Raw genomic sequence first — 112404 nt, forward strand, 5'->3', positions numbered from 1 at the left:
AGCCTTGGCAAGATCAGCAGCGAAATCGATTCGATCACTCGCCAGCTCGCCGAAGGGTCGCTCGATGACCTCGCGATCAAGCACCGTTACCTCGATTACAAATTCGGAGAAGGTGCACAGACCGCTCCCGAACTGGAGAACAAGAGCTGATGCGTGTCCCCCTGCCCCACAACCTCGGCAAGGAAGAAGTCCGCCGCCGCCTGCGCGAACGCAGCCACGAGATCGGCGATGCGATCCCCGGCGGCATGGCCCAGGTCACGACCAGCTGGCCCAACGAGGACTGCATGGCGCTCGGCATCGATGCCATGGGCAATCGGATCGGCGCGCAGGTACTGATCGAGGAAACGCAGGTGATTTTCGAGGTCGATCTGCCCGCGGCCCTGTCTTTCGTCGAGCCGATGATCGCGGGTGCGATCCGCAAGAAGGGCCAGAAGTTGCTCGAAGCCAAGTAAGGCGTTTCGCGCGCGGCCAGCCTTCCCCCCGGGCGACACAGGTTTTTTCTATTGCCGCGGAACCATATTGCGGTTCAAGCGCTTAGGATAACGCAAAAAAATCGGGTTTCGTTCGGACGCAGCCAGCTGGACCCGACCCTTGAACATGCAATGCCAGGATGGGGGTCCGGGAATTGAGAGAGCAGTTGAGGCAGGCGACCGCGCTAACTCACTCGCGCATGGACGAAGCCGTGGGCCAATGGCCTCTGTCATCGAACCGCGACTACGCGGCTTTCCTGATGGCACAGTTCGAGGCACGGTCCTGCCTCGATGCAGCATTTCGCCGGCAGCCCCCTGCGATGATCGAGGCTCCACCAGCCCAGACCAGCCTGATCGCCCATGACCTCGGCGAACTCGGATTTGCTGCACCAACGGTTTCCCGCGATTTCTCGCTCGATGATCCCTACGCCGCATTGGGCGCCGCATGGGCCATCTCCGGCTCCTCGCTCGGCAATCGCACTCTCCTCGTCCGGCGCCGCAAGGCCGGGCTATCAGGCGCGGAGCGGTTTCTCTCCGATTCCTGCCTCCCAAGCTATTTTCGAGAGTTGCTAAGCGTACTCGCTCGACCGCATCGCCCTGAGGAATTGGCGGCGGCTGTCACTGGAGCAGAGGCCGCTTTCAACATCTTCGAAGAGGCATTCGCCCAACCACACATGGAAGCAGCCGCATGAACGGGCAGGAAACCCAAGTAGACCTGTCCAACTGCGATCGCGAACCGATCCACCAATTGGGGAAAATCCAGGGCTTCGGCGCTCTGATCGCGGTCAATGCAGACTGGTTCGTTTCCTTGAAATCGGCGAATCTTGAGGCAATGCTCGGCCTGGAGGACGAACTTGAAATTGGTTCACGACTGTCCGACGCAATGGATCGTCCGGCACTTGAGCGGTTGCGCAGCAACACCGCATCGCTAACCGACACAGATCAGATCGAACGTCTGTTTGGCCTCGATCTGACAGGCAGCGGCAAGCTTTTCGATTGCGCTATCCATTGCAGCGGCAACTATACCATCATCGAGCTAGAGCCTCACGCAGCCGGTGACGTAAATCGCCAGATAGCCCTGCTGCGTCCGATCATGGCAAGGCTGGACGGGCTGGAGGATACCGTTGACCTTTTATCGCAGGCGGCAAGACAGCTGCGTGCATCGCTCGATATCGATCGGGTGATGGTCTATCGCTTTCACGAGGATCTGTCCGGCGAAGTCGTTGCCGAAGCCCGGCGCGACGATCTCGAGGCCTTCCATGGCCTGCGCTATCCCAAGAGCGACATTCCTGCCCAGGCGCGCGAGCTCTACAAGCGCAATCGCTTCCGCATCATCAGCGATGTGAATGAGGAACCGGTTGCGATTGAACCGGGCCAGACGCCCGAGGGCGAACCGCTTGACCTTTCGATGAGTACTCTGCGCGCGGTTTCGCCGATCCACATCGAGTACCTGAAAAACATGGGTGTGGGTGCATCGCTGTCGATCTCGATTGTGATCAACGGAAAGCTGTGGGGCCTTTTCGCCTGCCATCACTATTCGTCCAAGATCCTGCCCTATTCGCAGCGCACGGCTGCTGAGCTATTCTCGGAGCTGTTCTCGCTGATGCTCGAGCGTTCGCTTTCGCGCGAGCGTGCGCAATTGCGCGAGGCGGGGCAGGTCGTTCACAACCGACTGATGCGCGACATCGCTGCGGGCACGCCGCTCTCCGAAAGCCTGCCGCTGCTGACCCCGGTCATCCAGCAGGTCATCCCGCACGACGGCTCCAGCGTCTTCATCGAGGACATCTACGACCAGAACGGTGCCGCGCCCAACGAAGAAGAATTTCGCGCCATCGTGCCGATGCTCAACAGCGCGGCGACCAGTCGTATTCTTGCCAGCGATGCGATTGCCGAACGGGCACCCAAGGCAGAACGCTTCGCCGACCGCGCAGTCGGCGCGCTGGTCATCCCGATCTCGCGCACACCACGTGATTATCTCGTGCTGTGGCGGCGTGGGCTGACCCAGACCGTGACCTGGGCCGGGAACCCGGAAAAGCCGGTCGAATATGGCCCCAATGGCGCGCGGCTGACACCGCGCAAGAGCTTCGAGGCCTGGCAGAAATCGGTCGAGGGCAGGAGTTCCCCATGGACCGAAGGCGAGTTGCAAGTGGCGGACGGTCTGCGCGTAACCCTGCTCGAAATCATCCTTCGCCTCACGGACGATGCGGTCAAGGAGCGCGCGAAGTCGCAGGCGCAGCAGGAATTGCTCATTGCCGAGCTCAACCACCGCGTTCGCAATATCCTCAACCTGATCCGCGGGCTGATCAGCCAGTCCAAACGTGAAGCGGGCTCCATCGAGGAGTTTTCGGATATCGTCGGCGGGCGCATCACCTCGCTTGCTGCCGCGCATGACAACATTACCAAGGGCAATTGGGCGGCTGCTCCGCTGCGCACCCTTATCGATAGTGAAGCGCAGGCCTATCTCGACAACAAGCGCGACCGCGTTTCGGTCGAAGGGCCGGAAGTCCTTGTGGCGCCCGAAGCCTACACGGTGCTCGCCCTCGTGATCCACGAGATGGTGACGAACTCCGCCAAGTATGGCTCGCTTTCCGACAGTTCCGGCCAGCTCGATATCGAGATCGAGCGCGACAACGATCATTCGCTACGCCTCAGCTGGCGAGAAAGCGGAGGCCCTCCAGTGAAGGCGCCCACGCGACGCGGCTTCGGCTCCACCATCATCGAGCGCTCGATCCCGTTCGAGCTCGAAGGCGAAGCGGACGTGGACTACAAATTGTCGGGATTGCACGCACGCTTCTCCATTCCTGCCCGCTTCATCGAATGGCGCAGTGCAGGTGGCAGCGATGGTGAAGAGCCCAACGGCAAGGTCACCCGGCGGGATCCGCCTCCCGGCGACCTGCCCGGTTCCGTCCTCTTGGTCGAAGACAGCATGATCATTGCGCTCGATACCGAGGATTGCCTCAAGGAACTCGGCGTCCGGCAAGTGATCACGGAAAGCACGGTTGCAGGGGCACTTGCATCGCTTGAGAGGCAGTCACCGGAACTCGCGATCCTCGACTACAATCTCGGCAATGAGAGCAGCGAGAAGGTGGCTGTGGCGCTGTCGAAGAAGGGCATCCCCTTCTGGCTGGCGACCGGCTATGGCGAAATGGCAGACCGGCTCGATGAGATCGGCGCGCAAGGCATGCTGACCAAGCCCTATGGACGCGACGATCTGGTCTCAATCCTTGGGAGCGCGAAAGAGAGCTGAGCCTCAGCAGGCCGCGATCAAGAGACAGCGACCGCACTGCGAGAAGTCGACGTCGCCAAGCTCGCTGGCCCAGCCCGAAGCTCCTGCACTCACCGTCTCACCGCCAATCCGGCATGCACCCGACAAGGGCAGCACCTGTACTGCACCTTCCATCGCAGTCGAGGGCATCCCGACGCTGTGCACCAACCGGAAATACGGACCGTCGACGAGCACCGTCTCCGCACCGGCATCTACCTTCTGTAGTAGCCGGTCGGGATATGGTCCCCCGTCAATCGAACGCATGGCATCGTCGAGATGCAGGTCCCGATCGCGCCCGTAATCGTACAGGCGGTAGGTGATGTCGCTGTTCTGCTGGATTTCGACCAGCGTGAGCCCCGGCCCGATCGCGTGCACCGTCCCCGATGGCACATAGAGGAAATCGTTCTCCTTGACCTCGCGCCAGTCGAGCATGTCCTCGATCGACCCATCTAGCGCCGCCGCGCGAATGTCTTCCGGACTGAATTCCTCGCGAAAGCCGATCGCCAGTGTTGCCCCAGGTTTGGCTTCGGTGATCAGCCAGCACTCGTCCTTACCCACACCGGTCGGACTATTCTCCGGTAACGGATGGATCTGGACCGACAGACGCTCTCCAGTGAAGAGATACTTTGCGAGCACACTCTTCAGTTCTTCCGGCGGATCGAACCAGACTTCCCCGATCTGCGCGCCATCGCCCCGGTCGAATGATTGCGGCAGATCGCAGCGTCCCCAGGGTTTGACGAGCCGCGTCTCGGTCAGGATGCCGGGTCCCGCCATCATTGGCCGCCTTCGCTGAGTTTGGAGACTTGCTGCACGGCGTCGCGTGAAACGACGAGAACTTCGCCATCCTCGACGACGACGATGACATTTTCCAATCCTACCACGGATATCCGCGGTCCGTCGGACTGGGTCATGACACCTGAGGAACCGAGCAAGCGCGCATCCGTCCCGCAGACGTTGCCCTGCGCGTCGGCTTGGCGTGCTGACATCAGCGCATCCCAGTTGCCGATGTCCGACCAGCCCATTTCGGCAGCCACGACCGCCGCGTGGTCGGTATTCTCCATGATGGCGTAATCGACGCTTTCGCCTTGGCTCGCTTCAAATGGCTGCGCGGCGGGATAGAAACGCGGACCCTCTTCCGATCCTTGGCGGACGGCCTCGCGGACTGCGTCCGCCATCTCGGGACGGTACCGGGCCAACTCCTCGAGAAAGGTCCCGGCCCTGAAGGCGAATATGCCCGCGTTCCAAACGAAGCCGCCATCGGCGAGGAACTCCCTAGCCCGCTCCAGATCGGGCTTTTCGACGAAACGTGCGACCCGGTGGCCCGGGCCGAGCGCCTCGCCGCGCTGGATATAGCCATAGCCTGTTTCCGGCCGCGTCGGCTCGATGCCGATCGAAACCAGCCAGCCCTCGCCTGCCAGCTCGGCCGCTCGTCCCGCGGCCGCGGCAAAACTGCTCTCATCGGCAATGTAATGGTCGCTTGGGCAGACCAGCATTACGGCCTCGGGATCGAGCCGGGCCGCTGCCAGCGCAATGGCCGGGGCGGTATTCCGCGCTGCCGGTTCGACGATAAGACGATGGTCACCGGCCTGCTGGGAAATGAAATCGACATGGCCTTCGCCAGCCACGACCAGGGGCGAAGCGAAGCGTCCCGGATCGGCCACACGATCGAGCGCCTGCTGGAAGAGCGTGCGTTCACCAATCAGCTTCAGGAACGGCTTGGGCCGCTCATGTGTGCTGATCGGCCACAGCCGCGTCCCGGCCCCGCCGCATAGGATTACCGGTTGTATCAATGAAATAGCCCCAACATTACCCGGTGTTTAACCACAGCAATATTGAATGTCAGTTAAAGAATCTCTGGCGGTAGTAGAATGGGGCAGCCACCGGATTGCCCTGCGCATCGCGGGCCGGTTCGAAGCGGACCTGCTCGTAGGACAGCCGGCAAACCATCGCATCGGTCTCGGGGAAGGGGCTCGGTTCGTAGATCGAACAGGCGGTTACACGGCCCTGCGGGGAAACCATCAGCCTGACGATTACCGATTTCCCGATGCGCGCCTCGCGCCCACCCGGAGGAATGGGGAAGGCGCTTGAATCGGTGATCGAACGCACGAGTACGGGCTTGGTAGCGGCGACACCGCCTTGTCCGCCGCCGCCACGGCCGGCCCCTGTTCCGACTCCGCTGCCCGTCGCGCCTGTCCCGTCCCCGGCCTGGGTCGCACCCGATGTCGTAGCTGCCCCGGTAGAGGCAGCGCGCGGAACTGGTTGATCTTCTTTTACCTGCCTTCTCGGCGTCGGCGCGGTGACGGGTTGCGGGACGGCTTCCTCCCCCGCATCGCCCTGCGCACCTTCGTCCGGTTCCGGCTCGACAACCGGTGTTTCTTCCTCCGGCGCCGTCACTGTCACCGAGAATGCGGAGACGACGGTTCGCTCGACGCTGGCGACCGCATTCGGCGCGAGGCTACGTATCAATGCGTAGAAGATTGCCAAGTGAATCAGGATTATAAGCAGGATAACCCAGGGATTGGGTCGCCGCTTTGTAGAACTGAATTTGGTCGATTCACCCGCCATACCGGCTTCAACGAGGCACAGGGCCTCCGCGTTCCAAGCTCCGCGTCGAAGCTGCCAAACGGAAGGGAGGTGAAAAGCAGGACATGGCCACGCTTTCCCCGATCCTTGACGATGGCTCGGTGCCGGGGATGCGGCCATTGCACGCCGCAGCCCTCGCCCTTTCGGTGTTCCTGACCTTTGGCCTGCTCGCCTATGTCAGTATCGAACTCACGCGCAATTCGGGCCGTATCGCCTCCATCTGGCTACCAAATGCGCTTGCTGTCGCATTCCTGTTGCGAACAAGCCTGGGCTCGGATCGGCTGGTCCTGGCCGCCTGCCTATTGGGCAATCTGGCGGCGAACCTGTTCGTCGGCGATCCGGTTCACTTCGCACTTACGCTTGCTGTCGCGAACTCGGTCGAGGTCATGCTTGCCGTATTTCTGGTCCGGCAGTGGTGCGGAGCCCGGCCAGACATGGCCAATATTGCCGATCTCACGCGCTTCATGCTCGCCGCCTGCGCGATCGCCCCGATCGCGTCGACAGCAATCGCAAGCCTTGCCTTCTTCGAAAGCGCAGGCGGCGGGATCGGCGGCATGATCCGCTGGGCCATGTCCGACGCGCTGAGCATGCTGGTAATCGCCCCCAGCGCGCTGGTTTTCTGGGATGCCTTCACCAACCGGAGGAGGCCGAACCGCTCCGAAATGATCGACTGGATCCTGCTGACGACCTTCGGGACCACGCTGACCTATGTGATTTTCAACCAGTCCACCTACCCGCTTCTGTTTCTGATTCCGCCTGTAGTCGTTGCGCATGCATTCCGGCTGGGCAGCCTTGGCACCGCGTTCTCCGTGCTCAAGGTGGCGCTGATCGCGCTCGTCTTTACCGAACTCGGACGCGGGCCGATCAGCATCCTCTCGCTCGAACCAGGCATGAAGATGCTGCTGCTCGAGGCCTTCCTTGCTTCGGCAACAATCGTGGGAATGCCCGTCGCGGCGATCCTTTCGACACGGGAACGCATGGCCCATGAAGTAGCGCAGGGCAGGCGGCAGCTTGCCTTGCTCGCAAACAACATTACCGATGCCATCCTGCGCTACGATCTCGACGGGCGGTGTACTTACGCATCGCCATCGGTCGCCCGCGTGTTGGGCGAAGCGCCCTCCACCTTTGTCGGCTCCACGACCGCCGAGCGTTCGCATCCGGAATCGCGCGACGCCATCGCCGGAGTGCTTCATCGGCTGGCCACCGGCAAATCCGACACGGAACGCTTCACCTATCGTCGTCTGCTCGACGATGACGAGGGCAAAGCAGTCTATCTCGAGGCAGATTGTGCCATTGCGCGCAATGGGGAGACGGGCAAGCGCGAAGGGATCATCGTGTCCGCGCGCGACGTTACTGTGCGGGTCGAGCTCGAACGGCAGCTCAAGCGTGCCACGCGTCATGCCGAGAATGCAGCACGCGCCAAGGCACAGTTTCTCGCGAACATGAGCCACGAGATCCGCACACCCATGAACGGTGTGCTGGGTTTCGCCGACCTCTTGCGGCAGATGGAGCTGGATCAGACCGCCTCCCGCTATGCCGATATGATCGTTCGTTCGGGCCGGTCGATGATGATGCTGCTCAACGATATCCTCGACATTTCCAAGATCGAGTCCGGCCAGCTGGTCCTCTCGCTCGAAGACTTCGACCTGCGCGAGATGGCGGAAGACTGCGTCAGTCTCCATTTCGCCAGCGCCGAGAGCAAGGGCGTACGCTTGTCGCTTCGCTGCGATCCCGACCTTCCCCGGCGGGCGGTCAGCGATCCGCTGAGGCTGCGCCAGATCATCCTCAACCTGATTGCAAATGCGGTGAAATTTACCGAACAGGGACAGGTAGAGGTCGCGGTCGGGCGCGAGAACGACTGCCTCACGATCGCAGTCGAGGACAGCGGTATCGGTATCGATCCGAGTCGGCTGGAGAGGATCTTCGATCCGTTCATCCAGGAGGAATCGAGCACCACGCGGCGGTTTGGAGGGACGGGCCTCGGCCTGAGCATCTCGCGCCAACTGGCCGACCTCCTCGGCGGCTCGCTTACCGTGGATTCCATGCCGGGCGTGGGTTCGCGCTTCACCTTGCGCGTTCCTCTCGAAGTCGCGGATACCCACCCCGCCAGGAAGCAGGAAGCCAGGGGCAAGGACCCGATCCCCGAGCTCAGGAGCAGGGCCCGCGTCCTGCTTGCTGAAGATCACGACGTGAACCGAATGCTGGTGGTCGCCATGCTCGAACAGCTCGGCCAGACCGTCACCGTGGCGAAAGACGGGCTGGAGGCAGTATCGGCAGTAATCGACGCGCATGGCAGCGAAAATGCGTTCGACCTCGTGCTGATGGATGTGCAGATGCCAGGGTGCGATGGCTATTCCGCGACCCGCATGATCCGCAGATCGGGTATCGGCGAGAAGGAACTGCCGATTGTCGCCCTGACCGCGAATGCCTATCCCGAGGATATCGATGCCGCACACGAGGCGGGAATGCAGGCGCATCTCGCCAAGCCGCTGGTTTTTAGCGAACTGGCCGAAGCCCTTGCGCGGTGGCTGCCCGTGAAGATCGTCGAGGAGGGTGTACTCGAAGCGAAGGGAACCGCGCCCGCTGTTCCCGTCCAGTCGAGCGAAATGCGCGAGCGGTGGAACCTGCGCCGCTCGGAAGCGATCGAGGCTGTTTCGGAAGCGGTACGCAACGATGCCTTCGAAGGCGTCCGGATCGAGCAACTCGCGCGGACCGTCCACAAGCTGGCCGGAACTGCGGGGATGTTCGGCGAAGAGGAACTGGGCCGCAAGGCCGCCGCGCTGGAGCGCGCCTTGCGGGCCGGGGTGGAAGGCGAAGTCCGCCGCAAGCTGGCCGAGGAACTGCTGGCCGCCGCGTGACTATTGCCGGGCTCCGACGCCCGAAAGGAAAAGGGCGGCCCCGAAGGACCGCCCTTTCTGTTATCCAATCCCTGCGGGATTAGAATTCGTAGGTCACGCCGAACTGAATCTGCCAGACCGACGGGAAGGTCGAGAAGCGTTCGGAACCCGGCGAGCGAAAACGCTCGTACACGTAGTTACCGTTGCTATCGATGCTCGTATCGATGATCGGCAGGTTATATTCGAAACCGATCTGCTCCAGCGTATTCCAGCTGCTGTCGATCAGGTTCAGAGCATTCTCGACATCGACGATGAAGCGCAGACGATGGCCCTCAAACGGAGCGGGGACTTCCTGCGAGAAGCGCAGGTCCAGATCCCAATAGTCCGACGAATTGAAGGTGTTACGTCCAACAATTTGTCCGCGATAGTCTTCAAGCCCGCTTTCCGCGAGGAAGGCGTTGAAATCATTCAGTTCGAAACCAGGATCGTAGACGACGCTCGGGTCGTTCACTTCAGGCACGTAAACCAGAACGCGGTCTTCGAAAAGACGCGGGTCACCGAACGGGTTACGAGAACCCGACGAGGTTTCGTAGGTGTAGCTGAAGGGCTGACCGGTGCGATACTTCAGGAAGAACGTGAAGCTCGTCGTCGCATCTTCGAAGAAGTCCTTCTCGAGGTTGAGACGGAACGTCGCATTGTGATCACGCGATGCGTTGGCAGTGCCAGCGACCGGGTTATTGATGTCGATCTTCGAGAAGTTGCCGTAGTTCGAAACCGCACGGCTTGAAGTCAGCGGCTGAATCTCGGTCACATCCTGGTAGCTGTAAGCCAGCGTAACCGAGCCACCGATACCGAGCGGACCTTCGTCCTGGAACCAGCGGTTGCTCAGCGAAGCGCTAATGATGTGGCCACGGCCACCCTTGCCGTTGGTCAGCAGGTAGTCGCTAGTGCCGCGGCTGTCGCAAACCGACGAATCGCCCGGCGTAACCGAACAATCCGGATCGAGGAAATCGACTTGGCGGTAGAGCGGACGCCCGTCAGGCGCTGTGCCGATCTGCGCAAGGGTGAGATCCTGCACGAACAGCGGATCGTAGCTCTTCGAGTAGAGGTAATCGACCATGAAACGCCAACCAAAGTTGAACTCGTGATCGAAACCGATGTTCGCGCGAAGGAACGTCGGGATCTTGAAGTTCGGATCGATCGCGTTGACTTCACCGTCACCCGCGCTGAGCAGCGCCTGCGTACCCGCAGGAGGATTCCGACCGTCGGTAGTAAGCGGAATACTTGCTGCGGCCAGATCGTCCTCATCAATGTCGTCCAGCGCAATACCATTGTTGGTATAGCTGTTCGAGAAGATCACGGACGGGTCACCGCCCGAGAAGATGCCGACTCCACCGCGAATGACCGTGTCACCGGCAAGGCCGAGATCACCCGCATCGTAACGGAAGCCAAGGCGCGGCTGCAGAGCATCCAGATTGTCGAAGCCGACGGTGTTTGTGAAACCATAGCGGTCGAAGAACGTGGTGTTCTCGGTCGGACGGCTGTCGCCATCGTAGAAGTCGTAACGGACACCGAACTGCAACGTCAGGTCGGGTGTCGGAAGCCACTCATCCTGGATGTAAAAGCTATAGATGTCGCGTTTGAACGAAGCAGCCGCATCGTTGATGTCACCGGTCGGCGAACCGCGGAAACGGAACGCCGAAGGCATCTGATTGCGCAGGTCGTCGAAGCTGTCGAACTCGGCGACACCGGTTCCGGACTGCACGAACAGGTTGAATACGTCGAACTGGTCGTACTCAGCACCGATCGTGAAGTTGTGGTTCCCGGCGGTAAGGAAGCCGGCAACCTTGGCCTGCGTGGTGTTGGTACGCAGATCGTTCGCCTGGCGGAACTCGTCCGGACCAAGGAAGATCGTGCCACCACCTGGAGTGGCAACTTCGAATTCCTGGAAATCGACGCCATTCAGACTGTCCTGCTGGTCGCGGTTCTCGATGCGCGAAAGGCGAACTTCCGTCGAGAAATTGTCCGACCAGTCGCTGAACAGTCGCAGCGAGTAGGAGTCGATAGTGTTGCCCGACTGATACCAGTTCGAGCTCAAGCCGATCTCGTCGTCGCGAGCGTCGAGGTTCTGCGTCGTGACGAAATCCTCGCGAGTGCGCTGATAGTTGAACGCAACACGGTGATCGTCAGTGATGTTCGCATCGATACGTGCCAGCCAGCGTTCGGTGCTGCGCGGAATCGTCGGCAGCCACGAACCGGCATCGAAGCCATAGACGCTGTCGAGGATCGAAACGACTTCATCGATGTCGGCCTGAGTGACGTTATCGGCAATACGGCCAACGCCCGAACCCGCAGGGCCAGTGTCGACGCCTTCGCTTCCGTCTTCCTTGTCATAGGTAAGGTGGAAGAACAGGCGGTCCTTGATGATCGGGCCGCCGATGTAAGCACCGTACTTCTTGGTATCGAAAGCACCGATGGTGACGTCTGTATCATTGACGGTGCCGCCAACAAGACTGTCATCCGTGTAGTAGAAGAATGCACCGCCGTGGAACTCGTTGGTACCCGATTTGGTGACGGCATTGATGTTACAACCCGAGAACAGGCCGTACTGAACGTCGAACGGCGCGAATTCGACCGAAACCGACGATAGCGCTTCAAAGGGGAAGGGCTGCGATTCGCTCGGAAAGCCCGAATCGTTGAGGCCGAAGCCGTCGTCCTGGCGGACGCCGTCGACGGTCAGCGAGTTGACGCGGGTCGAGGCGCCGAGACATGACACAGTCCCGCGGTTCGACGAGCTGTCGGGGAAGGTCGAGTCGAGCAGAACGCGCGGATCGTTCTGGATGACATCGCGAATGTCACGCGTTGCCGAAGGCTGGTCTTCGAGAACTGCCAGGCCATAAGACGAACCCGGGCCGAGAGCACGCGGGCTGGTCATGATCGACTGCGCGGTGACCACGATGATGTTTTCCGAGATCTCGGTTTCGGTTGCCGACGCAAGTTCGAAACGAAGCGATGCGGTATCACCGAGCGTGGCGAAGATGCCTTCGACCTGCTCGCCCTGATAGCCCGGAGCGTTGGCAGTGATCGTGAATGGCCCGCCGACTTCCAGGTTGCGGAAGGTGAACGAGCCCGAACCCGAGGTCTGCACGGTCGAAGTACGGCCGGTGCGAGTATCGAGAATAGTTACGGTTCCGCCGGGAACCGGATCGCCGGTTTCGGTGGTAACGACACCCTGCACCGAGGAAGTGACTTCCTGCGCAGCGACAGGAGTAGCCACCATGGCGCCGGTTGCGGTGAGGCTGACAGCGCTGGCCGCCAGGAGATACTTGAACTTCATCGGAGAAGACCCCTTCGTCTCATCGGATAGAAAATGTGAAAGCACTGAAGAATGCGCCGCCGCGCTAGGCGGGCGATGTTTCGCCAAAGCTATCCTTTTGTGACAGAGTCAAGACAAGGAGCCCCCGCGTGTGGAGGGCGAGTCACTCTGCGCAAGAAATCGCTAGGTTTTCCGCCACTTAGCCTTGTTGCAAAAACCACACATGTGGGAAAAAGATTCCCCGGGTGGGGCATATCGCACCGACGAAGCGTGTCTCAGGCGAGATTGATCTCACGCAAACGCTGCAACAGGAATTCATGGCTGGAGATCGGCGCCGGGTGCTCTGCCGGATTCGCAGGATCGATGCAGGAAGGCAGCGTCTCGATCACGTAATCCGGCCGGAAGTGCAGGAAGAACGGCATGGAATAGCGCGCCCTGTAGGCAGCCTCGCCGCGCGGATTGACGACGCGGTGCGTCGTCGAACGCAGCTTGCCGTTGGTCAGCCGATCGAGCATGTCGCCGACATTGATAACCAGCGCGCCCTCCGGCACGTCCACGGCTTTCCACTCGTCCTGCTTGGTCAGCAGTTCGAGACCCGCTTCCTCCGCACCAAGCAGCAGCGTGATCGTGTTGATATCGCCATGGGCGGCAGCACGGATCGCACCTTCGGCTTCCTTGCCCTCCAGCGGCGGGTAGCGCAGCAGGCGCATGACCGAATTGCCATCCTCGACCGTCGGGGCGAAGAAGTTGCGCGGCAGGCCGAGATGGATCGCGATCGCCTCGAGCACACGTCCGCCGGCCGTTTCGAAGGCCGAGTAGAGTTCGCTGAAGGTCGCGCGGAAACCGTCGACCTCGTCCGGCCAGACATTGTCCGCCATGAATTCAGCGAGGGGATGACCTTCGGGCAGCTCGCGACCGACGTGCCAGAACTCCTTCAGGTCATGGACGTTGGCGTCCTTGGCCTTTTCGGTGCCGAAAGGAGTATAGCCACGCGCACCGCCACCGCCGGGAATGTGGTAGGCCTTCTTTACCTCTTCGGGCAGGGCGAAGAATTCCTTAGACAGCTCCTCGGCACGGTCGATCAGCTCCTGCGGAATGCCGTGGTCGCGGATTACGGCGAAGCCATATTCCTGGAAACTGCGGCCGATCTCGTCGGCAATGCTCTCAAGCGGCTGTGCCAGCGACACAACCGCGATATCGGTGTTCGATTCGGTCATAGTGGTGCGCCCTTTAATACGGGAGGAAGATCCCCGCCAGCGCTGCGCTCATCAGGTTGGCGAGACTGCCGGCGGCGAGCGCGCGAATACCCAGCTTTGCGATCACCGGTCTTTGATTTGGCGCAAGGCCGCCGGTGACTGCCATCTGGATGGCGATCGAACTGAAATTGGCGAAGCCGCACAGCGCGAATGTGACGATTGCACGGCTGCGATCGGTCAGCGTACCCGCCTCCATGGCGCCGAGGTCGATGAAGGCAACGAATTCGTTGAGCACGATCTTCGTCCCGAAAAGCCCGCCAGCGAACTGCGCCTGGCTCCAGTCGGAAATCCCGATCATGTACATGACAGGCGCGAACACATAGCCGAGCAGCATCTGGAAGGTCACATCGGGATAGCCGAACAGCCCACCGATACCGCCGAGGATGCCGTTGGCGAGCGCCACAAGCGCGACGAAGACCATGACCATCGCACCAACGGCAACGGCAAGCTTTACGCCGGTCTGCGTACCCTGCGCGGCGGCCTCGATCACATTGGCGGGCTTGTGGCCTTCCTCGAAAGTCTCGGCGACTTCGACTTCATGCGGCTTGCCGCTTTCGGTCAGGGCTGCGGGGCCTTCGGCGCTGATGCGGGCATCGGGCAGCTTGATCTCGTCCTCGGTGCCGGCAAGCTCGGCTGCATCGCGGGCCAGGTCGCTCTCGTCATCGGGCATGATGATCTTGGCCATCAGGATGCCGCCAGGCGCGGACATGAAGGCTGCGGCAAGCAGGAAGGGCACGGCTTCGGAGCCGATGAAGCTGGCATAGGCCGCAAGGATCGTGCCCGCTACGCCTGCCATGCCGACCGCCATCAGCGTGAAGAGCCGGCTTGGCGTCAAGGCGGCGAGATAGGGCCGCACCACCAGCGGGCTTTCCGACTGGCCGACGAAAATGTTGGCCGCGCTGCCCAGCGCCTCGACCTTACTGATCCCGGTAATCCAGCCGATCGCCCCTCCGACCCAGCGCACGAGGCGCTGCATGATGCCCCAGTGATAGAGGATCGAAACGATCGCCGCGAAAAAGACGATCACCGGCAAGGCTGCGATCACGAATGTATTGGTGAATGGGTTCGATCCCATCGGGCCGAACACGGCCTCGATCCCGACCTTGGAGAAGTCGAGCAGAGCAATTACGCCGTTGGACATGCCCTGGATCAGCTGCACACCCCATGGCGTGCGCAGAACAAGGAGCGCCATCACGGCCTGGAGTGCAAAGGCCGCGCCCACTACGCGAAGCTTGATGCGCTTCTTGCCGGTGGAAAGGAGGAAGGCGATCCCCAGGATAGCGAGGATACCGAGAATATTGATGACGACTGGCGGCATGCCGACCCCTTTGGCTGTGCGCTAGTTGCGGATGAAATCAGCCGCTACCTTGCGCGGCGGGCCCGCTTAGTCAATTTTCACGCTCGATTCCAGCTTGGCCTATCACCAGACGATAAGTGGCCACCAAACGATAAGGGGCGCGTATCGCCAGCATGACCGACCAACCGGCCAATGAAACCCGCCTGGCAGCTGCTGCCATGCCTCTCGGACTATTCGTATACACCCTGCTTTATGGCGGGATGACCGTGCTGGCGGGCGTCCTCGCTTACAAGCAGGTGCAGCTTTATCCGACGGACCTTGCAGTCGAGGCGGGGATTTTCGCTTTCCTGCTGCTGGTGGTGATCTCGAGCACGATCGCCCAGCTTTACGGCGAGAAGCTCGCCAACCGGATCGTGTGGTGGGGGTTTGTCCCGCTGCTCATCGCCTCGCTCCTGATGCAGTTGGTGCTCAATCTCCCGGCCTCGACCGAGATGGTCGAATTCCGCTCCGACGACCTGGCTGCATTCGAGCGGGTCCATGCGACATTGTGGCGGATCTGGGCTGCTGGTCCGGCCGCCTACATCGTTTCGCTGCTGCTCAACGTGTGGATCTTCTCGCGCCTACGCGGCTCTTCGGAAGGTGCCTCGACATTCTCACTGATGGTCCGTGGCGCGATCGCTTCTGCACTGAGCCAGGCAATCGATTCCGTGATCTTCATCACGCTCGCCTTCTACGGCCAGTTCGAGATCACCAACCTGCTGATCGGTCAGGTCATCGCCAAGGTCGCTCTCAGTTTCGTGCTCGTACCATTCCTCATCACCGGCGGCGTGGCTTTCGCCAAATGGCTGGACACACGGAAGGGTTAGTCATTTCCGACGTCCTCGATGATGACCTCGTCGAGACTGTCTCCGTGAAGCACCGAGACATCGCCGGTGGTTTCCAGCACTACCGCGCGGACTTGCGCTAGCGACAGAACATTGGCCTCGCGCAGCTTGGCGATCACATCACTGCGCGCCACGCGCGTTTCCTTGAGCACATCCTCGCAGAATTCGCCGTCACGCATTAGGAAAACGGGGCGGTTCTGCATGATTGTCTCGAACCCGTCCGACGATTTGCGCAGGCGTGCGATCAGCCACTGGACCGCGAACAGTCCGAGCATCGCGAGCAGACATTGCCCGAAAGTCGTCCACTTGTCGGTTGTTACCGCAGCGGCGAGGACCGAACCCAGCGCCACCGTCATGACGAAGTCGAAATTGGTCATCTTGGACAGCGAGCGCAGGCCCACAACGCGGATCAGCAGCGTGACCCATGCAAGGCCGATGGCCGAAAGAACAAGGCCGCGCGCGGTAAGGTCGAGCAGGGTGTTTTCGAAGAACATGCCCAGTTAACGGACACTTGGACGATTGGCTCCTAGGCGGAACAGCTCGCCCCGCCCAGCACGCAGAATCGCGCGCAATGCGGATGGTTGAGCGCGACCTCGCGGCTCGCCTCGCTAAGGGTGTCGCCGAGGTCGAAGCCTTGCTCATAGGGTAACAGCGTGCAGGCCACGACGCGTGGGCTATCCTCGCCCTTGCGATGGACCACCATGCGGCTGGTGTTGCACATAACATCGGCAGGCGACTTGCCCAGAATGCCCCAGCAATCGGTGGTGATCTCCGCGATGTCCTTTGCCGCATCCATCTCGGGAAACAGGACGAGCCGCGCAGGATCGTGTGCGTCTATGGTAATGGCTTCGCGCGCAAACAGCGCGGCATAGGCATCGCGCGCCGCCTCTTCGCCCTCTTCGGGCAGGAGGCGACCCGCCACGGCGATCGAGAACCCTTCTCCCGAGAGCCAGCGCAGGCCCTCCATCGCCGGGTTCCAACTGCGCGGACCACGCTCTGCCTCGTGCGCCTCTTGCGAGTGATGGTCGAGGCTGACCCGCAAGGTCAGTTTTGGCCCGTGTATTGCGCGCAATGTGAGAAGCGCGGCCTCATGGCGTCGCATCGGCTTCATCGCATTGGTGAGCACCAGCGCCTCGAACCCCCGGGCCAGCGTGTCTTCGAGCATGGCCAACATGTCGGGATTCATGAAGGGCTCGCCGCCGGTAAACCCGATCTCGCGGGTGCCGAGCCTCTCCGCCTCGTCGAGAAAGCGCGACGCATCTGCTGCACTCAGGTAGACCAGCGCGTCATTGGTCGGGCTGCTCTCGATATAGCAGGTCGCGCAGGCAAGATTGCAAAGCGTACCAGTATTCAGCCACAGCGTTTCAAGCCTAGCGAGCGGCACGCTGGCACGAGCCTCGCCCTTGGCGGTCACCAGTGGATCGCTAAACTTCTCTGGCGGCAGAGGCGCAGCCTCGACTGCAAAGGGAGAGGGACCGGTCGGCGCATTGCGCGTGGCCGCGCGGGTGGCATTCACGAGAAGCGTCTCCGCATGCCCGCAAGGAAACCCGCCCACTTCTTCGGCACCGTACTGAATACGGTCGGCTCCCAAGCCTGGAATGCTGCAGCCTTCGAGATCTCGCTCCGCGTCGGATAGGCGATGATCGCCGAGCCGAGCGCGAAAGTGCTGCTCTTGCCGGTGATCGACTGCGCGAAGGGAAGCAGCAGCTCACCCGCATTTGTGCCGACGATGCTCGCGCCAAGGACTTTCTTGCCCTTCAGCACCAGCTTGAGGTGACCCTTGTCCTTTGCCTCGGCGAGCGACCTCTCATTGTCATGGAAGGTTTCCTTCACCACCGTAACCTTGTCGCCATGCTTCGCGCGCGCCTCCTTCTCGGTCATGCCGATCTGGGCGACTTCGGGGTCGGTGTAGGTGACCCAGGGCAGCGCCGAGTAATCCACCTTGGTCGGCAGGCCGAGCGTGATTTCGAGCGCCACGTTAGAGCCCTCATAGCCCGAAACATGCGTCAGGCGCGGCCCATCGCGGCAATCGCCGATGGCGTAGATGCCCTTGACCGAGGTCCGGCGCCGGTCGTCGGTCTCGATTCCGCCCCTGCCCATCTTCACGCCGATTTCCTCGAGGCCGAAACCCTCGCAATTGGCTTTGCGGCCGGTGGCGATGAGCAGGTGTGATCCGTCGATCTGTTCCTCGCCGACAGTGACGCGGATCGCACCATCCTTCCCCTCGACTTTCTGCGCGAGGCCTTTCACGAAGCGCACGCCTTCGCCCTCGAGCACCTCGCGCACCACGGCAACGCTTTCCGGGTCGTCGCGGCCCATGAGTTCGTCAGGTTCGACGACGGTTACGGCGCTGCCAAGGCGTCGGAAAGCCTGAGCCATCTCCATGCCGATCACACCGCCGCCAACGATCACAAGATGATCGGGCAGCACGTCGAGATCGAACAGGTTTTCATTGGTCAGGTAGGGAACGCTGTCGATCCCCTCGATCGGCGGCACCGCAGCCTTCGATCCCGTGGCAATGACGATGCGCGGCGCGGTCAAAGTGCGCCATCCGACATCGACCGATTGCGGGCCGGTGACCTGCGCCCAATCGCGAAAAACCTCGCAGCCCATCTCTTCGAAACGCTCTTCACTATCGTGCGGCGCGATGGCGGCGATGGCATCGTGGATGTGCTTGTGAACGCCGGTCCATTCGACCTTGGGGGGCTGCAGAGTGATGCCGTAGCGGGTCGTCTCGTTCGCCTCGGCGGCGCGTTTGGCGGCTGCCAGCAGGGCCTTGGATGGTACGCAGCCATCGTTCAGGCACTCGCCGCCCATCTTGCGCGCCTCGATCAGGGCAACATTCAATCCAAAGAGCGCGCAGCCCCCGGCAGCGGTGAGGCCGGCAGCCCCGCCGCCGATCACGATAACGTCATGCGTGAATTTCATCGCTTGCTCCGTAACCCAATTTGCGGGAGATGCGAAAGAAACTCGCATACGCCCTTACCCTTCGCTCGCACGGACTGCCCGGTTACATGGCACTGGCCATCGCATCTTGAGAATTCTCGTCACCGGAGCTGCCGGCCTCCTGGGCGGCGAAATCTGCGCGCGGCTGGTCGCGGCGGGCCATGCGGTGACCGCGCTCGTCCATCGCAACCCCGAGGTGCGCGCGAACAACGGTACGATTGTCCCCGTCCGGACTATCTCTGGCGATGTCTCGAAACCGCAGTTCGACTGGAGCGATACCGATTGGGCCGATATCACTGAGAGCCACGACCTGCTGGTGCATTGCGCGGCAACGGTCCGGTTCGATCTCGACGAAGCCGACTACCGGGCCGCCAACATCGATGGCGTGGCCAACGCGCTCGCCCTCGCCGAAGCCGGGGGCATGGGCTTCCTCCACGTGTCCACCGCCTATGTGTGCGGCACCCGCGATGGCCACATCGGCGAGGAGGACTCACTGCCGCAAATTGGCTTCGCCAATGGCTATGAGGCCAGCAAGGCAGCCGGAGAGCGACTGGTCCGTGCGAGCGGGCTGGAATGGGCTATTGCGCGCCCCTCCATCGTTGTCGGTGAGCATGAGAGCGGTGCGATCCGCCAGTTCGACACGACCTATGCGGCCTTCAAGCTGATCGCAGAAGGGCGCGTGCGGCACATGCCGGCAAAAGCAGGCGCAACGCTCGACTTCGTCCCGCTCGACCATGTCGCCCAAGGGATCGTCGCGCTGGCCGAGAATATGGATTCGGCATCGGGCGGGGCATACCATCTCGTGTCCGGCCAGCCGCTTCCCGTTGCAGCCTTCACCGGATCGATCGGCGCCTATCCGCAATTTCACGAGCCCGAGCTGGTCGCCCCGGAGGAGTTCGATCCCGCAGCGCTGCCGGCGCTCGAGCGCCGCCTGTTCCGGAGGGTGGCCGGCCTTTACGCAAGCTACTTCCAGCGCGATCCGCATTTCGACGACAGCGGATTCCAGGCCATGACCGGGCTTGCGTGCCCGCCAACGGGCGAAGCCTATATCCGGCGCCTCATCGATCATTGCATCGAAGTGGGCTTCCTTCCGGACGCCTAGCGGATATCGGGATAGTTTCGTGCCATCCGTTCACGCAGCCCGGCAGCCCACAAGATTCCGACCTTGAAATAGATCCAGTTCGCCTTGAGCGGCCCCCATGCGGCAATCCGGCGGTCCGAAGTATAGACCCGGCGCCTGATCATGCGGATACGGCCAAGATCAGCGAGCTTCACGCACAGATCGGCCTCTTCCATCACTGCATCGCCCGGCGTGCAGCCCCCGACCGTCAGGAAATCGGCGCGCCGGAAGAACATGGCATGATCGCCGAACAGCAGACGCACCCCGCGGAAGAACAGGTGCGGCCGCGTGATGAGCGGGGCGTACCAGGTCTTCGCCCAGTTGTGGAGGGTCGTCCCCCAGCGAGTTTTCTCCGCACCCCTGATGACCGGGGTGAAGCTTGCGAGTGCTATGCTGCGGTCGACAAGAGTCTCCTCGATGTGGTGCACCATGTCGAGCGGCGGCAATGTATCCGCATGCACCACGCAGACGAGTTCCCCGCCTGCAGCCTCGACCCCGCGGTTGATCTGCAGCGCCCTCCCCTTCTCGGTTTCGAGCACGCGCCAGCCAGCCTCGCGTGCGATCGCCAAGGTCGCATCGCGGCTCCCGCCATCGACCAGCAATATCTCGGCAGGGCGCGGATCGAGCGCGGCGAAAGCCTCGACCAGCCTTGGCAGCGCCTTCTCTTCATCGAGCGTCGGAACGAGAAGCGTGACGCTCATTCGAACTCGGGCCCCTGCGCAAGGTCTTCGGCGGTGTCGATATCGGTCAACTCGGGGAGGATTGCCGGCCCCATGCCGCGCGCCACCAGCCTAGCGAGCGTTTCCGGCAAGACGGCAGGTGTACTCCACGCCATGTCCTCGAACAGGAAAGGTACAGGCTCGCGATAGCCGATGAGGTAGTAGCCTCCGTCGTTGGCAGGGCCGAGCACCACGCGCCGGTCGTCGAGCGCATCGGCCGCCGCGCGAAGCAAGGGTGCGGTTACCCCCGGGCAATCGCTGCCGATCAGCAAGGCCGGCGCCTCGACCCGCGCCATACGTTCGCCGAGGTCGCCCTCCCCTTGATCGACCACTGAAACATCAGGGCCCAGCAATTCGTGAAACGCAGCGATCTCGCCGCCAGTCACCCGCAACTCGAACGCGAGCCCGCTTTCCCTCGCCTCCTCTACGGTTTGCACAAGGAGACGCGCATAGAGCCGCGCCGCCCCTTCCTCGCCCAGCGCGGGGATGAGCCGAGTCTTGACCTTCCCGGGAACCGGCAGGCGCGCGAAAATCGAAAGTCTGGGGGATGCCATCGCCGTGCAGGATAGCGACTGGATGCGCCGCGTGAAGGGGAGATGGAAAATCGTGGTGAGCCGTGCTGGGTTCGAACCAGCGACCTACTGATTAAAAGTCAGTTGCTCTACCGACTGAGCTAACGGCCCGACCACGGCGGCTCACCTAGGGAGGGGATTGCGAGGGGTCAAGCGCGGTTTGGCTTGCTTTTCGCCCGCGCGTGCAATTAGGCGGTGATCGAGGGAGGGAGACAGGGTCGATGACGCCGCTGGACGCACGCAAATCGGGAAGCAGGAGCGGGGGACCGAGCTTTTCGCTGGGCAATCGGCTTGCGCGTGTTCTCTGGATGACGACTTGGTTCCTGCTCGCGCGCTGGACCCCGCCAGCGCTGCATGGCTGGCGCGCATTCCTGCTCGAGCTGTTCGGTGCGAGGCTTGGCCGCAGATGCCGCGTCCATGCGAGCGCTGCGATCTGGCATCCCGCCAATCTCGAACTTGGCGACAATGTCCTGATCGGCCCGGGCGCAAGGCTCTATAACCAGGGACACATCACGATCGGGAGCGACAGCATCGTCTCCCAGCGCGCCCATCTCTGCGCATCAACGCATGATGTATCGGACCCGCATTTTCAGCTGGTCCTGCGCCCGATTTCGATAGGGACAAATTGCTGGATCGCGGCAGAGGCGTTCGTCGGCCCAGGTGTGATCATGGGAGAGGGATCGGTACTCGCCGCAAGAGGCGCCCTGTTCGACGATGCCGAGGGCTGGACGATCTATCGCGGCAATCCGGCGACAGAGGTCAGGAAGCGCGCGCTGAAATCTGACGCAGGGTGAGGCCCGTCACCGGATCGCACCAGTCGGGAGCGATTGCGGCGGCAGGGGCCAAGACGAAGTCCCGCTCCCGGAATGACGGGTGGGGAATGGTCAGGTCGGGCGAATGCCACAAGCCGCCGCTCCAAAGGATGATGTCGAGATCGAGCGGTCGCGCGCGCCAGCGGGCTCCGCGCCTGCGCCGGCCGAAGTCGTCCTCGATCTCTTGTATCGCTGCCAGCATGTCCGGCGGCGCGAGATCGCATTCGACGCGCGCTGCTGCGTTGGCGTAGCTCCGCATCGAGGGTCCGACCGGCCTGCTGGCAATTGTCGCAGAGAGGGCAGTCACATCGATTCCCGCCATTTCCAGCGCCACGACTGCCGCATCGATGACGCGCGGGGGAGCGCCGATGCCCGGCACCCGCATGTTGGAACCCAGCGCTACAAGGTAGGTGTGGATCACAGAACCTGTACCCGAGCTCTCAGATGTCCTCGCAGATGCGGCCGTAAAGCTGCGGGCGGCGATCGCGGAAGAAGCCCATGCCCGCGCGGTGTTTGGCGGCGCGCTCGAGATCGAGAGTGGCGACCAGCACGCCGCTGTCCGACGCCCCATATTCTTCCAGCAGGTCGCCCCACTCGTCCGAGATGAAGCTGTGACCGTAGAAGCTCTGCTGGCGATCCGCCGGGCCTTCGTGTCCGATACGGTTGGCTGCGCAGACGGGCATGCAGTTTGACACGGCATGGCCGATCATCGCGCGCCGCCACATCCGGCTGGTATCGAGATCGGCGTCGTAGGGCTCCGACCCGATGGCGGTCGGATAAAAGAGTACCTCTGCGCCCTTCAACGCCATGACGCGTGCGCATTCGGGGTACCACTGATCCCAGCAGATGCCGACACCGATGCGCGCGCCGAAGACGTCCCACACCTTGAAGCCGTCGTTACCGGGCCGAAAATAGTACTTCTCTTCATAGCCCGGCCCATCGGGGATGTGGCTCTTGCGATAGGTGCCCATGATCTCGCCATCGGGTCCGATCATGGCGAGCGTGTTGTAATAGTGATGCCCGTCGCGCTCGAAGAAGCTGGTCGGGATCGCGACTTTGAGCTTCCTCGCCAGTTCCTGCATCGCCAGCACGCTAGGATGCTCCTGCGTGGGCCGGGCGCGGGCGAATAGCTCCTCCGCCTCCTCGCGGCAGAAGTATTCGCCTTCGAACAGCTCGGGCGGCAGGATCACCTGCGCGCCCTTGCCCGCCGCTTCCTCCACCAGCGCGGAGACGGCGGCAATATTTTCGGCCACGTCCGCCCGGGCGAGCGGCAATTGCAGGACGGATACGGTCAACTCTCTCATGCGCGAGAGCGTTATTTCTCCCGGAGCGCGAAGTCCACCTGGATATGGACCTGGCTGCGTGTCGTGCCCACCATCATGCCAGGCGAGCCGCCTTGCGTGCGGACCACGGGTGATACTGGGGGCGGGGGTGGTGCCATGGCCGCGCTTTCCGCAATTGCGTCGTTCATGACTTGTGCGCCCTGGATCCATTCGCGCCCCTGCTGCCCACCGGCATCGCGAATGTAGAGCACCCGGCTTATCTCCATTCCTGCCGCGCCGGCATAGGCCTCGGCCCGCTCGCGCGCGGCGGCATAGGCATCGGCATAAGCGAGATTCAGGACCTTCTCGGGCTCGCTCATCGTGAGGTTGGGCCCGGAGAGGACATTCGCACCCGCCTCTGTCACGGCGCTGATCGCAGCGCCTGCCCGATCAGGATCGTCCATCGTGACTTCGAAGACATTGCTCGCTTGGTACTGGCCCTTGCGATCGCCCCAGCGCACGCGTTGGACGCTGACGTTCTGCGTTTGAATATCGTCTTCCGCGATCCCGAACTCGCGCAGTGCCGCAACGATCTCTTCGATCTTCTCGGCATTGGCTTCGCTTGCCGCAGTTGCGCTGCGCGAGAATGTCTCGATCCCGGCCTGGAACTGAGCCCGGTCGGGTCGGCTTTCGGCCTGACCGGTGGCGCTGACGGAAAGCAGTGTTTCGCCGCGATCCACGCCGCGCGCTTCATCAACTCTGTCTCCGCAAGCTGCAAGGGTAAGCGGTGCGGTCGTGGCAAGAATCAGTTTTTTCACGAAAAAACCCTCCGATGTAATACTGTCACATCGGAGGGTTTGCAGGTTTGAGATGAACGCTGACTGACGAAGGGTCAGTCGGCCTTCTTGAACAGCAGCGTCATCCGATCGCTTTCGCCGATGGCGAGGTAGCGGTCGCGGTCTTCCTCGCCGAACTGCAAGACTGGGGGCAATGTCCAGACACCGCGTTCCCAATTGGCCGGGTCCTTCGGATTGGCGTTGATCTCGCTCTGCGAGACCAGTTCGAAACCATTCGCGGCAAAAATCGCGATGACGTCCTGCGTCCGCATGTAGCCGCGCTGGCGAGCGCCATAATCATCGTAACTTGCCCCTTCGGGCGCACGGTGCTGGACCACGCCGACCATGCCATCGTCCTTCAGCATGCGGCGCGCGGCCTTCAGGACCTCATCCGCATTGTTGCCGATGTTGAGCCCGTGCATCGAGCGGAAGATCAGCACCCGGTCCACTGTACCTTCAGTGCCTTCGGGCATCTCGTCGATCTCGAAGGCGGAAACATTGGCGGCGTTCACCCCTTCCATGCCGGAAAGCGTTTCGGTGAATCTTTCCGTCCAGCCCTTGGCGCGTGCCTCCTGCGCGCGGTCGCGGTATTCGCGTCCAGCGCTGTCGGGACCGAAGGCGATGTATTTGCCAGCCGCGCTGACATAGGGGGCAAGCACGCGGGTATACCACCCGCCGCCCGGGCCGAATTCTGCGACCGTCATGGTCGGCTCGACCCCGAAGAATTCCAGAGTTTCTGCCGGGTGGCGATATTGGTCGCGGGCACGGTCTTCGTCGCGCAGATCGGCGGCCAGCACCTCCTCGAGCTCGGGAGCGTGATCGTCGGCAGCGAGCGGGGTGGCAATCAGGGCTGCGGCGGCGGCAGTCAGAAACAGGCGCATCGGGTTTCTCCTCTCAAGTGCTCGCGCCTCCCTGCCCGCACGCGCGCCTGATGACAAGCGGCGCTCGCATTCCTAGATGCTTGGCGAAAAGGAGATTTTGATGGCTCAGGAACAGGTGATTGTCGCGGGCGGATGCTTTTGGTGCACCGAGGCGGTGATGAAGGACGTGATCGGCGTCAGCGAAGTCGAGAGCGGCTATATCGGCGGCCACCAGGCGGATCCGACCTATAAGGAAGTCTGCACCGGCAATACGGGTCATGCCGAGGGCGTACGCGTCACATTCGACAGCGACCAGATCACGCTCGACCAGATCCTCGACGTGTTCATGGGCACGCATGATCCGACCCAGCTCAACCGGCAGGGCAATGACATCGGCACGCAATATCGCAGCGCAATCTTCCCAACGGACGAACAGCGTGAAGCCGCCGAGGCCGCTATCGCCCGCTGGAACGAAGAACATCCTGGGCAGGAAGCAGTCACGACTATCGAGAGCGGCGAGTGGTATCCGGCCGAGGATTACCATCAGGAGTATTGGGAAGGCGAAGGCCAGCGCAATCCCTATTGCCTCGCAGTAATCCCGCCCAAGTTGATGAAGCTGCGCAAGAGCTTCCAGAAATATCTCAAGCCCGAAGACCGAGCATGAAAAACGGGGCGGGCATCGCTGCCCGCCCCGCCATGATAGCTTTCGCCTGAATTAGGCTTCGCTGTCTTCGGTCGCCTTGCTGACGAGGATGTTGACCGAGACGCGGCGGTTCATCGCCTTGCCTTCGGGCGTGCTGTTGTCAGCTGCCGGATCGGCTTCGGCCATGCCCGTCGGGGTCAGCATGCGCCAGGGCTTCCAGCCGCATTCCTGCTGCAGGTAGTTCACGACGCGGCCAGCGCGACGCTCGCTCAGGACCTGGTTGTATTCCTGGCTGCCGACCGAGTCGGTGTAGCCAACGACCAGGAGAAGGGCATTGTCCATGCCTTCGGCCTGCTGGGCGATGTTGCAGATTTCCTGCTGGCCTTCGGCCGAGATGTTCCACTTGCCAGTGTCGAAGTAGACATTGGTGACGCCGCGGACATTGTAGTTGTCGATGTTCGCGATGCGGCCACGCAGGGCTTCTGCGGCAGCGGCATTCTTGTCGATGTCGGCGCGGTGCTCGGCGAACTGCTGCGCGGTTGCGCCGCGGATCATGTCGGCGGTTGCGAGGTCGCTGGCCTTGAGCTTGACCTTGCTGGCAACGAGGCCGCCTTCGTACTGAAGCGTTTCGATCTCGACGGGGATGCCAGTGATCAGACGGCTGCTTGCGATGGTCTTGGTACCAAGGCCCAGGAAACCGCCGGTTGCCTTAACTTCGGTGCCTTCGTCGACGAAGACGGTCGTGTTGCGGCCATCGGTGGTGGTGACGCGGATCGACTCAGCGTCACGAGCGGTGATGATGCCCTCGACTTCGGGGCCTTCAGAGAGCTTCGAGCCATAAACGTCGATGTTGGTGTCGGTCGCCACGTCCTGTGCCGAAACGCTCATCGGCAGGGCGATGGCAGACAGCAGCAGGGGAAGGGCTGCCTTCTTGGTAAATGCAGTCACGGTATTCTCCTTCTTATCGCAACAGCCAGAGACTGACGGCTCTTGTTCCGGCCGCTCTTTGGGGGGCGTCCCGGCTGTAGAAATTCAAGCATCTTCTAACTGCGTTCCGACGGCACAATTGCCGCAGGATCGGGTTGAGGACGCCTCGGTTGTTGACCCTATGCTTTCCAAAATGTGAATGCGGTAGCTTTGGTGCCCGGCTAGGGGGCGGTTCGGGCAGATGATGCGACGAACCGTTAATTCCTTGCCTTTTTTTCGCCGCTATTCAGTCCTGGCGGATGAGACGTGCAATGTAGAATCCGTCGATTCCCCCCTGCTCGAGAATCATGCCCGGATCGGTTCGCAGCGCCCCCGAAGCCATCGGGTCAATGCCTGTTGGCAACTCGCTGGTCTCGACAGCAACGGGAGCAAGGCCAGCGGGCACACTTTGCCCCTCACCCTCTTGTCGTTCGAGTGAGCAGGTGGCGTAGACCAGTACGCCGCCGGGATTCAGCCAACCCGTTGCCCGTTCGAGAAGCGCGGACTGGAGCTCTGCCATTTCCTCGATCTCCCGCTGCGAAATGCGATGGAGGACATCGGGATGGCGGCGAGCGGTCCCCGTGGCCGTGCACGGCGCATCCAGCAGGATCGCATCATATTGGTGCTTGGGCTGCCAGGTCAGCGCATCGGCACGAACGGTAGCCGCCTTCAGCCCGGTACGCTTGAGATTGTCCTTCAGGAGATCGAGGCGCCGCCTCGATATGTCGAGCGACGTCACCTGCCAGCCCTGCGCTGCCAATTGCAGGGTCTTTCCTCCAGGTGCCGCGCAAAGGTCGAGGACGTGGCGCCCTTCGCCTTCACCCAGGAGACGCGCAGGCAACGAGGCGGCAAGGTCCTGCACCCACCATTCGCCATCGGCAAAACCCGCCAGCTTCTCGACATTCTCCCCGCGCGCGAGACGCAGGTGTCCGGGCATCAGGCTGTCGGCGGCAAGTTTTGCCTTCCAAACCTCGGTTTGCGACGGGTCCTTCAGCGTCAGGTCGAGCGGCGGTGGCTCGGCAAGACCCGCCGCAATTGCCCCTGACCGTTCGCCCCAACGCGCGGCGACATCGGCTGGCAGCGTCGGAGCCTCGGGAAGCTTTGCCTCCCGCTTGGACAAGGTCGAGAACACGCCGTGTGCCAGCCGCCGCGGACCGCCCACCAACAGGGGCAGGCAGGTCGCAATCACGGCATGCGGCGGCGTATCCAGCCGAAGCCATTGCGCCAGCATCATACGCAGGACCGTCCGAGCCTTCGCATCGTGCGGCAGCGGTTTGGCAGTCGCGCTGTCGATCAGGCCGTCGAGGTCGACCATCCAGCGCAGGACTTCGCTCGCAATCGCCCTGGCGAGCGCCTTATCCTCGAATTTGCGTACGTCCTTGGTCGCCGCGCCGAAGGCGATATCGAGCGTCTCGCCGCGGCGGAGGACCGCATCGAGCAGGCGAAGCGCGGCGCGGCGCGCATATATTCCGGGAGGCTGGGCCATGTTCGCGCGCCCCTACCCGCACTTGAAACCGCGCGCCAGCCCGCTCATTTGGAAGACATGACCAAACGCGCGACCAAGCGGCCCGAGAAATTCGAGAAGCCCGAGCACTGGAGTAGCGAACCGCCGCCCAAGCCTGAGAAGGGCAAGAACGAGGAAGATCTCAGCCCGACGCGCTATGGCGACTGGGTCAAGGACGGCATCGCAATCGATTTTTGACGTTTTTTTCGCGATCCCGCCTCCGCGGGAGCATCCTCTCTATGCGTGCAGCAAGCTGCACCCGCTGCGGGCGGCCACTTGGCCTTGCCTCGCCTATCGGCTCGGAAATTACAGCGCTTCGAGCCTGATCTTAAGCCCGTCGCGCGGCTTGGGGATCGGCCATGCCTGCCAGTCAGGCTCCTGCTCCAACGTGACGCGATACCGTGGCAGCAGCTGCGCCATCAGCACCTTTACCTGCATATAGGCAAAGTGGAGGCCGAGGCACATGTGCGCGCCCCCGCCAAAAGGCACCCATGCGTATTTGTGCCGCGCCTTGATCTTTTCAGGCGTGAAGTGGAGCGGGTTGAATTCATGCGGCGTATCCCAGTGCTCTTCCTCGTGATGCACGAAATGGGCATTGATGCCCACATGTGTTCCAGCCGGGATGCGATAACCGCCATATTCGAACTCGCGCAGGGCGCGGCGCGGGGTTGAGGGCACCGGCGGTACCATCCGCAACGCTTCCTTGAAGGCCATCTCGGTCAGCTCAAGCTTGCCCATATCCTCGTAGGCCAGATCGCGCGGGCGGCCGTTGGCATCGAGACCGCCGGTCACGCTCTCGATCTCCTGCCGCAGCTTCTCCTGCCATTCGGGATGCTTGGCGAGCAGCCAGACCAGCGATGTTGCCGAGCTGGTGATCGTGTCATGCGCGGCCATCATCAGGAAGTTCATATGGTCGACCACCTCGTCGACCGGCATGAGGCTGCCATCGTCATATTCGGCCGTGGCGAACTGGCTGAACATGTCCTGCCCGCCACCTTCTGCACGGCGGCGGTGCGTTTCCTTCGTGAAATATTCGACCAGGAATTTGCGCCCGTCGACGCCGCGTTTCATCTGGGTGAAGGGCAGCGGATGCCGCACTGGCGCGACGCTGGCCTGCACCATGTCGATGAAGGCGGTGTTGATCTTGTCGGCTTCCGGACCCCATTCGATGCCGATGAAACTATCGGCAGCAAGGTCCAGCGTGAGCGTCTTGATCGCAGGGTAGAACTCCATCTGGCCCGCGCCCCAATCCTCGACCTTTTTGGCGATGCCTCGGTTGAGGCTGCCCGAATAGTGGCGCATCGGACCGGGTTTGAAGGCAATCGACAGCGCACGGCGATCGGCGCGGTGATGGTCGAAGTCCATCAGCATCAACCCGCGCGGGAACAGCTGGTCGAGGATCGGCCCCCACCCCTGCTCCGAAGAGAAATTCTTGTTGCGGTCGAACAGCAGCAGCTCGTTCGCATCAGCACCGATCAGGGCAACGACCCAGCCGCCAAACGCGCGGTTGCGATAGACCCGACCATAGGTATCGACCATCCGCTGCGCAAAGCTGTGCGGGTCCTTGAGCATCTTGAAGGTGTTGCCAATTATCGGCAGGCCGCCTTCGCCGGGGATATGGGCCAGATCACCGGCGGTTGGGTTGCCCTCTGTCCAGTGAGTCGGGATCGGATCGTGTGCTGCAAGTGTTGCCATGGCCCCATCATGCCTCAGCAATTATTAAGTGGCAATTAGCAATCTAAATCCATCCGCCGAGTTCGCGCCGCAACAGCTTCTCGAGCATCGCCAGACCAGCATCGGAAGTATTCAGGCACGAAAGCGCCGTGAATCTCTCACCGCCTGCCTCGAAGAACTGATCGCGCCCCTGGATCGCGAGTTCTTCCAGCGTTTCAAGGCAATCCGCTGAGAAGCCGGGAGCTGCAATCGCAAGGCGCTTGGTCCCCTTCGCCGCTTCTTCGCCAATCACCGTGTCGGTGGCAGGCTCCAGCCACTTGGCCCGGCCGAAGCGCGACTGGAATGTGGTGCGGATCCTGAGGTCGCGACCGGCGAGGCGTTCCTGCAACAGGCGCGAAGTCTTCTGGCAGTGGCAATGGTAGGGGTCGCCCAGCTCCAGCGTGCGCTGCGGCATACCGTGAAAGCTCAACAACAGCACTTCAGGCTCGAAATCGAGCGCATCGAGCTGGCGGGTGACGTCCTCTTCCAGCGCATCGATATAGGCCGGATCGTCGTGATAGGGCGGCAACATCCTGAGGCTCGCCTGCCAGCGCATCTCGCGCAATTTGTCAGCCGCCTTGTCGACCACGGTCGCCGTCGTCGCGCCCGAATATTGCGGGTAGAGCGGCGCGAGCAGAATGCGCTCGCACCCTGCGTCCATCAGTTTCTGGAGCTGGCCGGGTATCGACGGCGATCCATAGCGCATCGCCCAATCCAATTGCACACTATCGCCCAGCCTAGCCTGCATCGCCTCGGCCTGCTGCCGGGTAATCACCGCCAGCGGCGAGCCTTCCTCCGTCCAGACCTGGCTATAGGCATGGGCGCTTTTCTTCGGACGCGTATTGAGGATGATCCCGCGCAGGATGGGTTGCCAGGCGATCGAAGGTATCTCGACCACGCGCTTGTCCGAGAGGAACTCGGCGAGGTAGCGCTTCACTGGTCCCGTCTCGGGCGCGTCGGGTGTGCCGAGGTTTACGATCAGCACCCCGACCTTTCCGGATTTCACGGGCGGATGATCGGCGGGGAGGTTTTGCTGCTGCCAGGTCATGGGCCCAGCGGCAGACGGTAAGAACGCTCGCCAGTCAAGGCGAAGAGTGCATTTGCGATCGCCGGCGGGGCGATTGCCACGCCCAGTTCGCCCGGATCGAAGGGTTCTGCCTCGCTCGACACGAAGTCGATGAGGATATCGGGCGCTTCGGACAGCCCCGGCAGGTTCATTTCTCCAAGGGTTCGCGGCACGGGATGGCCGGTGTCGAATTGCAACGGCGCGCCGAGCGCAAGACCCATTCCGAAGAGCAATCCGCCCTCGATCTGCTGGCGCGCTATATCGAGGTTCACGATACGCCCGATATCGGCCACCGCGCTCAACTGCCGAACCCGGATTCCTCCCTCGCCACGCGAAACGTGGGCGACGCAGGCAATATGTCCCGCGTTTGCCGGATCGCGGCCCATGCGGACCATGGCGATCCCCTCGCCCGACCCATCTGTTGCGCCACTCCAGTCTCCCAGCCTTGTGGCGCGCTGCAGGCACTCGGCCATACGCGGAGCCCCTGTCAGCATGGCCATTCGATAGAGGTAGGGATCGCGTCCGGCGTTGCGCGCCAGTTCGTCGACGAAACTCTCGGTGATGAAGCCCGTGTAGGCCTGAGCCCCGCCGCGCATCCGACCTGTCGGCAGCGCGATGTCTGCTGGCACATGGTCCACTGCGATATGAGCGATGTTGTAAGGCGGTACGCCACCTTCGACAACGAACGGATCGCCCTCGCCGCTGCTTTCGCGCTTGGCTGCGTCGGAAACGTAGTTGTCGAACAGGCGGTGGCCGGTCTCGCGCATCCATGAAGGGGAAATGATCCGTGTGCGCATCGCAACCGGCTGGCCCTGCGCACCGAGAGTGGCAGCAACTTCTCCCACCACCGGCGCGCGATAGGGAGCCATCTGCATGTCCTGGGGACGAGACCAGGTCAGCTGCACCGGACGCCCAACCTGCTCTGCTATCTGGGCAACTTCGATGGCATGCTGCTTCTCCAGTCGCGCATCGAAACTTCCCCCGGCGGGCATGGGGTAAAGGATCACGTCGGACGGCGAAATGCCGATCGCTTCTGCAGCCGCATCTCTTGCTGCTGCCGGGGCCTGCGACGCGATCCACAGTTCCAGCTGGCCATCGGCATACCGCGCCGTGGCCGTCGCAGTCTCAAGCGGAAGATGGGGCGCTGCCGCCACATCGTAACGTCGGACGATCGTCGGGTCCGCAAGGTAGCCATCGGGCTCCCCGATAGTCTCGATCCTCTCTGCGGTCTCTTCGCCCGCTGCCACCACTCGCTCCATCTGCGCTTCCAGAGCGGATTGATCGAGTGCGCCCGGCCCGGTGAATTGCGGTCGCAACCGGGCCAATGCCTGATCCGCGATCCACCAGCTCTCGGCAACCGCGGCGATCCAGCGTTTCGATTTCACAACGGCCAGGAGTCCGCGCGTGCCCTGGACCCGCGCTTCGTCAACGGGCAGCAGTTCGGGAAGCCCGATAGGGCCATGCCTTACCGAGGCATAGACCATGCCCGGCAACCGGACGTCGCCGGAAAAGAGGTGACTCCCATCCACCTTGGAAGGCAGGTCGAGGCGCGGGAAGAGGGTCGGCGCGTCGCCCTCACCCGGTAGCGGCTCCTCGAAAGCCGCATCGGGCCGCAGCGGGGGCGGATCGGGGGGATCGAATTCTACCGCCCGGTCGACCAGCTCGCCAAAGGGCAGGCGCTTGCGCTCGTGGATCACGAACCCTTCGACCACCTGGCATTGCTCATGCGGGACATCCCAGTTTTCGGCGGCAGCGCGGGTGAGCATGTCGCGCGCGCTGGCGGCTGCCTCGCGCAAAGGCAGCTCGTAGGCCGCGAGGCTGGTCCCGGCGGCAGTCGCGGAAAAATCGTTCCGCCGGGCAAAGCGGCCCACCGACCAGTCGTCAGCTTCGTCGCCGGCGCCCAGCCATCCTTCCCAGAGCGAGGACCACTCCGCTGCAAGTGGCAGGTTTGCGAAATGACCTGCGGGCGGGACCGTATCGATCCCGACCTGGCGCCAATCGGCACCGAGCTCGGTCGCCGCGATCTGGGCCAGCAGCGTGCCGATGCCCTGACCCATCTCGAGCTGCGGCATGGCGACAGTGACCACGCCGTCGCGCCCGATCGTGAGCCAGCCGCCAAAAACCTCAGCGCCTTCACGGGCAGTGAGCGGGCTCCGGTAGTCGCGCGGCCACAAGGTCCAGGCGAGCAACAATCCGCCGCCTGCCGCCGCGCCCGCCAAGACCTTGCGGCGCGATACCTCTATGCCGCTCAGCCTCTCGCGGATATCCATGCCCGAAGCCTTTCGGCAATCTGGATGAAGGGTTGGGCAATCGCCGCATCTCCGGCTGCAGGCGGCTTACCTGCGTCACTGCCCTGTCGAATGGCCATGTCGAGCGGAATGCGCCCGAGGAACGGCAGTTCCAGTCTCTCGGCAGCTGCTTCGACACCACCAGCTCCGAAAGGATCGGAAACCTCGCCGCAGGACGGACAGGCATAGCCCGACATATTCTCGACCAGCCCGATCACAGGGACGCCGGCTGTATCGAACAACTGCCCCGCGCGCGCGGCATCGATCAGGGCAAGATCCTGAGGGGTAGAGACCAGCACCGCTCCGGCCGGCTTGAATTTCTGGATCATCGTGAGCTGCACGTCGCCGGTTCCCGGAGGCAGGTCGACCAGCAGGACTTCCGTATCGCCACTCCAATGGGCTTCGATCAACTGGGTAATCGCACCGGACGCCATCGGGCCGCGCCAGGCCAGCGCCTTTCCGGGCGCGACGAGGTGACCCATGGAGAGGTGCGGCACGCCGAACTCACTGTCCAGCGGAACGGGTTTGTTCTCTCGCGCTTCGGGCTTGCGCCCCTGCGTCCCGAAGATGACCGGCTGCGATGGACCGTAGATGTCCGCATCGACCAGCCCGACCTTCACACCGGTCCGGGCGAGTGCAATCGCGAGATTGGCGGTCAGGGTGGATTTGCCAACCCCGCCCTTGCCCGATCCGATCGCTATGATGAGCGGGCCCTTGCGTTCTGCAGTCATCACCACGCGGACTTCGTTCACATCCCCGCGCGCGCCGACGGCGTCGCTGATCGCGCCCTCGACAGCGCTCCGCGCGTCCTCGTCGAGACCGGCCGCATCCACGACGACAGTTGCCCGCCCTTCATTGAGCACCGATCCCGTGACGCGGGCGGCAAGTTCGGGGGGCAAATCGGCGGAAAAATCGGCGCGGCTCATGGAAGGCGCTGCTGTATCATCGAAAAGCGCGCCGCAACCCCTGTTTTTCCTACAAAGGCTACCTATAAGACAGATATGAGAATTTTGGACGGGCTTGGACAGAGGATCCGCCTAGCAATGGCAGGAAACAATCCGTGGGGCGGTGAGGGCGACGATTCCTCGGGCTCCGGCAACGACGACGCGCCTAAGGGCGACAAGGGTAAGGGCCCTCGCAATCCATGGCTTCCGCCCGGATCGGGCGGCGACGGCAAGCGCGGCCCCAACATAGAAGACATCTTCAAGAACCGCGGCCCCGAAGGCCCGCGCCGTAAGGGCGGCGGCCCCGGCGGTCCGAACTTCCGATTCCCTCAGCGCCCCGGCGGCAAGAGCTGGTTCCCGGTTGTGGTGGTCGGCATTCTCGCGCTCGGTGTGCTTGCGACCAGCACGCATCTGATCGATCCGCAGGAAAAAGCGGTGGTCAAGCGCTTGGGCGACTACAGCCGTACGATGGATTCGGGCCTTCAGTTCTCGTTCCCGTTCCCGATCGAAACGGTCGATATCGAGAATGTGGAAGGTGTTCGCCCGATCCGTATTCCTGGCAACGACAGCCAGGCCAAACTGATCCTGACAGGCGACCAGAACCTCGTCGATCTCAGCTATATTGTGCGCTGGAACATCAAGGATCTGGAGCAATTCAAGTTCCGTGTAGTCGATCCCGAAGAAACTGTTCAGGAGGTCGCAGAAGCGGCCATGCGCGCCGCAGTGGCTGAGAAGCAGCTGGACGAGACGTTCTCGGGTGAAGGGCGTGCATCGATCGAACTGGACGTTCTCCAGCGGATGCAAACCACGCTTGATGGCTACCAGGCCGGTATTCGCGTCCTCGGTGTGGAAATCGAGAAAGCCGACCCGCCCAGCCAAGTCGTCGATGCTTTCCGCGATGTGCAGGTAGCCGAACAGAACGCTGACGCTGCGCGCAACCAGGCGCAAGGCTATGCTCAGCAAGTGCTTGCACAGGCGCAAGGTGAAGCCGAAGCCTTCGACAAGGTATACGAACAGTACCGCCTTGCCCCGCGGGTCACGCGGCAGCGACTTTATTACGAGACCATGGAGCGTGTGCTCAGCAAGACCGACAAGACCATCGTGGAAGCTCCAGGTGTGACTCCTTATCTACCGCTTCCCGAAATCCGGCGCCGCGCGCAGCAATCGCAGCCCGCCACCACCGTGACCGCGCCGGAAGGACAGTAACATGCAGCGTTTGTGGGAAGACCATCGCCTGACTATCATCGCGCTCGCGCTGGCGCTAGTCGGCTTCAGCATGAGTGCCTATGTGGTCCCGGAAGAAGAACAGGTTGTTCGCGTTCGAACGGGTAACCCCATCGGCGTCGCGAATGCTGTCGGCAGCGACACCGGCCCCGGCCTTTATTTACGCGCACCATTCGTCGACAGGTTGGTACGGATTGAGCGCCGTCTACTCGACCTCGAAATGACCGATGAGGAAGTGCTGTCGAATGACCAGCAGCGATTGCTGGTAGATGCTTATGCGCGCTTCCGGATTACAGACCCGATCCGAATGGTAGAACGTGCCGGCACGACCGATGGTGTCCGTTCGGCCCTCGAACCGATCCTCAACTCCGTCTTGCGTCAGGAACTCGGTCGCAGGACTTTCCAGGCCATGCTGACCGCCGAACGCGGCTCGGCACTCGCAAACGTCCGAAGCAATCTGGATCGTCAGGCCCGCCAGTACGGCGCCGAAGTTGTCGATGTGCAGATCACGCGCACCGACCTTCCCGAAGCGCCGCTGCAGTCCGCCTTTACCCGCATGGAATCGGATCGCCAGCGCGAAGCCCGAACCATCCGTGCCGGTGGCTCACGCGATGCCCGTATCATCCGTGCAGAGGCGGACGCAGAAGCCGCGCGCATCTATGCCGAGAGTTTCGGCAAGGATGCGGAATTCTACGACTTCTATCGCGCGATGCAGAGCTATGATGCGACCTTCTCGCCCGAAAATGGCGATGCGGCTAGCAGCATCATCCTCTCGCCGGACAATGAGTATCTGCAGCAGTTCCGCGGACGTCGTTGACCCTTTGTCGAATGCGCGGGCCGCAAGAGCCCGCCGTTCAACGCGTATTAAGCCCCCGCCCGCAGTCTGCTGTGCGGAACCGCGGTGCTTCGCGCGCATAGGCTAGATATGCTCGCGAAATCGCGGAAATCGAGGATCTGAAAGAGGACGTTAAACCAGTGCGATATGCCTATTCCGTAACCGCCACCCTGCTTGCCGGTGGTGCAGCCCTGTCGCTCGCAGGATTTCCTGCAGGCGCACAGGTCGCCCAGAACGACGATTCGCAAATGGCCCGTGTGGTCCCGCGTGCAGGTGCGCCCGAAAGCTTTGCCGACCTGACCGAGCAATTGCAGCCTGCGGTGGTCAACATCTCGACCCGCCAGCGGATCGAAGTGCAGACCCGCAATGGCAATCCTTTCGCGGGCACGCCTTTCGAAGGCCTCTTCAACCAGCGCCGCGGGCAGGATCAGGAAGAGGCCGAGCCGCAGTTCCGCGAAGGCCAGTCGCTCGGTTCGGGCTTCCTCATTTCGGCTGACGGATATGTCGTCACCAACAATCACGTCGTGAGCCCCAACGGCCGCGGTTCGGTTACCGAGATCACGGTCACCCTGCCCGACGGCACCGAGTATGAGGCAGAACTCGTCGGAACCGATCCCCAATCGGACCTCGCCGTGCTCAAGGTCGATCGCCGCGAACCCTTTCCCTTCGTGCGTTTCGGCGATTCCGCGCAGGCGCGCGTGGGTGACTGGGTCATCGCAATCGGCAACCCTTTCGGCCTTGGCGGCACCGTTACCAGCGGCATAGTCTCAAGCGTGCTGCGCAATACCGGCGGCGGTGCATACGACCGCTACCTGCAGACCGATGCCAGCATCAATCGCGGCAATTCGGGCGGCCCGCTATTCGACATGCAGGGCAATGTGATCGGCATCAACAACGCCATCATCTCCCCGACGGGCGGCAGTGTGGGCATCGGCTTTGCCATCCCCGCCGAGACTGCCGAGCCGATCGTCGACATGCTGGTGCGCGGCGTGGAGATCGAGCGCGGTTATCTTGGCATCCAGATCCAGCCCGTGACCGACGATCTTGCGTCTTCGCTTGGTCTCCCGCGCAATCGCGGCGAGATCGTCCAGATGGTCCAGCCCGGCGAAGCCGCTGCGCGTGCGGGAATCGAAGCGGGCGACATCGTCCTTTCGGTCAATGGCCGTGATGTAACGCCTGACCAGACCCTGTCCTATCTCGTTGCCAACATCGCTCCGGGCACGACCATTCCGGTCGTTGTGCTGCGCGATGGCGAACGTCAGCGCATCAATGTCACTGTCGGAAAGCGCCCGAGCGAGGAAGAACTCCGCCAGAGCCAGATGTTCGATCCGGACGCCGAGCCGGAAGAGGACATGGTCCCCGGCGATAGCGAGGTGATCGAGAACAACCTCGGGCTCCAAGTCATGCCGCTGACAGCAACCATCGCGCGCCAGCTTGGTGCCGATGCGGATACGCGCGGTCTCGTGATCGCGTCGGTCGACCAGAATTCGGACGCGGCGCGCAAGGGGCTGCAACGCGGCGACATTATCCTGACGGCGAACTATCGACCGGTGACTGCGATTGCCGATCTCGAGCAAGCTGTTCGCGGCGCTCAGGCCGATGATAGGGAAGCGATCCTGTTGCGCGTCCAGCGCCGCGGTGGTTCGCCGCAATATATCGCGGTGCGGCTCCGCTAGGATTCAGCAACAGCGCAAGTGACGAGGCCCTCCCGGTTCATGCCGGGAGGGCCTTCTCGTTTCAATTGGATGGGCGGTCTTCTTCCGGTCGGCGTCTTTCGTCGCGCCCGATCACCCCGTCGAGAAAGTCGTCATCGACTGCCTGCGGAGCGCCATCGGCGCCCCTTCCCGTGGGAGGCTGGGTCCGTTGCCCCGGTACGCGCTGCCCGGCAGGCGGCACGCGGGGACGCAGACCGTTCTCCTCGCCGTCCTGGCCTGGCAGGGCACCTGCGGGGCCTTCGCTGCGACCCGGCTCGATCAGATTGCCCTGCTCATCGATATAGTAATAGTCGTCGGGATCGCCGAAGAAGAAGTCGTCTTCCTCGTCGAGCTGCCATTCGGGCAGCTGCAATTCGACGTCGAATTCCTCCACCGGGCGATCCTTTACCGCATAGCGCATGTAGGATGCGAAGGCCTGGGCGGGCGCCCTGCCGCCCTGCAATCCGCCGACCCGACGGTTGTCGTCGCGCCCCATCCACACGCCGGTCGTGATTCCGCTCGAGAAGCCGACGAAATAGCCGTCCTTGTTGGAGCTGGTGGTACCCGTCTTGCCTGCCACCGGCCTCCCGATCTGCGCGGCGCGGCCTGTGCCGGTCTGCACGGCGGTCTGGAGGAGATCGGTGATCCCCCGTGCAACATGGTCCGGCACCAGTTGCGTGGTGCGGGCGCGTTCGTGTTGGTAGAGAAGGTCGCCATCGGCCGTCGTGACCTTGACGATGCCATAGGGTTCGACCGACTGGCCGCCCGCCGAGACTGCGGCAAAGGCGCGGGTCATGTCCAGGAGGCGGACCTCGTTCGAACCCAGCACCATGGCGGGGAAAGTGTTGATCGGGGTCGTGATCCCGAACCGCCGCGCCATCGAGGCGACCTGGCTGAAGCCGACTTCATTGCCAAGCTGCGCCGCAACTGTGTTGATGGAGTAGGCGAAGGCCGTGCGCAGGTTGGTCTCGCCGATGTTGCGGCCATTCGAATTGCGCGGGGCCCAGCCGCCGATCGAAACCTCAGTGTCGACGACGCGGTCGTTGGGCGTATAGCCCGCTTCCAGGGCTGCGAGATAGACGAACAGCTTCCAGCTCGAGCCCGGCTGGCGCAGGGCGTTGGTCGCGCGGTTGTAGTTTGTCTCGACATAATCGGTGCCGCCGACGAGAGCGAGGATTGCTCCGTCCCGATCAAGGCTGACGAGGGCTCCCTGTGTGCCTTCCGGCGCGTTGCCGGCCACTGCAGCCGTCGCGGCCTTCTGCATACCCGGGTCGAGGGTGGTCCAGACCTCGATAGGCTCGAAGGTTTCGGGCAGCAGCAGATCGAGCTGCGGTAGCGCCCAGTCGGTGAAGTAGCGGACCGAATTGGTACTTGCTTCCTGCTTGAGATTGACCGCCGATACGTCGACGCGCGCCTCGCTCGCGCTGATCTTCTCCTGCTCGCGCATCAGGCGCAGCACCACGCTCGCGCGGCTTACCGCCGCATCGACATCGGCGGTCGGCGAATAGCGGCTGGGAGCTTTCACAAGTCCGGCAATGATTGCCGCCTCGCCCACGGAAAGCCGGTCGGCCGGGTGGCTGAAGAACTTGCGGCTGGCACTATCGATGCCATAGGCGCCGCCCCCGAAATAGACCTTGTTGAGGTACAGTTCGAGGATTTGCTCCTTGGAGAACTTCCACTCGAGCGCCATCGCAAGGATCGCCTCGCGCAGCTTGCGGTCGACCGTGCGATTGGAGTTGAGGAAGACGTTGCGGGCCAGCTGCTGGGTGATCGTGGAGGTGCCGCCAACCCGCGAACGGGTGCCGGTGACGCCTTCGACGATCGCTCCGGTCAGGCGGATCGGATCAACGCCGGGGTGCGAATAATATCGCTTGTCCTCGACTGCGACCATCGCGTCCTTCATCACCTGGGGGATTTCGTCATAGGTCAGCCACCGGCCATAGCTTGGCCCGATTTCGACAAGTTCGGAACCATCGCGCGCGCGCACGACAATAGTTTGTGCAGTCTGGGTTGCCTTCAGCTGGTAATAGCTCGGCAGCGAACGCGCCGCGAAAGCCACCGCGATGCCGAGGAACACCAGTGCGAGCAGTGCGAGTCCGCCGCCCCAGAGCGAAAGCCTCTTCGCCCAGAATTTCACACGGCTGAAATCGCGCTTGCCTTCCGCCTCCGCCCGTGCCGCGCGCGCCTTGCGCTGGCTGTTCTTGCGGCGGCTGCCTCTCTTATCCATGCGTCGCGATACCCTTCGTGATCGAATGCGCTGCCATATAAGGGCCACGATCTGTCATGGCGAGATGGAACCTCGGGTTAACGCCGGGCAATTTGGCGCCGGGGCGGGCTCAATCCTCCGGCTCGAAATCGAGCGCAGCGGAGTTAATGCAATAGCGCAGGCCGGTCTCGCCGGGGCCATCCGGGAATACGTGTCCCAAATGACCGTCGCATTTCGAGCAGACCACTTCGGTGCGGATCATGCCATGGCTGGTGTCGCGATGCTCCTCAACCGCTTCCCCTCCGGCAGGCGCGGTGAAGCTGGGCCAGCCGCAACCGCTGTCGTACTTGTCGTCGCTTTCGAACAAGAGCTGCCCGCAGGCCGCGCAGTGATATTCGCCTTCGGCCTTGTTCTTGTCGTACTTGCCGGTGAAGGCGCGTTCGGTGCCCTTCTCGCGGAGCACATGATACTGTTCCGGCGTCAGCTTGGCGCGCCATTCGTCTTCGGTCATCTCGAGCTTGTCGGTCACCACTTGTCCTTCTCTTGGGCCCTTCCCATATACGCCAACAAGGGACGCCTTGCGTAGTTCCGCTTTCGCTTGACGATTCGCAAGGCCGACGCTAAGTGCGCCGCTTTCCGGCGGTCCTTCCGCCCTTTTCGACACGACCAGACAGAATTTCCGCCGCGTTTACGTGCGGCCCGATCGAGGACAGACATGGCCAATACGCCGCAAGCCAAGAAGCGCATCCGTCGCAACAACCGCCGCGCCGAAATCAACGGTGCGCGAATGAGCCGCATCCGCGGTTTCGTTAAGAAGGTCGAGACGGCCTGCGAAGCCGGCGACAAGGATGCCGCCCAGACGGCGCTCAAGAATGCACAGCCCGAACTGGCTCGCGGTGTTGCTCGCGGCGTGATGCACAAGAACACTGCATCGCGTAAGTTGAGCCGCCTGACGAAGCGCGTCGCAGCGCTCTGATTCGCTTCCGGCTCCGGCCGGATAGGTATTCCAACGAGGGGGTCGCCGCGCAACGCGGTGGCCCCCTCGTCACGTTTGCGTTGCACTTCGAAATGCTGCGGTCGCGGCCACGCAACCTAAGTCACGAAAAACCCGCGATTCGCATACCCTGATCGGACAAAATCTCGTTATTTCAAGCACATCAACGCAGCCCTGCGGGGTAGCGGTGAGTCAACAAGTTTATTTCAGATTTTTTGCAGTTATCCCCCTTGCGACTCATCACGGGTGCGACCTACACAATGGAATGCCCGGGGGGGACAGCCCGGGTTTTCACATCGATGGCCAATGGGGAGGGACCACCCGAGAATCTCGCGATTCCGGGTAAGGGCGGAGCCGTGCCTACTCCCCAGGCATACAATAATTGGATGCACGATCCGGTGGGTCGTTCGGGGGAATGATAAGAGCAATGGCAAGAACGGGTGAGCCTGCGGGCAAGCGGAAGGCGACTGACGACATGGAAGATCTCGAGGCGGTGAACCTCGCGGCTGACTGGGCTGATATCAGCCAGGGGCTGCGGAAAGATTTGGGTCACCAGCTTCACAGCCAGTGGATCAAGCCGATCCAGCTGGGCAAGATCGATCCGGAATCCGGCACGCTCGATCTCTTCTTGCCAACCGAATTCAGCGCCAACTGGGTCAAGGATCGCTTTGCCGACCGGCTGAGCCTGGCCTGGAAAATCGCGCGCAGCGAAGTGCGCAAGGTCGCCATTTCGGTGCACCCGGGCCGTCGCCAGGTCGCCGACCTCCAGCTGCACACCGATGGCCGCCGTCCGGCAAATGATGCTGACACATCGATGATGGCGATCGGCGCCGATACGCTCGGGGATTCGGGTTTCACTTCGAGCGTCGGCCTCGATGCCTCGCTGACCTTTGCTGCCTTCATTACCGGCGAAGCGAACATCCTAGCCTTCAATGCGGCTCAGCGCATGTCTGCGACCGAGAAGCCGCAATTCAGCCCGCTCTACCTCAAGGGTGCGACCGGCCAGGGCAAGACACATCTGCTCCACGCCATCGGCCACACTTTCCTACAAACGCACAGCCGCAGCCGCATCTTCTACTGCAGCGCCGAGCGTTTCATGGTCGAGTTCGTCCAGGCCCTGAAGGCCAATCGGATGATCGAATTCAAGGCTCGCCTGCGCAGCTTCGACCTGCTGCTGGTCGACGACATCCAGTTCATCATCGGCAAGGCTTCCGCGCAGGAAGAGCTGCTCTACACGATCGACGCGCTGCTGGCCGAAGGCAAACGCCTTGTCTTTGCTGCAGACCGCGCGCCGCAGGCTCTCGACGGGGTCGAGCCGCGGCTCCTTTCACGCCTCTCGATGGGTCTGGTTGCAGATATCCAGCCAGCCGATATCGAGCTGCGCAAGAAGATCCTGCATTCCAAGCTCACCAAGTTCGCGCCGCTCGCCGTGCCCGAGGACGTGATCGAATTCCTCGCCCGCACGATCACCCGCAACGTCCGCGAGCTGGTCGGCGGCCTCAACAAGCTGATCGCCTACGCGCAGCTGACGGGGCAGGAGGTCTCGCTCCAGCTGGCCGAAGAACAGCTGACCGACATCCTCTCGGCAAACCGCCGCCGGATCACGATCGACGAGATCCAGCGCACCGTGTGCCAGTTCTACCGGATCGACCGCAGCGAGATGTCGAGCAAGCGGCGCGCCCGCGCCGTCGTCCGCCCGCGCCAGGTGGCGATGTACCTCTCCAAGGTGCTCACGCCGCGCAGCTATCCCGAGATCGGCCGCAAGTTCGGCGGTCGCGATCACTCGACCGTGATCCACGCCGTTCGCCTGATCGAGGATCTGCGCCAGCGCGATGCCGATATGGACGGCGACGTACGCAGCCTGCTGCGCCAGCTCGAAAGCTGAGGCAGGCTCCGCACTCCTCCATGCACCGCTGATCGACAGCTTGTTCACAGGCTTGTCGACAGCGCGCGCGTGAGCGTCCAAAGGGACGCGCATGAGCGAACGCATAACCCTTCCCCGCAGTTTTGCAGCGACCATGCTTCGCGGTGCTTCCTCCCGCTGCCCGCGTTGCGGTGAAGGCCGTCTGTTCCGTCGCTGGCTCAAGCCGGTCGATCGGTGCGCGCACTGCGATCTCGATATTTCGGGACAGCGGGCAGACGATCTTCCTGCCTATATCGGGATCTTCGTGACCGGCCATTTGCTTGCTCCGGTCATTATCGCACTCGTAACCGGTTTCTCGCTGTCGCTTCCCGTGCTCCTCGCGATCATCATTTCGCTCGCCATCGTCATGCTCATCGGACTGCTCCAGCCTTCCAAGGGCGCGGTAATCGCGCTGCAATGGTGGAACGGGATGCACGGATTCAAGCGCGAGCGGGTCGAAGAAGAGCGGCCATGAGCCTGTCGCCCGAACGCCTCGAACGGTTCGCCCGTCATATCGTCCTGCCCGAAGTTGGCGGCGCAGGTCAGGTCGCGCTGGCTGGCAAGCACCTCGTGCTGGTCGGCCTCGGCGGGATCGGCAGCCCCGCACTTCAATATCTGGCAGCCGCGGGGATCGGGAAGCTAACTCTCGTCGATGACGATAAGGTCGATGCCTCGAACCTCCAGCGCCAGACGCTCTACAACGAACGCGACATCGGGCACGGCAAGGCCACTTCGGCCAAGCGCTGGGTGAAGCTGTTCGATCCGGCGCTCGAGGTCGAGATCAGCGACAGGCGGATCGACAGTACACGCGCCGCCGCGCTGGTAGAGAGCGTGGACCTCGTCCTGGATGGCACCGACAATTTCGCCACCCGCCTCGCCGTTTCGGATGCCTGTGTGAAGGCAGGGGTCCCGTTGGTTTCAGCCGCGGTCGGCCGTTTCCAGGGCCAGGTCGGCGCCTTCGCCGGTCACCTGCCCGAAGAGGCCTGCTATCGCTGCTTCGTCGGTGACGCCTTCGATGCCGATGATTGCGACACCTGCGCCGAGGACGGCATCCTCGGCGCGATGGCGGGATGGGTGGCGAGCTTCGCCGCGCTGCATGCGATTCGCGTCCTCCTCGCTGGGGTTAGCGCTTATGGCGATCCGCAGTGGAGCCGGGTCAACCTGCTCGACGGCATCAAGCCCGGCATGCGCCAGTTCTCGATCGCCAAGGACCCCGCCTGCAAGGCTTGCGGCAGTAGGTGACAATCCTGCGGCAGGCGCCAGCCGTATTCATGGTAAATTAGGCATATCTTCCTAGAATCCGGGGCGATGAAGCGTTCGAATCCCTTGAGTTTGGCAATAGCGTTCGCGGCATTCGCTACATTGGGCGGTTGCTTCGAGGACCCCTATGCCAAACCCCTGTCCGAACTCGATCTCGGCAATGCCGATGTCGTGGCGGATATTGCGTCCTCGCTCGCGCCCGAGGATGCCGGCGTCTTCAAGACCTATGCGCTGCGGCATATCGCGCAGACGAAATACGCATGCGGAAACTTCGAGCGCCACCTGCACGGCAAGCAACCGCAGACCGTCGCCGAAGCGGTCGACTTTACCCGTCAGTGGGAGAAGGAGGACGCCGAGCGCAGGGCCTACTTCGCTCCGCCAGACCCTTCGAAGATGACCCCTGACCAGCGGTTCGAATATGAGCTCGAGCAGTTGCGGATCGTATACCGCAGACTCGACGATCGGCGTGCCGACATCATGATGCTGAACGAAGAAGGCGGCTACGAAAACACGGCCGAATGGAAGCAGATCGCCATCGACATGGAGGCCGCCACGGCACGGATCAACGAGAAGCTCGCCCAGCGTCCCTGAGCGTAGTCAGCTGGGCATGAGCAGGTGCTCCACCCATGCTGGCACCAACTCCCCGGCACGACCCTGGCGCGATTCGTGAAACCAGTACGAGCCTTCACTCCGTTCCAGATTGAGTTCCAGCGTGCGTGCGCCGAACTCGCGCGCGTCGCGCACGAAACCTGCTGCCGGATAGACGGCGCCGCTGGTGCCGATGCTCACGAACAGGTCCGCCCGGCGAATGGCCGCGTAGATGCGATCCATCTGGTAGGGCATCTCACCGAACCACACGACATCGGGCCTCAAAGCAGGCTGACCGCATCCGGGACAGGCCGGCCTCTCGGATAGCGGCTCACGCCACTCGTGCCGGGAGTCGCAGCTGGAGCAGAGCGCGCTCAGCAGCTCTCCGTGCATATGCAGCACGCGTCTTGCACCTGCGCGTTCGTGGAGATCGTCGACATTCTGCGTCACGATCAGCAGCTCGCCTTCCCATGCCCGGTCGAGCTGCGCCAGCGCTTCGTGTGCGCGGTTGGGCGCAACCTGCTGCACCGCCTTTCGCCGTGCGTCGTAGAAGCGCTGGACGAGTTCGGGATCGCGCGCGAAACCTTCGGGAGTGGCAACATCCTCGACACGGTGCTGCTCCCACAAGCCACCGGCATCGCGAAAGGTGTCGATCCCGCTTTCCGCCGAAATCCCCGCGCCGGTCAGGATGACGATGTTGCGTATCTGTGTCATTGCCCTCAAGTAGCAAGCCACTGGGCATGACGAAATACCCAGCCCAAGAGCAGCAAGGCGATAGGGCCCAACACGAATGAACATCGGTATTATCGGCAGCAAGGGCGCAATGGGCGAAGCCCTGAGGCAGGTTCTCGAAGCCTCGGGACACGACTATTCGGGCGGCGCGGACAAGGGCGACGACGTGCGCAAACTGGCCGCGGTTTCCGACGTGCTGGTCGATTTTTCTGCCCCTTCCGCGCTAGAGGCGAACCTCGATGCCGCTGCCGACGCGGGCATCCCTATCGTCGTCGGGACCACCGGACTTTCCGAGGCGCACCATGGCTCGATTGACGAAGCGGCGCGCAGGATCCCGGTCCTGCAGACGGGTAATACCTCTCTCGGCGTGACCCTGCTGGCCCATCTCGTGCGCGAGGCGGCATCGCGCCTCGACAGCGATTGGGACATCGAGATCGTCGAGATGCACCATCGACGCAAGGTCGATGCACCCTCGGGAACGGCGCTGCTGCTCGGCGAGGCAGCTGCCGCTGGACGCGGCATCGAGCTTTCCGGAAATTCAGAGCGTGGCCGCGATGGTCACACGGGTGCACGGGCCGACGGTGCCATCGGCTTTGCAGCGCTGAGGGGCGGAACGGTCGCCGGAGAGCACAGCGTCATCATCGCCGGCGACGAAGAACGCCTGACCCTGTCGCATAGCGCGGAAAATCGCATGATCTTCGCGCGCGGCGCGATCCGTGCGGCCGAGTGGCTGCGAGGGCGCGATGCCGGGCGCTATTCGATGGAGGAGGTCCTGGGGCTGTGAGGGTATTCGCCGTCCTGTGCGGCGTATTTGTCGGCGGAGTATTGTGTGTAATCGGCTATGCGATGGCCTATCTTCACGAAACGCAGGGCTATCTCGCGCCGGTGGTCCTCGCGATCGCCGGCGTGGTCGGATTGCCGATACTGTACTGGATGAAGGCCTCGCGCTTGCTCCCGCAGCTTCCCTCGCGCTTCCTCTTTGCGGCCATGATCATTGCGCTGGCCGGGACCTGGTGGCCGCTACTGCAATCCGCCGAACTTCGCGAAGAGCAAGGTGCCGCGCTGCTGTTCTTCTCCGCGATATGGATCGTCGCGGCCTTGCCGTTGCTGCGTGCAGGCATAAGGCATCGCCCAAGATAGCTCCGGGACCATGACCAAGGACCAGATATTCGAATTCTTCCGCCGCCTTGCCGAGGATAATCCCTCGCCCGAGACAGAGCTGGAATATGGCAATTGCTACCAGCTGGTAGTCGCCGTGGCATTGTCGGCCCAGGCGACCGACGTGGGGGTCAACAAGGCTACCCGCGCACTGTTTCGGGAAGTGGAAACGCCGCAGCAGATGCTCGACCTGGGCGAGGAGGGACTCAAAGAGCACATCAAGACGATCGGCCTGTTCAACTCCAAGGCCAAGAATGTGATCGCCCTCAGCCAGCTACTGGTCGACGAATATGGCGGCGAGGTCCCGGATACGCGCGATGACCTCGTCCGCCTGCCCGGCGTCGGCCGCAAGACGGCCAATGTGGTACTCAACTGCTGGTTCGGGCAGGAAACCTTCGCAGTTGACACGCACATCCTGCGCGTCGGCAACCGCACCGGCCTGGCCAAGGGCAAGACCCCCGAACAGGTCGAGGCAAAGCTCGAAAAACGTGTCCCGCAACCCTTCCGGCTCGGCGGCCACCACTGGCTGATCCTGCACGGCCGCTATGTCTGCAAGGCACGTACGCCCGAGTGCTGGCGTTGCCCGGTAGTGGACCTGTGCAGCTTCCGGAAGAAGGTACTCGAGAAGCCGAGAGGGCGGTAGCGGCCCAGATTGACACGATTGGGGAATTGGTGACCTATTTGGTGCCGCGCCGAATATATCCCGGCGTGGAGGAGCCCGAGTGACGCATGGCGATCTGATCAAGCCGCTACACGGATTGCGCGGCATGGCTGCACTGACCGTCGTCGTCGGGCATTTCGGCTTCCCGGGTTCAGCCAGCCTTGGTGTGGTCCTGTTCTTTGTCCTCAGCGGCTTCCTGATGGGCAAGCTCTATCTGCCCAAGACCTTCGACCTGCGCACTGCGTGGCTCTACATCAGCGCCCGCTTCGCTCGCGTATACCCGTTGTTCGCGTTCGTCGTCATTACCGTGGCCGCGATCAACGTGGCGATTCCGGAAGTGCACATCTTCAATCTGGAACCCTGGCAGGTCGACGATCACCTCCTGCTCTACGGTTCGAACATGACGATCTGGACGATCTGCGTCGAATTCCAGTTCTACTTCCTGTTCATGCTTTTCTGGTGGGTTACCAGTCGTTTCGGTTTCAGCAGGCTCCTCGCGACCGGCACGATAGCGGCGGGCCTGGTGTGGGCCTGGTTGCTCGGTGGGGCCGCCAATTCGGTCGACATCTTCAGTTATGTGCACGTCTTCTTCATCGGGATCCTGATCGCCTTGCTGGGCGATGATCTCAAGAAGCTGAGGCCTGGCTGGGCGCATGTCGGTTTGATCGCTGCACTCCTGCTCTATGCTGCGGTCTATTTCATCGCCTACCAGAACAACGTCCACCGGCTGATCTACATCGAGCCTTGGGCCCTGATCGCCTGCGGTTGTATCGTCGCTGCATCGATGGCTGCCGGCGATTGCTGGGCGAACCGGATGCTGAGCCTGCCTGTTGCAGTCTGGCTCGGCGAGATATCCTTCGGGATCTACCTTTTCCACCGGCCCGTCCAGCGACTGATGAACGAGGTATACCTGGTCGATTTGCCGACCATCATCGAACTACCATTGCGCTTCGCCGTGCTGTTCGCGATCTCCCACCTCGCACTTGTGCTGCTGGAGAAACCGTGTCGAACGGCATTGCGGAGGCTGAGCGAGGGTATCGTAGAGCCAAAGGCAAAAGAGCAGGGGTAGACACTTCCCGCTGCGCGAGGCGGGCTTGCAGAGGGCCGCCCTGCGCGGCACATTCCCGCAAGAGGAGAGGGAATGTGACCGCCGAAGCCCAGCACCACCCCGCGCAAGTCCGGACCGACCTATCAATCCGTGATCTGACCGCGGCCCTGCGACAGGGATGGAGCGATTTATTGGCGCGGCCGGTTTATGGCCTTTTCTTTGCGTCTTTCTATGTCGCGGCGGGCTTGGGACTGTATTACCTCTTCATGGTTCGCGGCGAGACCCGCTGGCTCATCGCCGCCGTTGCCGGCTTCCCGCTCTTCGCGCCTTTCGCCGCGGTCGGGCTCTACGAGGTCAGCCGCAGGCTCGAGTATGGACTGCCTACCAACTGGAGTACGGTGCTCGGCGCACTGCGGGGGCGTGGGGACGAGCAGTTGCTGCTGATGGGCGGGATTATCTTCGTGGGATTCAGTTTCTGGGTGATCATCGCGCACATGATCTTCGCCATCTTCGCCTCTGCTGCCGGCCTTGGCGAAGGGATAGCATTCCTGACCTCCGAGCTGGGGCTTACGATGCTTGCCGTGGGCGGAGTGGTTGGCGGTGTCATCGCCTTCGTTTTCTACGCCATTACACTGATGAGCCTGCCGATGCTCGTCGATCGCGACGTCGATTTCATCACCGCGATCATCACCAGCTTCAAAGCCCTGAGCGCCAATTTCGGTGTGCTGCTGCTCTGGGCATTCGTCATTGCGCTCGCGCTCTTTGCAGCGATCCTGCCCTTCTTCCTCGGGCTCTTCGTGGTGCTACCGGTACTCGGCCATGCCACCTGGCACTTGTACCGCCGAACGGTGGACTAGTGCTCAGACATCGTCGGCCGATACCATCTCGGCCCGGTCGATCTCGCCCGTCATCACTGCCACCGTCGTCGCCACGGCCGCATCGCCTGACACATTGGTCGTGGTGCGCATCATGTCCATGATCCGGTCGACACCGGCGACGAAGGCGATCGTCTCGAGCGGCACGCCAACCGCGCCGAAGACCAGCGCCATCATGATCAAGCCCGCACCCGGGATGCCCGCTGCGCCGACAGCGCCCAGCGTGGCGAGGATGGAGATCAGGAAGTAGTCGCCCATGGTCAGGTCGACACCGAAGATCTGCGCGCCGAACAGAGTGGCGAGGCCGAGATACATCGCCGTACCGTTCATGTTGATCGTCGCGCCAAGGCTGATCACGAAGCTGGCGACCGAATTCGACACGCCGAGGTTGCGCTCCGCACAGCGCAGCGTCACGGGCAGCGTCGCATTGGAGGATGCTGTCGAATAGCTCACCGCCATCGCGTCCACGATACCACGGAAGAAATCGCGCACCGGAAGCTTGGCGAGGAACTTGATCATGCTGCCGTAGATCAGCACTATGATGAGCAGGCAGCCGAGGTAGTTGAGGCCCACCAGCTTGGCGAGGCTGATCAGCGCGTCGATTCCGAGTGTCCCTGCGACCCAGGCCATAAGCGCAAAGACACCGAAAGGAGTGAGCTCCATCACGATCATGGTGACCTTCTGCATCACCACCGCGCCGCTATCGAAGATCTTCTGAACCGGTTCGCCGTCCTTGCCCGCCATCAGAATACCAATGCCGATCAGCAGCGAGAAGACGATCAGCGGCAGCACGGCCACGTCCGCCATCACCTGCACGGGGCTTTCGGGCACTATCGACAGGATCATGTCGACCGCCGTCGTCGGGTTGGGTTCGGGCGTCGCGCCCTTTTGGATTGCACTGGTATCGACGCCCGCGCCCGGCTGGACGAAGGTCCCGAGCGCAAGACCGAGCCAAACCGCGATCTGGCCGGTTACGATGAAAAGCAGCATGGCCCTGCCGCCGACCGCGCCGAGCTTCCTGAGGTCCCCGATGGCGGCAACGCCGGCAACGAGGCTGAAGAAGATCAGCGGAACGACAAGCATCTTGATCGACTTGATGAAGAAGTCGCCGATCCACTTGATGCTTTCGGCTTCGGGACCCCAGGCATAGCCGGTCAGCACGCCGAGGATGAGAGCAGTCAGCACGCGCTGCCACAGCGGAATTTCGAACCAAACCCTCAGCATCTCTATCCCCTCACGTCCCTTGAATTATTGCAGCGCGTCCTTTGCAATGCGCGCGTAGATGCGGCTTAGCGTGGAAAGGTCCTCGATGGCTACCGCCTCGTCACGCTTGTGCATCGTAGCGTTGACGAGGCCGAATTCGATCACCGGACATACGGCACGCAGGAAGCGGGCGTCCGAAGTTCCGCCCGTGGTGGAGGGTTCGGGATCGAGACCGGTCTCCGCCTTCACCGCACGGGCGATGATGTCGCTGAAGGTGCCCGGCGGGGTGAGGAAAGGTTCCCCCGATATGATCGGCTTCGCGAGCCCGCCATGCTTCTCCGCAATTGCACCGACTTTCTCGGATAGGGAGGCACCAGAGTGCCGATCGTTGAAGCGGATCGAGATGCGCGCCTCGGCCTTTTCCGGAATGACGTTATGCGCCATGTTGCCGACTTCGAGATCGGTGATCTCGAGATTGGATGGCTGGAACCAGTCGGTTCCCTCGTCGAGCACCAGCGCGTCCAGCTCGGCCAGCATGGCGACGAGCTTGGGAATCGGATTATCGGCAAGGTGCGGATAGGCGACGTGGCCCTGCGTCCCTTCGACCTCCAGCCAGATATTGACCGAGCCGCGTCGCCCGATTTTTATCATGTCGCCGAGGCGGTTCACACTTGTCGGTTCGCCGACGAGGCAAAGGTCGGGCTGGTGGCCATGATCACGCATGAAGTCGATCAGAGCGCGCGTGCCGTGAAGCGCGGGGCCTTCCTCGTCGCCGGTGATGATGAAGCTGATCGTACCTGCCTCGGCCGGCACTTCGGCGACCGCATCGACCATACAGGCAATGGCACCCTTCATGTCGACAGCCCCGCGTCCGTAGAGCAACTCGCCGCGAACTTCGGGCTCGAACGCGTCAGAGGCCCAGCCTCCACCGGGAGGGACAACGTCGAGATGGCCCGCGAAGGAGAAATGCTTCGATCCTTCCGGCCCCTTGCGGATCGCGAAGAGGTTCTCGACCGGCGCTTCGGGACTGCCTGCATCACCGTCGCCGCGGGTGAAGCGGTGCACTTCGAAGCCGAGCGGCTCCAGCATCGCCTCCATCGCGTCGAACACGGAACCGGTTGCGGGTGTGACGCTTTCGGCGGCCATCAAACGCTTGGCGAGATCGAGAACCCTTGTCATCATCGCTCCGCTAGCAGGAGTAGCCGCAGATGCCCAAGCTCGATCTCGATTCCATCCCCCAGACCAATGCGACGGGCTATCCCCCGCCCTTCGATGCCGATGTCGCGGGTCGCAACTATCGCCGCCTTGCCCCGGCAGCCGGCCTGACCAAGCTTGGCGCGAGCCATGTCGTGCTCGACCCGGGCGCCTATTCCTCGCAGCGGCATTGGCACGAGGGGCAGGACGAACTGGTCATCATGCTGCAGGGCGAGGCCGTGCTGATCGAGGACGCCGGCGAAATCCCGGTTGGCCCGGGCGACATCCTTGCGTGGAAGGCGGGCGAGCAAAACGGGCACAGGCTCCACAATCGCGGCGACATCCCTTGCGTATTCATCGCCATCAGCGGGGGTGACCGGGACGAGGACCGCGGCGAATATCCAGACATCGACATGGTCTTCACGCCCGATGGCTATTTCAAGAAGGATGGCACGCCCTATCCGACCCAGCGCGTGCCCTAATTCCGCTCCGCTTCCGGTAAGGCACCCGGCGCGAAGGCAACCTCGAGATAGTCGGCTATTCTGATCCCTGCCTGCTGCACGCGGCGCTGCGATATCGGGATGGCGCGGAGGATATCCTCCTGCGTCAAGGCCGCCTCGTCGCCCAGGTCTTCCCCTTCGCAGGCGGGCCTGTCGAAGGCCTCGGGATAGACGAAATCGCGGCTGATCTGCCAGCTTTCGCGGCCCCATTCGGCCGGATCGCCGCCGCCCAGTTCCGCGCGCTCTTCCTCTGAATAGCGCCTTACCAGGCGTACCTCTGCCGACGTGATCGCGCGCTCGGCCAGTGGACCGTCCCAGATCCAGTGCAAGTTCAACCCTGGCGCAATGCCATAGGCCGTATCGATGTCATTGCCCCCGCGATCCTCATGATCGCCCGAGTGGAGCGGCATGTGCACATCGCCGATGAAGTGGACCATGAAAGCCAGTGCCTCGAGCCGGATATGCGCGGGCAGGCTTTCGTCGGCGAGGAGGCGCTGACTGCGCTCGATCTGCGCGGTCACACAGTTGCCGCCCGAACAGTTGCTGCGCGGATTGTAGGCCTCGCAAACGGGCGCTGTCCGGTAGTGCCACGCCGCGGTGTAGCCCCAGCGCCAGCGCGTGCGGCGCACGCAATCGGGCCATGTGCTCGCATCCTCAATGCTCGCCAGGGGGCACTCGGGCGTGGCCAGCAGCGGCGCGGCGCGGAAAAGTCGCGCGATCTTCGCCTGAGTTGCCGGAGCCACGTTCTCCCACGCGATCTGCCCCGTCGTCTGATGCGCGAAGAATCCCCAGGCCTGCGCTTGTGCCGGGAGCAGCCCCAGCAGCGCCGCACATGCAATCAGGAGACGGTTTCGTACTGCTCGATGACCCATTCTTCGTTTTCCGATGCCTCGATCCAGCCACGCATCCACTCATGCTCCCACACGGCCTGCATATAGGCCGCCGCGAAGCCGGGGACGGGTATCTGGTAGCTGATGAAACGGCTGACGACGGGGGCAAAGAAGATGTCCGCCGCGCCGAAGGTCCCGAAGAGATAGGGCCCGCCGCTGCCGAAACGGCTGCGTGCCTCCGCCCACAGGCCGAGAATGCGCAGGATGTCTGCCTTGCACGCCTCGCTCGGTTCGAACCCGTCGAAACGCTTGCGCACGTTCATGGGGCATTCGCTGCGCAGCGCCGCATAGGAAGAGTGCATTTCCGCGACCATCGACCGCGCCATGCCGCGCGCGGTATCGTCCTTCGGCCAGAAGCGGTCGCGCCCGACCTTGTCAGCCAGATATTCGAGGATGGCGAGGCTGTCCCACACAACCGTTTCGTCGTCCCATAGGATCGGGACCTTGCCGAAACTGGGCTGCAGCCCGTCCTTCTGATGGCGCTGGTCCCAGTCCTCACCGAAGAGCGGCACGATCAGCTCCTCGAAAGAGAGACCCGACTGCTTGGCCGCGAGCCAGCCGCGCAGCGACCAGCTGGAATAGTTCTTGTTGCCGATGATGATCTTCATGCGGGCTCCACCTTTCCGCGTTTCCTCGCGCCCTAAGCGTTCATCCACGCGCTGTCGAGCCTGAACGATGGAACGCCTGGAACACAGTCCTGCGATGTAATCGGCAACTACTGCGCGCGCCTGTTCGGGTGTCATTGCTGCTGTCATACCGTGAGCTTGCACAGCGCGATGGGAGTAGGAAAACGGAAGCTTGCGGACTATGCTCGCGCCATGAGCTTGCGTCCCTTTCACCTCGCCTTCCCCGTCCACGACCTCGAAGAAGCACGCGCTTTCTACGGCGGGCTCATGGGCTGCGCGGAGGGCCGCTCCTCCGACGAATGGATCGACTTCGATTTCTTCGGCCACCAGATAGTGGCGCATACGGGCGGCGAGGCCGGGGACCGCGCGAGCAATGCGGTCGACGGCCACGATGTCCCCGTGCCGCATTTCGGCGTGGTGCTGAAGATGGAGGACTGGCAGGCTTTGGCCGACCGGCTGAGGTCAGCCGGGGTGGAATTCGTGATCGAACCGACGATCCGCTTCAAGGGCCAACCCGGTGAGCAGGCCACCATGTTCTTCCGCGACCCGAGCGGTAATGCGCTGGAGATGAAGGCCTTCGCTGACGATGCAATGCTGTTTGCGAGGTGATTGGCTTGCCGGTCAGGCTGTTTTCGTCGCCGAGTTGCCTTGCATTTCCGTATCGTAGTGCAGGATCAAGGCGCGCAGCGCCAAGGCCACGCCCAACATCTCGCCCGCTTCTTCCAGGATCACTGTCAGCGCGTTGAGCGGGTTCAACTGGACCGTTTCCCAATTCACACTTCCACTCGATCTCGGTCCGAGCGCTTCCGATAGGAACATCGATTGGATCAACTCGAATCCGATCGCCGAGCCCAGGAAGACCACCGCCGCGACAGCAAGGCGAGCAAAGGTCGCACGCGACAAATGTCGGACCAGCGGTAGGCAGAGCAGCACCACTACAATGGCCAATGCCCCATACACGAGCGTCCACGCGTGAAAGAATGCACCGCTCGTTTCCCACTGCGCCCGCAGGGCCGGTGAGAAGCCATCATGTATCGCGAAGGCCTCGTCGGCAGCCATGAAGAAGAGGCAGACGGCCACGAATAGCCAGCTCAGTACCGGCCCTTTGCGGAGGGCAGAGGCACGCATTGCTATCACAATTGCCACTCCCGCCGTGGCAATGAGCGCAAGCGATGAGAAGTAGGTTGGAACATTGTTTTCGAGCGCAAGGTCGAACAGCTGGTCGGTCCGCGAGCTCAGGGCAGTCGGACTAATCCTCATCAGGATCTTGCAGCCGACATGCGCCGCCAGAATGAGCGCAATGAGCAAGATGTGCGCGACGAAGACTTTGTTGGCCCGCTGATCTCCAGAAATCGGACTATCGCGTGTGTCCATATCCTGCCGCCCGGGAACGGAGTCCCGAACTCCCCCTTCTGGTTCCGCCGAACTCGGCGGAGCTACCAAACCGTGATATTGTCACGGAGTTGTAACCTTTGCGGGCGGACCTGGCAAAAAGTCAAAGGCGAGCGCCCCAAATCAAGGCACTTCGTGGCCGACAGCAGACCTGTGCAGCGATGGGCTAACTAAATCCCTGCGTCGCGCAATAGAGCCGCGCGCAGTTCGCCGATACCCATGTCCTTTTCGCTGCTGGTCACATGGATCTGCGGATAGGCGGCGACGTGCTTCTTCGCTTCAGCCTCGACTGCGGCGACCGTCTTGGCGAGTTCGCTCGCCTTGATCTTGTCGGCCTTGGTGAGGACCACGCGGTAACCCACGGCGGCCTCGTCGAGCATCTTCATCATTTCGCGGTCGACGTCCTTCAACCCGTGGCGGCTGTCGACCAGCACGAGATTGCGCACCAGCACCTGCCGTCCACGCAAATAGGTGCGTACGAGGTTCTTCCACTTCTCGACGACCTTCACCGGCGCCTTGGCAAAGCCGTAGCCGGGCATGTCGACGAGGCGGAACTGGGTCGGCTCGCCGACTTCGAAGAAGTTGAGTTCCTGGGTGCGGCCCGGCGTCACCGAGGCACGTGCGATGGCCTTGCGCCCGGTGATAGCGTTCAGAAGTGAGCTCTTGCCTACATTGGAACGGCCCGCGAAGGCGATCTCGGGCACGGTCGGCTCAGGCAGGAATTTCAGCTGCGGAGCCGAGAGGAGGAACTCCACCCGGCCCGAAAACAGCTTGTTTGCGCGCCGCTCCAGCTGGGCCAGTTCGGCGGCTTCTTCTTCGGTCATCAGCCGCGCCTCAGCCCTTGGCCTTGGCCGCTTCGGCAGCCTTCTCGGCCTTCTCTTTCTCGGCCGCTGCCTTCAGCTGCGGATGCTTGGAGTAGAGATATTTCTGCTGTGCGAGCGTGAGGATGTTGGAGGTTACCCAGTAGAGCAGCAGGCCCGCTGCGAACGGGGCCATGATGAACATCAGCACCCATGGCATGATGGCGAAGACCTGTTGCTGGACCGGGTCCATGGCGGACGGGTTCAGCTTGAAGGTCAGCCACATCGTCACGCCCAGCAGGACGGCGAGGATGCCGATGGCAAGGAAGCTGGGCGGAGTGAACGGCAGCAGGCCGAACAGGTTGAGGATGGTGGCCGGATCGGGCGCGCTCAGATCCTTGATGTAGAGGAAGTTTTGGTGGCGCATCTCGATCGCGAGGTAGAGGACCTTGTAGAGTGCGAAGAAGATCGGGATCTGCAGGAGCAGCGGCAGGCAGCCCGCAAGCGGATTGACCTTCTCACGCTTGAACAGCGCCTGCATCTCCTGCTGTTGCTTCAGGCGGTCGTCCTTGTACTTCTCCTGCAGCTTCTTCATTTCCGGCTGGATCGCCTTCATCGCTGCCATCGAAGCGAACTGCTTCTGCGCGATGGGGAACATGATCCCGCGCACGATCACGGTCAGGAAGATGATCGCGACACCGAAGTTGCCGACAATCGCGAAGATGTTGGTGAGGAGCCACAGGAGCGGCTTTTCGAACCAGCGGAACCAGCCCCAGTCGATCGCGAGGCCGAACTGCGGGATGCCGGCGTCCTGATAGGCGTCGAGGATCGCGCTTTCCTTGGCGCCCGCGAACAGGCGCGAGGTGGTGGTGATCTTGCGTCCGGCCGGAACGGTGACCGGATCATAGATCATGTCGGCGCGGTAGACATCGTTACCGAGTGAACGGAAGGTGGCGTCGGGCGCACTGCCTTCCTGAGGGACAAGCGCAGCGAGCCAGTATATGTCAGTGAAGCCGATCCAGTCGGTCGCGCCGGGGACACTGACCTTTCCATCTTCTTCAACAACGTCATAATCGTAGTCATACTCGACCGCTTCATCGAAGGACACGATTGGGCCCGAGTGAGCGATAATGAAGTCGGCGCTGGCAGTCTCGCTGGTGCGGCCGACGAGACCGTAGGGCTGCGCGACCACAGGGACCGCGCCGGTGTTGGAAATCGCCTGCTCGACCGTGACCATGTAATTTTCGTCAATCGAATAGGTGTGTTCGAGCACCACGCCATCGCCTGCATCATGGCGCAGGGTAACGGGCCTATCCTGCGACAGAACCTCGCCATCGGCCTGCCACAGAGCATCATCGGATACTTTTTTGCCGTTCAGGAGATAACCGAACTGGGCGAACTGCTGGATGTCGGTGCCACGCGGGGCGAAGATGCGGACCGGGCCGCTGTCTTCATCAGTGCTGGCGGCATAATCCTTGAGAACGATGTCGTCGATCATCGCGCCGGTGAGGTTGATCGAGCCGGCAACCTTGGGCGAATCGATGCGCACACGCTCTGCCGAAGACAGCGAGCTGTCGAGATCGACGGCCACCGCCGCGCCTTCGCCGATCTCACCACTGGCAGCAGCGACTTGTTCGGCCGGAGTGTCGACCTTTTCAGCGGTTACGGGCACTTCTTCCGGCTGCGGATAGAAATAGTCCATCGCCCATTGCCAGCCGATCAGGACGGCCAGCGAAAGCGTGAGCACGAGCACAAAATTGCGTGAGTTTTCCAAGGTCGGTCCCGTTGGTGAATGTCTTCGATCAGGTGGGGATAGTGTATTGCTACGTCAAGACACCGGTCCATCAAGGAACCGGGTCGTGGCCGCAGCCCCCCCAGGGTTGGCAGCGCAATAGCCGCTTCAGGGCCAGCCATCCACCCTTGATTGCGCCGTATTTCTGCAGCGCCTCGATCGCATACTGGCTGCATGACGGCGAGTAGCGGCAAGTGGGCGGCAGGATGCGGCTGGGCCCGAGCTGCCAGGCCTTCGCGATCCAGATGAGCGGGTACTTCATGCCCGCCTCGATCGCTTGTGACGCGGGCGGCGGGCGCGGTCACCTTCGCCGGTAGCAGCGCGAGCCAGTGCGGCGTCCAGTTCTTCGGACAAGGCGGCGAAATCGCGCTCTACCCCGCCCTCGCGGCCGATCAGGATATGGTCGTGATCGGGGAGGCCCGCTTCGGGCAGCGCAGCCCATAGCAGCTCGCGAAACCGCCGTTTCATCCGGTTGCGCACCACGGCATTACCGATCTTCTTCGTGACCGTGATGCCATAGCGCTTGCCCTTGCCCTCGTTCGGGCGCGTCAAAAGCACGAACCCGGGCTTGGCGTTCCGCACACCTCGATTGGCAGCGAGGAAGTCGCTGCGCTTGCGGATGACGGAGAGGCTCGGGTGCATAGATGCCAGATACGCAAAACGGGCCTTTGAGTCTTTGTTTTCCGCACTCGCCTCCGCAAGTGCGAAATCCTCGCTCATGCGACCTGAAGGTCGCGTCGCTGCGGGCGGCCGGTCGGCCTTGCCTCCGCTACGCTCCGGTTGATTGCGCTTATCCATACGGCTTAAACCAGAACGGGCTCCCAGATGGGAGCCCGCAAGGGCGACTGCCCGTCGCGGCCACTGCCGCGAAGCCAAGGCGGACGGATGTCCGCCGCCCGGCGTCTGAGGGTCTAGAAAGTTAAGCGCAGAGGTTCTTGCGGCCGCGATTGCGACGTGCACGGAGAACCTTGCGACCACCCGGGGTGGCCTTGCGCGCGAAGAAACCGTGGCGACGGGCGCGCACGAGGTTCGAGGGCTGGAAAGTCCGCTTCATCGGATGGTCCTTCAAAAAAAACGTTGTTTGCCGGGCGAATCGCTCCGACGAAAAAAGGGCCGCCGCATGGGGCGACCGCTCTCGTGGGGGCGCGATTAGGCAAATTGCCTCGCAAGGTCAAGCCTCAAGCCGCTTTCCGCCATTTCCGTTTCAGTAAGTCTCGACAACATAAGACCTTCTTGTCATGCCGCGAGGCAACAAGGGGGAAATACGTGGTCGCATTGGTCCGGACGGTGGCCTATCTCGGGCTGGAAGCGCGCAGCGTGGAAGTGCAATGCTCGCTCGCGCCGGGACTGCCCAATTTCAACATCGTCGGGCTCGCCGACAAGGCGGTTGGGGAGAGCAAGGAGCGAGTGCGCGCCGCCCTCTCATCCATGGGCCTTGCGCTCCCGCCCAAGCGCATCACGATCAACCTTTCGCCTGCCGACCTGCCGAAGGAAGGCTCGCATTACGACTTGCCGATCGCGCTCGCGGTTCTGGCGGCGATGGGGATCACCGACGCAGAGCAGCTCGAAGACTGGATCGTTGTCGGCGAACTGGCATTGGACGCACGCGTCCAGCCCTCGCCCGGCGTGCTTCTTGCTGCGCTTCACGCGAGCGAGGCGCAGAAGGGACTGATCTGCCCCGCCGCACAAGGATCGGAAGCCAAGTGGGCAAGCGATGTGCCGGTGCTCGCCGCGCCCGACATCACCAGCCTGCTCAACCATCTCAAGGGCACGAGCCAATTGCCCCAGCCCGAACAGGGCGTGGTCGAAGATGCGGGCAAGGCGCCGGACCTCCGCCAAGTCAAGGGGCAGGAAACCGCCAAGCGTGCGCTCGAAATCGCGGCAGCGGGCGGTCACAACCTCTTGATGATCGGGCCACCGGGCGCAGGGAAGTCGCTGCTGGCGAGTTGCCTTCCGGGAATCCTGCCGCCGCTTTCCCCGCCAGAGGCGCTGGAGGTGAGCATGGTGCAATCGGTTGCGGGCCTGCTGGAAGAAGGCCGCATCAGCCGCGCCCGCCCCTTCCGCGCGCCGCATCATTCGGCCAGCATGGCCGCGCTCACAGGAGGCGGACTGAAGGTGAAGCCGGGCGAGGTCAGCCTCGCGCATCTGGGCGTGCTGTTCCTCGACGAGCTGCCCGAATTCCAGCGAGCGGTCCTCGACTCTCTGCGCCAGCCGCTGGAAACCAACACGGTCGATGTCGCACGCGCCAATGCGCATGTGACCTTTCCCGCCAATGTCCAGCTGGTCGCGGCGATGAATCCGTGCCGCTGCGGGCATCTAGGTGACCCTGCGCTCGCCTGCAGCCGCGCCCCCAAATGCGCAGCCGACTACCAGAGCAAGGTGAGCGGGCCGCTGCTCGACCGCATCGACCTGCATGTCGAGGTTGACCCGGTCAGCTCCGCCGACCTTGCACTACCCCCGCCGGCTGAGGGCACGGCAGAGGTCGCCGCGCGAGTAGCCGCGGCGCGCCGGGTACAAACCGCGCGCGCCGAAGCCAGCGGCGCACGCACCAACGCCGAGCTGCAAGGCGACGCGCTGGAGGAATTTGCCGGACCCGACGACAAGGGCCGCGAACTGCTGATGCAGGCAGCGCAGGCGATGCGCCTATCGGCGCGGGCCTACACGAGGATGCTGCGGGTAGCGCGGACAATCGCCGATCTGGCAGGAGCGGAGAAGGTCGGACGAATCCATGTAGCCGAAGCCCTGAGCTATCGCAGACAACCGCCTCGTGCTTGACAGCCGCCTGCGGCGACCGGATTGCACCAGGATGCGAGAACCCAACACGACCTGTCCGAGGTGGCGCTAGATGAAGTGGGAAGGCGAGGCCATTTTCGGCCCCTCCATGATCGTCTTCACGGGTATGTCCGCAACCAATGTCGCCCATGCGATGCCTGTCACCGTGCTGGCCATCGGTCACGAACCTTCGACCGTGATCCTTGATCGAGATGGGCGCGAAGTTGGCGGAGCGGTTTGCATGGTGCGGCCCATGACACCGCACATTGTCGCACCCGACCGAAAGCTGACCATCGCTTTCCTCAGCCCTGGACACTGGTCGCTCGCCGGTGCGCCGACTGAAAGTGGCGGAAGTGGTTTTACTGCGATCGAACCCGAGCCGTTCCGAACTATACCCGACATGGATCTGGCTAGCGCGCATGAATTGCTCAGCAATGCTCTTGAGCCCAGAAAAGTCGAAAAGGATGCGCGGCTGGACGCTGCCATCCGGTTGCTCGCCGAGGCGCCGGGCACGCTCACGATCCGGGAAGTTGCCGGTCGCGTCGGCCTGTCACCGGCCCGAATGCGCGCCATAGCCAAGCGCGATCTCGGCATCTCCTTGTCGCAATGGCTGCTCTGGAAGAAGCTGGAGCAGGCATCGCAAAGCGTTGCAGACGGCGACGGTCTGGCCCAGTCCGCCACCTCAGGTGGGTTCTTCGACCAGGCACATTTCACGAACGCCATGCGGCGGCTTCTAGGGGCCGCACCCTCGGAGATTGCTCCGGTACGTAACGCAAGCTAGCGCGCGAGCCTTCGCTTCCCTCACGCAAGCGCTTCTTACAAGACGCCGGGTGCCGCTTCACGCATTGCTCCCACCAAGATCAGGCTGGGAGGAATTCTGAAGTGTTCGAACCGATTGATGCGGCGACGGCGGCGCGATGGTTGCTGTTCAGCGGTGCGGCCGCAATCCTGTGGTCATCGGTGCTGGGCCTGTTCATGATGATCCCGCATTTGCGAAATGCCGCACTGACGAAAGCCACGCGTGGGGTGAACTTCCGACAGTTGCTCTCGGCGCATCTCGACTGGATCATGCTCGCCTTCATGCAGGCTCTGGCTGCGGGGCTTCTATTCGCCTTCGACCTGGCCATTACGCTTTGGGTTGTCGCCGCTCTTATTTTTGGTGGATGGATGAACGCCGTGCCCTATTTCCTGCGCGCTTTCGGGATCAACGCTTTCGTCTTCGCCGGGGGCGTGGTCCAGCGCACGGCTGCAGGCCTGGGGGCTATTTCGGTTGCCGCCGTGATCGCCGGGTGGTCGGTACTCGTCTGGTCCGCCGCCAAGCTCATGTTCGGCTAGGGCGGAAGCGGTTTTCGTTGGCTGAGTGCAAAAAAGCCGCCCCGTTTCCGGAGCGGCCTTTCAAATTCCCAAGCTTGGAGCTCGGCCTCAGTCTTCCTCGCTCATGTCGAGGTTCAATTTGACCGTTTCATGCTCGTGGTCGCCTTCGAACTTGGCGAGGAAATCGGCGATCGGCATGGCCTGATTGGGCACTTCCTGCGCTGAGGCGGAGGGCGCGGGCGCTGCATTGCCGGCAGCTGGCGTGGTCTTCACGTGCAGGTAGGGAACCCAGACTTCGCCGTAATCGGCCTGCTGGTACCACACGTCGAGCACGTCGTAGCTCGCCCAGGTGCCGTCCGGCTCCTTCAGGCGCAGGCCCTCGCCAATGCGCGGCACGCTGACCGACTTGATGCGGAATTGCGTCTGGTGCGTCTCGTTCTGGACTTCGATTTCGATCACGATTTTTTCCGGCTCAAAGGGGCATGCGCCCCGATTCACAGGCGTTTATGTCACAAAGGTGTTGCGATGGTTTTAACGATGACGTCACAGCGTCAGCGCCGGAATTGACGTCACTTTTGCAGGGGATCGTTAACTATTCGGCGGCGGCCGACATCGCCCCTGGTGAGGTCAGGCCGCGTCGCGCGCCTTGCGCAGAGCCTCGAGGTCCACGACAGAACCGTTGGTGAGCGCTTCGCCCGCAGTTGCGCGGGTGCCATCGGCGCGTACACCCAGATTTGCGCGTTCGACCAGATGCAGATCCTGCGGTCCGAGAATGCGGCCATCGTGGCTGAGGATAGAGGTCGGCCCGATCGGCAGGCGATCGCGCTCGTCGACGAGGACGGGATTCTCAATCACCTCGGCACCGTATTTCTGGCCCCACTGGCGCAGCGCGACCATGGCGGGGAGCAGGTCGAACCCCTTTTCGGTAAGCCGATATTCGATCTTACGCCGATCGTCCGGGCACGGGTCGCGCCGCAGGATGCCGTGCTCGACCAGCTTGGCGAGACGATTCGACAGGATATTGCGCGCAATGCCCAGCTCGCTGAGGAACTCCTCGAAGTGGTGGAGCCCGTTGAAGCTGGCGCGCAGGATCATGAAGCTCCAGCGTTCGCCCATGACTTCAAGTGCCTGCGGCAGGCCGCATTCGGTAAGCTCGCGCAAAGGTTCGCGGATATCGCCCATAAATTCAGTCCTCTTCCAGCAACCTATCTAGCGCGGTTTGCCCGCAAGCCAAAGGCCCTGTGAAAAAAATGGCAAAAAAGGGTTGCATCAAGAAACCTATATAAGTAGGTAGCGATTCGCAACCAGTTGCAATCAGAAACTCAAATTGCAGTTTTGGCAAGTGGTGTTGTAAAATTTGCATCAACCGAAAGGTACGAGTCATGACCCTCTCCAACTCCCCCTCGACCAAGCTCGGCGTACTCGGCGCTGCCGTCCTCTACACCGTCGCCGGTTTCGGCACGCTTGTGGCCCCCACCGCTGCCGAAGCGCGCGACAACGCTCCCTACTACCGCGCCGAGCTGACCCAGCCGGCTGCCGAACGCATCGTGGTTGCCAGCGGCGTCGCCTGGACCTGCGAAGGAACGACCTGCGTCGCCGCCAAGGGCACCTCGCGCCCGCTGCGCGTTTGCCGCGGCCTGCAGCGCGATCTCGGCGAAATCGCCAGCTTCACCACCAAGGGTGAAGCGCTCGAAGCGAAGAAGCTGGCAAAGTGCAACGGCTAAGCCGCTGACGACCCTATCCCCCACCCCCTCTCCATCAGGGTGGACCTCCAAGGCCCCGGCGTGTCCCGCCGGGGCTTTTTTGCGCGTTAGATGAGGCCTCGCGAGGCGAGATCGCTTTCGAGCGAAGCGGCATGGGTGAAGTGATGCACCTGCCAGCCGCAGCTGACCGCCGATTCGATGTTGTCGGCATTGTCGTCGATGAAGAGCATCCGTGAGGGCTCGTGGCCGAAACGCTCCGCTGCGAGCGTGAAAATCGCCGGATCGGGTTTTGCGAGGCGCTCGGTACCCGAGACCACGATATCGCGGAACCGGTCGAAGATCGGCTCGCGTGGGCGGAACTCCTGCCAGAAATCATGCGCGAAATTGGTTATCGCGAAGAGTGGTACGCCGCGCGCATCGAGGCGTTCGACCAGATCATGGCTGCCGACGACCGGGCCGGGAATGGTCTCCCTGAACCGGGTCGCATAAGCGCGGATCTCCGGCTCGAAATCGGGGTAGAGGGCAAGCCGCTCGGCCAGCAGCTGATCGAGCGGCCTCCCGGCATCGTGCAGCTTGTGCCATTCCTCGCTGATAACCTCATCGACGACCCTGGTCAGACGCGCGGGATCGTCGGTCAGCTTCTCGAACAGCAGCCGCATCTCCCATTGATAGAGCACGCGGCCGACATCGAAGACAACGGCATCCACCCGGTTTTCGCTCATCGCCTGCCCCCAAATGCGAACGGCCCGCACTCCTTGCGGAGCCGGGCCGGTCGGTAGACATGCGCGGAACTGCTTCCGCGCAGCCGAAGCTTAGCCCTGGCGGGCCTTGAAGCGACGGTTGGTCTTGTTGATGACGTAAGTGCGGCCGCGACGACGGATCACGCGGCAATCGCGGTGACGGCTCTTGAGCGACTTGAGGCTGTTGCGGATCTTCATCGTATCTCTCTGGTAAAATAAATACGCGCCGGAAGTAGGGTCCGGCGCGCCGAATTCAAGCGCGCCCGTTAGCGGCGAGGGTGATTCTGGTCAAGCATTTCCCCGCATTTCGCCGAGTTTACGTTCCCATTGGAGCGCGTGGCGGATGATCTCGTCGAGATCGGCATGCTTGGGCTCCCATGGGAGGGTCGCACGAATACGGCTCGGATCCGAGACAAGTTCGCCCGCATCGCCTGCGCGGCGAGGTTCGATCCGGCGCTGGATATCAGCGTTGGTCACGCGGTCGACCGCGTCGAGCACTTCCATCACGGAGAAGCCCCGACCGTAGCCGCAGTTCATCGTCAACGATCGTTTCGGCTCTTCGATCAGCGCCTCGAGCGCGAGGACATGTGCGCTCGCGAGGTCGCTCACGTGGATGTAGTCCCGAACCCCCGTGCCATCGGGCGTGTCGTAGTCGGTGCCGTAGACGGACACGCCGTCGCGCTTGCCGGTAGCCGCCTCGCAGGCAACCTTGATCAGATGCGTCGCGCCCGCGGTCGACTGGCCGGTGCGCGCCTGCGGATCGGCCCCCGCGACGTTGAAATATCGCAGCGCGCAATAGTTCATCGGATGTGCGAAGGCCGTGTCGGCCAGCATTTGCTCGGTCATCAGCTTCGACCAGCCATAGGGGTTTATCGGCACCTTGGGCGTCTCTTCCGTGACGGGCGAGACATCGGGCGTGCCGTAGGTTGCGGCGGTGGAGGAGAAGATGAAATGCTCGACCCCGCCCTTTACCGCAGCCTCGATCAGTGTGCGGCTCTTCACCGTGTTGTTTTCGTAATATTTGAGCGGGTTCTCGACCGATTCCGGGACCACGATCGATCCGGCGAAATGCATGATCGCCTTGATGCCCTGCTCGGCAAAGATACGCGCCAGCAGCTCGGCATCGGCAATATCGCCTTCGTAGAGCGGCACGTCGTCGGGCACGGCGAAGGTAAAGCCGGTCGACAGATTGTCGATCACCGCCACCGGCCAGCCGGCATCCTTCAGCGCGAGCACCGCGTGACTGCCGATATACCCTGCGCCCCCGGTGACCAGCACCGGCACTTTCCCGATATTATTCATGGCTCGCGCAAGTAGCATACGATTTGGTAAGGGCAATCGCTTAGGGACCGCCGGCCGGTCGGCGGAGCCTTGTCGCTATACACGCGTTCGAACCAAGTACACCGCAGCCGCACGAAAGGTCGCCCCATGAAGTATCCCGCAGCCATTACCACCAGCCTCGCCGCACTTTCACTGGCCGCCTGCGCCACCGCGCCGAGTCCGGTCGAGGTCACCCGCTTCCTTGCACCCGAGAGTGTGGAGCGCCTGGGCCAGGGCGCAATCTTCATCGAGAGCGCGCCGGGCGAAGATACCGACAGCCTTGCGATGGCCCCCTACAAGGCCGCCGTCGCCGAAGAATTGCGCCGCCTCGGCTACACCGAAAGCGAGCGCGCATCGGCCGCGCAAATCGCGACCGTGTCGATCGAACGCTACGTGCTGACCGCGGAAGGGCGCCGTTCGCCGGTCAGTGTTGGCGTAGGCGGGCGTACCGGAAGCTATGGATCCGGTATCGGCCTTGGCGTCGGCATCAACCTAGGCGGCGGGCAGCGTGACCAGATCGGCACGCAGCTGGCCGTGACCCTGCGCGATGCACAGACTTCGCAGTCTCTGTGGGAAGGCCGCGCCGACTTCCGTGTGAAAGATAATTCTCCCCTTGCGCAATCAACCGCCAACGCGCAGACGGTGGCCGCCGCGCTATTCAGCGATTTTCCCGGCAATAATGGCGAGACAATAGAAGTAGAGGTTTCCGAGTGAGCGATATCCGGATCGATTCCGCTTTCGACAGCGGCAATATCGAAGTCCTTTCCGTTGACGGCGCCAGTGCGCGCCTCGCCATTCCGCTGGATACGAACAGCGAATTCAAGCAGTGGTTCCACTTCCGCGTGGCCGGCGCCAAGGGGCGCGAGCTGGTGCTCAAGATCACCCAGCTTTCCGACAGCGCCTATCCCGATGGCTGGCCCGATTACACCGCCTGCGTGTCGGAAGATCGCGACTATTGGGGCCGTGCCAACGACACGAGTTATGACAAGGATGAGGAAGGCGGCACGCTGACCATCCGCTATACGCCGGCCAGCGACATCGCCTGGTTCGCCTATTTCGCGCCCTATTCGATGGAGCGCCACCACGATCTCGTCGCCGAAGCGGCAGCCTCGGAAGGTGTCGACCACGTTGCACTCGGCAACACGCTCGACGGTCAGCCGATCGACTGCCTCGAAATGGGTGAGGGCAGCTTCAATGTCTGGCTCTACGCCCGCCAGCATCCGGGCGAAACGCAGGCCGAATGGTGGATGGAAGGCGCGCTGGAGGTGCTGACCGATCCCGCCGACAGTGTCGGCCGCAAGCTGCGCCAGAAATGCCGCCTGCATATCGTGCCCAATTGCAACCCCGACGGCTCGAAGCGCGGGAACCTGCGCGTCAATGCGGCCGGAGCCAACCTCAACCGCGAATGGGAAAACCCGACGGCCGAGCGCAGCCCGGAAGTGCTCGCCATTCGCAACCACATGGACAAGACCGGCGTGGATTTCGCGATGGATGTCCATGGCGACGAAGCGATCCCTGTCAGCTTCCTCGCGGGATACGAAGGCATCCCCAGCTGGACCGACGAGCATGGCGAGCGCTATTACAGCTACGAGCGCATCCTCGACCGCCGCACCCCCGATTTCCAGACCGAGCAGGGCTATACCAAGGCTGCGCCGGGCAAGGCCAATCTCACCATGAGCACCACGCAGGTCGCCGAACGCTTCGGCGCCACTTCGATGACGCTCGAGATGCCGTACAAGGACAACAAGGCCGATCCCGAGCCCGAACAGGGCTGGTCACCCGAACGCTGCAAGATGCTGGCGCGCGACTGCCTTGCGGCACTCGTTGAATGGATGGACGAGCAGGGGATCTGATCCCCTGCCCTTCTGCTCAACCTTCGAGCAGCTTCTGCGCGACGCTTTCGGGCGTACCGGTCACCAGCAGGGGCTGGCTCCCGACCATGCCGACCAGCGTCTGGCCGTTCTCGCCGACACGAAGATAAGCAACGTTGCTGGCGACGACCATGTAGTTGCCGCCGCGCGATTCAAGTAGCACGAACTTCATTTGGGCTCACTCCTGGCGCACCATGCGCTGCGCCTGCCGAACTAGCCCGATTTCATGAAGAAACGCTTAGTCGAGGCTCGCAGGGCCGAACGCATCGGGCAGCAGTTCGCTGAGCTTCACTCGGCGGATTTCGTTGGGGCCCACGCACAGGATCAGCGGGTCCGTTCCTCCAAGCTGCGCCAGTTCGTTCAGCACTTGTCGGCAGCGTCCGCAGGGAGTGATCGGGGCTTCGCCCGGCCCTGTCACCGCAACCGCTTCCAGCCCGCCGCGAATGCCGCCGGCCATGGCCTTGGAAACCGCCACAGTCTCCGCACACAGCGCGAGGCCGTAGCTAGCGTTCTCGATATTGGTGCCCGTCACCACGCTGCCATCGGCAAAGCGCAGGGCGCTGCCGACAGCAAAGTTCGAGTAGGGAGAATAGGAGTTCTCGGCTGCCTTGCGGGCTGCGGCGATCAGGTCGTCATCATTCATCAGGCGCTCCTAGGGACGCACGACCAGCCAGCGCAAGGGCTGTTCGGCTGCATCGCTGGCATAGGCCGAGTTGGCGGTCCACACGGTCCAGGGACGGCCGCCATAATCGGGTTCGGTCATGTCGCCATCGAGCCATAGCGCGCGCTCTAGCCGGCGCGCAGGACGATAGCGTGTCTCGAACTCCTCGTTCGGCGCGAGTACGACCGGCGCTTCGGTATGGGCTTCGATCTGGTTGACCAGCGTGAGCAGCTCGCTCTGGACAGCGGCGTCCGAAACTCGCTCGAAACATTCATCGGTGGTCCGGGTGAGGCGGATTGCAGGCGGCAGCAAATCGGCATCGCGCGGAACGATGGTGACGTAATTCGCCGATTGACCGTCGGCAGTTTCGCAAGGGTCGAACAGGTGAACGGCGCCGACCTGCAATCCGGCCTCCCGGGCGCTGGCGAGATTGCGACTGAAATTGGCATCCTTCCCATCTGCGCCCCGGCTCGCCTCGAGATACACGAACTCTGCGCCGAGCCCCTTGAGGACAGCGAAATTCACGGCACCGTCGGTTTCTCCGACCAAGGCACCCTGGTCGGGATAGGCATCCTCGTCGGGTCGCCACCCGCTGCGTTCGTGATCGAGATAGAGCCAGTAGCCTGCCCCCGCCAATGCGGCGACCAAGGCCAGCTTGAGGACCAGCCCGAGGCGTCCCTTCCTGCGCTTCGCCATCGCCGGTCAGCCCTTGATGTGCAGGACACAGATGAGCGTGAACAGGCGGCGTGCGGTGGCGAAATCGGTTTCGACCTTGCCTTCCAGTCGTTCCAGCAGAAGCTCGGCAGCACGGTTGTGGATGCCGCGCCGCGCCATGTCGATCGTCTCGATCTCGCCCGGCGTCGCCTTGCGGATCGCCTGGTAATAGCTGTCGCAGATCGCGAAATATTCGCGGATCGGGCGGCGGAAGCGGGCAAGGCCGAGCAGCAGTTCCTCGACCAGCTGGTCCTCGCTATCCGCAATCGTCAGCAGTAGGCGACCGTCACGCACCGCGAGCCGCAGGTGATAGGGCCCGGTAGCCCCACGTTCGACAGCGCGCAGCGGTTTGAATGTATTGTCTTCGATCAGGTCGAAGATCGCGATCCGGCGTTCCTGTTCGATATCCGCATTGCGCCAGATGATCGTCTCCTCGTCGAGGTCGATCTTGGCAATGCGCTGGTCGCCGGAAGAGCTTGCGGATTCGGACATGTGTTCGCGCCGCTTTCGCAACTGCCGGGGCTTGGGGCAAGGGGTTGCGAAACAATCCACGCTATCCACAAGCCACCGCGACAAATCGGCACGGCCAATCGCTTGTCGTGAGAGTCCGTGACCGCCATGGTGCCGCGCATGGCCGACACCGATCTCCTCTTCCCCGCGACTGATTCGACCCCTGCACAGGAAAAGCAGGGCACGGCACTGCCGAGCAATGTCGAGGCGGAGGCGGCTTTCCTGGGCGCGGTACTGATCGACAACCAGGTCGTTCAGGAGCTCAACACCCCGCTCCAGCCGCATCACTTCTTCGAACCCGTGCACCAGCGCATCTACGAACGCATCCACAAGCTGATCGACCGCAACTCGGTCGCCACGCCGGTGACGCTGAAGCCCTATTTCGAGAGCGACGAAGCGCTCAAGCAGCTGGGCGGAGTGACCTATCTCGCGCAACTGACCGCCGATGGTCAGGGCCTGCTCGCGACCGGCAAGCTGGCCGAGCAGATCTACGACCTTGCCCTGCTGCGCGAACTCGTCAGCGTGGGGCGCAATCTGGTCGAGGGAGCGCTCGACACCTCCGAAGAAGTCGCGCCGATGGACCGGATCAGCCAGGCCGAAGCCGATCTCTACAAGGTTGCAGAAGGCGCGACCACGGGCAGCGAAGCGCAGGATTTTCGCACGGCAGCGCTCGGTGCGCTCAAGATGGTCGAGGCCGCGATCAATTCGGGCGGCAAGTTCTCAGGGAAAACGACCGGCCTCGAAACAATCAACGACAAGACCAGCGGCCTGCACAATTCGGACCTCGTGATCCTCGCGGGCCGCCCGGGTATGGGCAAGACCTCGCTCGCCACCAATATCGCCTTCAATGCCGCGCGCCGGCTGATGGACGACGAGAAGATCGGCATCGACAAGAGCGAAAGCCCCGGTGCGGCGACCGCATTCTTCAGCCTCGAAATGAGCGCCGACCAGCTGGCCACGCGTATCCTCGCAGAAACCGCCGAGATCTCGTCGGAGAAGCTGCGCTCGGGCCGGCTGAGCAAGGAAGAATTTCAGCGGCTGTCCTACGCCAGCCAGGAATTGAACGAGCTTCCGCTCTATATCGACGACACGCCCGGCCTCACTATCGGCGCGCTGCGTACCCGCGCGCGTCGATTAAAGCGCCGCCACGATATCGGCCTTGTGATCGTCGACTATCTCCAGCTGCTGCAAGGCTCGGGCCGCGCGAACGACAACCGCGTGAACGAGATTTCGGAAATCAGCCGCGGGTTGAAGACACTCGCCAAGGAATTGCACGTGCCGGTCATTGCGCTCTCACAGCTCAGCCGTGCGGTGGAACAGCGTGAAGACAAGCGCCCGCAGCTTTCGGACCTGCGCGAATCCGGCTCGATCGAGCAGGACGCGGACATGGTCTGGTTCATCTATCGCGGCGAATATTACCACAATGCGCTGAAGCCCGACACGCCCGACGAGACCAGCAGCGAGGACGTGCGCCAGAAATATGCCGACTGGGAAGCGCGCCATCTCGAACTGGTCAACCGCGCCACGCTCATCGTGGCCAAGCAACGTCACGGTTCGACCGGCAACGTCCCGCTGCTGTTCCAGAGCGAGTTCACGAAGTTCACTTCGCCGGAGATGCGCGGCGGCTACGAGGACTACGAATAGGGCCTAGAAGCCCAGGTTCGTCCTTCGGGCCACGGTGTAATCGATCACTGAGACCAGCACCCAACCCATGGTCCAGCGGATGCGGTTCCACAGCGTTGCGCGCCGCTTGTGTTTTTCCATCGTGATGGCTTCGGACGCCGCGATATGCGTGGAGACGAACTCGCGCATGCGGTCGGCAAGTGCCTTATCCTCTATCCGCAACATGATCTCGAGGTTGAGGTAGAGGCTGCGCATGTCGAAATTGGCGCTGCCGACATAGACCGCATCGTCGAGCACGAGCAGCTTGGTGTGGAGCTTGCACGGGCTGAATTCCCAGATCTTCGCGCCGCGCTTCAGCAAGTAGTTGTAGAGCGAGCGGGTCGCGCCGATCGTCGCGCCATTATCGCTCTTGGCCGCCATCAGCAGGCGCGTCTGCCCCTTCTTCGCCACTCGTGCGATGCGTTTCAGCAGCGTATAGGGCGGCGAGAAATAGGCCATGAAGATATCGAGCTTCTCGCCTTCCTTCAGGTCCTGCGTGACGCAGCGTGCCCAGGTCGACAGCCCGCGCGTCGGCCCGCCCACCAGCCAGCGCGCGTGGCCCTCCCTGGAGGTCCAGCTCCAATCTCCGACGGCTTTCTTGATCGCCTTGAAATGCGCCTCGTCGTCATCGGTCCAGTCGCGCAGGCGCGCGAACCAGTCGGTGAGGCCCTGCACGGCATCGCCTTCGATCCGTATGCCGATATCGTTCCAGCCGTTGCGTTCGGGCGGAGCGAAATAGTCGTCCTCGATATTGAATCCGCCGAACATTGCGCGGGCATTGTCGGCGATCACCATCTTCTGGTGATTGCGGATGAGGTAGCGCATCGACCAGCGCGGGCTGAAAAAGAGGTAGCGCCCGCCCGCATCGACCAGCGGTTCAAGAAACTTGTCGCTTGCCGAGGCGCCGAACCGGTCGATGATGAGGGTAACATCGACACCGCGGAGGGCCGCATCGACAAGCGCGTCGCGAAGTTCAGTCGAGACTTCGTCCTCGGCGAAAATGTAGAAGCAGACGTCGAGAGTTCTGGTCGCCGATCGCACCAGTTCCATCAGCGCTCTACGCCGGTCTTCGCCCGCTGGATAGAAGGTCAGCGACTGGCCCTGCGCGCTCGCTTCGAACGGCGGCGGATCGCGAAATGCGACCTTGGTGGTTTGAGTGGCTGGCTCTCCCATGCCCCCGTGCTTTAGCGGCCCGTGCGCAGGGCGCAAATCCTTGACTATCGCGCCTCTCATGCCTATCTGCCCCGCTTCTTCCGAGATTCTCGAACTCACTACTTACCGGAGTGCCCCATGGCGCGCGTTACCGTCGAAGATTGCGTAGACAAGGTTCCCAACCGTTTTGACCTCGTGCTGCTGGCTGCCCAGCGCGCACGTGAAATCTCGGGCGGTGCGGAAATCACCCTCGATCGCGATCGCGACAAGAACCCGGTCGTCGCCCTGCGCGAAATCGCCGAGCAGACGGTCAAGCCCAAGGACCTCCAGGAAGCCGCCGTCACAAACCTGCAGAAGATCCTGCCCGATGACGACGACGAGATGGATGAAGTCGGCTCGCTCAGCCAGTCGGCCGAAGCGCTACGGATCACCGCATCTGCACCGACCCGTTCGACCTCGATCGGGGCCGATTACGAAGGCTGATCCTTCGCATCGCGAAACCAATTGAAGACCCGCCCCTCACCGGGCGGGTTTTTCATTTGCGAAACGGAAGCATCAGGCTCCAGCCGAGACCATGCGGTCGGCGGTCCTGATATTCTTCCAGTCCGATGGTGAGTTCGTCGTGCGGGCTGGCGACATAGGTCCCGAACAGGCGATCCCAGCCCGATAGCAAGGTCCCGTAGTTGCTGTTTGTCTCGCGCTCCCTCGCGGAGTGGTGCACGCGGTGCATGTCGGGCGTCACCAGCAGCGCGCGCACCGGATGCTCAGCCCTTGGCGGTAGTGCGAAGTTGGAATGGGTGAAAAGCGTGGCGAGATTGAATATCGCCTCGAACAGGAAAACGCCCCAGACCGGCAGGCCAAGCGCGACGACGACCGCCATCTTGTAGACCATGCTCAGCACGATCTCGATGGGATGGAAACGCGCAGCGGTCGTCACATCGAAGGCCGGGTCCGAATGGTGGACTTTGTGCAGCCGCCAGAGCAGCGGCACGCGGTGCGTTGCCCAATGCTGGAAATACAAAGCCAGGTCGAGCGCGAGGATTGCGATGGCTATTGCCAGCCACTCGGGCAGCTCCACGAGGTTCAGCAGTCCCCAACCGCGCTCACTCGCAAGCCCTGCCGCGCCGACCATCAGCAGCGGCACGATCAGGCGGACGGCCAGTGTGTCGATAGCGAACAGCGCAAGGTTGGTGACCCAGCGGCGACCGCGCGGAGCCTGACGGGCGGGCGCGGCCAGTTCGATGAACGCAAACAGCACGAAGACTCCGGCCATGGCCGCGAATGCGCCCAGTTCTGCCGACTTGCCGATAGCGTCCATGCCGCAGCATGTCGCAAGAGCCACGAGATTGTTCAAGACGGCAGGCGTCGATTGGCCTTCGCCGCGCATCTGCCTATAATCGACAGCGAACACACAAGGGGGTTTGGGTGAGCGATTTCGGCGAGGCAATCGGGACGGCAGTCGAAGGCGGTCTGCTGGCGAAGGCGGTCGATGGCGACGGCAAGGGCGATACGCCGCTCGAGAAGGGCCACTTCGCCGAGGGCACCTGCCTCAACTGCGGGACCGAACTGATCGGATCGCACTGCCATAATTGCGGCCAGAAGGCGCACCTCCACCGCACCATCGGTGCCTTCATGCACGACCTTCTGCATGGCGCCCTCCATTTCGAGGGACGCACCTGGAAGACGCTGCCCATGCTGTTCTTCAAGCCTGGCCAGCTAACCCGCCGCTATATCGAGGGCGAGCGCGCGCGTTTCGTCTCACCCATGGCGCTGTTCCTCTTCTTCATCTTCCTGATGTTCGCGGTGTTCCAGTTTGCCGGTATCAGTGCGCCGACCGATATTCGCGGCGACAACGGCGAAGCGTTGGCCGAACTCGCCGCGACCGAATTCGAGCGGGTCGAAAACCGCCTGGCGGAAGTCGATGCACAACTGGCCGATCCCGACCTTTCGGATGAGGAGCGGGCCACACTCGAGCGACAGCAGCGGGAACTGGCCGACCAGGTGGCCGCCATCCGGCAGGCGCGGGAGAACGTGCCCTTCCTCCAAGGGGCCGATGCAGCGGGCGACGGCTCAAGGCCGGTCGAGACCGACGCCGATGGCGACACGGTCATACCGCTGACCGACAGCGATGGTGCGACGATGAGGATGAAGGCCTCGGGCATCGAGTGGATCGATGGCGGAATCGAGAAGTGGCGCACGAACCCCGGCCTCATGCTCTACAAGCTGCAGACCAATTTCTACAAATTCAGCTGGCTGCTGATCCCCTTGTCGATCCCCTTTGTGTGGTTGCTGTTCGCCTGGAAGCGGCGGTTCAAGGCATACGATCACGCGATCTTCGTGACGTACTCGCTCAGCTTCATGACCCTGTTGATCCTGGGGCTGGTGCTGGCAGGAATGGCCGGGCTGCATGAGATATTCATCGTCTTTGGTACCCTGCTGATTCCGCCGATACACCTCTACAAGCACCTGCGCGGCGCCTATGGCCTTTCGCGCTTCTCGGCGATCTGGCGCCTGGTCCTGATGCTGCTCTTCATCGCCATCGTGCTGGTGCTGTTCCTCCAGCTGCTGCTGGTGATCGGCGTCTTCTGACCTATCGCTGCGGAGCTTCCCGGTCGGAATTGAGGTCGTCGCCTGTAATGGGCGCAGGGCCCGGTGTTTCCTTGTCATTGGCCTCGATGTGCTGCTCGAGATCGGCCGCGCCTTCTGCCACCGCACCGGCGGCCGTTTTCGCACCGTCTTCGATCGCTTCGCCAAGTACGGCTGCATTGGCCTCGATATCATCGCCCGCAAGCTCTGCGGTCTCGGCGGCATCCTGCTGGGTTTTCTCGGAGCAGGCTGTAGCCGCTGCGGCGGTGAAGAGAGCGATGGCGACAGTAAGCGGGCGGTTCATGGTCAGGGCCTTTCTGGGATGCGAAACTGAGGCCTGAACGCAGGAAGGGCGCCGGCGGTTTCCCGCGCGGCGCCCTTCGCATTGTTTCGATGGGGCGGGGAATCAGGCCCCTGCAGGTGCGCCTTCACCCGAGCCGCCGAACTTCTTGCCCGCCTTGGGAACGGTGCTGCTTCCGGCTGTCGCGACCGCCACCGGCCCCTTGGGCTCGTCGGGCCGGTCGATCTTGCCGTCCTTCATCAGCTGGTCGATCTCGTCACCGGTCAGCGTCTCGTATTCGAGCAGCGCCTGCGCGAGAAGGTGGAGCTTGTCCTCCTGTTCGCGCAGCACGTCGTTCGCCCGCTTGAGACCACCTTCGACCAGCGCCTTGATTTCGGCATCGATCAGCTTGTTGGTTTCGGCACCCGCCATGGTGCGCGCCGTCTGGCCCATGCCGAGATAGCCTTCCTGGCTCTGCTCGTACTGCAGCGGACCGAGCTTGTCGCTCATGCCCCACTTGGTGACCATGTTGCGCGCGAGGTCGGTGGCATACTGGATGTCGCCCGATGCACCGCTCGACACCTTGTCGTGACCGAAGATGATTTCCTCCGCCACGCGTCCGCCCATGGCGACAGCGAGGTTCGCGTGCATCTTGTCGCGGTGGTAGGAGTAATTGTCCCGCTCCGGCAGGCGCATCACCATGCCCAGCGCACGGCCGCGAGGGATGATCGTGGCCTTGTGGATCGGGTCAGATGCCGGCTCGTTGATCGAGACCAGCGCATGGCCAGCCTCGTGATAGGCAGTCATCTTCTTCTCGTCCTCGTCCATGACCATTGATTTGCGCTCGGCGCCCATCATGACCTTGTCCTTGGCGTCCTCGAATTCCTGCATCGCGACGAGGCGCTTGTTGCGGCGCGCAGCCAGCAGGGCAGCCTCGTTGACGAGATTGGCGAGATCGGCACCGGAGAAGCCCGGCGTGCCACGCGCAATCGTGCGCGGGTTCACGTCGGGGGCCAGCGGCACCTTCTTCATGTGCACGGCGAGGATCTTCTCGCGACCGTCGATATCGGGGATCGGCACGACGACCTGGCGGTCGAAACGGCCCGGGCGCAGCAGCGCAGGATCGAGCACGTCGGGACGGTTCGTCGCCGCGATGATAATGATGCCTTCGTTCGCTTCGAAACCGTCCATCTCGACGAGCAGCTGGTTGAGTGTCTGCTCGCGTTCGTCGTTCGAATTGCCGAGTCCGTGGCCGCGCGAACGGCCGACGGCGTCGATTTCGTCGATGAAGAGAATGCAGGGAGCGTTCTTTTTCGCCTGTTCGAACATGTCGCGCACACGGCTCGCGCCCACGCCGACGAACATTTCGACGAAGTCAGAACCCGAAATAGTAAAGAATGGCACGCCTGCTTCGCCTGCAATGGCGCGAGCAAGCAGAGTCTTACCCGTACCGGGCGAACCTACCAGCAGCGCGCCCTTGGGGATCGTGCCGCCGAGCTTGGAGAAGCGCTGGGGGTCCTTGAGGAACTCGACGATCTCTTCCAGTTCCTCGCGCGCCTCGTCGATGCCGGCCACGTCTTCGAACGTAACCCGGCCCTGCTTTTCGGTCAGCATCTTGGCCTTGGACTTGCCGAAGCCCATCGCGCCGCCTGCACCGCCGCCCTTCTGGACCTGGCGCAGCGCGAAGAACGCGATGCCGAGGATAAGCACGAAGGGGAGGATGTTGATCAGCGCATAGACGAGCAGACTGCCGTTATCGGCTTCCTTGCCCGAGAACTCGACGTTGTTGTCTTCGAGCAGCTTGGTGAGGCTGGGATCGTTCTTCACCGGGATGGTGTTGAACGGCTCGTCCTCTTTTGTCAGGCCGGTAATGCGATCGTCGGCAATCTCGACCGACTTGATCGTGCCTTCGGCAACCTTGTCCTTGAAGTCCGAATAGAGCAGCTGCGTGCCTGCCGCCTGGCCACCACCGCCGAGCATGGACACGACGAGCAGCAGGCCAAGGAAAACCCCGCCCCAGATCATCAGGCTCTTGATCCACGGATTGGGGCCGTTGCCTTCCGGATCGGGCGTGGAATTGTCGTTTTCGTCGCGCATGGCGGCAAGTATCCTCTGCTATCGACGTAAATGTAGGCGCACAGTGGTGAATGGCAAGTTTAGGTAGGGGCGATTTATCGCTTAATTCCGGTCACAGCCATCGACTGCATAGGCCCTGCAAAACACTTCCACCGCGCCGAGGACGCGATCCCGGTCACGCGCGGGATCGTGCGGAGCGCCGAAACGGCGTTCGAGATCGCCCATCCCCTTGCACATCGAGACAAACTGTTCGGCAGCAAGTTCGGTGTCAGCAACGCGTATCTCGCCCGCGTCGTCCATAGCCTTGAGGAAGGCTGCAAACGCCTGCTTCATGCGGTGCGGGCCCGCTTCGAGAAAGGCCGCGCCTACTGCCGGGTCATGCTCGGTTTCCGCGGCGATCCGGCGTTCGAACTGGACCATCTCGGGGCGGGAGAGGAATGCGCTCATGGACACGCCGATCGCGGTCAAGCGCTCGCGCAGACTGCCCTGCGGCATTGCCGGTACTTCGAAATTGCCGCGCATCTTCTCGCATTCGAGTTCGACTGCCGCGCTGAGCAGGGAACGTTTGTCGCCGAAGCGATTATAGATCGTGACCTTCGAGACGCCTGCATCTGCAGCGATCTGTTCGATCGAACTGGCTGCATAGCCATGCTCGAAGAAGGCACGGCTTGCCGCCGCCACGATCGCCGCGCGCTTGGCCTCGTCAGCAGGCCTGCCACTCCGTTTCGATTCGCCACTTGACAAAGTGAACGCCTCCGTTCAGTTGAACGCTATCGTTCACTAATGAACGAGTCGCATCTTTTTCGCAAGCCGAGGTCGCAACTGCCATGATCTGGATCGCTATCCGCATGCTGACCGGCGATGCGCAGAAGTTCTTCGGGCTGGTGTTCGGCATTGCCTTCTCCACCCTGCTCATCACCCAGCAGCTGACGATCTTCATCAACCTGCTCGAGCGCGGGGCCAGCGGCGTGTACAATGTCTCGAGCGCCGATGTCTGGGTGATGGACCCGGTCAGTCGCACCACCGATGTCGCCTATGCCATGCCCTCCACCGCGCTCGACAAGGTGCGCGGTGTTCCTGGTGTCGAATGGGCCGTGCCGCATATCCGAGCGCAGGCCTCGGTCCGCACGAAGGATGGTGACCTCGAAGGCGTGGCGGTGATCGGGGTCGACGACGCGACGCTGATCGGCCTGCCCAAGAACATGCTGGAAGGTTCGATCGATGTCCTTTCCCAGCCCGATAGCGTGATCATCGACGATGTCGGCATGACCCGCATGTTTCCCGGCCAGTCGCCCATCGGCGAGCGGCTAGAGCTCAACGATCAGCGCGCGGTGATCCGCGGTATCGCCGATGCCATCCCCAGCTTCACCAGCACGGTTGTGCTCTATACCAAGTACAGCCAGGCACTGAATTACGTGCCCGGCACGCGCAACCGCCTCTCCTTCGTCCTTGTCGGCGCGGAGGACCCGACACAGGCGAAGGCCCTCTCGGAGAAGATCGAGCGCGAGACCGGCCTCAAGGCCCAGACGCGCGAGGAATTCGCCCGTGACGGCGTCGATTTCATCATCGAGAACACGGGCATTCCGCTCAATTTCGGGATTACCGTGGCGCTCGGCTTCATCGTCGGCGTGGCCATCGTTGGCCTGACCTTCAGCCTCTTCATCCGCGACAACATCAAGCAGTTCGGGGCCTTGAAGGCGATCGGTGTGACCAATGGCAAGATCCGTAGGATGGTCGCGGCACAGGCTGGGCTGGTCGGGCTGATCGGCTACGGTCTCGGCGTGCTCGGAACGGTTGGATTCATCACGGCCTTCTCGTCCGACCCGACCTTCAAGGGATTCTACATCCCCTGGCAGATCCCGCTGATCAGCGCCGTCGCCGTCACCGTGATACTGGCGCTGACCGGCTGGCTGGCGCTGCGCAGCGTGCTCAAGACCGAACCTGCGGCGGTGTTCCGGTAATGGCGACCAAGATGGACACGACCGCGATTGGCGGCTGCAACCCGGAAGCAGCGATCTGTACGCGCGGCGTCACGCGCGATTTCCAGGCTGGCCAGCAGACGATCACCGTGCTGCACGGCATCGATCTCGACGTGAAGGCGGGCGAGCTCACTTTCCTTGTCGGCGAAAGCGGATCGGGCAAGACCACGCTCATCTCGATCATGTGCGGCATCCTATGGCCCACATTGGGCGAAGTGAAGGTCTTCGGCACCGACATTTACGACCTGTCCGATGACGATCTCGTCGAGTTCCGCCTCAACAACATCGGCTTCATCTTCCAGCAGTACAATCTGATCCCTTCGATCGATGCTGCCAGCAATGCCGCCGTTCCGTTGATCGCACAGGGGATGGACCGGCTCGAAGCGCGCGCGAAGGCGGTCGCCATGCTGGAAAAGCTCAACATTGGCGACCAGGCGGACAAGCTGCCCAACCAGCTTTCGGGCGGGCAGCAGCAACGCGTCGCCATCGCCCGCGCACTGGTTCACGAACCGCGCCTCGTGGTTTGCGACGAACCGACCGCCGCGCTCGATGCGGCATCGGGCCGCCGGGTCATGGACCTGCTGCGCGAAGTAGCGGTGGCCGAAGACCGCGCCTGCATCATCGTCACCCACGACAATCGCATTTTCGACATGGCCGACCGCATCCTCGTGCTTGAGGACGGGAAGGTCACTCATGACGGCAAAGACATGCCGGAGGATCACTAATGGCCTTGGATATTCGCAACCTCAGCTTCTCGCGGCAGATCCTGCCGGTTATCGCGGTGATCGGCCTGATCTTCGCGGCCTTCTACATCCTGTCTGGCCAGCCCGATCGCGAGCTGAGCGATCCCGAGCGTGAGCCCCCGCGCGCGCCGGAAATGCTGGCCGACGAACAACGCGTCGCCGGATCGGGCGTGGTCGAACCCTCTAGCGAGGTAATCCAGATCGGCTCTGCGCTGTCAGGCCTTGTCACCGGGCTCTATGTCCAGCCGGGCGACCGTGTGGCGCAGGGTGACACGCTCTTCACTGTCGACGACCGTGCCGTGCGCTCTCAGCTGCGCGAAGCCAATGCCGCGATCAGCGAAGCCCGCGCCGCGATTGCCGAGGCCCAGAGTGCACAGGCCACGTCCGCAAGCCAGCTCGAACTCTATCGTAATGTAGGCGATCCGGCCGCGGTCAGCCGTAGCGAAGTGATCCGTGCCGAAGGCGAGGCGAGTGCAGCATCGCAGCGCCTCCAGCTGGCCCGTGCGCGCCTCGACGCGGCACAGGCCCGCGCTGCTTCCGCGCGCACCGAATTGGGCCGGCTGACCGTGCGGGCACCGATTGCAGGCGAAATCCTCGCGGTGAACATCCGCAAGGGCGAATATGTCAGCACCATGGGCGGAGGTTCGCAGCCCTTCATCGAGATGGGCCAGACGCAGCCCATGCATGTGCGTATCGATATCGACGAGGAACAGGCTCCGCGCCTCGCCATGGGCGAAGCAGCGACCGTGTCTCCGCGCGGCGCTTCTGACCAGCAAGTGCAGGCACGCTTCGTCCGCGCCGAACCGCTCGTCGTGCCCAAGCGCTCGCTCACCAATTCCGCCGCCGAGCGCGTCGACGTGCGGGTGTTGCAGGTGATCTACGAACTTCCCGCCGATGCTGTCGGCGACAAGGGCCTCTTCCGCGTGGGTCAGCAGGTCGACGCCTATATGCCCGCCAAGGGAGCCGAGTGATGCGCGCACTGCTCCTTGCGACGGGCGCGCTGGCGCTTGCCTCCTGCGCAGCCGGACCGCCGCCGGAGGTGGCAACCCCCACACCGGTGCTTCCGCCCGAGTTCCTCTATGCACCCGATGCGGCGAGCAGTACCGAACTGGCCCAGCTGCTGCCCGAGAACGACGCCAGCTATGGCGCACTCGCGGCGCAGGCACTCGCCAATTCTCCCACTCTCGGCGAGGCCCTTGCCCGGATCGACCAGGCCCGCGCCGGGGCCAGCCGTGCCGGTGCGGAGCGCCTGCCCTCGCTTGGTGCGAATGCTGCGGTCACCGGCACCCGCACCAATCCGGCGCAGTTCGGAGGCGCGCTGCCGCCGGGAGCCTCGTTCGACACCGAGCAGGTAGCCTATTCGGCCAATCTCACGGCGCGCTGGGACCCGGATATCTTCGGGCGCCTGCGCGCACAGGAACGCGCTGCGCTGGCGCGGGTCGATGCAGCGACGGCCTCGTCGCGCGCGGTGCGCAACGCCCTGCTTGCCGAGATCGCCGCCAGCGTGATCGACTGGCGCACGCTCGAAGCGCGACAGGCCGAAATCGAGGACGATATCGCCGCTGCGGAGGAACTCGCACGGCTCGCAGGAGTGCGCGAAGAGGCCGGGATCGCGCCTGGTTTCGACCGCGTGCGTGCGGAAAGCGCCGCCAATTCCTCGCGCAGCCGTCTTGCTGCACTGGAAAGCGAGCGGGCACGGCTGATCGGCAGGCTGGTCACGCTGACCGCGCAATCGGGCGGCCAGGTACACGCCGCGCTGGCGCTTGGCGACAATGACACTTCGCTTCCCGCCACGCCAACAGCCTTGCCTTCGACGCTGCTAGCGAACCGCCCCGACGTCCTGGCGGCAGCAGCGACGCTTGCCACAGAAGACGCTGAACTGGCCGCTACCGCCCGCCGCCGTTTCCCCGTCTTCGACCTGTCCGCCGCCATCGGCCTCCTCGCCTTCAGCCCGTCTGACATCTTCGACGAGGATAGCGTGGTGGGATCGCTCGCCGCTGCGGTAGCCGGACCGCTCTTCGACTTCGGGCGGATTGCTGCCGAGATCGACGGCGCGGCAGCCGAGAAGCAGGCCGCGTTCCAGGCTTATCGCGGTGCCGTTTACACTGCACTGGGTGATGCAGAGGCGGCCTACGGCCTAGTCGCCGCAGCCGATCGCGAACTGGCGGCTGCCTCTGCCGAGGCCGAAAGCCTGCAACGTGCTGCCCGGCTGGCGGAGACGCGGCAGGAGGCGGGCCTCGCCGACTTCCTCACCGTGCTGGAAGCCCGCCGCGCCGCCGATGCGAGCGGGGAGCGCGCGGCTGCTGCGCTAGGCCGCGCCCAGCGTGCGCGCGTATTGCTGTGGCAAGCGCTCGGCGGCGAACCTCAGCCGATCACTCGGTCGACCAGCCAATAGGCACCGATGATGCCGATCGCATAGGAAGCGGCCTTAACGGTGACTGGTTCGGCTGCAGGCCGCAGCCTTCGCAACAGCGCGAGTAGCGCCAGTACGATCGCGATAACCAGCAATTGCCCCGCCTCGACCCCCAGATTGAAGCTGATCAACGCCGCGGGCACCTCGCCCTCGGGCAACCCGATCTCGCGCAAGGCACCGGCGAAGCCGAAGCCGTGGACCAGGCCGAATGCGAAGGCGACGAGCCACGGCAGGCGCCGGGTCAGCGTATCGCGCGAACCGCGCGCGATCTCGACAGCGAGGAAGACGATAGAGAGCGCGATCAGCATCTCGACCGGGCGCTGTGGCAGGCCCGCAAATCCGAGCGTGACCGCCGCCAGGGTTATCGAATGCGCGATAGTGAAGGCGGTTGCCGCTTTCACCACCGGCCAAGCGCCGCCCACCAGCAGGACCAGCGCGATGACAAACAACAAATGGTCCCATCCGGCGAGGATGTGTTCGACCCCGATGACAAAATAGCTGCGCCAAACCTGCAAGCTCGAGGGTTGCGCCTCGATCACTGCGCTTGGCTGCACGGGGGTCAATCGGTGGACCTGCACTGGCTGGCCAAGCGGCGCCACGCGCAGGATCGCTTCGCTATGTGTCGTGAATGACCATCCGACCGCTTGCCCTTCCACGGCCCCATCGCACCTGACTTGAGCTCGACCGGTTATCACCAGCCTCGCGTTCTCGATGTGCGGATCGCCAATGATGCGGCAGACTTCGGGCAGCTGGGGGAGCGTCTGCGCCCGGCCCGACTGCGCGAGAACAGGTTCACGCCAGCCCAACTCCCAAGCATCTCCATCCGTCTGCTCGAACATGATCGAGACAGGTCGCAGCTCGTCCGCCGACAGCGGTGCCGCCAGCGCTAGCGCTGCGAGGGTAATCAGCCAGCGCAACATTACTCGATCTCGACCCGGTATGCGTCTCGCAGCAACTGGAATGCCTGCTGGCGCCGTGTCTCAATGGTCCGGCTGCGCCAGTCTCGTTCGACCCTCTCGCGGACATCCCCGAATGGCGGGACCAGACCTTTCTCGCGGCGCGTGAGGCGGACCAGGTGCCAGCCATATCCTGATGGGACCGGGCCCTGCCATTCAGGCGAGGCCTCTAGCTGGAGCAAACCTTCCGCGAACTGCGACCCGAACAGCCGCTCGACATATTCGCCATCCTGCTTCGCCACCTTTCGCGGGAGGCTTATCGGCTCGCCCTTCGGACTATCCTGAGTCAGCGCCGCGATTGCCGCCTCTTCGGTCGGGAAATAGACCTGCTCGAAATCCACCACCTCGCCTGTTTCATAGGCGCCGCCATTTGCACGGTACCACTCGCGCAACTGATTTTCGGTAGGTCGCGCCAATTCCACCTCGGCGCCTGCAAGTTCATCCATCTTGGTGGCCAACCTGCGCCGCAACACTGGATCGCCCTCGTCGAGCCCCAGTCGCATCGCTTCGCGATAGAGCACTTCCTCGCGTATCCATTGTTCGATTTGCGCGTCGAGCTCGGCATCGGTCGGGGCGCGGCGCATCGTGCGCTCGAACTGCAGGGAAAGCGCGGCCTGCTGCTCGCGGGACAGTGTGATCGTGCGATCCGCCGGGTCGACGGGGTCGCCTGCGAGCGCCAGCACCCCCCAGAGCGCCGCACCAGCAATCAGGAAATGCGCGAGCGGATCGCGCAGCGCCTGGCGGATCATCCCTCGTCCATGATCGGCGGACCATCACCCGGCGCCATGCGCGGGCGCAACCATACGGGCGAGGAGTAGGCGCGTTCCTGGATCACGTTCGCCTCGATCACATTCGCCGGCAGCTTGAGGCCGAAGCGGAGCGCATCATACAGCACCCAGCTCGGTGTGGGAATCTCGAGAACGCGGACGTAATAGAACGCCCGCTCGCCGCGCTTGTAGTCGGGATCGGTCCAGGTCGCGCGCAGTTCGGCCGCGCCGATCGAATTCTCGTAAGTGGCCTTAGCGCGGTCGACCGTGTCGCCCACCGGCGGCACCGGTGAATCCGAAGCGCCGTCCATCTCGCGTGCGCTCCAGGCGACGTCATAGACCTTCTCGCGCGCGGTGCCGCTGGCATCGACCCAGCCCTTCACCACCTGCACACGGTCGAGATTGGCGCCGTCGGGATCCTTGAGCGCCGAAATCAGGAAGGTCGGCGCGCGGCCCGTGTCTTCCAGTTCGCCGCCCATGGGTACACCCCGGGTGTAGCCTGCGCGCACCCAATCACCATCCCAGTCGCCTTCCGCAAAATCATGTCCGGCGAACAGGCGCAGGACCATGCGCGGACCGGTTGTCGCGTAGACTTCGCGGCGCATGAAGGCATCGAATATCTCCGCCCGCGTATTGCCCCGCGCCCAGGCAGCTGCGTAGCCGCCCGCGAGATAGTGCCAGCCGAAGCGGCCTTCGCGCGTGCCGAGGTTCTGCTCCTCCATCGCACGATCCTGGCGCGGCTCGGCGCCGGTGTGCTTGCCGAAGAAATTGTCCTCATCGCCGGTCGCCAGCGCGGTGTGGCTATCGGTCGAGCCAATCATTCCGAAAGCATAGGGATTGACGCCGAGCTGCTGTTCGAGGGTCAAGCCGCGAAGGAGTGCCGAACGGATATAGCTTCCGGCGAACATGTCCGGCGTCGTCTTCTCGGTGAGTGGCAGGTTGCCCAGCTCCCATCCGGCGACACCGAAGCCCGCGAATTCGTCATTGGGCGAAAGGAATGGGTGCGTCTCGCTGTCGCCCTTGATCTGCGTCGCTTCGACCACAGGTTCATGCGCAGCGCGGCGGCGCGCATAATCCGCGCTCATCGCGCCGCCATCGGGTCCGGTGAGTTCGAACATCATGCCGTTGGACAGGTTCGAATTGTGCGGGATCGCGAGCACCTTGCCGCCCGTGCTCTCTTCATAAGCATCCATGTAGTCCCACAGGCCGGTAACCTCGCCGTCGATCCCGGGATAGGGCAGGACCTCACCGGTCCTCCCGCTGCCGTCGCGGAACATGACGACGCGATGAAGGTTGTTGCCGCCCGGCATGAGCGTCCATTCGAACCCGGCAAAGGCGGTGAAAGTGCCCGGCTCGTTATAGCGGTCGAGCAGGTCGAGATGGCGATCCCACAGCTCGCGGGTGGCTGCAGCATTGCGCTCTGGATCGCGCAGCGCCTCCGGGATTTCGCCATTGGCCGCAGCCGTGATCAGTTCGGCCACAGCACGCGTCGATTGTTCGGGGCTCTCGTGCATCATGTCGCGCCAGCGCCTCAGCGTCGGATCGCGGACCATCATGCGCGGAGCATCGTAAAGGCGACGCGTTGCACCCATCGCATCGGAGTGGTCGGAGATGACGAGGAAATCGAGCGGACGATCGAGCTTGGCACTCATGCCGGTGGTCGCTGTCACTTCCTCACCGCGGGCGAACCGCAAGGCGACTTCCGGACCAAGCCGGACGCCGAAGCCGAAAGCATCGACAGACACGTCGGTGTGGAGATGCGTGTCGCCCCAATAGGGACGGTCGGGAAACTCGGCGAGTTCGATCGTGTCCGTGCCGTCGCCGCGCTGGGCATCGGTGGCTTCGCCGGGTACACCTTGCGAGCAGCCTGACAGCGCCAAACCTGCAGACAATAGTGCAATCGCGTATTTCATCCGCCTCTCCCTCCGCGAGGGAATGTGGCCAGATGCGGGCTATCAGGTCAAGCGTGACTGTGCTCGGCTGGCGCGGAAATCAGCGCCATGCCTTCCGAACTGCCCTCTTCCTCGTCGGAGGTGTAGTAATAATAGGTCCCGCCGCCGACTGCCGCGACTGCGAGCAGGAGGGCCGCCAGCATGACCAGCCCGTCGCGAACGATCAGCGCCAGGCCTATAGCGGCAATCGCGATCATGGGGCCGGAACTGGCAAAAGGCAGGACCTCAAGCGGCGGAACGGTCGCACACAACACTAGGATGGCGACTGCCGCGACCTTTATCCACACACCCTTGGTCAAACCGTCGAGCCGGTCGCGGCTGTGTTCGTCGAGCCAGTGGGCGACCCCGCGCATCTTGCCGATGGCCTTGTGCAGCTTCTTCGACTCCACCGCGCGCTGCTGGATGAATTCGGGCATCCAGATGTGGTCCTTGCCGAAGAGCATCTGAACCGCGACCAGCGCGATGATGGCCGCAAGCGCACTCGGCACACCCGGGACCGCGCCCAGCGGGGTGATTTCGATCAAGGCAAAAATCATGATGAAGGGGCCGAAGCTCCGACGGCCGAAATCATCCAGCACATCGCCGACCCGGACCTCGTCATTCTTGGACGCGAGTTCATCCAGTTCGCCGATGACATCCTCGACGCCTTCGGGTTCCTTGCCCTGTTTTTCCTCGCTCATTCCATTCCCCTTTGCCGCTCAACGCTTGAAGTCGACAAAGGGGTGCAGGTGGGTGAAATCAGGACCTTTTCCTGAGCAACGCCGACCGTTCGCAGCGACACACGACCTGGCCGCGCTGGTTCACCGCTTCGTGCAGGAACGTCACGATACCGGTGTCGGGGCGCGACTTGCTTTCGCGAAGGCCGATGACCTCGCTCGTCGCATGCAGTGTGTCGCCAATGAATACGGGCTTGGGCATAACGAGCTTGTCGTAGCCCAGGTTCGCCACCAGCGTGCCGAGCGTGGTGTCGCCCACCGACAGCCCCACCATCAGCGAGAAGGTATAGGTCCCGTTGACCAGGATCTGCCCGAACTCGCTTTCCTTCGCCGCTTCCACATCGAGGTGGAGCGGCTGCGGGTTGTGGGTCATCACGGTGAAGAAGAGGTTGTCCGCCTCGGTCACCGTACGGCGAATTTCGTGGGTCAGCTTGTCACCAATTTCCCACTCGTCGAAATGCTTTCCAGCCATCAGCTGTGGCCCATCACGGCCTTGACCTCGAGGAAGTCGTGGAAGCCCCATTCGCCCCATTCGCGGCCGTTGCCCGACTTCTTGTAGCCGCCGAATGCCGCATTCAGATCGTAACCGCCGTTGATCGCCACACGGCCAGCGCGGATGCGCTTGGCCAGCTTGCGGGCGGTTTCGATGTCCTCGCCCATGATCGCACTGGCGAGTCCGTACTCGGTATCATTGGCGATGCGGATGGCATCGTCGTAGTCGTCATAGCCGAGGATGCAGAGGACGGGTCCGAAGATTTCCTCGCGCGCGATGGTCATGTCGTTGTCGACATCGGCGAAGACCGTGGGCTTCACGTAATGACCGGTTTCCAGCCCCTCCGGCTTGCCGGGACCGCCTGCAACCAGCGTCGCGCCTTCCTCGATGCCTTTCTCGATCAGGCCCTGGATCTTGTCGAACTGGGTGCGGCTAACCACCGGGCCGATGGTGGCGTTGCCCTTGGGGTCGCCGGGAATGACGCCTTCAGCGGCTTCCTTCGCCGCCGCCTTGGCTTCTTCCATGCGCTTGTGCGGAACCAGCATGCGGCTGGGCGCTGTGCAGGTCTGGCCCGAATTGCCCATCATCGCGGTCGTGCCCTTCATCACCGACTGGGTGAATGCGCTGTCGTCGAGCACAATGTTGGGGCTCTTACCGCCCAGTTCCTGCGCCACGCGCTTGACCGTGTCGGCTGCGTTCTTGGCAATCAGCACGCCAGCGCGCGTCGAGCCGGTGAAGCTGACCATGTCGATATCGGGATGGCCGCTGATCGCTTCACCCACGCCCGGACCGTCGCCGTTCACGAGGTTGAACACACCCGCCGGAACGCCTGCCGCATCCATGATCTCGGCGAAGATATAGCCATTGAAAGGCGCGATCTCGGATGGTTTGAGGACCATCGTGTTGCCGGTCGCAAGTGCTGGGAAAACCTTGCAGGCAATCTGGTTCAGCGGCCAATTCCACGGCGTGATCATGCCGACGACGCCGATCGGCTCCCACACGTGCAGCGTCGGGCCGTCCTGGCGTTCGAACTCGAAGCCTTCGAGAATCTCAATGGCCTTCTGGCAGTGCCCGGCGAGCAGTCCGACATGCGGACCGTTGGCGAGGCTCATCGGCGCGCCCATCTCGTCGCTCACTGCAACCGCCAGATCTTCCTTGCGGTTTTCGATCTCGCCCTGGATCGCGCGCAGCAGAGTGAGGCGCTCCTCCCTGCTGGTCTGGCTGAACGTTTCGAACGCGCGGCGCGCAGCGGCAACGGCCTTGTCGACATCGGCCTTGGTGCCAAAACTGATGTGGCCGATGGTTTCTTCAGTGGCGGGATTCTCGACCGGCTGGGTGTTGGCGGTGACCGGGTCGACCCACTGGCCGTCGATGTAGAACTTGGTGCAATCGCGCATGAGCTTGTCTCTCCTTATGCGCGGCTCCCTAGCCCCCTTCTGCCCAGCGCGCCACCACCTCTTCGCCATCCTGCGCACTGTCGCGGATCGTGCCCGGCGTGCGGTCGAAACGCGGCGCAGGCGCGGTATGTGAGCGGCCGCCGTGCTCGACGAAAGCTCCGCGCGCTTTCATGTGTGGATGGTCCTTCGCCTCGTCGAGCGGGACGACGGGCGCGAAGCAGGCATCGGTGCCTTCGAGGAGCGCCACCCATTCGGCCTGAGTCTTCGTCTTGAACAGCTTGGCGAGCCTGTCGGTGTAATCGTCCCAATTGGCCGGGTTCATCTGTCCGTCGCGCAGTTCGTCGGGCGCATCTGCGCGCTGCAATAGCTCAGCATAGAACTGCGGCTCGATCGCGCCGACACTGACTTCCTTGCCGTCCGCGCATTCGTAACAGCGGTAGAAATGCGCCGCCCCGCCAAGCAGGCCGGCACCACGCTGGGTAGTGCGCAGCGCGCTGTGCGGCTGGCCGTAGAAGAAGCTCATCAGGCTCACGACGCCATCGACGATCGCAGCATCGACGACCTGTCCCTTGCCACTGTTCTGGCGTTCGTAGAGCGCGGCCAGAATGCCGAAGGCGCAATACATCGACCCGCCGCCGAAATCGCCGACGAGGTTCTGCGGCGGGATCGGCAGTTCGCCCTTGGCACCGATACTGTCGAGCGCTCCGGTGATCGCGATATAGTTGAGGTCATGACCGGCTGCCTGGGCGAGCGGGCCATCCTGTCCCCAACCGGTCATCCGCGCGTAGACGAGCCGCGGATTGAGCGCGAGCACCTCGTCAGGCCCAAGCCCCAGTCGCTCCATCACGCCCGGCCGGAAACCTTCGATCAGCACGTCGGCAGCGCCAAGCGCTTTCCTGACGAATGCCTGTCCATCGTCGCTCTTCAGATCGACGGCGGCGCGGTGGCGCGCACGCTCGACAACGGGGTTCATCGGCTGGTGCCCCGGACGCTCGATCCGCACCACCTCTGCACCCAGGTCAGCCAGCAGCATGGCCACATGCGGGCCGGGCCCGATCCCTTGGAATTCTACAACCTTCAGCCCGGTCAGCGGGCCATGTGCGGCGGATGCGGCCATTTCTCTCTCCCATTCGGCGGGAGCTACCCAATGCGAAAGCGTGCGCGATTGCAACCTATTTGAAATTGGGTCACGCCTCACGATGATCGGTGGCCTTGGGGGCGCCTGCACGTTAGGAAGCTTGCGCATGGCATTGTTTGATCCCCCCGGACAAAGCGAGACAGGGCCCGACCAGGAGGTAGGCCCGGCGCTGCGGGATCGGTTTGGACGACGGTTCTCCTACCTTCGCCTCTCCCTCACTGAGCGGTGCAATTTCCGGTGCACCTACTGCCTGCCCAATGGGTTTATTGCTCAGAAAGGCCTGCCACCCGAACTCACGCGCGACGAGATCGGCCGCGCTGTGGGGGCGTTTTCCAAGCTGGGACTTTGGAAGGTGCGCCTGACCGGGGGTGAGCCAACGGTAAGGTCGGATTTCACCGATATTGCCCGGGATATTGCCGGTCAGCCCGATATTCGGCGCGTGGCGATGACCACCAATGGGTATCGGCTTGCGCGCGAAGCCGAAAGCTGGCGCGCTGCCGGGATCGATGCGGTCAATGTCAGCATCGATACACTCGACCGGGCTCGCTTCGCTCAGGTGACAGGCCGCGATATGCTCGACCAGGTCATCGCGGGCGTCGACAACGCGCTCGATGCGGGCTTCTCGGCGGTCAAGATCAACAGCGTGTTGCTGCCCGAGATCGGCGCGCCCGACTGGGATGCGATTCTGGGCTTCGTGGCCGAGCGAAACGTCACCTGGCGTTTCATCGAACTGATGCGGACCAACGGCAATTCCGCAGAGTTTCGATCGCAGGTCCATGCATCGCAAGCCATCCGCGAAAAACTCGAAGGCTCGGGCTGGACGCAGCGAGATCGTGGGGAGGGCGCTGGCCCGGCAACGGAATACGTACATCCGGACTTCCGGGGGAGGATCGGCCTCATAACCCCATATGGAGAGGGCTTTTGCGACAGTTGCAATCGTCTGCGGTTATCCAGCCGCGGCAGGCTCCATCTCTGTCTGTTCGGGGAGCAGGGATACGATCTGCGCCGACTTCTCGAGCGGGATGACCAGCAGGAAGAGTTGATCGAGACTATTGCACGAGCCTTGCCGGACAAGACACAGGGGCACCGCCTCCACGAAGGCGACAGCGGTGCGACTCCGCACCTCGCCTCGATTGGCGGGTAGACGCAATTGATGCTCACCTTCGACGAAGCTGTGGCCCTGCTCGCACGCTCTTTCGACAGGCTGGGCACCGAGACCGTTGCAATCGAAGAGGCGCATGGCCGCTATCTCGCGGAGCAAATCACCGCCGCGCTCGATGCGCCACGCTGCGACGTCTCGATGATGGATGGCTATGCGGTTGCCCACCGTGCAGCGACAGGGAACGAATGGCTCGATGTCACCGGCGAAGCACGCCCGGCGATGCCCTACGCAGGAACGCTCGAAGAGTCTCAGGCGGTCCGCATCTTCACCGGGGCGCCCGTGCCGCGCGGTGCCGAGCTGGTGATCATGCAGGAATATGCCGAGCGCAGTGGCGATCGCGTGCGTTTTCGGGATGGTCACGGCCCATCTTCGCATATTCGCCGCGCGGGAAGCGATTTTGGCGCAGGCGATGTACTTCTGGATTCGGGCTCGCGCCTGACTCCGCAGGCTTTGGTGACCGCAGCCGCTGCGGACAGGAGTGACCTGTCGGTAACCCGGCAACCGCGTGTGGCGATCATCTCGACCGGCGACGAGCTTGCTCCCCCGGGATCGGCTGCCGAAACCGCAGCCCAAATCCCGGAATCGGCCAGCTGCGGCGTCAGAGCTCTCGCTGAGGGCGCAGGCGGACAGGTGGCCACTTTGGTACGCGTCCGAGATGACCTTGGACAACTTGGCAAAGCAGGTGCTTGCGCCCTGAACGATGCGGATTGCGTGGTTGTTATCGGAGGGGCATCGGTCGGCGATTACGACTTCGCCCGCGCGATGTTTGCCGATCAGGCCATGGAGCTGGTGTTCTCGAAGGTAGCGATCAAACCGGGCAAGCCCGTCTGGCTTGGCAAAGTCGGGACCAAACCAATCCTGGGCATTCCGGGCAACCCGACATCGGCCATGGTCACCGCCCGCTTGTTTCTCGCACCGCTGCTGGTCGCTCTTCAGGGCGGGAATCCGGAGGATCATCTCGCCTTCCTGCCCATGCGTGTGGCCTCTCCGCTGCCTGAAGGGGGCGATCGCGAGACTTTCTGGAGAGCGATCTCCACACCGGATGGAATCGATCCAGTTGGCAATCAGGACAGCGGTGCGCAGGCTCCGCTTGCGAAGACCGATTGGCTTGTCCGCCGCCCTCGGAGTGCCGCGGCCACTTTGCCGGACGATGTGCTTCCTGCACTCCGGTTTAATCCATGCTAGATGACGTCTAGAAATGGGAGAATAGCTTCCAAGCACATGGGTGCGCCGGGATTGGACTGTTCGCTCGTTGACTTTTTCTCGTCAGTCCCGAAGTCCGAAAAACCCGCCACGTTAACGGTTTAGCTGCTTGGCTGTCCCATATCGGGACGCACTCGATCGCTCGCGGAACAGAGCGGACAGTCTCATCATGCTATTGTTTTAAAAAGACTTTTACCACGAGGCTGGCGGGTATCAGACCTACTGCCATTCTTGAAAACGCGCGCCGCCCGATCCAGATGGTTGCCTTGCCGGAAATGCAACCACCTGTTAAACAATAGGCAATTCAGGCCAGTTGATTCTGAAACTTCACCCGAAAATGGGTACATTGTGCGGAGCATTCCGATGAAGAAACTTCTAGCAGCCGCGGGTCTCTCACTCGCAGTGTCAGCAAGCCCGGCATACGCCGCTGCTTCCCTGACGCCTGTTATGGAAGCTGTGACGCCACCTCCGGTCTTCGCTCCGTGCGATGATCCGTCGATTGCAATCGGTGCCCAGGATTGCGCCGGCTATTACGCGGGCAACATGTTCAACAATTCGAACTTCGCGGAGCAGCAGGCTGCTATCGCGACGCTCGAATATATGGGCATGAACTACCCCTACAACGGCACCTGGCAGGACCTCGTCGACAATGGTCAGGTCATCTTCAGCCTCTCGGGCGACAACAATAACGAGCTGAACTTTAGCCAGACCCTTTACGGCGTGACCGTCGTCGGTGCGCACTTTGGCGCCTCGCTCCTCGGCCAGCAGCAGAATGTCTCGGTGTTCTGGCTTTTCGACTTCGGCAATGAAGGTGCCGATTCGGTGGCTCTCAATGGGGACCTCGACGGGCTCAACATCAATGCCTTCTCCAACGGCACGCTGTACCTCACCGGTACGCCTTCCGTGCCGGAACCCGGCACTTGGCTGATGCTGCTGCTCGGCTTTGCCGGCATCGGCTTCACACTGCGCCGCGGCAAGGGCGCGCGCAATGCGGGTGAACTTGAAGGGCTCCGCCTGCTGGCGAAGTAATTCCAAACGAGCTTTGGCGAGCCCGTCCTAGACGGGCACGGAGGCCGGTTCCCTGCACAGGAACCGGCCTTTCGCGTTTGTGCCACCACACCTACCGGCCGCTGGGGACAAGCAAGCATCCTAACGGCATCTCCGCACTACTGGTCGCGGATCGAGGGAACCGAAGAAGCGCCTTAATCTGGCGTTAATCTGAAAAACGCTTCCCCTCCGTCAGCAATCCGGACGGGACTTTTACTCGGTTTTAACCTCACCATTCTATTACCGCGTCATATTGCGCGGAGAACAGCCTTGCACCACTATAAAACGATGTTCGCCCTCGGCGTCGCAGCCATCAGTCTCACCGGATGTTCGGTAGAAGGTCCCGAGACCACCTCTGGCGGAGAACTCGTAGTCGCTCCGACTCCGACCCCCTCCTCTGCGCCCGCACCTTCTCCAACCCCGACGCCCGCACCGGTGCCGCCTTCGGCGACTCTCGGTTCGTCGAATGTCCAGATGGCGAAAGTCGCCTCCGGTATCGATGTTAACAGCATGCTCCGACCAGCGGGCGATACGTCGGACGCCGGCGCGGACGCTCTCGGCGCGTTTCGCTTCGCCTGCGTTCCCAGCCACTTCAGCTATGACGACCCGATCGTCCACCCCGGAAAACCTGGCGCTGCCCACCTCCACATGTTCTTCGGAAATACCGGCACCGATGCGTTCTCTACTTACGAGAGTCTGCGGAAGACCGGAAAAAGCACCTGCGTCAACGAACTCAACCGTTCGGCCTACTGGATGCCAGCTTTGCTCGATGGAAAGGGCTCGGCAATCGTTCCTTCGCACCTGACCGTCTATTACAAGCGTCGCCCGAAGTCCGACCCGTGGCTCAGTGCAGAAGGTGACATTCCCGACATCCTGCCCCGCGGTCTGCGGTATGTTTTCGGCGATGACGGGGTCAAGCCAACATTCGGATGTGAAGGCGGACCACAGGGTCATTCGATGCCCGACGTCCTCAGCCAGTGCTCGCCAGGATCGAAGTTCTATGCGGTCATCCCTTCGCCGCAGTGTTGGGACGGCTATAACCTCGACAGCCCCGATCACCGTTCGCACATGAAGTATCAGGGCTCTCCTGCAGGTGGTGAATCCTGCCCTGCCAGCCACCCGTATCACCTGGGTCGCCTGACACTGACCGTAAAATGGGACATCGAGGTCGGAGATTCGCCCTCCCTGTGGCGCTTCTCAAGTGACATGGACGGTAGGGAGCCGGGATCATCGCTACACGCCGACTGGTTTGGCGCCTGGGAAGATGGCGTGCTTGAAGCATGGCATGACAACTGCATCGACAAGCACCTGAGCTGCAACAGCGGCAACCTTGGCAATGGAAGCAAGATGGCGTGGAACGAATTCTACGATCGCCTCGATGCTCCGCGCCAATTGGTCAGCCTGAGCAGTATTCCACGCTAGTCGCAGAACGCGAGACCGAATAGGCCGCCGTCTTTGGCGGCCTATTTGATTCGAGCTCCAGCCGAAGGCTTCCAGGTCGCCTGCGCCAGCATGGCACACCTCCCCATTCGACACGGATAAGTGGCTCCAACTACTTTCGGCACCGAGTTGTGCCGTGTAAGGCTCGCGCGATCCGAATTCGTGGGGCTAAATACTTGATGCCGTATCGCCAGCCTGACTGCCGCCAGCTGCCAGCGGCAACCGGAATCGACAACCCTGTGTTTGCCGATTGGTCAAGTTCAAGCACATGCCGTCCTATGGCGATTTCGCTCGACACCGTTGATTAGTTGGCGATCGCCCGTGTCGAAGCCAAACATTCTCAGTCAAGTCGGAATTGTCTCAGCCGGCTTTGCGCTGCGTCAGGTAATTCGGCTTGGAACAAATGTTATCCTTGCCACCATAATCTCGCCCGCCGTCTTCGGTATCATGCTGATCCTCAACACCCTGCGGACGGGTGCAGAGCAGATCACCGACGTGGGACTGGGCCAGAACATCATCTATGATCGGCTCGGCGCAAGAAAGCTATTCTACAACACGGCCTGGACCATCCAGATAGTCCGGGGTTTCTTGCTCTTTGGCATCTTCCTGCTGCTATCTCCCCTGTTCACCGATACTTTCGGCGAGGGGCAACTGGAGGACTTGCTCCCGATATTCGCTACGATCTTCGTAATAACCGGGTTTGTCCCGCCAGCTCGCTTCCTCCTCCAGAAGCAACAGCGGCTGGTGGTGCTCACGGTTATCGAGCTGATCGTCGCCGTACTCGGTGCTGTCGCAATAATCGGTTTTGCGCTCTACTCCCCGACGCCGGAAGCGATTGTCTGGGCGCTCCTGCTAGGCAACCTGTTTGCCGTCTTCGGATATCTCTTCGGCATGAACTGGCGCGATTTGCGCATCCAGCTGTCCCGCAGGACTGCCGTGCGAATCCTGTCGTTTGGCAAATGGGTGTTTGTTGCCACCCTGCTCTATTTCGCCGCCAACAGCTTCGACCGACTGTACCTGGGTGCCGAGATCCCGCTGACGCTGCTTGGGATTTACAGCATCGCTCGATCACTCTCCGAGGCAGGATATACTCTCGCGCTACGCATCTCGCAGTTCATCGTCTTTCCCAAGGTGGCGGAAGCGCACAATCGGGGCGAGAGCCTTCACTCTATCGTGGGCCCGCGCGGCAGGGGCCTGTTGCTGACGGCGCTCTTCCTCGGTGTCGGCATCGCGATTTCGGACGAGGTCATCTACCTTCTCTATGATGAGCGCTACGAGGCCGCGGCTTTCATGCTGCCGTTCCTGCTCGTCGGCGTATGGTATTCGATCCTGTCGATCGTGTTCGAATCCATTGTCTACGGCACCGGCCGCCCCGCCCTCAATGCATGGGGGAATGCCGCAAAATTGCTCTGGCTTGTCGTCGCGCTACCACTTGCGCTCGCGCAGGAGGGTTTCCTCTGGGCGCTGGTTGTCATCGCCGCCGCCGACGTACCGCGCTATCTCATCCTTTCTGCTGCGCACATGAAGGAGCGCCTAGGGTTCTTCCGGCAGGACCTCCTCGCAACCGCAGCCCTGCTCGGCTGCGCTGTCCTGGTGCGCTGGGCCTTGGTCGGGATCGGCATTGCGGACAGCTTCTGGCCCAAGATGCAAAGCGGGTTGATGTAACAGGCCAGCCTTATACAGTCGTGTCGGCAGCTCTGCCGTGGAGGGAAATTATGGAAACGGTTTGGGATTGGATCACGGTTTTCGCATTTGCGGGGCTGGTCACACTGATGATCCAGCGCTCGATGGAGGAAGAACCGTCGGATTCGCTTTGGCAGTATGCACCGCCCGCAATCGGTTGTGCGGTGGTCAACTACATCGGCAACGAGGGTTATCACATCCCGGCGGCAATCGGCTTCGTCGCCATCATCATCTATGTCTTCAAGGTCCTCCACGTCCGCCTGCCCGGCAGCCGATGACCCTTGTCGAAAGCCAGGCCATCTAGCACTCACCGGATCGAACAGGGTTCGCGAGAACGACACCAATGAAGCGGATTGCCTATCTCGTCAGCGACCTGCACGCGCCGTCGCACACATTCGTGCGCCGCGAGATCGAAGCTCTACGCAAGCGCGGAGCTAATATCGACGCTTTCTCGATCCGCAATTCCGACAAGGACGACACGCTCGACCATACCGTTATCGGCCACTCGCCATTCGCCTATGTCCTGGCCATCGTCGCTACACTCCTGACCAACCCCCTTCGCCTGTTCGGAACATGGTGGCTCGCGCTGGCCCATCGTCCGGCAGGACTGCGAGACCTGCTCTGGTCGCAGTTTCACTTCATCGAAGCAGTCTTTCTCGCCCGGAAGCTCAAGCAGGCGAAGATCGACCACCTCCACAACCACTTTGCCAACAGCGGGGCGAGCGTCGGCCTCCTCGCCGCCCATCTCACCGGCATCCCCTGGAGCCTTACGCTGCACGGCATCTCTGAAACCGACCATCCGGCGGGAGCTACCCTGCCCGACAAGCTGGCGCGGGCGCGTTTCGTCGCCTGTGCCAGCCGCTTCATGATGGCGCAGGGCATGCGGAGGCTCGATCCGGACAAATGGGACAAGTTCAAGCTGGTCCGATGCGGAGTCGATACCGCGCGCCTCCATGAACTAGCAACGCACAAAATCTCGCCAGCGGTCCGCCTTCTGTGTGTCGGCAGGCTATCTGCCGAGAAAGGCTATTTCGGCCTGGTCGAAGCCCTTTCGGACGAGCGGTTCGCGAACACCGACTATGGCTTGCGGATCGTGGGTGACGGGCCTCAGGGAGACCAAATACAGCAAGCCGTCACGGCAGCGGGCCTGTCGGACCGCGTCGAATTCCTCGGCGCGCTTCCCGAGAACGAGACACTTCGCGAGATCGCCGGGTGCGATGTGCTGGTCCTTCCCAGTCTCATGGAAGGCTTGCCGGTGGTGCTGATCGAGGCACTCGCGCTCGGCAAGCCCGTCATCGCCAGCGGCGTTGCAGGCATTCCCGAAATCGTGAGGGACGGAAAGAACGGCTATCTGATCGAGCCTGGCAACTGGGACCAGCTCGCCGACAGGATTCACCTTCTCCTGACCGATCGCGGACGGCTATCCGAGATGACCACCTGCGCGCGTGACAGCTTCGACACCGATTTCGATATCGACCGGGCGATAGAGCCGCTCGTCACACTATTCGGCAAACCTCGCTAGGTTCGGCTTACTCGTAGTATCGCGAGTAGGTCGAACTGCCATAAGCGTAGGTGTCGCCGAAACCACCCTCGTAGCGATTGAGGATCGAGCCCAGGCACGGCGCCGGCGCAAGCATCGAAAGCGTGTCGAGGATGTGCCGTTTCGTGGTCTTGGCGTATTCGGCGACCAGCACGTATCCGTCGAGCTTCTCCAAGGCGATCATGGCATCGTCATTTGCGAATGCAGGCGGCAGATCGACGACACAGGTCACATCCGGGCCCAAGCTTCGCAGGCTGGCCATGAATTCCTCGAACCGCGGCCCTGCAAGCAATTCCGCCGATTCCGAACCGATTGCACGCGTGGGCAATACAAAAAGATTGGTTTGGGCGATCCTTACGGCGATGTCCTGCAACGACAGAGACGGATCGGCCAGATAATCTCCGACGCCCTTGCCGACTTCGAGTTTCAGATATTCGGCGACCGACGCGCGCCGCAGGTCAAGATCGACCAGCACCACCGGCTTCTCGGTGACGCGGGCCAGTGAGGATGAAAGGGCAATCGAGAGGAAGCTCTTCCCAACGTCCGGTGTCGCGGAGGTGAGACCAATGATATTGGCTTTCTCTTCCTGCAGCTTCTTGAGCAACTTGCTGCGAAGCAGGGTCAGCGGGCGGGCTTCGCTGCCACGCGAACGCGTGAAGAGGCATCCGGGTCGCTCTCCTGCCGCATAGGAGACCTCGGGGACATCCTGGAACCTCAGGGCCTCGCTCACCGAGGAGAGCGGGAGGTTGAGCGGTTCGCTGTTCATGCTGCTCTCTTCTTCTTGAACCGGGCAAAGAAGCCCGAGGGTTCTTCGTCATTCGATGCCTTGACCTGCGCGCTGGCGATTGTCGGGACCACGCCGAGGGGCGGTGCATCCAGTAGCATCTCGAGGCTTGCCGGATCGCGAATGGGTCGCTGGAAGATCTCGATCAGCAGGCCAAGCCCGAGACCGAGCGCCAATCCGCCTCCGATGCCTACACCAAGGATAAGCAGGCGGTTTGGCCAAGAGGGCGTATCGGGAATGACCGGCGGCTCGACTACGGCGAGGCGTTCGGTCATCTGCTCGTCCTCCGCCTTGACCTCGGCGCGGGCAGCGGAGAGTTGTTCGCTCACCTGCTCATACTGCTGGGCATAGCCTTCGAGGCGACGCTCGAGATTGGTGACCTGTTGCTGGACCATCGGCGCGCGTGCCTGCGCGGAAAGCCTCGCATCGAGCTGGGCCTGTTCGCGCGACTTGGCAGCCTGCAAGGCCGCAATTTGCGAACGGTTGAACTCGATCTGCCGATCGATCGAACCGACGATCAGTTCAGACGGCCCCTTCTCGTCGGATATCCTGCGCGCTTCTTCGAGACGCCGCTTGGCGATCACCACGTCGGGGTGGGTTTCGGAGTAGACCGAACGCACGGCTGCCAGATTGTTCTCCGCCGCAATCACCATCGGATCGCGCGTGTCCGTCTCCGTGGCGGCACGCTTCTGCGCAAGCAGCATCTGGTTGTCGCGCTGCAGCCCGAGGATCTGGACATCGTAATTGGTACCGCCGCCCGAGATGATCATGCCGCCCGAAGAGAGGCTGAGACCGTCGCGGGCCTTCACCAGGGCGATCTCATTCTCGATCTCGCGAATGCTTTCCTCAAGCTGGTTCGCCCGGTCGGCGAGGAAGTCGACCGTATTGGTCGCCTGTTCGACATTCCCGCGCGCATCGAGCTGGAGAATCCGTTCCATCAGGTCCTGCGCAACAGCCTGCGAAGTCGCCGGCTCACCATAGGTGAAGGCCAAAGAGAAGGCGATCGTCTGCGCATCGCGGCTGCTTCCGCCACTTGCCGTGGTCGGAGTAATGTCGATCGAATCGCGCATGTCGGAAAGGATTTGGGACAGCGGATCGCTTCCGCGCCGCTCGCCATAAAGGCTATGCCGCTCTATCATGGCAATCAGGTCGGGACGGCTGGTGATCTGCTGCCGGATACGAGCGATACGCCGGTCGATGATATCGTTCTGGTCGAGCCCGAGCACACCTTCAGGAAGCTGCGGCGCTTCCACCAGCATGATCGCCTGCGAGGTATACTTCTCGGGGATCAGGAACACTGCGAGCAGAGCCGCGATGGTTCCAAGCACGGAAGGCATGATGATCCACCATTTCCGATGCCACAGGATATTGGGGATCTGGGCAATCAGATTGCCGCCAGACCCGCTTTCGGTATCGTCATATCCTTCCGAAGGGTATTCCATAACTTACCTTCCGAGCCTTAGCCTCAGGCCCGCTTCGACCTGGTAGTTTGCTTCGCGATCCAGCGTATCGTCGAGGATCTTGCTGAACGAGGGAGCAAGGTAGAGATCGAGATTGCTACTGACCTCGCGCGAATAACGCGCACTGAGGCCCACGAATTCAGAACCCCGCAGCGTGGTCGGATCGATGAGATCGATCTCGCTGTCGACCTTGCTGTATCGTGCGTTGAAGCTGAACGTGTCGCGACCTTCGGGGGCGGTTACCCATCCGAAGCTTGCATTGGTCACCGTGCTGGCGCCGCCCAGAAGTGTGGGTTCAAGGCTTCGGCCACCGGACGCACACAGCCTCCCGTTGAGGACGCGCTCGCAAAGCTGCGCATTTGCAAGGAAGGTCGTGCGCGAACCGTCGATCCCGTCGGGTACATCCGTATCCGAAATCCCGACACCGCCGTTTATGCTGAACGAGCCTGTCTCGCTCAGGTCGAATTCGACCCCGAGGAATCCGTTTCCGTAGACGCTGTCTCCGAACTCGCGCTCGTCATAATCGCTAAGGCCACCGCCCACCGAGACGACCAGGCGCGAACGCGGTCCGAGCTGCTGGGAGTAGCTCATGTTGGCGCCGTGGGTGCGGTAATCCTCCAATTCGCCACCAGCCCAATTGTAGGTGCTGTCCATGCCTAGGGAGAGCGACTGGGTCGGCGAGAGCGCTTGGCTGATTCCGCCCGAGATGCCCGCCGAGGTACGGCGGGAGAAGCGATCCCCGAAGGTAGGGTCTACCTCGAAGGTCGGCGGAACGACCTCGGGATCTTCCAGGGCTAGGCCGTCGCCCAGCAGGAAGTCGCGCAGGGTCCGTCGGCTCGAACGGAAACTGGCCGCGCCATAAATGCTGGTATTCTCATCGAGGCGACTGTTCGCTGCGAGCTGCGCCGAGCCGGAGAGATCCGATTCATCGTCGCCGATCCATTGATCGTAGCGCACCGCACCGCGCAGGCTGAGAGTCGAGCGCTGGTCGCTCCACTGGAATGCAGGTGCGACTTCGATGCTCGCGGCGACGCCATCCGTATCGTCCCCAGCTTCCGAAAAGGCATTGGACGCGTAGGTGGTCGAAGCAGAGATATCGACCGTCGACGAATCCTGTGCATTCGCCATCGTCGGTGCAGCTGCGGCTGCCATTGCCGTTGCAAGAACGGCGGTGCTGATCCCGTTAGTCTGTTTCATGCGCCTCCCCCTATGGCACGATGATCGTATCGCCGGGTTCGATCGCGAGAATGTTAGCCCGCTCGATATCCCGCTGGCTGACCCGCGATTTGAACAGGCGCGCCAGGCTGGCCTTGATCGGAACCAGCGTATTGTTGCGCTTGCGCAATATCAGAACATCATCGAGATCGGCAAATTCGCTGGGCCCACCTGCAAAGGCGAGCGCCTCAAGCACGTTCACCGGACGCCCCGGCTGGAAAGTTCCCGGCGCATTGACCCGGCCCATGACCGAAAACTGCAGCCCCGCGGTCGCCACCACCGAGACAGTGACGCGTGGCACTTCGCCGCGATATTCGGGACGCAGTGCTTCGGTGATGGAAGTCTCGATCTCGCTCAACGAAAGGCCGGCAGCATCGACCTGTCCGACCAGGGGGAAGGCCAGCGTGCCATCGGGCAGCACGGAAACGGTGCGTTGCAACCGCTCTTCGCCCCAGACGTAGACTTCGATCTGGTCCCCGGGCAGGACCCGGTAATTCGAATTGTCGCTCGCGAGGGCGGCCGTCTCTTGCGCTTGGACGACACCCATCGGCGCCAGGACCGCACAGGCGAGGAGGATTGCAAGGCCTTTAGAATTTTTCTTCATTTTCTGCCCTATATGCGGCTCGATTTGCTTGGAAAGGCCACGTATAACCGCGATGATGCTGCCACGACACGGAAAATTGAAATTTGTATCATTCTGGGCAGTCGTGATCGGAATCATAGGCGCGGCCACTGCCTGGTACCTCTATTCCAACAGCACTACGCGAGCCGCCCAATTCGCCGGTGAAGCCGAAAGCTACCGGCAGGCCGGCAATTTTCCCGCAGCGCAGGCATCGATCATGAAGGCGATCGCCATTCGCGACGATATAACCGCCTTCCACATCATGAAGGGGCGGATCAGCTTCCAGTCGGGCTCCACCGCTTCGGCCTTCGGGGCCTATTCAGATGCGCTGGCGCTTGCCCCCAACAACCAGGAGGCCTTGCTTGCCGTAGCGCAGATCGGACTGCAGATCGGCCGTTTGCGACAGTCGCGCGATGCCACCCGTCGCCTCCTGATGACAAATCCCAACTTCACCGAGGCGCTGCTCGTCAGGGGACTGCATAGCCAGATCAGGCGGCGCTACGGAGAGGCGATCGAAGACGCGGAGAAAATCCTCGAGAACAACCCGCGGCACGAAGGCGGTACGATCCTCAAGGTCCGCGCGAGCATCCTTTCCGGAAAACGCGAGGAAGGCCGGGAAATCCTGGAAGAGTTCGTTGCCAACAACCCCAGCACCACCACGCTCGCGGCGACCGAGCTCGAAGTCTATCGCGAATTGCGCGACGAGGCGGGCATGGCTCGCGCCTTCGAAAAGATGCGCGGCTTCCTTCCGGACAATGTGCCGCTGCGCATCGATCACGCGAATTTCCTGCTGAAGACCGGCAAGTCCGATGAGGCCCTCGAGATACTCTCGACCGATCTTGCAAAGCCCGAATTGCGGTCGCGCGAACTGACCAGCATTATCCAGCTGATCGAAAACTACGCGGTCGAAGAGCGCCTGCTGCCCCATATCGATCTGATCGAGGCCGAAGGGAATGAAGATGCGCGCTTCGAAGTCGCCAAGCTGCTGGTCGAAGGGGGACAGGAACAGGCCGCCGTCAGGCTTACGAGGAACCTTCCGCCCAACCAAGTGGTGGCCATCCGCTCGCTGATCGCCGCGGAGAACGAGCAGTATCAGAAGGCCCTGCAGTTATCCGAGATGGTGCTGGAGGAAGACGGCTCCAACTGCTTCCTCCTCTACGTTCGCGCGCGCGCCGAGATCGGCCTGGGGCAATTGCGGCCTGCGATCCGCTCCGCCCAGCAGTCGGCGTCGGAATGCCCTACACTCCGATACAGCTGGATAACCCTTGGACGCGCCTATGACGGTCTCGAAATGCCCGAACAGGTCGAGCGCGCCTTCGCGCAAGGAACGTCGGCCAACCCGCAAGATCCGCCGATTGCCCGGGCCTATGCCGAATGGCTGGAAGAAAACGGTCGCGACCGCGAAGCTGTCGCTGCCTATCGCCGGCTCGTTCGCGCGATGCCGGCACATACGCCCTCGTGGGAAGCCTATCTCGCCATCTGCGAGGAAAAGGATGCCGGCTGCGACAACATAGCCCGGCAAGGCCTTGCAAACTCCAAGACCATCTTCGGAATCGACCCGGTCCCGGGCGAGCGCGCGCCGAACGGGCTCTTCGGTCGCTTCCTGATCCGCTGAGGCGATCGACCCGGTTGCGCACCGGACAACACCAACCCCCTGATCGTTAACGCAATCGGCGCTTTCCAAAACCCTTGCGCTCGCCTATGGTTAACCTCACGGCAACCTGTCCCATTTTGGAATATCACCTAGGTTGCCCTTGGAAAAAGGTCAGGAATTGCCGAAAGTTGCACTGCACAACGGCTCTAACCTGAAGACAAAGGGCGCCTTGGAAAACAAACCATCCAGGGACGGCTTGAATAAGTAGTCGCAACACATTGGGAGCAGAATTTCGACTGCTGTAGAAATACAGCATTTGGGGGTATCGAATGAACGAAGTAAGCGCCAAGTTTGATACTGCCGCGACTTCTCGTCGTGAGATCGGTTTCGCCGAAGTTTCTCTTCCCGCGCCCGATTCAAGCCTGTTCTTTAAGGGTAATCCTCCGAAATTCGGCGACGTCTTCGTAGAACGCCGCACGCATCCGCGCCCCCTGCCCTGCGAATTTCCGCGTCAGGAATTCATCGGCCAGTCGTTTCATCTGACGACACTTCCGGAGCTTCTGGATGAACTGGTGGCGCGAATCGGTGCAACTCCGTTCAGTTATCTGGTCACTCCGAATGTCGACCACCTCGTCACCCTGACGCAGGAAAGCGACGACAAGGACCTGCAGCTTGCCTATCGCGCCGCCAATTTCATGATCAACGACAGCCGTGTCCTGTCGATGATGGCGCGGCTTTCCAATCTCGATATTCCTGCCGTTCCGGGCAGCGACATCACCCGCAAGCTGATCGCACGCTTTCCCGAAGGCACCTCGATCGCCGTCGTAGGCGGGGACGAGCACGTGCACCGCGAGCTGGAAGCCAGCTATCCGCAGTTCAACTGGGTGTTCTACATGCCGCCCATGGGCGTGCGCCGCTCGGTCTCGCACCAGGAAGGCATTGTCGACTTCGTCTGCCGCACGGGTGCAGACGTTACGTTTCTCGCCATCGGCGCGCCGCAGAGCGAGTTGGTCTGCCACAAGATCGCCAAGACGGGTAAGGCCCGCGGCCTCGCCCTGTGCATCGGTGCCTCGCTCGAATTCGTAACCGGCAAGAAGAAGCGCGCGCCGCTCTGGGTGCAGAAGGCAGGTCTCGAGTGGGCGTTCCGCCTGCTGAGCGAGCCGCATCGCCTGGCTCACCGTTACCTGGTCAAGGGCCCGACCATTTTCTTCGCCTGGGCCCGCTGGCTCAAGGCTCGTCGGGCCGAACGTCGCGCGGTGTCCGGTTCCACCCAAGCTGCCGGGCAGTAACGAACCGCAGGTAGATCGGGATTTTCCAGAGCAAGTAGAAGGGCAGCAGCGCCAATGCGCGCGCGCTGAGATAGCGATGTCCGCCCGCCAGCCAGGCGAACGCGATCGAGGCCACTGCCAGGACCAATGCAGTGGCAAGCGCAGTCACAGGCAGCATGGACGCTCCCGCAGCGAACAGCCCTGAAATCACTGCAAGGGCGACCAACGCTACTACCACCAACAGTGCCAGCGGCGGGATCAGCATATGCATCCCGAGCGCAGCCAAGGACCGCTTGAATCCGGCAAGCCCGCGCAGCAGCGAAGGCAGCGCGAATTTCAGTGCATGCGCCATAAAGCCGTGCTCCCACCGGCTCCGCTGCCCCACCGTCGCCGAAGCCGTCGCCGCCCGGCTGAACACCTTCGCTTGTTCGGCAAGGCCGATCCGATGCCCCTCGCGGATCATACGGATGGCAAGGCCCAAGTCTTCGACCGCCTCCCCGCTCGCCAGCTCTAGGTCTTTGAAGATGCGCCAGGGGAAGCCCATCCCCGTGCCGAACAGCATCGCCGTGCCGCCGATCCGACGCATGCCGCGGACGCGGAAGAGGTTCTTCACCAACATCGCGAAATTGGAGATCTGGACCATCGCGGGTGCGGATTTGTCTGGCTCGAACAGATTGCTCGCCTGGACGGCCCCTCCTTGGCTTTCGACCGCCGCGATCATAGCCGCATCGCTGCCGGGTTCGATACGGCAGTCGGCATCGAGCACCATCACCACACGCGGCTCGCGCCTGCGCAAGTGATCGCGCCCGAAGGCCAGCGCATAGCCCTTGCCGCGCCGCTCTTCGTCATGGCGCTCGACCACTTCGGCGCCGGCCTCGCGGGCGATCTCTGCGGTCCTGTCGCTGCAATTGTCCGCGACGACCAGCATGTGCGCCAAGGGTGCTGCCTCCTGCAGGCCGCGAAGTGTCGCGCCGATAACCTCTTCTTCGTTATGCGCCGGTATGAGGATGGTTATGTCCTCATGTGGCGCACCCTTGTCAGACGGCTTGCGACCAGGTGCCAGCCCGATCAGGATTTCGAGCGAGAAGTAGCAAAGCATCAGCCCGATCGGCGCAGCCAGAAGCCAGGAAAGCAGCGAAAGAATTGTCGGCATGGGCTTTTTTTAACGCCTTCTCACGCTATTGAAACACCTTACCGGGTGCGCTGCGCGCTCGGCACCGGGATTACGGAACAGGGGCTGCTGACCAGATGTCACGCAATTATTTCTCGCGCAAACGCTACCTCGTCACCGGAGGTGCGGGCTTTGTCGGGTCGCACCTGATCGACCGCCTTCTGGAGGAGGGCCACGAGGTCCTGTGCGTGGACAATCTGTTCACCGGCTCGAAGGAGAACATTGCGCACCACCTCGGCAATCCGCGCTTCGAATTCATGCGGCACGACATCTGCTTCCCGCTCTTCGTCGAAGTCGATGCGATCTATAACCTCGCCTGCCCGGCCTCTCCGATCCATTACCAGTACGATCCGGTCCAGACGCTGAAGGTCTCGGTGGTCGGATCGATCAACATGCTCGGCCTTGCAAAGCGGCTGCGCTGCCCGATCCTCCAGGCCTCCACCAGCGAAGTCTATGGCGACCCCAAGGTCCACCCGCAGACCGAGGATTACTGGGGCAACGTCAACCCGATCGGGCTGCGTTCCTGCTATGACGAGGGCAAGCGCTGTGCCGAAACGCTGTTCTCCGACTATCGCCGCCAGCACGAACTCAACACCAAGCTGGCGCGCATCTTCAATACCTATGGCCCGCGCATGCATCCCGCCGACGGCCGCGTTGTTTCCAATTTCGCGATGCAGGCGCTGCGGGGCGATGACATAACGATCTATGGCGATGGCTCGCAGACGCGCAGTTTCTGCTATGTCGCCGACCTTGTCGATGGCCTCATGCGCCTGATGGAGAGCCCGCCCGAATTCGCCGGCCCGGTAAATCTCGGCAACCCGGTCGAATTCACCATTGCCGAACTGGGCGAACTGATGATCGAGATGACGGGCTCGAAATCGAAGCTCATCTACGAACCGCTGCCTTCGGACGATCCCACGCAGCGCAAGCCGGATATCACCTTGGCGAAGGACAAGCTGTGCTGGGAGCCGACGGTTGCACTGCGCGACGGGTTGGAAAAGACGATCCCCTTCTTCCGGGGCCTCCTCTAACGCCCAGCCAGTGTTTCGGCGATGAAGGCGCCGTATTGCTGCGCGATCGCGGGCCAGCCAAAGCGCTCGAGGTTGGAATTGAGCGGGCGCTCACCGGCGGACAGTGCTTCCCGGATACTCGCCACGAGGCGTGGGCGATCTTCGGTATCGCAGAGGAATTCCTCGTCGCCGACGATCCAGCGCAATCGCTCGGTATCGTGCCCGACCACCGGCAAGCCGCAGGCCATCGCCTCGACGAAGACGTTGCCGAAGGATTCGAACAGCGACATGTGCAGGAATACGTCCGCCGCATTGTAGAGCTTCGGCATTTCGCCCGCCGTCAGCGTGAGCCGCTTGAACCGGCCCGGCAGGAGCCTGTCGGCCAGCGCCTGGACCTCGTCCCTTAGCGGACCGTCACCGGCAACCACGAGGAACGCGTCGTCGATTTCCGCCATGGCGCGAACGGCGGCCTCTACCCGTTTCGTCGGGATGAAGGCGCTGACCATCAGGACGATCTTCTTGTCCTGTGGCAATCCGAACTGCGCGCGGTCGCTATCGAAGGGGCGGAAGCGGGCCAGATCTGCGCCATTGGGGATGAGCGCACAATTCCAGCGTTCGCGATTGGTGGCGTAATAGTCGGGGTTGATGCAGACCAGGCCGTCGCAATCGAAGAAGCGATATTCGCTCTTGTCCGATACGGCGGGCCATTCCCCGTTCTGGGTCACGAAGATATGTGCGGGCGCCTTCTTGCCGCCACGCCGGAGCGCCCAGTGCGTAAAGGGGAAGGAACAGGTCACCGTCGCATCGAACGACCTTACATCGACCTTTCGCATAAGGTTGGCGGCAAAGGTTGCGTCTTCCCATGCAGTCTCGCTGCGAAAAGGCGGGAAGGTAGGGAAGCGTTCAAATGTCTCGCGCGAAATCGAGGGTACGCGGGTGAAACGATAGGATGCATCGCTGCTTTCATCGCCCGATCCCGCAACCGTCACCTCTTCTCCCGCCTTGGCCAGTTGTTCGGCCACGGAGAGGAGGGCGACTTCTGCGCCGCGGTGGTATTTATGAAAGCCCGGGAGGGCGAATAGGATCTTCATCGATTGTCCGTTGACCCGGTCCGGCTCCTCGTCCAGCTCAAACCGGATCCCGCGCCGTCAGGGCGCAGAATCCGGCTATAGGGTGTGCTATTCGGTTGCTGTGACGCTTCCCGCGCCCGTCGGGTTCTCAAGCGCCGAGAAACCGTCGCCATACTTGATCTCGGTAGCGGCACGCGCGCCGTCGAGACGCGATTTCAGAAGGTCGCCCAAGGCTTCGCGCTGGATCGCTTCGGCGACGAGCGGCTCGACACCCGCGCTGTCGCGGCTGGCAGCACGCTCTCCGGTAACGACTGCGACTGTAACGACGCGCGGCCCTGGCAGGACAAAGGGTTCGCCATCGGGCAGAGCCTCGATCTGCCGCAGTCGCTCGGCGCCCAGCATGGTGCTGTCGATCTCGGTATTCTCGCGCCGATAGTCGATTGCCAGCGAGTTCAGCGTCTGGGCAACTTCATCCATCGACTGGTCGTCTTCGAGTTCCGCCAGCTTGTCCTGGTTGCCGGCGAGCGGGAACTGTATCTGGTCGACCTGGAGAAACTTGCGTCCTTCGAATGCTTCACGCCTCTCCGCGACATATTGCTCGATATCCGCCTCGGTCGGTACGCTGACCCCGCGGCGGAGCTTTTCGGACAGCAGGCGGATCAGGAGGCCGTCGATCAGCTGGCTTTGCTGGACGAAGAATTCCGGGGTCTGGTCAAGGCCTTCCTCGCGAGCGACCTTGGCCAGCAAGCGGCGCTCGATCACGCGGTTGAGCGCGATATTGCGCGCCGCGTCTTCGTCGGTCCCGACAGGCAGCTGCAGTGCCGCCAATTCCCCGTTGATTTGCTGGAGAGTGATCTCCTCGTCGCCGACAACGGCAGCTACCTGCCCGGTCGGCTCCTTCTCGCAAGCCGTCAAAGCCAGCGCCGCAGCCCCGACCATCATTCCGCGCCAAAACTTGCTCACAGTGCTCTCCTCCATGAATTTCTATACGTTGACCATCAGCTTGCGCAGGGGCTCTGCGGAGGCTTCGAAGAAGCCGCTGGCAAAGTCCTGCAGCGATGCGAAGGCCCTGTTCTCGTCGGGATCGATGCTCGACAGGCGTACCATCATGCCGTCAGGTATGACACCGCGCAGATTGGCCCGTATCACCGACAGTTTCTGTTCGGTCCATGTGCGCGGGAATTCCTTCCCTACGCGAGTGAAGTATTCGATGTGCTCGACGCGGCCGCGACCGACCGCGGTGAAGCGCGACGCGGGAACCTTCTCGCCGCCCATGGCAAGGGTCGTTTCCTTGCCGTCGGACAATTCGAAGCCGCCCACAGGGTAGCAGACCTCGGGCCGGTGCACCTGGATCATGCCATCCTGGATATTGTTGTAGACCATCGACAGCATGATCACCTGGCGGTCCTGGACATAGGTGCGTGTCACGAGGTTGTCGTAGAGCCGGCCGGACAGCGAATCCGGGGTCGGAAGCACGACATCGCCCATGCCGGTATCGCGCCAGTTCCCGACATTGTTCGGGACCCAGCTTACGAAGGAGTCCTGATCGATAACGGGATTGTTCGCCTCGGGCATACGGGAGTAGGCGAAGGCAGACGCGCCAACGAGGACACCCCCCATCAGAGCCTGTCGCCGTGTGATCCGCACCCCGTTCATGCGAGTATCCGTATCTCCATCACGCGTCACGATCGCTCTCCCCTTCCAGCTTCGCAGCGCGCCGCCTCGCCCAGCGCGGGTGGAGGAATTCGTCGAGCAGGTAGATCGACACCAGCGAGAGTGCGAACATGAACAGCCCGGCGAAATTATGCATGAAACCCTGCCCCACGGCCTCCCCGAAATGGTAGGTAAGCAGGATAAGGATCAATACGCGAATGAAGTTCGCGAACATCGCAACCGGCAGCACGAACAGGGCGAGCATCAGGAAGTAGGCGGGTTCCGCCTTGTGCCGCACATAGATGTAGAACAGGGCGATCGCGGATAGCGAAATGATCGTGTTCAGACCGGCACAGGCTGCCGCAACCAGCAGCTGGTACTGCCCGATATTGATTGTCACCCCGATGCCGCCGATCGGATAGCCGACCAGCTGCAGGAACCACACGGCGGCCTGCGAGATCCACATCTTCAGCGGAAGCGTGATTGCCGCGACGACGGTTTCGGGCGGCGGGAATACGAAGACCAGGTAAAGCAGCGGGAACCACAGGCGCTTGATGCCTTCGATCCCCACAATGCTGAGCAGGACCGCGATCAGGCAGGCGTACATAACGTAGCCTTCGATCTCGACGATGCCGGTGATCCTGGCGAACAGGAACAATGGGACAAATATCGCCAGGAGACCCCACGGCACGACGGCAGGTGCCGCCGCAAAGACCTCGCGCTCATTCTTCCAGGTGTCGTAGAGAAGCCAGAGCCCGGTCGCCAGGATGATGGGTGCATGCGCGCCGGTTTCGCCGGTCCAGGTCTCGCTCACCACGAAATACATGGTCGGAGCGGCAAATATCACCAATGCCGCCACGAGGATCACTGCCAGGGGATCGCGCCAGAATGCGCCGGGCGAGCCGCCCGATCTCTGCTCGGTATCTTCCACTAGAGTTGCCATGTTCGGTCTATTTCATCGCCCTCGACGCAAGAGGCATATCCACGTCTACTTGCGGAAATCCTATTGCTTCGCCCGTCCCAGGCAAGGGTGATCGCCAGTCTGTCCAGCTTTGATACCCGCCCGAGATCCCGAAAACGTTATATTGCGTAAAACACAAAAGGTAAGCATCAATTACCACCATGGGAAAACTGGGCGTGACCAAGCGTGCAATGCCGCCGGCAGCGAGGATGGCGTTTCTTTGCGTCCTGCTCCTCCTGGCCGGTGCCGCCCTGGCTATGGTCCTGCTGAACACAAGAGGGCCGACAGCGCGGGTCGAGATACCCACCACGCCCGAAGTGCCCACGCAGCAACTGCGCGCGGCGGCCGAAGACGATGAATTGCTCGAACTGACCGCCGACACGGCAATGGCGGAAAACGAACGGATCCCCTTCTCCAGCGATCCGATCGAGGCGGCTGTGCCGCTGCATCTCGAAAGCTTCGTGTCCAATCCGCTGTTTCGCAAGCGCGCAGTCGATTGCCTGACGTCGGCCGTCTATTACGAGGCCGGCTTCCAGTCCGACCAAGAGCGCCGTGCGGTCGCACAGGTTGTCCTGAACCGGGTCCGCCACCCAGCCTATCCCGCCTCCGTCTGCGAAGTCGTCTACGAGGGTTCGGCCCGCCGGACGGGATGCCAGTTCACCTTCACCTGCGACGGAAGCGAGGCACGCAGCCCGCAGCGCTGGGCGTGGGACGAAGCGCGCCAGATTGCCCAGGCCGCCCTGTCCGGGTCCGTCGAACCTTCGGTCGGAATGGCCACGCATTACCATGCCGAATACGTCGTTCCCAAGTGGGCCTTCAACCTCACCAAGATCAAGCGGGTAGGGATGCATTACTTCTACCGCTTCCCCGGCTCCTGGGGGCGACGGGCCGCCTATCGCCAGCAGCCGATGGCGGATGAACTGGCAGAACTTGCAGAGACCGACGCCCTGATCGAAGAGATCGCCCCGTCCGGGGCAGAGACTGCGATCGTCCCAAGCCCGTTGTTCGAAGACGATCGTGCCACGGGTCCGCTGGTGGACTCGGGTCCGGCAGGACCGGAGTTGCAACCCTCGATCCTGCGCGCCGACGAGCGTGCCGGAACGCTCATCGAGCCCAATGCAGGCACGCTCGGGAACTAGGGCGAGCTAGTCCTGATGGCCAACCTGCTCATCACCGGCGGTGCAGGCTTCATCGGCGGAAACTTCGTCCACTATTGGTCCCCACGCCATCCGGCCGATCGCCTGGTCGTTCTCGACGCACTGACCTACGCGGGCAATGCTTCGACCATTGCAGGCGTCGAGCAAGCCGAGCTGGTTGTGGGCGACATTCGCGATACCGGCCTCGTCGAGCGCCTCCTGCGCGACCATGCGATCCAGACGATCGTCCACTTCGCCGCAGAAACCCATGTCGACCGGTCCATCGCCGGGCCGGATGCGTTCATCGAGACCAATGTCGTCGGCACCCACAGCCTGCTCAAGGCTGCAAGGGCCGTGTGGCTCGACGAAGGCAGCGGAAGTCCACACCGGTTCCACCATATCTCGACTGACGAGGTCTATGGTTCGCTAGGGGCCAATGATCCGCCTTTCGGTGAGAATTCACCGCTGGCACCGAACTCGCCGTATGCCGCGTCGAAGGCAGCCTCCGACCACCTCGTGCGCGCCTATCATCGGACCTATGGTCTCGAGGTCACGACCAGCCGTTGCTCGAACAATTTCGGCCCGTTCCAATATCCCGAAAAGCTGGTTCCGCTGACACTGCTCTGCGCGCTGCAGGGCAGGGAAATCCCGATCTATGGTGACGGGCTCAACCGGCGCGACTGGCTCCACGTCGAAGATCACTGCCGCGGGATCGAGCTTTGTCTCGACAAGGGCG

At 62.5% G+C, this 112404-nt stretch carries 115 protein-coding genes and 1 tRNA gene (2 of these 116 cut by a window edge); 50 read left to right on the forward strand and 66 right to left on the reverse strand.

Going from position 1 to position 112404, the window contains the following annotated elements; genetic code table 11:
* The 4 genes from K3146_RS09060 to K3146_RS09075 all read left to right on the forward strand — a co-directional run.
* A protein-coding gene (locus tag K3146_RS09060; RefSeq protein WP_221545981.1) for a hypothetical protein crosses the window boundary here: on the forward strand, window positions 1–150 show its 3' portion. 609 nt of this gene lie to the left of the window's left edge; the window shows 150 of its 759 coding nt (coding positions 610–759); the start codon falls outside the window, past its left edge; its stop codon occupies window positions 148–150.
* Complete coding sequence (locus K3146_RS09065; RefSeq protein ID WP_221545982.1) at window positions 150–452, forward strand: polyhydroxyalkanoic acid system family protein; 303 nt, start codon at window positions 150–152, stop codon at window positions 450–452. The genes K3146_RS09060 and K3146_RS09065 overlap by 1 nt, the downstream gene beginning before the upstream one ends.
* A gap of 230 nt (window positions 453–682) precedes the next feature.
* Window positions 683–1162: a heme oxygenase-like domain-containing protein gene (locus K3146_RS09070; RefSeq protein ID WP_221545983.1), complete on the forward strand. Its 480-nt coding sequence runs from the start codon at window positions 683–685 to the stop codon at window positions 1160–1162.
* Window positions 1159–3717 carry an HWE histidine kinase domain-containing protein gene (locus tag K3146_RS09075; RefSeq protein ID WP_221545984.1) on the forward strand — a complete coding sequence of 853 codons (2559 nt, stop codon included), beginning with the start codon at window positions 1159–1161 and terminating at the stop codon, window positions 3715–3717. Before K3146_RS09070 ends, K3146_RS09075 begins: the two co-directional genes overlap by 4 nt.
* A 3-nt stretch (window positions 3718–3720) precedes the next feature.
* Here the strand turns inward: K3146_RS09075 and K3146_RS09080 are convergent, their stop codons facing one another.
* From K3146_RS09080 to K3146_RS09090, 3 genes are read right to left on the reverse strand one after another with little or no spacing between them, the layout of a single operon-like run.
* On the reverse strand, window positions 3721–4512 hold the full coding sequence (locus K3146_RS09080; protein WP_247711180.1) for a class I mannose-6-phosphate isomerase: 792 nt from the start codon (window positions 4510–4512) through the stop codon (window positions 3721–3723).
* Entirely contained in the window at window positions 4509–5531 is a 1023-nt protein-coding gene (locus K3146_RS09085) for a mannose-1-phosphate guanylyltransferase (RefSeq protein ID WP_221546487.1), read from the reverse strand. The genes K3146_RS09080 and K3146_RS09085 overlap by 4 nt, the downstream gene beginning before the upstream one ends.
* A gap of 43 nt (window positions 5532–5574) precedes the next feature.
* Window positions 5575–6201 carry a TonB family protein gene (locus K3146_RS09090; protein WP_247711182.1) on the reverse strand — a complete coding sequence of 209 codons (627 nt, stop codon included), beginning with the start codon at window positions 6199–6201 and terminating at the stop codon, window positions 5575–5577.
* Window positions 6202–6383: 182 nt separating this feature from the next.
* On the opposite strand from K3146_RS09090, the gene K3146_RS09095 reads away from it, so the two are divergent.
* On the forward strand, window positions 6384–9176 hold the full coding sequence (locus tag K3146_RS09095) for an ATP-binding protein (protein WP_221545986.1): 2793 nt from the start codon (window positions 6384–6386) through the stop codon (window positions 9174–9176).
* Window positions 9177–9255: 79 nt separating this feature from the next.
* Here K3146_RS09095 and K3146_RS09100 read toward each other — a convergent pair whose 3' ends face one another.
* The 3 genes from K3146_RS09100 to K3146_RS09110 form a co-directional block, all read right to left on the reverse strand.
* The gene (locus K3146_RS09100; protein ID WP_221545987.1) at window positions 9256–12492 is read right to left on the reverse strand and encodes a TonB-dependent receptor; all 3237 of its coding nucleotides are present in this window, start codon (window positions 12490–12492) and stop codon (window positions 9256–9258) included.
* 254 nt (window positions 12493–12746) lie between these two features.
* Window positions 12747–13688 carry an isopenicillin N synthase family dioxygenase gene (locus K3146_RS09105; protein ID WP_221545988.1) on the reverse strand — a complete coding sequence of 314 codons (942 nt, stop codon included), beginning with the start codon at window positions 13686–13688 and terminating at the stop codon, window positions 12747–12749.
* Window positions 13689–13701: 13 nt separating this feature from the next.
* Entirely contained in the window at window positions 13702–15045 is a 1344-nt protein-coding gene (locus tag K3146_RS09110) for a NupC/NupG family nucleoside CNT transporter (RefSeq protein WP_221545989.1), read from the reverse strand.
* Between the two features lie 152 nt (window positions 15046–15197).
* On the opposite strand from K3146_RS09110, the gene K3146_RS09115 reads away from it, so the two are divergent.
* Entirely contained in the window at window positions 15198–15890 is a 693-nt protein-coding gene (locus K3146_RS09115; RefSeq protein ID WP_221545990.1) for a queuosine precursor transporter, read from the forward strand.
* On the opposite strand, the gene K3146_RS09120 is transcribed toward K3146_RS09115, so the two are convergent.
* Genes K3146_RS09120 through K3146_RS09130 form a run of 3 tightly spaced genes read right to left on the reverse strand, consistent with a single transcriptional unit; the run spans window position 15887 to window position 18836 of the window.
* On the reverse strand, window positions 15887–16402 hold the full coding sequence (locus tag K3146_RS09120; protein WP_221545991.1) for a DUF421 domain-containing protein: 516 nt from the start codon (window positions 16400–16402) through the stop codon (window positions 15887–15889). The genes K3146_RS09115 and K3146_RS09120 overlap by 4 nt on opposite strands.
* A 32-nt stretch (window positions 16403–16434) precedes the next feature.
* Entirely contained in the window at window positions 16435–17424 is a 990-nt protein-coding gene (locus K3146_RS09125) for a radical SAM protein (protein WP_221545992.1), read from the reverse strand.
* On the reverse strand, window positions 17421–18836 hold the full coding sequence (locus tag K3146_RS09130; RefSeq protein ID WP_221545993.1) for a dihydrolipoyl dehydrogenase family protein: 1416 nt from the start codon (window positions 18834–18836) through the stop codon (window positions 17421–17423). The genes K3146_RS09125 and K3146_RS09130 overlap by 4 nt, the downstream gene beginning before the upstream one ends.
* Before the next feature lie 106 nt (window positions 18837–18942).
* Here K3146_RS09130 and K3146_RS09135 point away from each other — a divergent pair, with 106 nt between their 5' ends.
* Complete coding sequence (locus K3146_RS09135; protein ID WP_247711183.1) at window positions 18943–19956, forward strand: SDR family oxidoreductase; 1014 nt, start codon at window positions 18943–18945, stop codon at window positions 19954–19956.
* On the opposite strand, the gene K3146_RS09140 is transcribed toward K3146_RS09135, so the two are convergent.
* The 3 genes from K3146_RS09140 to K3146_RS09150 form a co-directional block, all read right to left on the reverse strand.
* On the reverse strand, window positions 19953–20675 hold the full coding sequence (locus tag K3146_RS09140) for a glycosyltransferase (RefSeq protein WP_221545994.1): 723 nt from the start codon (window positions 20673–20675) through the stop codon (window positions 19953–19955). The genes K3146_RS09135 and K3146_RS09140 overlap by 4 nt on opposite strands.
* On the reverse strand, window positions 20672–21247 hold the full coding sequence (locus K3146_RS09145; RefSeq protein ID WP_221545995.1) for a TIGR04282 family arsenosugar biosynthesis glycosyltransferase: 576 nt from the start codon (window positions 21245–21247) through the stop codon (window positions 20672–20674). Before K3146_RS09145 ends, K3146_RS09140 begins: the two co-directional genes overlap by 4 nt.
* A gap of 53 nt (window positions 21248–21300) precedes the next feature.
* Window positions 21301–21376, reverse strand: a tRNA-Lys gene (locus K3146_RS09150).
* A gap of 110 nt (window positions 21377–21486) precedes the next feature.
* Between K3146_RS09150 and K3146_RS09155 the strand changes: the two genes are divergently transcribed.
* The gene (locus K3146_RS09155; RefSeq protein ID WP_221545996.1) at window positions 21487–22059 is read left to right on the forward strand and encodes an LbetaH domain-containing protein; all 573 of its coding nucleotides are present in this window, start codon (window positions 21487–21489) and stop codon (window positions 22057–22059) included.
* On the opposite strand, the gene folK is transcribed toward K3146_RS09155, so the two are convergent.
* From folK to K3146_RS09175, 4 genes are all read right to left on the reverse strand, one after another.
* On the reverse strand, window positions 22025–22498 hold the full coding sequence (gene folK, locus K3146_RS09160) for a 2-amino-4-hydroxy-6-hydroxymethyldihydropteridine diphosphokinase (protein WP_345724123.1): 474 nt from the start codon (window positions 22496–22498) through the stop codon (window positions 22025–22027). The two genes, K3146_RS09155 and folK, sit on opposite strands and share 35 nt — an antisense overlap.
* Before the next feature lie 19 nt (window positions 22499–22517).
* Window positions 22518–23381 carry an N-carbamoylputrescine amidase gene (aguB, locus tag K3146_RS09165; protein WP_221545997.1) on the reverse strand — a complete coding sequence of 288 codons (864 nt, stop codon included), beginning with the start codon at window positions 23379–23381 and terminating at the stop codon, window positions 22518–22520.
* 11 nt (window positions 23382–23392) lie between these two features.
* Window positions 23393–24157 (reverse strand): SIMPL domain-containing protein, encoded by a 765-nt coding sequence (locus K3146_RS09170; RefSeq protein WP_221545998.1) that lies wholly within the window; start codon window positions 24155–24157, stop codon window positions 23393–23395.
* 74 nt (window positions 24158–24231) lie between these two features.
* Window positions 24232–25056 (reverse strand): class I SAM-dependent methyltransferase, encoded by an 825-nt coding sequence (locus K3146_RS09175; RefSeq protein WP_221545999.1) that lies wholly within the window; start codon window positions 25054–25056, stop codon window positions 24232–24234.
* Window positions 25057–25156: 100 nt separating this feature from the next.
* Here K3146_RS09175 and msrA point away from each other — a divergent pair, with 100 nt between their 5' ends.
* Window positions 25157–25699: a peptide-methionine (S)-S-oxide reductase MsrA gene (gene msrA / locus K3146_RS09180; protein ID WP_221546000.1), complete on the forward strand. Its 543-nt coding sequence runs from the start codon at window positions 25157–25159 to the stop codon at window positions 25697–25699.
* 51 nt (window positions 25700–25750) lie between these two features.
* On the opposite strand, the gene K3146_RS09185 is transcribed toward msrA, so the two are convergent.
* Together K3146_RS09185 and K3146_RS09190 are read right to left on the reverse strand one after the other, a co-directional pair.
* Window positions 25751–26626, reverse strand: a complete 876-nt coding sequence (locus K3146_RS09185; RefSeq protein WP_345724127.1) for an OmpA family protein — start codon at window positions 26624–26626, stop codon at window positions 25751–25753.
* A 265-nt stretch (window positions 26627–26891) separates the two neighbouring features.
* Entirely contained in the window at window positions 26892–28130 is a 1239-nt protein-coding gene (locus K3146_RS09190; protein ID WP_221546001.1) for an RsmB/NOP family class I SAM-dependent RNA methyltransferase, read from the reverse strand.
* 57 nt (window positions 28131–28187) lie between these two features.
* Here K3146_RS09190 and K3146_RS09195 point away from each other — a divergent pair, with 57 nt between their 5' ends.
* Window positions 28188–28346, forward strand: coding sequence for a DUF1674 domain-containing protein (locus K3146_RS09195; protein WP_221546002.1), 159 nt, complete (start codon window positions 28188–28190; stop codon window positions 28344–28346).
* Window positions 28347–28454: 108 nt separating this feature from the next.
* Here the strand turns inward: K3146_RS09195 and K3146_RS09200 are convergent, their stop codons facing one another.
* Genes K3146_RS09200 through K3146_RS09215 form a run of 4 tightly spaced genes read right to left on the reverse strand, consistent with a single transcriptional unit; the run spans window position 28455 to window position 34141 of the window.
* Window positions 28455–29843, reverse strand: a complete 1389-nt coding sequence (locus tag K3146_RS09200; RefSeq protein ID WP_221546003.1) for a cytochrome P450 — start codon at window positions 29841–29843, stop codon at window positions 28455–28457.
* A 43-nt stretch (window positions 29844–29886) separates the two neighbouring features.
* Window positions 29887–30909 (reverse strand): ferrochelatase, encoded by a 1023-nt coding sequence (hemH, locus tag K3146_RS09205; RefSeq protein WP_221546004.1) that lies wholly within the window; start codon window positions 30907–30909, stop codon window positions 29887–29889.
* The gene (locus tag K3146_RS09210; protein ID WP_221546005.1) at window positions 30906–33197 is read right to left on the reverse strand and encodes a molybdopterin cofactor-binding domain-containing protein; all 2292 of its coding nucleotides are present in this window, start codon (window positions 33195–33197) and stop codon (window positions 30906–30908) included. The genes hemH and K3146_RS09210 overlap by 4 nt, the downstream gene beginning before the upstream one ends.
* On the reverse strand, window positions 33176–34141 hold the full coding sequence (locus tag K3146_RS09215; RefSeq protein WP_425594595.1) for an Mrp/NBP35 family ATP-binding protein: 966 nt from the start codon (window positions 34139–34141) through the stop codon (window positions 33176–33178). Before K3146_RS09215 ends, K3146_RS09210 begins: the two co-directional genes overlap by 22 nt.
* A gap of 117 nt (window positions 34142–34258) precedes the next feature.
* Here K3146_RS09215 and hflK point away from each other — a divergent pair, with 117 nt between their 5' ends.
* From hflK to K3146_RS09230, 3 genes are all read left to right on the forward strand, one after another.
* Window positions 34259–35365 (forward strand): protease modulator HflK, encoded by a 1107-nt coding sequence (hflK, locus tag K3146_RS09220; RefSeq protein WP_247711184.1) that lies wholly within the window; start codon window positions 34259–34261, stop codon window positions 35363–35365.
* 1 nt (window position 35366) lies between these two features.
* On the forward strand, window positions 35367–36200 hold the full coding sequence (gene hflC / locus K3146_RS09225; protein ID WP_221546007.1) for a protease modulator HflC: 834 nt from the start codon (window positions 35367–35369) through the stop codon (window positions 36198–36200).
* Between the two features lie 158 nt (window positions 36201–36358).
* Window positions 36359–37894, forward strand: a complete 1536-nt coding sequence (locus K3146_RS09230; protein WP_221546008.1) for a Do family serine endopeptidase — start codon at window positions 36359–36361, stop codon at window positions 37892–37894.
* 61 nt (window positions 37895–37955) lie between these two features.
* Here the strand turns inward: K3146_RS09230 and K3146_RS09235 are convergent, their stop codons facing one another.
* On the reverse strand, window positions 37956–40139 hold the full coding sequence (locus tag K3146_RS09235) for a PBP1A family penicillin-binding protein (protein ID WP_221546009.1): 2184 nt from the start codon (window positions 40137–40139) through the stop codon (window positions 37956–37958).
* A gap of 109 nt (window positions 40140–40248) precedes the next feature.
* Window positions 40249–40647, reverse strand: coding sequence for a peptide-methionine (R)-S-oxide reductase MsrB (gene msrB / locus K3146_RS09240; RefSeq protein WP_221546010.1), 399 nt, complete (start codon window positions 40645–40647; stop codon window positions 40249–40251).
* 186 nt (window positions 40648–40833) lie between these two features.
* Between msrB and rpsT the strand changes: the two genes are divergently transcribed.
* From rpsT to K3146_RS09265, 5 genes are all read left to right on the forward strand, one after another.
* Window positions 40834–41094, forward strand: a complete 261-nt coding sequence (gene rpsT / locus K3146_RS09245; RefSeq protein ID WP_221546011.1) for a 30S ribosomal protein S20 — start codon at window positions 40834–40836, stop codon at window positions 41092–41094.
* A gap of 445 nt (window positions 41095–41539) precedes the next feature.
* Window positions 41540–42997, forward strand: coding sequence for a chromosomal replication initiator protein DnaA (gene dnaA / locus K3146_RS09250; protein WP_221546012.1), 1458 nt, complete (start codon window positions 41540–41542; stop codon window positions 42995–42997).
* 91 nt (window positions 42998–43088) lie between these two features.
* A complete protein-coding gene (locus K3146_RS09255) occupies window positions 43089–43490 on the forward strand; it encodes a DUF983 domain-containing protein (protein WP_221546013.1) in 402 nt (133 codons plus the stop codon).
* Window positions 43487–44257 (forward strand): HesA/MoeB/ThiF family protein, encoded by a 771-nt coding sequence (locus K3146_RS09260; protein ID WP_221546014.1) that lies wholly within the window; start codon window positions 43487–43489, stop codon window positions 44255–44257. The genes K3146_RS09255 and K3146_RS09260 overlap by 4 nt, the downstream gene beginning before the upstream one ends.
* A gap of 84 nt (window positions 44258–44341) precedes the next feature.
* The gene (locus K3146_RS09265) at window positions 44342–44866 is read left to right on the forward strand and encodes a hypothetical protein (protein WP_221546015.1); all 525 of its coding nucleotides are present in this window, start codon (window positions 44342–44344) and stop codon (window positions 44864–44866) included.
* 6 nt (window positions 44867–44872) lie between these two features.
* Here the strand turns inward: K3146_RS09265 and K3146_RS09270 are convergent, their stop codons facing one another.
* Window positions 44873–45577: an NAD-dependent deacylase gene (locus K3146_RS09270; RefSeq protein WP_221546016.1), complete on the reverse strand. Its 705-nt coding sequence runs from the start codon at window positions 45575–45577 to the stop codon at window positions 44873–44875.
* Between the two features lie 76 nt (window positions 45578–45653).
* Here K3146_RS09270 and dapB point away from each other — a divergent pair, with 76 nt between their 5' ends.
* The 5 genes from dapB to K3146_RS09295 all read left to right on the forward strand — a co-directional run bounded on the left by dapB (window position 45654) and on the right by K3146_RS09295 (window position 49319).
* Entirely contained in the window at window positions 45654–46379 is a 726-nt protein-coding gene (gene dapB, locus K3146_RS09275; protein ID WP_221546017.1) for a 4-hydroxy-tetrahydrodipicolinate reductase, read from the forward strand.
* Window positions 46376–46735: a hypothetical protein gene (locus K3146_RS09280; protein WP_221546018.1), complete on the forward strand. Its 360-nt coding sequence runs from the start codon at window positions 46376–46378 to the stop codon at window positions 46733–46735. The genes dapB and K3146_RS09280 overlap by 4 nt, the downstream gene beginning before the upstream one ends.
* A gap of 10 nt (window positions 46736–46745) precedes the next feature.
* The gene (nth, locus tag K3146_RS09285) at window positions 46746–47396 is read left to right on the forward strand and encodes an endonuclease III (protein ID WP_221546019.1); all 651 of its coding nucleotides are present in this window, start codon (window positions 46746–46748) and stop codon (window positions 47394–47396) included.
* Window positions 47397–47475: 79 nt separating this feature from the next.
* Window positions 47476–48483: an acyltransferase family protein gene (locus K3146_RS09290; protein WP_221546020.1), complete on the forward strand. Its 1008-nt coding sequence runs from the start codon at window positions 47476–47478 to the stop codon at window positions 48481–48483.
* 74 nt (window positions 48484–48557) lie between these two features.
* Window positions 48558–49319 (forward strand): DUF2189 domain-containing protein, encoded by a 762-nt coding sequence (locus tag K3146_RS09295; RefSeq protein ID WP_221546021.1) that lies wholly within the window; start codon window positions 48558–48560, stop codon window positions 49317–49319.
* Between the two features lie 3 nt (window positions 49320–49322).
* Here K3146_RS09295 and K3146_RS09300 read toward each other — a convergent pair whose 3' ends face one another.
* Entirely contained in the window at window positions 49323–50561 is a 1239-nt protein-coding gene (locus K3146_RS09300) for a dicarboxylate/amino acid:cation symporter (RefSeq protein WP_221546022.1), read from the reverse strand.
* A gap of 24 nt (window positions 50562–50585) precedes the next feature.
* On the reverse strand, window positions 50586–51719 hold the full coding sequence (gene dapE / locus K3146_RS09305) for a succinyl-diaminopimelate desuccinylase (RefSeq protein WP_221546023.1): 1134 nt from the start codon (window positions 51717–51719) through the stop codon (window positions 50586–50588).
* 29 nt (window positions 51720–51748) lie between these two features.
* Here dapE and K3146_RS09310 point away from each other — a divergent pair, with 29 nt between their 5' ends.
* Entirely contained in the window at window positions 51749–52216 is a 468-nt protein-coding gene (locus tag K3146_RS09310; RefSeq protein WP_221546024.1) for a cupin domain-containing protein, read from the forward strand.
* Here K3146_RS09310 and K3146_RS09315 read toward each other — a convergent pair.
* Both K3146_RS09315 and K3146_RS09320 read right to left on the reverse strand, forming a co-directional pair.
* A complete protein-coding gene (locus K3146_RS09315) occupies window positions 52213–53106 on the reverse strand; it encodes a S1/P1 nuclease (protein ID WP_221546025.1) in 894 nt (297 codons plus the stop codon). The genes K3146_RS09310 and K3146_RS09315 overlap by 4 nt on opposite strands.
* On the reverse strand, window positions 53073–53732 hold the full coding sequence (locus K3146_RS09320; protein WP_221546026.1) for a glutathione S-transferase family protein: 660 nt from the start codon (window positions 53730–53732) through the stop codon (window positions 53073–53075). The genes K3146_RS09315 and K3146_RS09320 overlap by 34 nt, the downstream gene beginning before the upstream one ends.
* Window positions 53733–53942: 210 nt before the next feature.
* On the opposite strand from K3146_RS09320, the gene K3146_RS09325 reads away from it, so the two are divergent.
* Window positions 53943–54359, forward strand: coding sequence for a VOC family protein (locus K3146_RS09325; RefSeq protein WP_221546027.1), 417 nt, complete (start codon window positions 53943–53945; stop codon window positions 54357–54359).
* Window positions 54360–54371: 12 nt separating this feature from the next.
* On the opposite strand, the gene K3146_RS09330 is transcribed toward K3146_RS09325, so the two are convergent.
* The 6 genes from K3146_RS09330 to rpmH all read right to left on the reverse strand — a co-directional run bounded on the left by K3146_RS09330 (window position 54372) and on the right by rpmH (window position 58788).
* Entirely contained in the window at window positions 54372–55124 is a 753-nt protein-coding gene (locus K3146_RS09330) for a hypothetical protein (RefSeq protein ID WP_221546028.1), read from the reverse strand.
* 188 nt (window positions 55125–55312) lie between these two features.
* Window positions 55313–55966 (reverse strand): ribosome biogenesis GTP-binding protein YihA/YsxC, encoded by a 654-nt coding sequence (yihA, locus tag K3146_RS09335; RefSeq protein WP_221546029.1) that lies wholly within the window; start codon window positions 55964–55966, stop codon window positions 55313–55315.
* A 10-nt stretch (window positions 55967–55976) separates the two neighbouring features.
* Window positions 55977–57716, reverse strand: coding sequence for a membrane protein insertase YidC (gene yidC, locus K3146_RS09340; RefSeq protein ID WP_221546030.1), 1740 nt, complete (start codon window positions 57714–57716; stop codon window positions 55977–55979).
* 70 nt (window positions 57717–57786) lie between these two features.
* The gene (yidD, locus tag K3146_RS09345) at window positions 57787–57996 is read right to left on the reverse strand and encodes a membrane protein insertion efficiency factor YidD (protein ID WP_221546031.1); all 210 of its coding nucleotides are present in this window, start codon (window positions 57994–57996) and stop codon (window positions 57787–57789) included.
* On the reverse strand, window positions 57993–58376 hold the full coding sequence (gene rnpA, locus K3146_RS09350) for a ribonuclease P protein component (RefSeq protein WP_221546032.1): 384 nt from the start codon (window positions 58374–58376) through the stop codon (window positions 57993–57995). Before rnpA ends, yidD begins: the two co-directional genes overlap by 4 nt.
* Before the next feature lie 277 nt (window positions 58377–58653).
* Window positions 58654–58788 (reverse strand): 50S ribosomal protein L34, encoded by a 135-nt coding sequence (rpmH, locus tag K3146_RS09355; RefSeq protein ID WP_090478272.1) that lies wholly within the window; start codon window positions 58786–58788, stop codon window positions 58654–58656.
* A 212-nt stretch (window positions 58789–59000) separates the two neighbouring features.
* Between rpmH and K3146_RS09360 the strand changes: the two genes are divergently transcribed.
* The 3 genes from K3146_RS09360 to K3146_RS09370 all read left to right on the forward strand — a co-directional run bounded on the left by K3146_RS09360 (window position 59001) and on the right by K3146_RS09370 (window position 61841).
* Window positions 59001–60509 (forward strand): YifB family Mg chelatase-like AAA ATPase, encoded by a 1509-nt coding sequence (locus K3146_RS09360; RefSeq protein WP_221546033.1) that lies wholly within the window; start codon window positions 59001–59003, stop codon window positions 60507–60509.
* 70 nt (window positions 60510–60579) lie between these two features.
* A complete protein-coding gene (locus tag K3146_RS09365; protein ID WP_221546034.1) occupies window positions 60580–61287 on the forward strand; it encodes a helix-turn-helix domain-containing protein in 708 nt (235 codons plus the stop codon).
* Between the two features lie 101 nt (window positions 61288–61388).
* Entirely contained in the window at window positions 61389–61841 is a 453-nt protein-coding gene (locus tag K3146_RS09370; protein WP_221546035.1) for a hypothetical protein, read from the forward strand.
* Between the two features lie 87 nt (window positions 61842–61928).
* On the opposite strand, the gene K3146_RS13470 is transcribed toward K3146_RS09370, so the two are convergent.
* The 3 genes from K3146_RS13470 to K3146_RS09385 form a co-directional block, all read right to left on the reverse strand.
* Window positions 61929–62279, reverse strand: a complete 351-nt coding sequence (locus K3146_RS13470) for a hypothetical protein (protein ID WP_247711185.1) — start codon at window positions 62277–62279, stop codon at window positions 61929–61931.
* A 168-nt stretch (window positions 62280–62447) separates the two neighbouring features.
* Window positions 62448–63002, reverse strand: a complete 555-nt coding sequence (locus K3146_RS09380; protein ID WP_221546036.1) for a winged helix-turn-helix transcriptional regulator — start codon at window positions 63000–63002, stop codon at window positions 62448–62450.
* Window positions 63003–63006: 4 nt separating this feature from the next.
* Window positions 63007–63204 (reverse strand): hypothetical protein, encoded by a 198-nt coding sequence (locus tag K3146_RS09385; protein ID WP_221546037.1) that lies wholly within the window; start codon window positions 63202–63204, stop codon window positions 63007–63009.
* Here K3146_RS09385 and K3146_RS09390 point away from each other — a divergent pair.
* Window positions 63203–63544 carry a DUF8200 family protein gene (locus K3146_RS09390; RefSeq protein ID WP_221546038.1) on the forward strand — a complete coding sequence of 114 codons (342 nt, stop codon included), beginning with the start codon at window positions 63203–63205 and terminating at the stop codon, window positions 63542–63544. The two genes, K3146_RS09385 and K3146_RS09390, sit on opposite strands and share 2 nt — an antisense overlap.
* A gap of 86 nt (window positions 63545–63630) precedes the next feature.
* Here the strand turns inward: K3146_RS09390 and K3146_RS09395 are convergent, their stop codons facing one another.
* The 3 genes from K3146_RS09395 to galE form a co-directional block, all read right to left on the reverse strand.
* Entirely contained in the window at window positions 63631–64245 is a 615-nt protein-coding gene (locus K3146_RS09395) for an HAD family hydrolase (protein ID WP_221546039.1), read from the reverse strand.
* Between the two features lie 90 nt (window positions 64246–64335).
* The gene (ykgO, locus tag K3146_RS09400; protein ID WP_006833921.1) at window positions 64336–64461 is read right to left on the reverse strand and encodes a type B 50S ribosomal protein L36; all 126 of its coding nucleotides are present in this window, start codon (window positions 64459–64461) and stop codon (window positions 64336–64338) included.
* 90 nt (window positions 64462–64551) lie between these two features.
* Window positions 64552–65565, reverse strand: a complete 1014-nt coding sequence (galE, locus tag K3146_RS09405) for a UDP-glucose 4-epimerase GalE (RefSeq protein WP_221546040.1) — start codon at window positions 65563–65565, stop codon at window positions 64552–64554.
* 126 nt (window positions 65566–65691) lie between these two features.
* On the opposite strand from galE, the gene K3146_RS09410 reads away from it, so the two are divergent.
* Both K3146_RS09410 and K3146_RS09415 read left to right on the forward strand, forming a co-directional pair.
* Window positions 65692–66297, forward strand: coding sequence for a DUF4136 domain-containing protein (locus K3146_RS09410; RefSeq protein WP_221546041.1), 606 nt, complete (start codon window positions 65692–65694; stop codon window positions 66295–66297).
* On the forward strand, window positions 66294–67436 hold the full coding sequence (locus K3146_RS09415; protein WP_221546042.1) for a M14 family metallopeptidase: 1143 nt from the start codon (window positions 66294–66296) through the stop codon (window positions 67434–67436). The genes K3146_RS09410 and K3146_RS09415 overlap by 4 nt, the downstream gene beginning before the upstream one ends.
* Window positions 67437–67452: 16 nt before the next feature.
* Here the strand turns inward: K3146_RS09415 and K3146_RS09420 are convergent, their stop codons facing one another.
* The 4 genes from K3146_RS09420 to K3146_RS09435 all read right to left on the reverse strand — a co-directional run bounded on the left by K3146_RS09420 (window position 67453) and on the right by K3146_RS09435 (window position 69321).
* Window positions 67453–67626, reverse strand: a complete 174-nt coding sequence (locus K3146_RS09420; RefSeq protein WP_221546043.1) for a hypothetical protein — start codon at window positions 67624–67626, stop codon at window positions 67453–67455.
* Between the two features lie 66 nt (window positions 67627–67692).
* Window positions 67693–68097 carry a cytidine deaminase gene (locus tag K3146_RS09425; RefSeq protein ID WP_221546044.1) on the reverse strand — a complete coding sequence of 135 codons (405 nt, stop codon included), beginning with the start codon at window positions 68095–68097 and terminating at the stop codon, window positions 67693–67695.
* Window positions 68098–68106: 9 nt separating this feature from the next.
* On the reverse strand, window positions 68107–68811 hold the full coding sequence (locus tag K3146_RS09430) for a glycoside hydrolase family 25 protein (protein WP_221546045.1): 705 nt from the start codon (window positions 68809–68811) through the stop codon (window positions 68107–68109).
* 6 nt (window positions 68812–68817) lie between these two features.
* Window positions 68818–69321, reverse strand: coding sequence for a UPF0262 family protein (locus K3146_RS09435; RefSeq protein WP_221546046.1), 504 nt, complete (start codon window positions 69319–69321; stop codon window positions 68818–68820).
* A gap of 138 nt (window positions 69322–69459) precedes the next feature.
* On the opposite strand from K3146_RS09435, the gene K3146_RS09440 reads away from it, so the two are divergent.
* Complete coding sequence (locus K3146_RS09440; protein ID WP_221546047.1) at window positions 69460–70983, forward strand: replicative DNA helicase; 1524 nt, start codon at window positions 69460–69462, stop codon at window positions 70981–70983.
* A 3-nt stretch (window positions 70984–70986) separates the two neighbouring features.
* Here the strand turns inward: K3146_RS09440 and K3146_RS09445 are convergent, their stop codons facing one another.
* Window positions 70987–72174, reverse strand: a complete 1188-nt coding sequence (locus tag K3146_RS09445; protein ID WP_221546048.1) for a phospholipase D-like domain-containing protein — start codon at window positions 72172–72174, stop codon at window positions 70987–70989.
* A 117-nt stretch (window positions 72175–72291) separates the two neighbouring features.
* On the opposite strand from K3146_RS09445, the gene rpoZ reads away from it, so the two are divergent.
* Window positions 72292–72636 carry a DNA-directed RNA polymerase subunit omega gene (gene rpoZ / locus K3146_RS09450; RefSeq protein WP_221546049.1) on the forward strand — a complete coding sequence of 115 codons (345 nt, stop codon included), beginning with the start codon at window positions 72292–72294 and terminating at the stop codon, window positions 72634–72636.
* A gap of 52 nt (window positions 72637–72688) precedes the next feature.
* On the opposite strand, the gene K3146_RS09455 is transcribed toward rpoZ, so the two are convergent.
* Complete coding sequence (locus K3146_RS09455; protein ID WP_247711186.1) at window positions 72689–73507, reverse strand: sterol desaturase family protein; 819 nt, start codon at window positions 73505–73507, stop codon at window positions 72689–72691.
* Between the two features lie 71 nt (window positions 73508–73578).
* Here K3146_RS09455 and K3146_RS09460 point away from each other — a divergent pair, with 71 nt between their 5' ends.
* Window positions 73579–74742: a DUF3667 domain-containing protein gene (locus K3146_RS09460; RefSeq protein WP_221546050.1), complete on the forward strand. Its 1164-nt coding sequence runs from the start codon at window positions 73579–73581 to the stop codon at window positions 74740–74742.
* Between the two features lies 1 nt (window position 74743).
* Here K3146_RS09460 and K3146_RS09465 read toward each other — a convergent pair whose 3' ends face one another.
* The 3 genes from K3146_RS09465 to K3146_RS09475 all read right to left on the reverse strand — a co-directional run bounded on the left by K3146_RS09465 (window position 74744) and on the right by K3146_RS09475 (window position 77839).
* Window positions 74744–75043, reverse strand: coding sequence for a hypothetical protein (locus tag K3146_RS09465; protein WP_221546051.1), 300 nt, complete (start codon window positions 75041–75043; stop codon window positions 74744–74746).
* A gap of 102 nt (window positions 75044–75145) precedes the next feature.
* Entirely contained in the window at window positions 75146–77116 is a 1971-nt protein-coding gene (ftsH, locus tag K3146_RS09470) for an ATP-dependent zinc metalloprotease FtsH (RefSeq protein WP_247711187.1), read from the reverse strand.
* 81 nt (window positions 77117–77197) lie between these two features.
* Window positions 77198–77839: a TetR/AcrR family transcriptional regulator gene (locus K3146_RS09475; protein ID WP_221546052.1), complete on the reverse strand. Its 642-nt coding sequence runs from the start codon at window positions 77837–77839 to the stop codon at window positions 77198–77200.
* A gap of 83 nt (window positions 77840–77922) precedes the next feature.
* Between K3146_RS09475 and K3146_RS09480 the strand changes: the two genes are divergently transcribed.
* The 4 genes from K3146_RS09480 to K3146_RS09495 are packed head-to-tail and all read left to right on the forward strand — an operon-like array spanning window position 77923 to window position 82212.
* A complete protein-coding gene (locus tag K3146_RS09480; RefSeq protein ID WP_221546053.1) occupies window positions 77923–79056 on the forward strand; it encodes an ABC transporter permease in 1134 nt (377 codons plus the stop codon).
* An 11-nt stretch (window positions 79057–79067) separates the two neighbouring features.
* Window positions 79068–79799, forward strand: a complete 732-nt coding sequence (locus K3146_RS09485; protein WP_221546054.1) for an ABC transporter ATP-binding protein — start codon at window positions 79068–79070, stop codon at window positions 79797–79799.
* Complete coding sequence (locus tag K3146_RS09490) at window positions 79799–80788, forward strand: efflux RND transporter periplasmic adaptor subunit (RefSeq protein ID WP_221546055.1); 990 nt, start codon at window positions 79799–79801, stop codon at window positions 80786–80788. The genes K3146_RS09485 and K3146_RS09490 overlap by 1 nt, the downstream gene beginning before the upstream one ends.
* Window positions 80788–82212 (forward strand): efflux transporter outer membrane subunit, encoded by a 1425-nt coding sequence (locus K3146_RS09495; protein WP_221546056.1) that lies wholly within the window; start codon window positions 80788–80790, stop codon window positions 82210–82212. Before K3146_RS09490 ends, K3146_RS09495 begins: the two co-directional genes overlap by 1 nt.
* Here the strand turns inward: K3146_RS09495 and K3146_RS09500 are convergent.
* Genes K3146_RS09500 through K3146_RS09530 form a run of 7 tightly spaced genes read right to left on the reverse strand, consistent with a single transcriptional unit; the run spans window position 82182 to window position 89628 of the window.
* Window positions 82182–83150 (reverse strand): HupE/UreJ family protein, encoded by a 969-nt coding sequence (locus K3146_RS09500; protein WP_221546057.1) that lies wholly within the window; start codon window positions 83148–83150, stop codon window positions 82182–82184. The genes K3146_RS09495 and K3146_RS09500 overlap by 31 nt on opposite strands.
* Window positions 83150–83935 (reverse strand): peptidyl-prolyl cis-trans isomerase, encoded by a 786-nt coding sequence (locus K3146_RS09505; protein ID WP_221546058.1) that lies wholly within the window; start codon window positions 83933–83935, stop codon window positions 83150–83152. The genes K3146_RS09500 and K3146_RS09505 overlap by 1 nt, the downstream gene beginning before the upstream one ends.
* Window positions 83932–85866 (reverse strand): DUF3604 domain-containing protein, encoded by a 1935-nt coding sequence (locus tag K3146_RS09510; protein WP_221546059.1) that lies wholly within the window; start codon window positions 85864–85866, stop codon window positions 83932–83934. The genes K3146_RS09505 and K3146_RS09510 overlap by 4 nt, the downstream gene beginning before the upstream one ends.
* A gap of 47 nt (window positions 85867–85913) precedes the next feature.
* Complete coding sequence (locus tag K3146_RS09515; protein ID WP_221546060.1) at window positions 85914–86585, reverse strand: exopolysaccharide biosynthesis protein; 672 nt, start codon at window positions 86583–86585, stop codon at window positions 85914–85916.
* Window positions 86586–86643: 58 nt separating this feature from the next.
* Entirely contained in the window at window positions 86644–87093 is a 450-nt protein-coding gene (locus K3146_RS09520; RefSeq protein WP_221546061.1) for a MaoC family dehydratase, read from the reverse strand.
* Window positions 87093–88511 (reverse strand): aldehyde dehydrogenase family protein, encoded by a 1419-nt coding sequence (locus K3146_RS09525; protein WP_221546062.1) that lies wholly within the window; start codon window positions 88509–88511, stop codon window positions 87093–87095. The genes K3146_RS09520 and K3146_RS09525 overlap by 1 nt, the downstream gene beginning before the upstream one ends.
* 28 nt (window positions 88512–88539) lie before the next feature.
* Window positions 88540–89628, reverse strand: coding sequence for a CaiB/BaiF CoA transferase family protein (locus K3146_RS09530; protein WP_221546063.1), 1089 nt, complete (start codon window positions 89626–89628; stop codon window positions 88540–88542).
* Window positions 89629–89755: 127 nt separating this feature from the next.
* Between K3146_RS09530 and moaA the strand changes: the two genes are divergently transcribed.
* The 7 genes from moaA (at window position 89756) to K3146_RS09565 (ending at window position 97706) form a co-directional block, all read left to right on the forward strand.
* Window positions 89756–90793 carry a GTP 3',8-cyclase MoaA gene (gene moaA / locus K3146_RS09535; RefSeq protein ID WP_221546064.1) on the forward strand — a complete coding sequence of 346 codons (1038 nt, stop codon included), beginning with the start codon at window positions 89756–89758 and terminating at the stop codon, window positions 90791–90793.
* Between the two features lie 9 nt (window positions 90794–90802).
* On the forward strand, window positions 90803–91996 hold the full coding sequence (locus tag K3146_RS09540) for a molybdopterin molybdotransferase MoeA (protein ID WP_221546065.1): 1194 nt from the start codon (window positions 90803–90805) through the stop codon (window positions 91994–91996).
* A gap of 381 nt (window positions 91997–92377) precedes the next feature.
* On the forward strand, window positions 92378–93043 hold the full coding sequence (locus K3146_RS09545; RefSeq protein ID WP_221546066.1) for a PEP-CTERM sorting domain-containing protein: 666 nt from the start codon (window positions 92378–92380) through the stop codon (window positions 93041–93043).
* A 288-nt stretch (window positions 93044–93331) separates the two neighbouring features.
* Complete coding sequence (locus K3146_RS09550; protein ID WP_221546067.1) at window positions 93332–94483, forward strand: DUF1996 domain-containing protein; 1152 nt, start codon at window positions 93332–93334, stop codon at window positions 94481–94483.
* Window positions 94484–94822: 339 nt separating this feature from the next.
* Window positions 94823–96166, forward strand: a complete 1344-nt coding sequence (locus tag K3146_RS09555; protein ID WP_221546068.1) for an oligosaccharide flippase family protein — start codon at window positions 94823–94825, stop codon at window positions 96164–96166.
* A 50-nt stretch (window positions 96167–96216) separates the two neighbouring features.
* Window positions 96217–96462, forward strand: a complete 246-nt coding sequence (locus K3146_RS09560) for an XrtV sorting system accessory protein (protein WP_221546069.1) — start codon at window positions 96217–96219, stop codon at window positions 96460–96462.
* 65 nt (window positions 96463–96527) lie between these two features.
* Window positions 96528–97706, forward strand: a complete 1179-nt coding sequence (locus tag K3146_RS09565) for a glycosyltransferase (protein ID WP_221546070.1) — start codon at window positions 96528–96530, stop codon at window positions 97704–97706.
* 7 nt (window positions 97707–97713) lie between these two features.
* Here the strand turns inward: K3146_RS09565 and K3146_RS09570 are convergent, their stop codons facing one another.
* The 4 genes from K3146_RS09570 to K3146_RS09585 are packed head-to-tail and all read right to left on the reverse strand — an operon-like array spanning window position 97714 to window position 101787.
* Window positions 97714–98490, reverse strand: a complete 777-nt coding sequence (locus tag K3146_RS09570; RefSeq protein WP_221546071.1) for a CpsD/CapB family tyrosine-protein kinase — start codon at window positions 98488–98490, stop codon at window positions 97714–97716.
* On the reverse strand, window positions 98487–99950 hold the full coding sequence (locus tag K3146_RS09575) for a GumC family protein (protein WP_221546072.1): 1464 nt from the start codon (window positions 99948–99950) through the stop codon (window positions 98487–98489). The genes K3146_RS09570 and K3146_RS09575 overlap by 4 nt, the downstream gene beginning before the upstream one ends.
* 3 nt (window positions 99951–99953) lie before the next feature.
* A complete protein-coding gene (locus tag K3146_RS09580) occupies window positions 99954–101165 on the reverse strand; it encodes a hypothetical protein (RefSeq protein ID WP_221546073.1) in 1212 nt (403 codons plus the stop codon).
* 10 nt (window positions 101166–101175) lie between these two features.
* On the reverse strand, window positions 101176–101787 hold the full coding sequence (locus K3146_RS09585) for a polysaccharide biosynthesis/export family protein (RefSeq protein ID WP_247711189.1): 612 nt from the start codon (window positions 101785–101787) through the stop codon (window positions 101176–101178).
* A gap of 76 nt (window positions 101788–101863) precedes the next feature.
* Between K3146_RS09585 and K3146_RS09590 the strand changes: the two genes are divergently transcribed.
* Both K3146_RS09590 and K3146_RS09595 read left to right on the forward strand, forming a co-directional pair.
* Window positions 101864–103420 (forward strand): tetratricopeptide repeat protein, encoded by a 1557-nt coding sequence (locus K3146_RS09590; RefSeq protein ID WP_221546074.1) that lies wholly within the window; start codon window positions 101864–101866, stop codon window positions 103418–103420.
* A gap of 308 nt (window positions 103421–103728) precedes the next feature.
* Window positions 103729–104688: a WecB/TagA/CpsF family glycosyltransferase gene (locus K3146_RS09595; RefSeq protein ID WP_221546075.1), complete on the forward strand. Its 960-nt coding sequence runs from the start codon at window positions 103729–103731 to the stop codon at window positions 104686–104688.
* Here K3146_RS09595 and K3146_RS09600 read toward each other — a convergent pair.
* On the reverse strand, window positions 104627–105820 hold the full coding sequence (locus K3146_RS09600) for a glycosyltransferase family 2 protein (RefSeq protein WP_221546076.1): 1194 nt from the start codon (window positions 105818–105820) through the stop codon (window positions 104627–104629). The genes K3146_RS09595 and K3146_RS09600 overlap by 62 nt on opposite strands.
* Window positions 105821–105915: 95 nt before the next feature.
* Between K3146_RS09600 and K3146_RS09605 the strand changes: the two genes are divergently transcribed.
* Window positions 105916–106869 carry a UDP-glucuronic acid decarboxylase family protein gene (locus tag K3146_RS09605; RefSeq protein ID WP_221546077.1) on the forward strand — a complete coding sequence of 318 codons (954 nt, stop codon included), beginning with the start codon at window positions 105916–105918 and terminating at the stop codon, window positions 106867–106869.
* Here the strand turns inward: K3146_RS09605 and K3146_RS09610 are convergent.
* The 4 genes from K3146_RS09610 to xrtV all read right to left on the reverse strand — a co-directional run bounded on the left by K3146_RS09610 (window position 106866) and on the right by xrtV (window position 110514).
* Window positions 106866–107939: a glycosyltransferase family 4 protein gene (locus K3146_RS09610; RefSeq protein ID WP_221546078.1), complete on the reverse strand. Its 1074-nt coding sequence runs from the start codon at window positions 107937–107939 to the stop codon at window positions 106866–106868. The two genes, K3146_RS09605 and K3146_RS09610, sit on opposite strands and share 4 nt — an antisense overlap.
* An 87-nt stretch (window positions 107940–108026) precedes the next feature.
* A complete protein-coding gene (locus K3146_RS09615) occupies window positions 108027–108881 on the reverse strand; it encodes a hypothetical protein (protein ID WP_221546079.1) in 855 nt (284 codons plus the stop codon).
* Window positions 108882–108902: 21 nt separating this feature from the next.
* Window positions 108903–109604, reverse strand: a complete 702-nt coding sequence (epsI, locus tag K3146_RS09620) for an exosortase-associated protein EpsI, V-type (RefSeq protein ID WP_221546080.1) — start codon at window positions 109602–109604, stop codon at window positions 108903–108905.
* On the reverse strand, window positions 109594–110514 hold the full coding sequence (gene xrtV, locus K3146_RS09625; protein WP_221546081.1) for an exosortase V: 921 nt from the start codon (window positions 110512–110514) through the stop codon (window positions 109594–109596). The genes epsI and xrtV overlap by 11 nt, the downstream gene beginning before the upstream one ends.
* 194 nt (window positions 110515–110708) lie before the next feature.
* Here xrtV and K3146_RS09630 point away from each other — a divergent pair, with 194 nt between their 5' ends.
* Together K3146_RS09630 and rfbB are read left to right on the forward strand one after the other, a co-directional pair.
* Window positions 110709–111671, forward strand: a complete 963-nt coding sequence (locus tag K3146_RS09630) for a cell wall hydrolase (RefSeq protein WP_345724160.1) — start codon at window positions 110709–110711, stop codon at window positions 111669–111671.
* 15 nt (window positions 111672–111686) lie between these two features.
* Window positions 111687–112404, forward strand: partial view of a dTDP-glucose 4,6-dehydratase gene (rfbB, locus tag K3146_RS09635; protein ID WP_221546082.1) — the 5' portion only. Its footprint extends 335 nt past the window's final position; the window shows 718 of its 1053 coding nt (coding positions 1–718); the start codon lies at window positions 111687–111689; the stop codon falls past the right edge of the window.

The organism is Qipengyuania vesicularis (assembly GCF_019711415.1).
Classification (GTDB): domain Bacteria; phylum Pseudomonadota; class Alphaproteobacteria; order Sphingomonadales; family Sphingomonadaceae; genus Qipengyuania; species Qipengyuania vesicularis.

Coding starts and splice junctions, on each gene's coding strand:
- K3146_RS09065 (WP_221545982.1), top strand. CDS start 150: ATGCGTGTCCCCCTGCCCCACAACCTCGGCAAGGAAGAAGTCCGCCGC.
- K3146_RS09075 (WP_221545984.1), top strand. CDS start 1,159: ATGAACGGGCAGGAAACCCAAGTAGACCTGTCCAACTGCGATCGCGAA.
- K3146_RS09080 (WP_247711180.1), bottom strand. CDS start 4,512: ATGATGGCGGGACCCGGCATCCTGACCGAGACGCGGCTCGTCAAACCC.
- K3146_RS09095 (WP_221545986.1), top strand. CDS start 6,384: ATGGCCACGCTTTCCCCGATCCTTGACGATGGCTCGGTGCCGGGGATG.
- K3146_RS09100 (WP_221545987.1), bottom strand. CDS start 12,492: ATGAAGTTCAAGTATCTCCTGGCGGCCAGCGCTGTCAGCCTCACCGCA.
- K3146_RS09105 (WP_221545988.1), bottom strand. CDS start 13,688: ATGACCGAATCGAACACCGATATCGCGGTTGTGTCGCTGGCACAGCCG.
- K3146_RS09110 (WP_221545989.1), bottom strand. CDS start 15,045: ATGCCGCCAGTCGTCATCAATATTCTCGGTATCCTCGCTATCCTGGGG.
- K3146_RS09115 (WP_221545990.1), top strand. CDS start 15,198: ATGACCGACCAACCGGCCAATGAAACCCGCCTGGCAGCTGCTGCCATG.
- K3146_RS09120 (WP_221545991.1), bottom strand. CDS start 16,402: ATGTTCTTCGAAAACACCCTGCTCGACCTTACCGCGCGCGGCCTTGTT.
- K3146_RS09130 (WP_221545993.1), bottom strand. CDS start 18,836: ATGAAATTCACGCATGACGTTATCGTGATCGGCGGCGGGGCTGCCGGC.
- K3146_RS09140 (WP_221545994.1), bottom strand. CDS start 20,675: ATGAGCGTCACGCTTCTCGTTCCGACGCTCGATGAAGAGAAGGCGCTG.
- K3146_RS09145 (WP_221545995.1), bottom strand. CDS start 21,247: ATGGCATCCCCCAGACTTTCGATTTTCGCGCGCCTGCCGGTTCCCGGG.
- K3146_RS09155 (WP_221545996.1), top strand. CDS start 21,487: ATGACGCCGCTGGACGCACGCAAATCGGGAAGCAGGAGCGGGGGACCG.
- aguB (WP_221545997.1), bottom strand. CDS start 23,381: ATGAGAGAGTTGACCGTATCCGTCCTGCAATTGCCGCTCGCCCGGGCG.
- K3146_RS09175 (WP_221545999.1), bottom strand. CDS start 25,056: ATGCGCCTGTTTCTGACTGCCGCCGCCGCAGCCCTGATTGCCACCCCG.
- msrA (WP_221546000.1), top strand. CDS start 25,157: ATGGCTCAGGAACAGGTGATTGTCGCGGGCGGATGCTTTTGGTGCACC.
- K3146_RS09190 (WP_221546001.1), bottom strand. CDS start 28,130: ATGGCCCAGCCTCCCGGAATATATGCGCGCCGCGCCGCGCTTCGCCTG.
- K3146_RS09195 (WP_221546002.1), top strand. CDS start 28,188: ATGACCAAACGCGCGACCAAGCGGCCCGAGAAATTCGAGAAGCCCGAG.
- K3146_RS09200 (WP_221546003.1), bottom strand. CDS start 29,843: ATGGCAACACTTGCAGCACACGATCCGATCCCGACTCACTGGACAGAG.
- hemH (WP_221546004.1), bottom strand. CDS start 30,909: ATGACCTGGCAGCAGCAAAACCTCCCCGCCGATCATCCGCCCGTGAAA.
- K3146_RS09210 (WP_221546005.1), bottom strand. CDS start 33,197: ATGGATATCCGCGAGAGGCTGAGCGGCATAGAGGTATCGCGCCGCAAG.
- K3146_RS09215 (WP_425594595.1), bottom strand. CDS start 34,141: ATGAGCCGCGCCGATTTTTCCGCCGATTTGCCCCCCGAACTTGCCGCC.
- hflK (WP_247711184.1), top strand. CDS start 34,259: ATGGCAGGAAACAATCCGTGGGGCGGTGAGGGCGACGATTCCTCGGGC.
- hflC (WP_221546007.1), top strand. CDS start 35,367: ATGCAGCGTTTGTGGGAAGACCATCGCCTGACTATCATCGCGCTCGCG.
- K3146_RS09235 (WP_221546009.1), bottom strand. CDS start 40,139: ATGGATAAGAGAGGCAGCCGCCGCAAGAACAGCCAGCGCAAGGCGCGC.
- rpsT (WP_221546011.1), top strand. CDS start 40,834: ATGGCCAATACGCCGCAAGCCAAGAAGCGCATCCGTCGCAACAACCGC.
- dnaA (WP_221546012.1), top strand. CDS start 41,540: ATGGCAAGAACGGGTGAGCCTGCGGGCAAGCGGAAGGCGACTGACGAC.
- K3146_RS09255 (WP_221546013.1), top strand. CDS start 43,089: ATGAGCGAACGCATAACCCTTCCCCGCAGTTTTGCAGCGACCATGCTT.
- K3146_RS09260 (WP_221546014.1), top strand. CDS start 43,487: ATGAGCCTGTCGCCCGAACGCCTCGAACGGTTCGCCCGTCATATCGTC.
- K3146_RS09270 (WP_221546016.1), bottom strand. CDS start 45,577: ATGACACAGATACGCAACATCGTCATCCTGACCGGCGCGGGGATTTCG.
- dapB (WP_221546017.1), top strand. CDS start 45,654: ATGAACATCGGTATTATCGGCAGCAAGGGCGCAATGGGCGAAGCCCTG.
- nth (WP_221546019.1), top strand. CDS start 46,746: ATGACCAAGGACCAGATATTCGAATTCTTCCGCCGCCTTGCCGAGGAT.
- K3146_RS09300 (WP_221546022.1), bottom strand. CDS start 50,561: ATGCTGAGGGTTTGGTTCGAAATTCCGCTGTGGCAGCGCGTGCTGACT.
- dapE (WP_221546023.1), bottom strand. CDS start 51,719: ATGACAAGGGTTCTCGATCTCGCCAAGCGTTTGATGGCCGCCGAAAGC.
- K3146_RS09310 (WP_221546024.1), top strand. CDS start 51,749: ATGCCCAAGCTCGATCTCGATTCCATCCCCCAGACCAATGCGACGGGC.
- K3146_RS09315 (WP_221546025.1), bottom strand. CDS start 53,106: ATGGGTCATCGAGCAGTACGAAACCGTCTCCTGATTGCATGTGCGGCG.
- K3146_RS09320 (WP_221546026.1), bottom strand. CDS start 53,732: ATGAAGATCATCATCGGCAACAAGAACTATTCCAGCTGGTCGCTGCGC.
- K3146_RS09325 (WP_221546027.1), top strand. CDS start 53,943: ATGAGCTTGCGTCCCTTTCACCTCGCCTTCCCCGTCCACGACCTCGAA.
- K3146_RS09330 (WP_221546028.1), bottom strand. CDS start 55,124: ATGGACACACGCGATAGTCCGATTTCTGGAGATCAGCGGGCCAACAAA.
- yihA (WP_221546029.1), bottom strand. CDS start 55,966: ATGACCGAAGAAGAAGCCGCCGAACTGGCCCAGCTGGAGCGGCGCGCA.
- yidD (WP_221546031.1), bottom strand. CDS start 57,996: ATGAAGTACCCGCTCATCTGGATCGCGAAGGCCTGGCAGCTCGGGCCC.
- rnpA (WP_221546032.1), bottom strand. CDS start 58,376: ATGCACCCGAGCCTCTCCGTCATCCGCAAGCGCAGCGACTTCCTCGCT.
- rpmH (WP_090478272.1), bottom strand. CDS start 58,788: ATGAAGCGGACTTTCCAGCCCTCGAACCTCGTGCGCGCCCGTCGCCAC.
- K3146_RS09365 (WP_221546034.1), top strand. CDS start 60,580: ATGAAGTGGGAAGGCGAGGCCATTTTCGGCCCCTCCATGATCGTCTTC.
- K3146_RS09380 (WP_221546036.1), bottom strand. CDS start 63,002: ATGGGCGATATCCGCGAACCTTTGCGCGAGCTTACCGAATGCGGCCTG.
- K3146_RS09390 (WP_221546038.1), top strand. CDS start 63,203: ATGACCCTCTCCAACTCCCCCTCGACCAAGCTCGGCGTACTCGGCGCT.
- K3146_RS09385 (WP_221546037.1), bottom strand. CDS start 63,204: ATGACTCGTACCTTTCGGTTGATGCAAATTTTACAACACCACTTGCCA.
- K3146_RS09395 (WP_221546039.1), bottom strand. CDS start 64,245: ATGAGCGAAAACCGGGTGGATGCCGTTGTCTTCGATGTCGGCCGCGTG.
- ykgO (WP_006833921.1), bottom strand. CDS start 64,461: ATGAAGATCCGCAACAGCCTCAAGTCGCTCAAGAGCCGTCACCGCGAT.
- galE (WP_221546040.1), bottom strand. CDS start 65,565: ATGAATAATATCGGGAAAGTGCCGGTGCTGGTCACCGGGGGCGCAGGG.
- K3146_RS09410 (WP_221546041.1), top strand. CDS start 65,692: ATGAAGTATCCCGCAGCCATTACCACCAGCCTCGCCGCACTTTCACTG.
- K3146_RS09420 (WP_221546043.1), bottom strand. CDS start 67,626: ATGAAGTTCGTGCTACTTGAATCGCGCGGCGGCAACTACATGGTCGTC.
- K3146_RS09425 (WP_221546044.1), bottom strand. CDS start 68,097: ATGAATGATGACGACCTGATCGCCGCAGCCCGCAAGGCAGCCGAGAAC.
- K3146_RS09430 (WP_221546045.1), bottom strand. CDS start 68,811: ATGGCGAAGCGCAGGAAGGGACGCCTCGGGCTGGTCCTCAAGCTGGCC.
- K3146_RS09435 (WP_221546046.1), bottom strand. CDS start 69,321: ATGTCCGAATCCGCAAGCTCTTCCGGCGACCAGCGCATTGCCAAGATC.
- K3146_RS09440 (WP_221546047.1), top strand. CDS start 69,460: ATGGCCGACACCGATCTCCTCTTCCCCGCGACTGATTCGACCCCTGCA.
- K3146_RS09445 (WP_221546048.1), bottom strand. CDS start 72,174: ATGGGAGAGCCAGCCACTCAAACCACCAAGGTCGCATTTCGCGATCCG.
- rpoZ (WP_221546049.1), top strand. CDS start 72,292: ATGGCGCGCGTTACCGTCGAAGATTGCGTAGACAAGGTTCCCAACCGT.
- K3146_RS09465 (WP_221546051.1), bottom strand. CDS start 75,043: ATGAACCGCCCGCTTACTGTCGCCATCGCTCTCTTCACCGCCGCAGCG.
- ftsH (WP_247711187.1), bottom strand. CDS start 77,116: ATGCGCGACGAAAACGACAATTCCACGCCCGATCCGGAAGGCAACGGC.
- K3146_RS09480 (WP_221546053.1), top strand. CDS start 77,923: ATGATCTGGATCGCTATCCGCATGCTGACCGGCGATGCGCAGAAGTTC.
- K3146_RS09485 (WP_221546054.1), top strand. CDS start 79,068: ATGGACACGACCGCGATTGGCGGCTGCAACCCGGAAGCAGCGATCTGT.
- K3146_RS09490 (WP_221546055.1), top strand. CDS start 79,799: ATGGCCTTGGATATTCGCAACCTCAGCTTCTCGCGGCAGATCCTGCCG.
- K3146_RS09495 (WP_221546056.1), top strand. CDS start 80,788: ATGCGCGCACTGCTCCTTGCGACGGGCGCGCTGGCGCTTGCCTCCTGC.
- K3146_RS09500 (WP_221546057.1), bottom strand. CDS start 83,150: ATGTTGCGCTGGCTGATTACCCTCGCAGCGCTAGCGCTGGCGGCACCG.
- K3146_RS09505 (WP_221546058.1), bottom strand. CDS start 83,935: ATGATCCGCCAGGCGCTGCGCGATCCGCTCGCGCATTTCCTGATTGCT.
- K3146_RS09510 (WP_221546059.1), bottom strand. CDS start 85,866: ATGAAATACGCGATTGCACTATTGTCTGCAGGTTTGGCGCTGTCAGGC.
- K3146_RS09515 (WP_221546060.1), bottom strand. CDS start 86,585: ATGAGCGAGGAAAAACAGGGCAAGGAACCCGAAGGCGTCGAGGATGTC.
- K3146_RS09520 (WP_221546061.1), bottom strand. CDS start 87,093: ATGGCTGGAAAGCATTTCGACGAGTGGGAAATTGGTGACAAGCTGACC.
- K3146_RS09525 (WP_221546062.1), bottom strand. CDS start 88,511: ATGCGCGATTGCACCAAGTTCTACATCGACGGCCAGTGGGTCGACCCG.
- K3146_RS09530 (WP_221546063.1), bottom strand. CDS start 89,628: ATGGCCGCATCCGCCGCACATGGCCCGCTGACCGGGCTGAAGGTTGTA.
- moaA (WP_221546064.1), top strand. CDS start 89,756: ATGGCATTGTTTGATCCCCCCGGACAAAGCGAGACAGGGCCCGACCAG.
- K3146_RS09540 (WP_221546065.1), top strand. CDS start 90,803: ATGCTCACCTTCGACGAAGCTGTGGCCCTGCTCGCACGCTCTTTCGAC.
- K3146_RS09545 (WP_221546066.1), top strand. CDS start 92,378: ATGAAGAAACTTCTAGCAGCCGCGGGTCTCTCACTCGCAGTGTCAGCA.
- K3146_RS09560 (WP_221546069.1), top strand. CDS start 96,217: ATGGAAACGGTTTGGGATTGGATCACGGTTTTCGCATTTGCGGGGCTG.
- K3146_RS09565 (WP_221546070.1), top strand. CDS start 96,528: ATGAAGCGGATTGCCTATCTCGTCAGCGACCTGCACGCGCCGTCGCAC.
- K3146_RS09570 (WP_221546071.1), bottom strand. CDS start 98,490: ATGAACAGCGAACCGCTCAACCTCCCGCTCTCCTCGGTGAGCGAGGCC.
- K3146_RS09575 (WP_221546072.1), bottom strand. CDS start 99,950: ATGGAATACCCTTCGGAAGGATATGACGATACCGAAAGCGGGTCTGGC.
- K3146_RS09580 (WP_221546073.1), bottom strand. CDS start 101,165: ATGAAACAGACTAACGGGATCAGCACCGCCGTTCTTGCAACGGCAATG.
- K3146_RS09585 (WP_247711189.1), bottom strand. CDS start 101,787: ATGAAGAAAAATTCTAAAGGCCTTGCAATCCTCCTCGCCTGTGCGGTC.
- K3146_RS09595 (WP_221546075.1), top strand. CDS start 103,729: ATGAACGAAGTAAGCGCCAAGTTTGATACTGCCGCGACTTCTCGTCGT.
- K3146_RS09600 (WP_221546076.1), bottom strand. CDS start 105,820: ATGCCGACAATTCTTTCGCTGCTTTCCTGGCTTCTGGCTGCGCCGATC.
- K3146_RS09605 (WP_221546077.1), top strand. CDS start 105,916: ATGTCACGCAATTATTTCTCGCGCAAACGCTACCTCGTCACCGGAGGT.
- K3146_RS09610 (WP_221546078.1), bottom strand. CDS start 107,939: ATGAAGATCCTATTCGCCCTCCCGGGCTTTCATAAATACCACCGCGGC.
- xrtV (WP_221546081.1), bottom strand. CDS start 110,514: ATGGCAACTCTAGTGGAAGATACCGAGCAGAGATCGGGCGGCTCGCCC.